At 72.6% G+C, this 113,098-nt stretch carries 103 protein-coding genes (1 of these 103 cut by a window edge); 53 read left to right on the top strand and 50 right to left on the bottom strand.

Annotated elements, in window-relative coordinates; genetic code table 11:
- Positions 1-1,476: the 5' portion of a DNA polymerase/3'-5' exonuclease PolX gene (polX, locus tag Cba03nite_RS27135; protein ID WP_203751873.1), read on the bottom strand. The gene continues 252 nt to the left of window position 1, outside the view; the window shows 1,476 of its 1,728 coding nt (coding positions 1-1,476); its start codon is at positions 1,474-1,476; its stop codon lies beyond the left edge, outside the window.
- Positions 1,477-1,499: 23 nt separating this feature from the next.
- On the opposite strand from polX, the gene Cba03nite_RS27130 reads away from it, so the two are divergent.
- The 3 genes from Cba03nite_RS27130 to Cba03nite_RS27120 all read left to right on the top strand — a co-directional run bounded on the left by Cba03nite_RS27130 (position 1,500) and on the right by Cba03nite_RS27120 (position 3,558).
- Entirely contained in the window at positions 1,500-1,775 is a 276-nt protein-coding gene (locus Cba03nite_RS27130; RefSeq protein ID WP_239126035.1) for an acylphosphatase, read from the top strand.
- Between the two features lie 40 nt (positions 1,776-1,815).
- Entirely contained in the window at positions 1,816-2,565 is a 750-nt protein-coding gene (locus tag Cba03nite_RS27125; RefSeq protein WP_203751869.1) for a thioredoxin-like domain-containing protein, read from the top strand.
- A 129-nt stretch (positions 2,566-2,694) separates the two neighbouring features.
- Entirely contained in the window at positions 2,695-3,558 is an 864-nt protein-coding gene (locus Cba03nite_RS27120; RefSeq protein WP_203751867.1) for a sulfotransferase family protein, read from the top strand.
- A gap of 99 nt (positions 3,559-3,657) precedes the next feature.
- Here Cba03nite_RS27120 and Cba03nite_RS27115 read toward each other — a convergent pair whose 3' ends face one another.
- Both Cba03nite_RS27115 and Cba03nite_RS27110 read right to left on the bottom strand, forming a co-directional pair.
- The gene (locus tag Cba03nite_RS27115; RefSeq protein ID WP_203751865.1) at positions 3,658-4,905 is read right to left on the bottom strand and encodes an ATP-grasp domain-containing protein; all 1,248 of its coding nucleotides are present in this window, start codon (positions 4,903-4,905) and stop codon (positions 3,658-3,660) included.
- A gap of 12 nt (positions 4,906-4,917) precedes the next feature.
- Positions 4,918-6,171, bottom strand: a complete 1,254-nt coding sequence (locus tag Cba03nite_RS27110; protein WP_239126034.1) for an SGNH/GDSL hydrolase family protein — start codon at positions 6,169-6,171, stop codon at positions 4,918-4,920.
- 176 nt (positions 6,172-6,347) lie between these two features.
- Between Cba03nite_RS27110 and Cba03nite_RS27105 the strand changes: the two genes are divergently transcribed.
- A complete protein-coding gene (locus tag Cba03nite_RS27105; protein WP_203751863.1) occupies positions 6,348-6,923 on the top strand; it encodes a TIGR03086 family metal-binding protein in 576 nt (191 codons plus the stop codon).
- Here Cba03nite_RS27105 and Cba03nite_RS27100 read toward each other — a convergent pair.
- Positions 6,884-8,476 (bottom strand): MFS transporter, encoded by a 1,593-nt coding sequence (locus Cba03nite_RS27100; RefSeq protein WP_203751860.1) that lies wholly within the window; start codon positions 8,474-8,476, stop codon positions 6,884-6,886. The genes Cba03nite_RS27105 and Cba03nite_RS27100 overlap by 40 nt on opposite strands.
- Positions 8,477-8,578: 102 nt before the next feature.
- Here Cba03nite_RS27100 and Cba03nite_RS27095 point away from each other — a divergent pair, with 102 nt between their 5' ends.
- A complete protein-coding gene (locus Cba03nite_RS27095; protein WP_203751857.1) occupies positions 8,579-9,526 on the top strand; it encodes a LysR family transcriptional regulator in 948 nt (315 codons plus the stop codon).
- A 132-nt stretch (positions 9,527-9,658) separates the two neighbouring features.
- Complete coding sequence (locus Cba03nite_RS27090) at positions 9,659-10,282, top strand: hypothetical protein (protein ID WP_203751854.1); 624 nt, start codon at positions 9,659-9,661, stop codon at positions 10,280-10,282.
- 2 nt (positions 10,283-10,284) lie between these two features.
- Here the strand turns inward: Cba03nite_RS27090 and Cba03nite_RS40035 are convergent, their stop codons facing one another.
- Together Cba03nite_RS40035 and Cba03nite_RS27080 are read right to left on the bottom strand one after the other, a co-directional pair.
- On the bottom strand, positions 10,285-11,232 hold the full coding sequence (locus Cba03nite_RS40035) for an ATP-grasp domain-containing protein (protein ID WP_239126033.1): 948 nt from the start codon (positions 11,230-11,232) through the stop codon (positions 10,285-10,287).
- An 86-nt stretch (positions 11,233-11,318) separates the two neighbouring features.
- Positions 11,319-11,807, bottom strand: a complete 489-nt coding sequence (locus Cba03nite_RS27080) for a winged helix-turn-helix transcriptional regulator (RefSeq protein WP_239126032.1) — start codon at positions 11,805-11,807, stop codon at positions 11,319-11,321.
- A gap of 55 nt (positions 11,808-11,862) precedes the next feature.
- Here Cba03nite_RS27080 and Cba03nite_RS27075 point away from each other — a divergent pair, with 55 nt between their 5' ends.
- Both Cba03nite_RS27075 and Cba03nite_RS27070 read left to right on the top strand, forming a co-directional pair.
- Positions 11,863-12,417 (top strand): PaaI family thioesterase, encoded by a 555-nt coding sequence (locus Cba03nite_RS27075; protein WP_203751852.1) that lies wholly within the window; start codon positions 11,863-11,865, stop codon positions 12,415-12,417.
- Positions 12,418-12,578: 161 nt separating this feature from the next.
- Positions 12,579-13,577 (top strand): S1 family peptidase, encoded by a 999-nt coding sequence (locus Cba03nite_RS27070; protein WP_239126031.1) that lies wholly within the window; start codon positions 12,579-12,581, stop codon positions 13,575-13,577.
- A gap of 108 nt (positions 13,578-13,685) precedes the next feature.
- Here the strand turns inward: Cba03nite_RS27070 and Cba03nite_RS27065 are convergent, their stop codons facing one another.
- The 4 genes from Cba03nite_RS27065 to Cba03nite_RS27050 are packed head-to-tail and all read right to left on the bottom strand — an operon-like array spanning position 13,686 to position 18,193.
- Positions 13,686-15,080: a GH1 family beta-glucosidase gene (locus tag Cba03nite_RS27065; protein WP_203751850.1), complete on the bottom strand. Its 1,395-nt coding sequence runs from the start codon at positions 15,078-15,080 to the stop codon at positions 13,686-13,688.
- A gap of 2 nt (positions 15,081-15,082) precedes the next feature.
- Positions 15,083-15,895 carry a carbohydrate ABC transporter permease gene (locus Cba03nite_RS27060; protein WP_203751848.1) on the bottom strand — a complete coding sequence of 271 codons (813 nt, stop codon included), beginning with the start codon at positions 15,893-15,895 and terminating at the stop codon, positions 15,083-15,085.
- On the bottom strand, positions 15,892-16,887 hold the full coding sequence (locus Cba03nite_RS27055; protein WP_308442763.1) for a carbohydrate ABC transporter permease: 996 nt from the start codon (positions 16,885-16,887) through the stop codon (positions 15,892-15,894). The genes Cba03nite_RS27060 and Cba03nite_RS27055 overlap by 4 nt, the downstream gene beginning before the upstream one ends.
- Before the next feature lie 37 nt (positions 16,888-16,924).
- Entirely contained in the window at positions 16,925-18,193 is a 1,269-nt protein-coding gene (locus Cba03nite_RS27050) for an ABC transporter substrate-binding protein (RefSeq protein ID WP_239126030.1), read from the bottom strand.
- Between the two features lie 264 nt (positions 18,194-18,457).
- Between Cba03nite_RS27050 and Cba03nite_RS27045 the strand changes: the two genes are divergently transcribed.
- Genes Cba03nite_RS27045 through Cba03nite_RS27035 form a run of 3 tightly spaced genes read left to right on the top strand, consistent with a single transcriptional unit; the run spans position 18,458 to position 21,299 of the window.
- Positions 18,458-19,468 (top strand): LacI family DNA-binding transcriptional regulator, encoded by a 1,011-nt coding sequence (locus tag Cba03nite_RS27045; protein ID WP_203751846.1) that lies wholly within the window; start codon positions 18,458-18,460, stop codon positions 19,466-19,468.
- A gap of 23 nt (positions 19,469-19,491) precedes the next feature.
- Complete coding sequence (locus Cba03nite_RS27040; RefSeq protein ID WP_203751844.1) at positions 19,492-20,838, top strand: dihydrolipoyl dehydrogenase family protein; 1,347 nt, start codon at positions 19,492-19,494, stop codon at positions 20,836-20,838.
- Between the two features lie 17 nt (positions 20,839-20,855).
- Positions 20,856-21,299: a hypothetical protein gene (locus Cba03nite_RS27035; RefSeq protein ID WP_203751842.1), complete on the top strand. Its 444-nt coding sequence runs from the start codon at positions 20,856-20,858 to the stop codon at positions 21,297-21,299.
- A 229-nt stretch (positions 21,300-21,528) separates the two neighbouring features.
- Here Cba03nite_RS27035 and Cba03nite_RS27030 read toward each other — a convergent pair whose 3' ends face one another.
- The 9 genes from Cba03nite_RS27030 to Cba03nite_RS26990 form a co-directional block, all read right to left on the bottom strand.
- Entirely contained in the window at positions 21,529-22,134 is a 606-nt protein-coding gene (locus Cba03nite_RS27030) for a hypothetical protein (protein ID WP_203751840.1), read from the bottom strand.
- Between the two features lie 96 nt (positions 22,135-22,230).
- Positions 22,231-23,985: an ABC transporter ATP-binding protein gene (locus tag Cba03nite_RS27025; protein ID WP_203751838.1), complete on the bottom strand. Its 1,755-nt coding sequence runs from the start codon at positions 23,983-23,985 to the stop codon at positions 22,231-22,233.
- 156 nt (positions 23,986-24,141) lie between these two features.
- Positions 24,142-24,612 carry a peroxiredoxin gene (locus tag Cba03nite_RS27020; RefSeq protein ID WP_203751835.1) on the bottom strand — a complete coding sequence of 157 codons (471 nt, stop codon included), beginning with the start codon at positions 24,610-24,612 and terminating at the stop codon, positions 24,142-24,144.
- Positions 24,613-24,684: 72 nt separating this feature from the next.
- Complete coding sequence (locus Cba03nite_RS27015; RefSeq protein ID WP_203751832.1) at positions 24,685-25,047, bottom strand: cupin domain-containing protein; 363 nt, start codon at positions 25,045-25,047, stop codon at positions 24,685-24,687.
- Between the two features lie 113 nt (positions 25,048-25,160).
- Complete coding sequence (locus Cba03nite_RS40420) at positions 25,161-26,597, bottom strand: glycoside hydrolase family 6 protein (protein WP_275411622.1); 1,437 nt, start codon at positions 26,595-26,597, stop codon at positions 25,161-25,163.
- A gap of 211 nt (positions 26,598-26,808) precedes the next feature.
- Positions 26,809-27,834, bottom strand: a complete 1,026-nt coding sequence (locus Cba03nite_RS27005) for an AEC family transporter (RefSeq protein WP_203751829.1) — start codon at positions 27,832-27,834, stop codon at positions 26,809-26,811.
- 221 nt (positions 27,835-28,055) lie between these two features.
- On the bottom strand, positions 28,056-29,606 hold the full coding sequence (locus Cba03nite_RS27000; protein ID WP_203751826.1) for an AMP-binding protein: 1,551 nt from the start codon (positions 29,604-29,606) through the stop codon (positions 28,056-28,058).
- 147 nt (positions 29,607-29,753) lie between these two features.
- A complete protein-coding gene (locus tag Cba03nite_RS26995) occupies positions 29,754-30,662 on the bottom strand; it encodes a proteasome assembly chaperone family protein (protein WP_203751824.1) in 909 nt (302 codons plus the stop codon).
- A 133-nt stretch (positions 30,663-30,795) separates the two neighbouring features.
- Positions 30,796-31,821 (bottom strand): hypothetical protein, encoded by a 1,026-nt coding sequence (locus Cba03nite_RS26990; protein WP_203751821.1) that lies wholly within the window; start codon positions 31,819-31,821, stop codon positions 30,796-30,798.
- 98 nt (positions 31,822-31,919) lie between these two features.
- Between Cba03nite_RS26990 and Cba03nite_RS26985 the strand changes: the two genes are divergently transcribed.
- The 4 genes from Cba03nite_RS26985 (at position 31,920) to Cba03nite_RS26970 (ending at position 34,853) form a co-directional block, all read left to right on the top strand.
- Positions 31,920-32,522: a TetR/AcrR family transcriptional regulator gene (locus tag Cba03nite_RS26985; RefSeq protein ID WP_203751819.1), complete on the top strand. Its 603-nt coding sequence runs from the start codon at positions 31,920-31,922 to the stop codon at positions 32,520-32,522.
- Positions 32,523-32,621: 99 nt separating this feature from the next.
- Positions 32,622-32,777 carry a hypothetical protein gene (locus tag Cba03nite_RS26980; protein WP_203751817.1) on the top strand — a complete coding sequence of 52 codons (156 nt, stop codon included), beginning with the start codon at positions 32,622-32,624 and terminating at the stop codon, positions 32,775-32,777.
- A 58-nt stretch (positions 32,778-32,835) separates the two neighbouring features.
- Entirely contained in the window at positions 32,836-34,110 is a 1,275-nt protein-coding gene (locus Cba03nite_RS26975) for an MFS transporter (RefSeq protein WP_203751815.1), read from the top strand.
- A 140-nt stretch (positions 34,111-34,250) separates the two neighbouring features.
- Positions 34,251-34,853 carry a TetR/AcrR family transcriptional regulator gene (locus Cba03nite_RS26970; RefSeq protein ID WP_203751813.1) on the top strand — a complete coding sequence of 201 codons (603 nt, stop codon included), beginning with the start codon at positions 34,251-34,253 and terminating at the stop codon, positions 34,851-34,853.
- Between the two features lie 3 nt (positions 34,854-34,856).
- Here the strand turns inward: Cba03nite_RS26970 and Cba03nite_RS26965 are convergent, their stop codons facing one another.
- Both Cba03nite_RS26965 and Cba03nite_RS26960 read right to left on the bottom strand, forming a co-directional pair.
- Positions 34,857-35,630, bottom strand: coding sequence for a DUF6807 family protein (locus Cba03nite_RS26965; protein ID WP_275411623.1), 774 nt, complete (start codon positions 35,628-35,630; stop codon positions 34,857-34,859).
- Positions 35,631-35,812: 182 nt separating this feature from the next.
- Positions 35,813-36,877 (bottom strand): arginase family protein, encoded by a 1,065-nt coding sequence (locus tag Cba03nite_RS26960; protein WP_203751809.1) that lies wholly within the window; start codon positions 36,875-36,877, stop codon positions 35,813-35,815.
- A gap of 74 nt (positions 36,878-36,951) precedes the next feature.
- On the opposite strand from Cba03nite_RS26960, the gene Cba03nite_RS26955 reads away from it, so the two are divergent.
- The 6 genes from Cba03nite_RS26955 (at position 36,952) to Cba03nite_RS26930 (ending at position 43,380) form a co-directional block, all read left to right on the top strand.
- A complete protein-coding gene (locus Cba03nite_RS26955; protein ID WP_203751807.1) occupies positions 36,952-38,055 on the top strand; it encodes a P1 family peptidase in 1,104 nt (367 codons plus the stop codon).
- A gap of 106 nt (positions 38,056-38,161) precedes the next feature.
- Positions 38,162-39,781, top strand: coding sequence for a glycoside hydrolase family 13 protein (locus Cba03nite_RS26950; protein WP_203751804.1), 1,620 nt, complete (start codon positions 38,162-38,164; stop codon positions 39,779-39,781).
- Positions 39,782-39,848: 67 nt separating this feature from the next.
- Positions 39,849-40,727, top strand: a complete 879-nt coding sequence (locus Cba03nite_RS26945; protein ID WP_203751801.1) for an alkaline phosphatase family protein — start codon at positions 39,849-39,851, stop codon at positions 40,725-40,727.
- 2 nt (positions 40,728-40,729) lie between these two features.
- Complete coding sequence (locus Cba03nite_RS26940; RefSeq protein WP_203751797.1) at positions 40,730-41,593, top strand: EamA family transporter; 864 nt, start codon at positions 40,730-40,732, stop codon at positions 41,591-41,593.
- A 99-nt stretch (positions 41,594-41,692) separates the two neighbouring features.
- Positions 41,693-42,718 carry an aspartate-semialdehyde dehydrogenase gene (locus Cba03nite_RS26935; protein WP_203751793.1) on the top strand — a complete coding sequence of 342 codons (1,026 nt, stop codon included), beginning with the start codon at positions 41,693-41,695 and terminating at the stop codon, positions 42,716-42,718.
- 152 nt (positions 42,719-42,870) lie between these two features.
- Positions 42,871-43,380 carry a hypothetical protein gene (locus Cba03nite_RS26930; RefSeq protein ID WP_203751778.1) on the top strand — a complete coding sequence of 170 codons (510 nt, stop codon included), beginning with the start codon at positions 42,871-42,873 and terminating at the stop codon, positions 43,378-43,380.
- Positions 43,381-43,454: 74 nt separating this feature from the next.
- Here Cba03nite_RS26930 and Cba03nite_RS26925 read toward each other — a convergent pair whose 3' ends face one another.
- Positions 43,455-43,958: a GNAT family N-acetyltransferase gene (locus Cba03nite_RS26925; RefSeq protein WP_239126029.1), complete on the bottom strand. Its 504-nt coding sequence runs from the start codon at positions 43,956-43,958 to the stop codon at positions 43,455-43,457.
- Between the two features lie 142 nt (positions 43,959-44,100).
- Between Cba03nite_RS26925 and Cba03nite_RS26920 the strand changes: the two genes are divergently transcribed.
- Positions 44,101-44,640: an AAA family ATPase gene (locus tag Cba03nite_RS26920; RefSeq protein ID WP_203751775.1), complete on the top strand. Its 540-nt coding sequence runs from the start codon at positions 44,101-44,103 to the stop codon at positions 44,638-44,640.
- Between the two features lie 4 nt (positions 44,641-44,644).
- On the opposite strand, the gene Cba03nite_RS26915 is transcribed toward Cba03nite_RS26920, so the two are convergent.
- From Cba03nite_RS26915 to Cba03nite_RS26895, 5 genes are read right to left on the bottom strand one after another with little or no spacing between them, the layout of a single operon-like run.
- Positions 44,645-45,688 (bottom strand): ABC transporter ATP-binding protein, encoded by a 1,044-nt coding sequence (locus Cba03nite_RS26915; RefSeq protein WP_203751773.1) that lies wholly within the window; start codon positions 45,686-45,688, stop codon positions 44,645-44,647.
- A 58-nt stretch (positions 45,689-45,746) separates the two neighbouring features.
- Positions 45,747-46,715 carry an ABC transporter ATP-binding protein gene (locus Cba03nite_RS26910; protein ID WP_203751770.1) on the bottom strand — a complete coding sequence of 323 codons (969 nt, stop codon included), beginning with the start codon at positions 46,713-46,715 and terminating at the stop codon, positions 45,747-45,749.
- The gene (locus Cba03nite_RS26905; RefSeq protein ID WP_203751767.1) at positions 46,712-47,596 is read right to left on the bottom strand and encodes an ABC transporter permease; all 885 of its coding nucleotides are present in this window, start codon (positions 47,594-47,596) and stop codon (positions 46,712-46,714) included. The genes Cba03nite_RS26910 and Cba03nite_RS26905 overlap by 4 nt, the downstream gene beginning before the upstream one ends.
- A complete protein-coding gene (locus Cba03nite_RS26900; RefSeq protein WP_203751764.1) occupies positions 47,593-48,609 on the bottom strand; it encodes an ABC transporter permease in 1,017 nt (338 codons plus the stop codon). Before Cba03nite_RS26900 ends, Cba03nite_RS26905 begins: the two co-directional genes overlap by 4 nt.
- Positions 48,606-50,486: an ABC transporter substrate-binding protein gene (locus Cba03nite_RS26895; RefSeq protein ID WP_203751761.1), complete on the bottom strand. Its 1,881-nt coding sequence runs from the start codon at positions 50,484-50,486 to the stop codon at positions 48,606-48,608. Before Cba03nite_RS26895 ends, Cba03nite_RS26900 begins: the two co-directional genes overlap by 4 nt.
- A gap of 49 nt (positions 50,487-50,535) precedes the next feature.
- On the opposite strand from Cba03nite_RS26895, the gene Cba03nite_RS26890 reads away from it, so the two are divergent.
- On the top strand, positions 50,536-52,596 hold the full coding sequence (locus Cba03nite_RS26890; protein WP_203751759.1) for a S9 family peptidase: 2,061 nt from the start codon (positions 50,536-50,538) through the stop codon (positions 52,594-52,596).
- A gap of 96 nt (positions 52,597-52,692) precedes the next feature.
- Here the strand turns inward: Cba03nite_RS26890 and Cba03nite_RS26885 are convergent, their stop codons facing one another.
- Positions 52,693-53,694 (bottom strand): hydroxyacid dehydrogenase, encoded by a 1,002-nt coding sequence (locus Cba03nite_RS26885; protein WP_239126028.1) that lies wholly within the window; start codon positions 53,692-53,694, stop codon positions 52,693-52,695.
- Positions 53,695-53,954: 260 nt separating this feature from the next.
- On the opposite strand from Cba03nite_RS26885, the gene Cba03nite_RS26880 reads away from it, so the two are divergent.
- The 3 genes from Cba03nite_RS26880 to Cba03nite_RS26870 all read left to right on the top strand — a co-directional run bounded on the left by Cba03nite_RS26880 (position 53,955) and on the right by Cba03nite_RS26870 (position 57,159).
- Complete coding sequence (locus tag Cba03nite_RS26880; RefSeq protein ID WP_203751757.1) at positions 53,955-55,259, top strand: ABC transporter substrate-binding protein; 1,305 nt, start codon at positions 53,955-53,957, stop codon at positions 55,257-55,259.
- Positions 55,260-55,330: 71 nt separating this feature from the next.
- Entirely contained in the window at positions 55,331-56,236 is a 906-nt protein-coding gene (locus Cba03nite_RS26875; protein ID WP_203751755.1) for a carbohydrate ABC transporter permease, read from the top strand.
- Positions 56,233-57,159: a carbohydrate ABC transporter permease gene (locus tag Cba03nite_RS26870; RefSeq protein ID WP_203751753.1), complete on the top strand. Its 927-nt coding sequence runs from the start codon at positions 56,233-56,235 to the stop codon at positions 57,157-57,159. Before Cba03nite_RS26875 ends, Cba03nite_RS26870 begins: the two co-directional genes overlap by 4 nt.
- A gap of 61 nt (positions 57,160-57,220) precedes the next feature.
- Here the strand turns inward: Cba03nite_RS26870 and Cba03nite_RS26865 are convergent, their stop codons facing one another.
- Entirely contained in the window at positions 57,221-58,255 is a 1,035-nt protein-coding gene (locus Cba03nite_RS26865) for a LacI family DNA-binding transcriptional regulator (protein ID WP_203751751.1), read from the bottom strand.
- A gap of 224 nt (positions 58,256-58,479) precedes the next feature.
- Here Cba03nite_RS26865 and Cba03nite_RS26860 point away from each other — a divergent pair, with 224 nt between their 5' ends.
- The 3 genes from Cba03nite_RS26860 to Cba03nite_RS26850 all read left to right on the top strand — a co-directional run bounded on the left by Cba03nite_RS26860 (position 58,480) and on the right by Cba03nite_RS26850 (position 62,349).
- On the top strand, positions 58,480-59,997 hold the full coding sequence (locus Cba03nite_RS26860; protein WP_203751749.1) for a beta-N-acetylhexosaminidase: 1,518 nt from the start codon (positions 58,480-58,482) through the stop codon (positions 59,995-59,997).
- A gap of 92 nt (positions 59,998-60,089) precedes the next feature.
- Positions 60,090-61,133 (top strand): zinc-dependent alcohol dehydrogenase family protein, encoded by a 1,044-nt coding sequence (locus Cba03nite_RS26855; protein WP_203751746.1) that lies wholly within the window; start codon positions 60,090-60,092, stop codon positions 61,131-61,133.
- Between the two features lie 25 nt (positions 61,134-61,158).
- Positions 61,159-62,349: a cytochrome P450 gene (locus tag Cba03nite_RS26850; protein WP_373315772.1), complete on the top strand. Its 1,191-nt coding sequence runs from the start codon at positions 61,159-61,161 to the stop codon at positions 62,347-62,349.
- A gap of 179 nt (positions 62,350-62,528) precedes the next feature.
- Here the strand turns inward: Cba03nite_RS26850 and bioD are convergent, their stop codons facing one another.
- Both bioD and Cba03nite_RS26840 read right to left on the bottom strand, forming a co-directional pair.
- Positions 62,529-63,242, bottom strand: a complete 714-nt coding sequence (bioD, locus tag Cba03nite_RS26845) for a dethiobiotin synthase (RefSeq protein ID WP_203751981.1) — start codon at positions 63,240-63,242, stop codon at positions 62,529-62,531.
- 17 nt (positions 63,243-63,259) lie between these two features.
- Positions 63,260-64,396 carry an 8-amino-7-oxononanoate synthase gene (locus Cba03nite_RS26840; protein WP_203751741.1) on the bottom strand — a complete coding sequence of 379 codons (1,137 nt, stop codon included), beginning with the start codon at positions 64,394-64,396 and terminating at the stop codon, positions 63,260-63,262.
- A 69-nt stretch (positions 64,397-64,465) separates the two neighbouring features.
- On the opposite strand from Cba03nite_RS26840, the gene bioB reads away from it, so the two are divergent.
- Together bioB and bsaP are read left to right on the top strand one after the other, a co-directional pair.
- On the top strand, positions 64,466-65,473 hold the full coding sequence (gene bioB, locus Cba03nite_RS26835; RefSeq protein WP_203751738.1) for a biotin synthase BioB: 1,008 nt from the start codon (positions 64,466-64,468) through the stop codon (positions 65,471-65,473).
- Positions 65,470-65,670 carry a biotin synthase auxiliary protein BsaP gene (gene bsaP, locus Cba03nite_RS26830; RefSeq protein WP_203751735.1) on the top strand — a complete coding sequence of 67 codons (201 nt, stop codon included), beginning with the start codon at positions 65,470-65,472 and terminating at the stop codon, positions 65,668-65,670. Before bioB ends, bsaP begins: the two co-directional genes overlap by 4 nt.
- A gap of 58 nt (positions 65,671-65,728) precedes the next feature.
- On the opposite strand, the gene Cba03nite_RS26825 is transcribed toward bsaP, so the two are convergent.
- From Cba03nite_RS26825 to Cba03nite_RS26780, 10 genes are all read right to left on the bottom strand, one after another.
- The gene (locus Cba03nite_RS26825; protein ID WP_239126027.1) at positions 65,729-66,577 is read right to left on the bottom strand and encodes a polysaccharide deacetylase family protein; all 849 of its coding nucleotides are present in this window, start codon (positions 66,575-66,577) and stop codon (positions 65,729-65,731) included.
- A 136-nt stretch (positions 66,578-66,713) separates the two neighbouring features.
- The gene (locus Cba03nite_RS26820; RefSeq protein WP_203751733.1) at positions 66,714-67,823 is read right to left on the bottom strand and encodes a glycosyltransferase family 2 protein; all 1,110 of its coding nucleotides are present in this window, start codon (positions 67,821-67,823) and stop codon (positions 66,714-66,716) included.
- A gap of 213 nt (positions 67,824-68,036) precedes the next feature.
- Positions 68,037-69,614 (bottom strand): nitric oxide synthase oxygenase, encoded by a 1,578-nt coding sequence (locus tag Cba03nite_RS26815; protein WP_239126026.1) that lies wholly within the window; start codon positions 69,612-69,614, stop codon positions 68,037-68,039.
- A 140-nt stretch (positions 69,615-69,754) separates the two neighbouring features.
- Positions 69,755-70,804 (bottom strand): GNAT family N-acetyltransferase, encoded by a 1,050-nt coding sequence (locus Cba03nite_RS26810; RefSeq protein ID WP_203751730.1) that lies wholly within the window; start codon positions 70,802-70,804, stop codon positions 69,755-69,757.
- A 153-nt stretch (positions 70,805-70,957) separates the two neighbouring features.
- Positions 70,958-71,752, bottom strand: a complete 795-nt coding sequence (locus Cba03nite_RS26805) for an ACT domain-containing protein (RefSeq protein ID WP_203751729.1) — start codon at positions 71,750-71,752, stop codon at positions 70,958-70,960.
- Positions 71,753-72,115: 363 nt separating this feature from the next.
- Positions 72,116-73,138: a LacI family DNA-binding transcriptional regulator gene (locus Cba03nite_RS26800; RefSeq protein WP_203751728.1), complete on the bottom strand. Its 1,023-nt coding sequence runs from the start codon at positions 73,136-73,138 to the stop codon at positions 72,116-72,118.
- 66 nt (positions 73,139-73,204) lie between these two features.
- A complete protein-coding gene (locus Cba03nite_RS26795; protein ID WP_203751727.1) occupies positions 73,205-74,623 on the bottom strand; it encodes a GH1 family beta-glucosidase in 1,419 nt (472 codons plus the stop codon).
- A complete protein-coding gene (locus Cba03nite_RS26790) occupies positions 74,620-75,462 on the bottom strand; it encodes a carbohydrate ABC transporter permease (RefSeq protein WP_239126041.1) in 843 nt (280 codons plus the stop codon). Before Cba03nite_RS26790 ends, Cba03nite_RS26795 begins: the two co-directional genes overlap by 4 nt.
- 65 nt (positions 75,463-75,527) lie before the next feature.
- The gene (locus tag Cba03nite_RS26785; RefSeq protein WP_203751723.1) at positions 75,528-76,553 is read right to left on the bottom strand and encodes a carbohydrate ABC transporter permease; all 1,026 of its coding nucleotides are present in this window, start codon (positions 76,551-76,553) and stop codon (positions 75,528-75,530) included.
- Between the two features lie 95 nt (positions 76,554-76,648).
- Entirely contained in the window at positions 76,649-77,953 is a 1,305-nt protein-coding gene (locus Cba03nite_RS26780) for an ABC transporter substrate-binding protein (RefSeq protein ID WP_203751721.1), read from the bottom strand.
- 282 nt (positions 77,954-78,235) lie between these two features.
- On the opposite strand from Cba03nite_RS26780, the gene Cba03nite_RS26775 reads away from it, so the two are divergent.
- A complete protein-coding gene (locus Cba03nite_RS26775) occupies positions 78,236-79,306 on the top strand; it encodes a potassium channel family protein (RefSeq protein ID WP_203751718.1) in 1,071 nt (356 codons plus the stop codon).
- A gap of 56 nt (positions 79,307-79,362) precedes the next feature.
- Here Cba03nite_RS26775 and Cba03nite_RS26770 read toward each other — a convergent pair whose 3' ends face one another.
- Positions 79,363-79,587 (bottom strand): hypothetical protein, encoded by a 225-nt coding sequence (locus Cba03nite_RS26770; RefSeq protein WP_203751715.1) that lies wholly within the window; start codon positions 79,585-79,587, stop codon positions 79,363-79,365.
- A 260-nt stretch (positions 79,588-79,847) separates the two neighbouring features.
- Here Cba03nite_RS26770 and Cba03nite_RS26765 point away from each other — a divergent pair, with 260 nt between their 5' ends.
- The 11 genes from Cba03nite_RS26765 (at position 79,848) to Cba03nite_RS26715 (ending at position 95,825) form a co-directional block, all read left to right on the top strand.
- Positions 79,848-83,333 carry a BTAD domain-containing putative transcriptional regulator gene (locus tag Cba03nite_RS26765; RefSeq protein ID WP_203751712.1) on the top strand — a complete coding sequence of 1,162 codons (3,486 nt, stop codon included), beginning with the start codon at positions 79,848-79,850 and terminating at the stop codon, positions 83,331-83,333.
- A 177-nt stretch (positions 83,334-83,510) separates the two neighbouring features.
- The gene (locus tag Cba03nite_RS26760) at positions 83,511-84,269 is read left to right on the top strand and encodes a dihydrofolate reductase family protein (RefSeq protein WP_239126040.1); all 759 of its coding nucleotides are present in this window, start codon (positions 83,511-83,513) and stop codon (positions 84,267-84,269) included.
- A 107-nt stretch (positions 84,270-84,376) separates the two neighbouring features.
- Positions 84,377-84,871, top strand: a complete 495-nt coding sequence (locus tag Cba03nite_RS26755) for a SigE family RNA polymerase sigma factor (protein ID WP_203751709.1) — start codon at positions 84,377-84,379, stop codon at positions 84,869-84,871.
- Entirely contained in the window at positions 84,868-85,932 is a 1,065-nt protein-coding gene (locus Cba03nite_RS26750) for a hypothetical protein (protein ID WP_203751706.1), read from the top strand. The genes Cba03nite_RS26755 and Cba03nite_RS26750 overlap by 4 nt, the downstream gene beginning before the upstream one ends.
- 39 nt (positions 85,933-85,971) lie before the next feature.
- Entirely contained in the window at positions 85,972-86,790 is an 819-nt protein-coding gene (locus Cba03nite_RS26745; protein WP_203751703.1) for a class I SAM-dependent methyltransferase, read from the top strand.
- A 502-nt stretch (positions 86,791-87,292) separates the two neighbouring features.
- Positions 87,293-89,050: an ATP-binding protein gene (locus tag Cba03nite_RS26740; RefSeq protein ID WP_373315773.1), complete on the top strand. Its 1,758-nt coding sequence runs from the start codon at positions 87,293-87,295 to the stop codon at positions 89,048-89,050.
- Between the two features lie 16 nt (positions 89,051-89,066).
- Positions 89,067-90,230, top strand: a complete 1,164-nt coding sequence (locus Cba03nite_RS26735; RefSeq protein ID WP_203751697.1) for an exonuclease SbcCD subunit D — start codon at positions 89,067-89,069, stop codon at positions 90,228-90,230.
- A 52-nt stretch (positions 90,231-90,282) separates the two neighbouring features.
- Positions 90,283-92,760: an AAA family ATPase gene (locus tag Cba03nite_RS26730; protein ID WP_203751694.1), complete on the top strand. Its 2,478-nt coding sequence runs from the start codon at positions 90,283-90,285 to the stop codon at positions 92,758-92,760.
- Between the two features lie 23 nt (positions 92,761-92,783).
- On the top strand, positions 92,784-93,734 hold the full coding sequence (locus Cba03nite_RS26725) for a hypothetical protein (protein WP_203751691.1): 951 nt from the start codon (positions 92,784-92,786) through the stop codon (positions 93,732-93,734).
- Between the two features lie 236 nt (positions 93,735-93,970).
- The gene (locus Cba03nite_RS26720) at positions 93,971-94,906 is read left to right on the top strand and encodes a lytic polysaccharide monooxygenase (RefSeq protein ID WP_239126025.1); all 936 of its coding nucleotides are present in this window, start codon (positions 93,971-93,973) and stop codon (positions 94,904-94,906) included.
- 19 nt (positions 94,907-94,925) lie between these two features.
- Positions 94,926-95,825 carry a DNA-3-methyladenine glycosylase family protein gene (locus Cba03nite_RS26715; RefSeq protein ID WP_203751687.1) on the top strand — a complete coding sequence of 300 codons (900 nt, stop codon included), beginning with the start codon at positions 94,926-94,928 and terminating at the stop codon, positions 95,823-95,825.
- A 96-nt stretch (positions 95,826-95,921) separates the two neighbouring features.
- Here Cba03nite_RS26715 and Cba03nite_RS26710 read toward each other — a convergent pair whose 3' ends face one another.
- From Cba03nite_RS26710 to Cba03nite_RS26700, 3 genes are all read right to left on the bottom strand, one after another.
- Positions 95,922-97,643, bottom strand: coding sequence for an MOSC and FAD-binding oxidoreductase domain-containing protein (locus tag Cba03nite_RS26710; RefSeq protein WP_239126024.1), 1,722 nt, complete (start codon positions 97,641-97,643; stop codon positions 95,922-95,924).
- A gap of 178 nt (positions 97,644-97,821) precedes the next feature.
- On the bottom strand, positions 97,822-99,459 hold the full coding sequence (locus Cba03nite_RS26705) for a pectate lyase family protein (protein WP_203751657.1): 1,638 nt from the start codon (positions 99,457-99,459) through the stop codon (positions 97,822-97,824).
- Positions 99,460-99,470: 11 nt separating this feature from the next.
- Positions 99,471-101,105 carry a pectate lyase family protein gene (locus Cba03nite_RS26700; protein WP_203751654.1) on the bottom strand — a complete coding sequence of 545 codons (1,635 nt, stop codon included), beginning with the start codon at positions 101,103-101,105 and terminating at the stop codon, positions 99,471-99,473.
- Positions 101,106-101,350: 245 nt separating this feature from the next.
- Here Cba03nite_RS26700 and Cba03nite_RS26695 point away from each other — a divergent pair, with 245 nt between their 5' ends.
- From Cba03nite_RS26695 to Cba03nite_RS26685, 3 genes are all read left to right on the top strand, one after another.
- Positions 101,351-102,076 (top strand): SDR family oxidoreductase, encoded by a 726-nt coding sequence (locus Cba03nite_RS26695; protein WP_203751651.1) that lies wholly within the window; start codon positions 101,351-101,353, stop codon positions 102,074-102,076.
- A gap of 120 nt (positions 102,077-102,196) precedes the next feature.
- Positions 102,197-103,261, top strand: coding sequence for an ATP-dependent DNA ligase (locus tag Cba03nite_RS26690; protein ID WP_203751648.1), 1,065 nt, complete (start codon positions 102,197-102,199; stop codon positions 103,259-103,261).
- Between the two features lie 96 nt (positions 103,262-103,357).
- Positions 103,358-104,830, top strand: coding sequence for an alpha/beta hydrolase (locus tag Cba03nite_RS26685; RefSeq protein ID WP_203751958.1), 1,473 nt, complete (start codon positions 103,358-103,360; stop codon positions 104,828-104,830).
- A gap of 3 nt (positions 104,831-104,833) precedes the next feature.
- Here Cba03nite_RS26685 and ligD read toward each other — a convergent pair whose 3' ends face one another.
- Positions 104,834-105,859, bottom strand: coding sequence for a non-homologous end-joining DNA ligase (gene ligD, locus Cba03nite_RS26680; RefSeq protein ID WP_203751645.1), 1,026 nt, complete (start codon positions 105,857-105,859; stop codon positions 104,834-104,836).
- Between the two features lie 29 nt (positions 105,860-105,888).
- Between ligD and msrB the strand changes: the two genes are divergently transcribed.
- Positions 105,889-106,290 (top strand): peptide-methionine (R)-S-oxide reductase MsrB, encoded by a 402-nt coding sequence (gene msrB, locus Cba03nite_RS26675; protein WP_203751642.1) that lies wholly within the window; start codon positions 105,889-105,891, stop codon positions 106,288-106,290.
- A gap of 47 nt (positions 106,291-106,337) precedes the next feature.
- On the opposite strand, the gene Cba03nite_RS26670 is transcribed toward msrB, so the two are convergent.
- Positions 106,338-106,535 carry a hypothetical protein gene (locus Cba03nite_RS26670; protein WP_203751639.1) on the bottom strand — a complete coding sequence of 66 codons (198 nt, stop codon included), beginning with the start codon at positions 106,533-106,535 and terminating at the stop codon, positions 106,338-106,340.
- On the bottom strand, positions 106,535-106,765 hold the full coding sequence (locus Cba03nite_RS26665; RefSeq protein WP_203751636.1) for a hypothetical protein: 231 nt from the start codon (positions 106,763-106,765) through the stop codon (positions 106,535-106,537). The genes Cba03nite_RS26670 and Cba03nite_RS26665 overlap by 1 nt, the downstream gene beginning before the upstream one ends.
- 157 nt (positions 106,766-106,922) lie before the next feature.
- Here Cba03nite_RS26665 and Cba03nite_RS26660 point away from each other — a divergent pair, with 157 nt between their 5' ends.
- Positions 106,923-107,393 carry a DUF4231 domain-containing protein gene (locus Cba03nite_RS26660; RefSeq protein WP_203751633.1) on the top strand — a complete coding sequence of 157 codons (471 nt, stop codon included), beginning with the start codon at positions 106,923-106,925 and terminating at the stop codon, positions 107,391-107,393.
- Here the strand turns inward: Cba03nite_RS26660 and Cba03nite_RS26655 are convergent.
- Positions 107,386-107,739 carry a hypothetical protein gene (locus Cba03nite_RS26655; RefSeq protein ID WP_203751630.1) on the bottom strand — a complete coding sequence of 118 codons (354 nt, stop codon included), beginning with the start codon at positions 107,737-107,739 and terminating at the stop codon, positions 107,386-107,388. The genes Cba03nite_RS26660 and Cba03nite_RS26655 overlap by 8 nt on opposite strands.
- Positions 107,740-107,826: 87 nt before the next feature.
- Here Cba03nite_RS26655 and Cba03nite_RS26650 point away from each other — a divergent pair, with 87 nt between their 5' ends.
- Positions 107,827-108,624, top strand: coding sequence for an isocitrate lyase/PEP mutase family protein (locus tag Cba03nite_RS26650; protein WP_203751627.1), 798 nt, complete (start codon positions 107,827-107,829; stop codon positions 108,622-108,624).
- A 264-nt stretch (positions 108,625-108,888) separates the two neighbouring features.
- Here the strand turns inward: Cba03nite_RS26650 and Cba03nite_RS26645 are convergent, their stop codons facing one another.
- On the bottom strand, positions 108,889-109,296 hold the full coding sequence (locus Cba03nite_RS26645) for an ArsC/Spx/MgsR family protein (protein WP_239126023.1): 408 nt from the start codon (positions 109,294-109,296) through the stop codon (positions 108,889-108,891).
- Positions 109,297-109,383: 87 nt separating this feature from the next.
- On the opposite strand from Cba03nite_RS26645, the gene Cba03nite_RS40020 reads away from it, so the two are divergent.
- The 4 genes from Cba03nite_RS40020 (at position 109,384) to Cba03nite_RS26625 (ending at position 113,090) form a co-directional block, all read left to right on the top strand.
- On the top strand, positions 109,384-110,874 hold the full coding sequence (locus tag Cba03nite_RS40020) for a SigE family RNA polymerase sigma factor (protein ID WP_239126022.1): 1,491 nt from the start codon (positions 109,384-109,386) through the stop codon (positions 110,872-110,874).
- 93 nt (positions 110,875-110,967) lie between these two features.
- On the top strand, positions 110,968-112,407 hold the full coding sequence (locus Cba03nite_RS40015; protein ID WP_239126021.1) for a SigE family RNA polymerase sigma factor: 1,440 nt from the start codon (positions 110,968-110,970) through the stop codon (positions 112,405-112,407).
- A 37-nt stretch (positions 112,408-112,444) separates the two neighbouring features.
- Positions 112,445-112,651: a hypothetical protein gene (locus tag Cba03nite_RS26630; protein WP_203751625.1), complete on the top strand. Its 207-nt coding sequence runs from the start codon at positions 112,445-112,447 to the stop codon at positions 112,649-112,651.
- Positions 112,652-112,661: 10 nt separating this feature from the next.
- Positions 112,662-113,090, top strand: a complete 429-nt coding sequence (locus Cba03nite_RS26625; RefSeq protein ID WP_203751622.1) for a hypothetical protein — start codon at positions 112,662-112,664, stop codon at positions 113,088-113,090.
- Positions 113,091-113,098: the final 8 nt, after the last annotated feature.

Genomic DNA, 113,098 nt, shown 5'->3' with positions numbered 1-113,098 from the left:
GGCCGCGGCCGCGTCGAACACCGCGTCCCAGTCCGGCTCGATCGGCGCACGCCGCCCGATGAGCCGCGTGGTGGGATGCCCGATGATGTTGACGTACGGGTTCTCGCACGCCTTGACCAGCCGGTTCGTCAGCTCCGCCGGGGTCTGAGTGAAGTGCGAGTGGATCGAGGCGACGCAGATGTCGAACCCGGCCAGGAAGCCGGCGTCCCAGTCGACGCCGCCGTCCGGATCGATGTTCAGCTCGGTGCCGTGCAGCAGCGCCATCCGCCCCTGGTCAGCCAGCTCGCGCAGCCGCCGCCGCTGGGCGAGCATCTTCGCGTCGGTCATCCGCTGCATGGGCATGTTCTTGGCGTGGTCGGTGACCGCGTAGTAGCGGTGACCGCGCTTGCGGGCCGCGGCGAGCATCTCCTCCAGCGTGGACACGCCGTCGGTGAGGTCGGTGTGGGTGTGCAGGTCGCCGCGGATGTCCGCCTCGGTGACCAGCCGCGGCAGCCTCCCTTCCCTGGCCGCGGCCACCTCGCCCCGGTCCTCGCGCAGGGTGGGCGGGATCCAGGGCAGACCGAGCCTCCCGTACACCTCCTCCTCGGTCGCCGACACCACGAGCTCGTCGTCCTCGGCGCGGAACAGGCCGTACTCGGAGAGCTTGAGGCCCTTGCGGACGGCGATCTCGCGGACCCGGATGTTGTGCTCCTTCGAGCCGGTGAAGTACTGCATCGCGGCGCCCCACGACTCGTGCGGCACCACCCGCAGGTCCACCTGGAGGCCGTCGTTCGTGCGGATCGAGGTCTTCGCCGGGCCGCGCGCGATGACCTCGCCGACCAGCGGCAGCTCCGCGAACGCCGCCATGATCGGCTCCGGCTCCCGGGACGCGGCGAGGATGTCGACGTCGCCGATGCTGTCCCGGCCCCGCCGCAGCGAGCCCGCGTACGTGCACCGCTCGCAGCCCGGCAGCGCCGACAGCGCGGCGACGATCTCCTCGGCCACCGCCAGCGCGGTGGAGATCAGCACCCGGCCGCCGCTGTGCCGGAGCACCTCGATGCCGTGCAGGATGTTCGCCGCGGTCTTCGCGCCGAAGCCGCGCAGCCCGGACAGCCGCCCCGCCTCGATCGCCACGACCAGCTCGTCGACCGAGGCGATGCCCAGCTCGCGATGCAGCGTCATGGCCTTGGCCGGGCCCAGGCCGGGAATGGCCATCAGCTCGCGCACCCCGGCGGGCACCTTGGCCCGCAGCTCCTCCAGCGCCGCCATCCGGCCGGTGCCGAGCAGCTCGACGATCTTCTCCGCGGTGGACTTCCCGATCCCGGGGATCTGGGCCAGGCCCTTCAGGTCCAGCGTGGCCACGTCGGCGGAGTGGCCCGCGACGCCCCGGGCGGCCTTCTCGTAGGTGCGGGCCCGGAACGGGTCGCCTCCCGTGATCGAGATGAGATCGGCGTACTCCTGCAGCGCCGCCGCGACGACCTCGTTTGGCCGGGCCATACGGTCCAGTCTACGGTTCAAGGGTGATCCGCAAGCGGGTTGTGATCTCCGGTGAGGTCCAGGGCGTCTACTACCGCGACACCTGCCGCAGGCTGGCCCGGGACGCCGGGCTCGGCGGCTGGGTGCGCAACCGCGCCGACCGCACCGTCGAGGCGGTGTTCGAGGGCGCGCCGCAGCAGGTGGAGCGCCTGGTCGCGTGGACCCGGCAGGGGCCCGAGCTGGCGATCGTCGACGACGTCGCGGTCTTCGACGAGACGCCCGAGGGCCTGTCCGGCTTCGACATCCGGCCCACCGTCTGACAGGATCGCCGGGGCGAGACGAGTCCCGGGGAGGCCCGCCATGGTGGAGTTCCAGCCGCACGAGCCGCAGAACCAGCCGCACAGCCAGCCGTACGGCCAGCCGCAGCCGCTGCCGCCGTACGCTCAGCCGCAGCAGTCGAAGGCGGTGTGGCCGTGGCTCGTGGGCGGCCTGGTGCTGCTGCTGTGCGCCTGCTCGGGCCTCGGCGTCGGCGGCTACCTGGTCTACCAGGCACGCGAGGACGCCCCGTCCGGGCCGTCGGCCGGGCAGACGCTGCCGCCGGTGACCGCGGACAACTGGCGTGACGTGCTGACCTCGATCGAGGGCGTACGCGACTACTTCTCCCCCGGCACGCTGAGCCAGAACCACGCGCCCGGCCCGGTGGACTACCCGCAGCAGCCGCCGGTGGGCGGCGAGCACTACATGGAGTGGCAGACCTGCACCGGCATGGTCTACACCGAGCCGATCGCCTCGGAGCGGGCGGTGCACAGCCTGGAGCACGGCGCGGTGTGGATCACCTACCGTCCCGGGCTGGCCGACGCCGACGTGCAGGCGCTGGCCGGGCTGGTGTCCGCGCGCGACTACCTGATGCTCAGCCCGTTCCCCGGTCAGGACGCGCCGATCTCTGTGCAGGCGTGGGGTTACCAGCTCAAGCTGGACCGCGCCGACGACTCGCGGCTGACGGCGTTCATCGCGACCGCGCGGCTGAACGCGGCGCCGGAGCCGGGCGCGCCCTGCTCGGGCGGCAGCACCGCGACCGGGCCGCTGCCGGCCGCCGGCACGGCGACCTGAGCCGGTCCGGTCATCGACCGGGCTCCATTGACAGTCCTGATCCGCTCTGGATAGATGTACTTATTGTTAACGCAGCAATCGCGCTGCGTCGACAATGCGTCCCATCAGGACTTTCAACGGGAGCCAACCTTGCTTCGGGCGTATTTCGGGCGGCACAAGTCCGCGTCGACCTGGGCCAGATCCATCCTGCAGGAGGCGGCGTACGCGCTGGACCTCAAGGTCGTCACGATCCACGTGCCCGAGCAGTGGGCGCCGTACGACTCGCTCGGCGACATGATCCGCGCCACCCGGCCCGACCTGCTGATCATGACGAACGCGCAGCGCGAATGGGTCGAGACGCTGCCCGAGATGCGGGCGTTCCACCTGATCCGCGACCCGCGCGACATCATCGTGTCCGGCTACTTCAGCCACCTCAACAGCCATCCCGAGGTGGTCGGCGGCCTGCCCTGGCCCGCGCTGGTGGAGCACCGGCGCAACCTGCGCAACCTCGACGAGGCGGGCGGCCTGCTGGCCGAGGTGGAGTTCAGCTCGATGTTCCTGGACCCGATGGCGGAGTGGGACTACACCCACCCGAGCATCCTCGAGGTGCGCATGGAGGACGCCATCGCCGATCCGGTGAAGAGCTGGTCCACCATCCTCGGCCACCTGGACCTGCTCACCCCGGACGGCTCCGGCCCGGAGCGGCTGCGCCGGGCCGCGGTGAAGTGGAACCTCGCCGCCCGCCGCGAGACGCCCAAGGTGCTGGCCTACCCGCGCATGGTGCTGCCCCGGCTGCCGATCCACCGGCTGCCGGGGGCGTACCCGGCCAACGCGTGCGCGCGGTTCTCGTTCAGCCGCCTGTCCAAGGGCCGCGAGCGCGGCCAGGAGGACGTGCACAGCCACTACCGCCGGGGCGTGGCCGGGGACTGGCGCAACCACCTGACCGCCACTCACCTGGCCGCGCTCCGCGAGCGCTACGGCAACCTCGTGGAGCACCTCGGCTACGAGTGGTGACCGTCCACCCCGCATGATCAAAGCTCCCGCCGTGCTTTTGAGCGACACGGCGGGAGCTTTGATCATTTGCGGTCGGGCATGGTCGGTTGTGCTCCGGGGTCAGGCGTGCGCGGCGGGGAGTTCGCCGTTGACGCGCAGCGCGGCTCCCGCGGCGTCCAGCGCCTCGCGGCACTCCTCCGCGGTCGGCGCGACCGCGGTGGCGAAGGCGACGCGGCCGTTGACCGTGCCCGCGGGCGGCGGTGAGCGCCGGTCGCCCGGCTCGGCCAGCAGCGCCAGCTCGTCCACGGCCGGGGGCAGCCCGGCGCGGTCGAAGCCGAGCGACTCGATCACCGTGTCCGGCCGGGCCGGGTAGAAGAAGCGCACGCCCGCGACGAGCTTGCGGTCCGCCACCGCCTGGGGCGGCACACCGCAGGCGGTCGCGGCGGCGGCGAGCGCCGTGTCCACGCCGGTGGCGCGCAGTCCCAGGTACGGGATCATGTCCCCGCCCAGCCGCGCGTTGACCTCGATGATCCGGGGCCCGCGCGCGGTGAGCATGATCTCGGTATGGGTCACCCCGTCGGTGAACCCCAGCGCCGCGTGCGCGTCCCGCAGCAGCCGCCGCAGGTCCTCGTCGTGGCGCAGCGGGTCGTCGCCGTGCACGTAGTGCCCGATCTCGATGCAGTACGGCCGGTGCCCCAGCTCCTTGCGGGCCACGCACAGCGGGGTCACCTCACCCCGGTGCACGGCCGCGTCGACGCTGATCTCCTCACCGGAGACGTACTCCTCCAGCAGCACCTGCGGCCGCCAGTCGGGCAGCGCGCCGTGCCGGACCCCGGTGGTGAACTCCCACGCCGCGTCCAGCTGATCGGGACCGTCCACTTTGATGACCCCGACGCTGAGCGCGAGGTCGCTCGGCTTCAGCACCACCGGGTAGCCGATCCGCGCCGCCTCGGCGGCCGCCTGCCCCAGCGAGCCGACCGGCACCGACTCCGGCTGCGGCACGCCCGCCGCGGCCAGTGCGCGGCGGGTGCGCTGCTTGTCGCGGCAGCGCGCGACGGCCTCCGGGTCGCCGGGCAGGCCCAGCGCGGCGGCGAGCGCGGCGGCCTGCGGCGTACGCGCCTCGTCCCAGGTCATCACGCCCGCGGGGGTGCCGCCGAGCCGCCGGGCGGCCTCGGCCATGGCCGGCACGTCGAGCAGCGCCCCCAGCTCCGTGGCCCCGTCGATGTACTCCTGCTCCCAGGTGGGCGCGACCCCGGTGAACATGTGTACCCGGTACGCCGGGGCGAGCGAGCGCAGCAGGTACTCCCGGAACTCGCGCTTGCCCGTGCGGACCATCAGCAGCAGCGGGCGGTCGTCGTGCGCGGCCATGTCACCCTCCCGTCAGGAGATCAGCCACAGCGGCACGAAGTCCGCCATCGCCTGGTAGCCGGCGTCGTTGGGGTGGATGTGGTCGCCGCTGTCCCACTCGGCGCGCAGCTTCGACGGCGCCGCCGGGTCGCGCAGCAGCTCGTCGAAGTCGACCAGCCCGCTGAACTCGGCCCGGTGCGTACGCAGCCACTCGTTCACCGCGAGCCGGGTCTCCTCCTTCGCCGGCGTCCACGACGAGAAGCCCTCGAACGGGGTCACCGTCGACACCACCACGTCCAGCCCGGCCGTCCGGGTCTGCGCGATGAGCTGCCGCAGCCCACCGATGATCTTGTCAGGGGCGTCGCCGTGGATCTGGATGTCGTTGATGCCGAGCATCAGCACCAGCGTCTGCGCCCCGGTCTGGCTGAGCACGTCGCGCTGCAGCCGGGCCAGGCCGTTGACGCCCAGCTCCGCGTACCCGATCTCGGTGCCGTCGCGGTTGACCGTGTTGCCGGCCAGGCCCTGGTTGAGCACGCCCACCTCGGAGTGCGGCGAGTTGCCCGCCAGCAGCCGCGCGGCCAGCCGGTCGGTCCAGCGGGCGTTGCCGTTGATGGTGGACTGGCTGCCGTCGGTGATCGAGTCACCGAGCACCACCACGGAGCCGGGCGAGCGGCGGCTCAGCACGTCGACGCCGCTGAGGAAGAACCACGAGTTGCGGGTGCCGGTCAGCGTCGCGCCGGTCGGCTCGGCGGTGGTGTCGCCCGCGCCGTAGTACGCCGCCTGGCGCGCGGTCCAGTGCCAGGTCGCCGGGCCGGTCGCCACCGGCAGGTAGATGCTCACCACCAGGTCGGACAGCTCCGGCACGGCCACCGGCAGCGGGTCGCTGACGACCTGGCCGCCCTTGGGGATGGTGATGCCGGGGGCGCCGTTGAACGTCAGCTCCGCGACGCTGGCGGGCAGCACGTCGGTCAGCGCGGGGGTGGCCGCGTCCGGCCGGGCCAGGGTGGCGTGGCCGATGGTGACCGCACCCGTGCCGAAGGTGTTCGACAGCCGGATCCGCGCCGCGCTGCCCCCCACCGAGGTGTGCACGATCATGCGGATGGTCTGGTCGGCGAAGCCGGTGCCGGACAGGCCCGCGCCCGCCCCGGTGGGCGAGGCCGACCAGGAGCCGACCCAGGTGTCCTTGTTTCCGGCGGTGGCGCCGCCGCCGGGACCGGCCAGCAGGGCGAGTGTCGCGGCCAGCACCGCGCCGGCGAGCAGCGGCCGGCGGGTCGAGGGGTGCTTCACAGGGCGAAACCTCCTTGGGCGCGGCGCTGCGCCGGACGCCCGTCGCGGATCGTGGGCACTGAGATCCTTGCATGAATCAACTTCTGCTCACTCAGCTGATTGGACACACCGCGAGTTTCATCACGGGGCGTGGACACCACTGGAGCACGCCCACCTGCGGCACTAGGGTTCGACACATGGACCTACGTGACCTCGACCGGCGCGCGCTCGCCGCGGCCGGTGCCGCCGTCAACCGCGTCAAGCGCGCCGACCTCGCCCGGCCCACGCCGTGCGGCGACTGGACCCTCGGCCAGCTGCTCGGGCACATGATCGGCCACAACCGCGGCTTCGCCGCCGCCGCCGCGGGCAGGCCGACGGTGCCGGCGGTCTGGGACGACCTGACGCCGCCCGCCGACCCGCGCAAGGCGTACGCCGACTCGGTCACCCTGGTCACCAAGGCGTTCAGCGACCGCACCCTGCTCGACCGCAAGATCGAGGTGTACGGCTACGGCACCTTCACCGCCCCGACCGTGCTCGGCATGCACTTCGTCGACTTCCTGGTGCACGGGTGGGACGTGGCCAAGGCGATCGGCGCCGACGCGGCGCTCGACCCCGAGCTGAGCGCGGCGGCCATGAAGATCGCCCTGCGCTGGCCGACCGACCGGCCCAGCAAGGCGTTCGGCGTGATGGTCGAGCCGCCCGCGGATTCGTCGACCGGCGATCGGCTCGTCGCCTACCTCGGCCGCTCCCCGGGCTGGTCGCCCGGCCACTGAGCCGCGCGCAGCTCCGCCAGCGCCGACTCGGCCGCGGCCAGGTTGGCCCGCACCACCGCCAGCCGCCGCCGGTCGTCCCGGTGCACCTGCGCCACCGCCTCGGCCGCCGCCGGCACGTCCAGCACCGCCACGTGCCGCAGCGCCTGCGCCGCCGAGATCGGGGCCGGCCGGGACAGCCTGCGCCGGCCCCGCCGCGCGGTCACCGTCCAGCCGCCGTCGGCGTACGCGAGCGTGACCGAGACCGGCACCGCCGGGCCGGTGTCCAGCACCCCGGCCCGGCGGCCCAGCTCGGACAGGTACTCCTGCCACAGCGGCGGCTCCGCCGGGGCCGCGCCCGGCTTCAGGTCGTCGATCTGGCGCCACATCCGCCAGCCGACGACCGGCGTCAGCGTGGCCGCGAAGTACGCCGCGCCCGCCAGCAGCAGCCCGCCGTCCAGGCCCAGCGTCTCGGCCGACCAGGCGCCCACCATGCCGCCGAGCGGGATGCCGCCGAAGGTGACCGCGCCGGTCAGCCCGAACACCCGTGCCTGCATGGCGCGCGGCACCCGCTGGAACATCAGCAGGCCGTAGGTCGGGTTCACCGACGACATGGCCACCCCGGACAGGAACGACACGGCCAGCGCCACCCGCAGGTCGTCGCTGAACGCCAGCACCAGGAAGCGCGGCGAGCCGCCCACCAGATACCCGACCACCAGCGACGCGTAGCGCGGCAGCCGGGTCACCAGCGCCGCGAACGCCGCCCCGCCCGCGATCGCGCCCAGCGCGAACGCCCCGCCGATCCAGCCCAGCGCCACGGGCGAGTCCAGATGCTCGCGCACCCACAGCGGGATGAACACCACCGCGCTGGCCTGGTTGAACAGGTTCGTCACGAACATCATGCCGACCAGGCTGCGCAGCAGCCGCTCCCCGCGCAGGAACGCGTACCCGGCCTTGAGGCTGTCCAGGTAGGACTCGTTCTCGGCGCGCGCGGGGCGGTTCTGCTCGCGGGTGATGCGCACCAGCACCGCCACCACCGCGGCGCAGCCGGCGAACGTCGCCGCGTCGGCCCAGATCGCGCCCACCGGCCCCAGCCACGCGATGAGCACCCCGGCCAGCGCCGCGCCGATCACCATGGCGGTGCGGTTCAGCGCGGAGAACACCGCGGTGACCCGGGCCATCGGCGTACCCGACGCCTCGACCACCGGCGGGAGCAGCACCCGCTTCGACTTGTCGCCCACCCCGCGGAGCGCGCCCAGCACCGCGATCAGCACCACCAGCAGCGTGAAGTCGGCGCTGCCGAACGCCGCCACGGCGCCCATCACCAGCGCGCTGCCGAGGTCCGTCACGATGGACACCTCGCGCACCCCGAACCGGTCCGCCAGCGGCGTGCCGAAGATCCCGGCCAGGATGTACGGCAGCGCCTCGGCGAACGCGACGACGCCGACCAGGGTCGGGTCGTCCGTGGTCACCAGCACCAGCCACGGTATGGCCAGAAAGGACATGCGCGAGCCGACGGTGGACACCAGCTCGGCGCCCAGCAGCCCGATCAGCGCAGCCCTGCGCCGCTTCTCCATCCGACCTCCCGCTCCACCCGCACCCTACCGACGGGTTTCGATCTCCGTCCATCCTGGAAAGAGCCCTTCACGGGGCACCGGGAGCGGCCTTAGCATCGGCGGGTGAGGTTGGAGCTGCGGCACCTGCGGGTCGTCTGCGCCATCGCCGACGCCGGCAGCGTCACGAAGGCGGCGGCGGCGCTCGGCCTCGCCGCGCCCGCGCTCACCACGCAGCTCCAGCGCATCGAGCGCGCCTTCGGCGGACAGCTCTTCGAGCGCGACCGCCGGGGCGCCCGGCCCACCCCGCTCGGCGAGCTGGTGCTGGCCCGCGCCCGGGTGCTGCTGCCCGCGGTGCAGGGCCTGCAGGAGGAGGCGGCCCAGTTCGCCGGGGCGGCGCAGGCCGGCGGCGAGGACGGGCTGCCCGGCTACCGCATCGGCGCGGTCAACGGCCCGCTCATCGGCGGCGTGGTGCACCGGCTCGCCGCCGCGCAGCCCAGCGCCCAGCTGAGCACGTACCCGTCCTGGTCCTCATCGGAGCTGGCCGCGATGCTGCTGGACGCCAGGCTCGACTTCGCGCTGATCGGCACCTGCGGCGACGCCTCCCCGCCCGAGGAGGGCCGCCTGACCTGGCACACCGTAGCCATGGCCCCGGTGTGCGCACTGCTGCCCGAGTCCCACCCCTACGCCGATGCCGTCGAGGTCGAGCTCGCCGCCCTGGCCGGCTCCCGCTGGGCGGCCACCCCCGGCGACGGCTGCTTCGCCGAATGCTTCGCCGCCGCCTGCGCCCGCGCCGGCTTCACCCCCACCCCCATCCACGAGAACGACCTCGGCGGCTGCACCGACCTCGTCCGCGGCGGCAACGTGGTAGCCCTCTGCCAGCCCACCTTCCGCGAGGTCGCCGGCGTCCGCGTGGTCCCCCTGGCCGGCACCCCCCTCCGCTGGCGCCACCTCATCGGCTGGCACCCCTCCTCCCCCGCCGCCCACGTCTCCCCCCGCCTCATCACCTACGCCGAAGACTCCTACGCCGAAGCCGTCCGCCTCTCCCCCCACCACCCCCCTCTCCCGCGTTGATCATGAACTTATGGGCGTGTTCGACGGCGTGTCGCTCCCCTAACTTCATGATCGACGGCTCTCGCTGCGGCGACGCGCGAGAGGGCGGGCGGAGGGCCGCGGGAGGGGGCCAGCGCCGCTAAGCTGTCGCGGGTGATCACCATCCGCGCGCTGTCGGCCGGGGCGCTCGCGATCGCGACCATGCTCAGCCTGCAGGGATGCATCGGCGTCGGGGACTCGTGGCAGCACGACCCGAGCACCGCCCAGCCCGTCCCGCCGACCGTCGCCATCCCGCCGTCGCCGCGTCCGACCACGACCGCGGCCCCGACCCCGGCCGCGAGCACGTCACCGACACCGTCCGCCGCGCTCGGGCCGATCATCGGCACCGTGGTGGTCTCGCCCGGCGAGTTCAACGACCCGCGCTGCGCCGGCGGGCTGCCCTTGCCCACCGCGTTCACGGTGTCCACGAAGGTCACCAACCGCGACGGGTCCAACGCGACGGTCAAGGTCGTCGCCCAGTACGTCCTGTTCGGCGGCACCGGCTACGAGGGCGAGGCGCAGCTGCGGTTCGACCCCGCGAGCGGCCTCTACCGGGCCACCCTGCCGAAGCTGGAGAGCCGCCATTTCCGGGGCAACCCGCGTTACCTCCAGGTATCCGTCATGGTGCGCGAGGCCGCGACGGTCCTGCCCGCGATGGCCGTCGCCAACATGACCATCTGCCTGGGCGTCATCGAGAACGGCGGCCCCGCCTCCCCCAGCCCGTCCCGGCTCGGCTGAGGTCAGCGCACCACAGTCGGCAGATTGCGCAGGTACGGCACATCCGCGGGCGCGATCTCCGCACGCGGCATCGCCGAGCGCAGCGCCACGTCCAGCGCGGCGTCGGCGTCGGCCGCGTAGTGGCCGCTGGCCCAGGCCGCGTTGGCCTCGATGACCGCCCACTCCGGACGCCCGCTCCCCGGATCGGCGATCAGCCCGACGTCGACCACCACCGCACTCGGCAACCCCGACCGGCCGACGTCCCCGAGCCGTTCGCCACCGTTCACGGCGCCCCGCCCGTTCGCACCGCCCGGCCCGCCCGCGCCGTCCGGCCCGCCTGCGGTGGCCGCGGCTGCGGTCGTGCCGAGGCAGGCCGGCCGCGCCACGGCAAGGCCACTCGCAAAAGCCAGCCCGGCGAATGCCGCCGCATCCGCGCTACGCGGGTCGGCGCCGGCCGGCGCCACGTCCAGCTCGCCGCCGACGGCGTACCGGCTGACCGCCCGCACCTCACCCGCGGCGACGAAGCAGCGGAACTCGGCCTGGAACTCCACCACGTCGCTGACCAGCACCGGAGTGTCACCGTCCAGCACGTCGAGACCCGGCAGCGCCGCGCCCGACGGATACACCCGCGCCGGGAAGCTCTTGTCGTCCGGCGGCTTCACGAACGCGGGCCGGTCCAGCTCGCGCGCCCGCGCCAGGGTGGTGAACACGACGACGCGCCGGGTCAGCTCCCAAGGGAGTCGGGCGAGCCAGTCCGGGTCCGGTTCGAGCAGCCCTATCCCCAGCTCGGCGCCGACGGCGTCGGCGAACAGCGGCCCGGCGTAGAGGTGCGCGCCGGGGTGCCCGACCAGGTGCTCCGGCAGCCGCCAGCCGTGCACGGTCTCGACGCGCATGCCGCGACGGCGGGCGGCGTCGGCGTACGCGAGCCCGGTCTCGGTCACTCTCGGCGGCAGGATCAGCACTCGCTCCACGTGCCGCCATGCTGCCAGCTTCGGTCCACCGCGGCGACCCGGTATCCGGGAGACGTTAAGAAGGTGCCCTTCCTCTACGCATAGCGTTAAGAAGGTGCCCTTCCTTTCGAGGGGACGGCGCCGGGGCCGGGGCGGGTGGCTACCTCGCGAGGTGAGCCGATCTCGTGGCCTTCGGCGCAGGTCAGGTGGGTGTGTACGGGCGAGCCGCAGTCCCGGTGCACCATGTCCACGGGCGGGCCGGCGGGGTCGGCGAGGTAGCGGTCGCCCCACTCGCGGACCGCGACGAGCACCGGGTAGAGGTCGAAGCCCTTCTCGGTGAGCCGGTACTCGTGGCGCTCGCGTTCGCCGGGCTCCCGGTAGGGCACGCGCCGGAGCACACCCTGCTCGACGAGCATGTGCAGGCGGTTGGTGAGGACCTGGCGCGGGATGCCGCTGTGCTCGCGCATCTCCTCGAAGCGGCGGATGCCGTTGAACACCTCCCGCAGCACGACCAGGGTCCAGCGCTCGCCGAGCACCTCCATCGCGCGGGCGACGGTGCAGTTCTCGGTCGACCAGTCGAGTGCGGTAGGTCTCACTACTCCAGGCTAAGTCTCGTTGACAGACTCAGCAAACCGCTGCCAGGCTGAGTCCATGACGCAGACCCAGACCGAGCCGACCGCACCCGAGTCCCCGGCCGGCGCCGTGGCGGACGCGGCGCGCACCCGCACCTTCAGCTGGTCCGACCCGCTCCGCAACGCCGCCGCGCTGGGCACCATGACCGGTCTGGAGCTGCTGCACGCGATGGGCCGCGGCGAGCTGCCCGCCCCGCCGGTGATGCACCTGCTCGGCATGGACAGCGTGCAGGCCGAGGAGGGCCGAGTCGTGGTGACCATGCGCGCCCAGGAGTTCCACTACAACCCGCTGGGCGGGGTGCACGGCGGGATCCTGGCCACGCTGCTGGACACGGCCGCGGCATGCGCGGTGCACACCACGCTGCCCGCCGGCACGGGCTACACGTCGCTGGACCTGACCACGAAGTTCCTGCGCCCGGTCACCGTCGGCTCCGGCATGCTGCGCTGCGAGGGCACGGTCATCTCCCGGGGCCGCCGCACCGCGCTGGCCCAGGCACAGCTCACCGACGAGCAGGGCCGCCTGCTCGCGCATGCGACGTCGACCTGCCTCATCTTCGAGGCGCCGAGCGCCTGACCGCGGACCCGGCCACACCGCCCGTGACACGTGCCATGTCGTGGGCGGCGTGACGGCATACCCGCCGAAAGGTCGTTGATCAGCACATAAACGGCTTGAAACCATGTCCATCAATCGATGTAGGCGCCGCCCCACCGGGCGGCCTCATCAGGGGAGGACATGTGAAGGCCACCAGATTGGTCCTGGCGATCACCACCGCTGCCACCGTGGCGGCCGGTCTCGCCGGCATCACCGCACCCGCGCAGGCGGCACCGTCCGGGATGGACGGCGTCTCGATCGCCGCGTCCCTGGGCGACGACCGCACCGCGGGCAGCTACGTGGACGCCGCCGGGCGCACCGTCGTCAACGTCACCGACGCCGCCGCCGCCGACGCGGTACGCGCCACCGGGGCGCAGCCGCGCCTGGTCAGCCGCAGCGCGCGGCAGCTCGACCGCCTGATGGCAGCGCTGGACCGCGGCGTCGTCGGCACGGCCTGGTCGATCGACCCGGTCACCAACCAGATCGTCGTGGACGTGGACAGCACGGTCACCGGCGCCCGCTACACCGGACTCGCGCAGGCCGTGGCCCGCTCCGGCGGCGCCGCCCGCCTCCAGCAGGTCGAGGGCAGGCTCACCCCGACCATCGGCGCGGGCGACGCGATCTACGGCGGCGGCTACCGCTGCTCGCTCGGCTTCAACGTCCGCAGCGGCAGCACGTACTACTTCCTCACCGCCGGGCACTGCACCGACCTGGCCACCGAGTGGTTCTCCAACTCGACGCACAGCACCAAGCTCGGCGACCGGACCGGCACCAGCTTCCCCGGCAACGACTACGGCATCGTGCGCTACACCAACACGTCGGTCACCAAGACCGGCGGCTTCTCCTCCGCCGCCAACCCGGTCGTCGGCCAGTCGGCCACCCGCCGCGGCAGCACCACCGGCACCAAGACCGGCACGGTGACCGGCCTCAACGCCACCGTCCACTACGCCGAGGGCACGGTCAAGGGCATGATCCGCACCGACATCTGCGCCGAGGGCGGCGACAGCGGCGGCCCGCTCTACTCCGGCAGCACCGCGCTCGGCCTCACCTCCGGCGGCTCCGGCAACTGCCGCACCGGCGGCATCACCTATTTCCAGCCCGTCGTAGAAGCCCTGACCAAGTACGGCGTCTCCGTGTACTGACCCCCTCATGATCGCGTCGATCTTGCGCGAACTGTTAGGGATATGCCCGAAAAAGGCGTGTCGCACCCACAGTTCACGCAAGATCGACGCACTTGAGAGAGGGCCGGGTCAGAGGGTGTTGGTGCGGGTCAGGGTGCGGTACCAGAGGGCGGAGTCCTTGGGGATACGGCGCTGGGTGGGGTAGTCGACGTAGACGAGGCCGAAGCGCTTGTCGTAGCCGAAGGCCCACTCGAAGTTGTCGAGGAACGACCAGGCCAGGTAGCCGCGGACGTCGGCGCCGGCGGTGAGGGCCGCGTGGACGGCGCGGAGGTGGCCGTCGAGGTAGGCGATGCGGTCGGGGTCGGCTACGCGGTCGCCGTCGGGTTCGTCGTAGTAGGCGGCGCCGTTCTCGGTGACCATCAGCGGGGTGCCGGGGTAGTCGTGCGACAGGCGGAGCAGCAGGTCGGAGAGGCCCGTGGGGTCGATGTGCCAGCCCATGTAGGTGACCGGGCCGGGTAGGGGCAGGAAGGCGACGCCCTCGGTGCCGGGGTACATCGGCGTTGCCGGGGCGCCGATCTGGGCTTTGACCAGGGCGGGCTGGTAGTAGTTGATGCCCAGCAGGTCGATCGGGGTGGCGATGGTCGGCAGGTCGCCGTCGTGGATCGCGTCGGTGGCGCCGAAACGGTCGAAGAGGGCGAGCATGTCGGCCGGATACTCCCCGCGCAGGGCCGGGTCGAGGAAGATCCGGTTCAGTACGCCGTCGACGTGGCGCGCCGCGGCGCGGTCGTGCGGGTCGGCGGGGTCGGCGGGGCTGATCCGGGCCAGGTTGAGGGTGAGCGACAGCTCGCGCACCCCGGCCGCGCGCAGCGCCTGGGCGGCCAGGCCGTGTCCGAGCATCAGGTGGTGTGCGGCGCGGAAGGCGGTGCGGTTGTCCGTGCGGCCGGGCGCGTGGTCGCCGCTGGCGTAGCCGAGGAACGCGGCGCACCAGGGCTCGTTCAGGGTGGTCCAGGTGCCGATGCGGTCGCCCAGCCGGGCCGCGGTCACCGCGGCGTAATCCGCGAAGTAGGCCGCGGTGTCGCGGTTGCCCCACCCGTCACGGCCGCCGTGCTCCAGCGCCAGCGGCAGGTCCCAGTGGTAGAGGGTGGCCATCGGCTCGATGCCGGCCGCGAGCAGCTCGTCCACCAGGCGGTCGTAGAAGTCCAGGCCGCGGGTGTTGACGGGGCCGGTGCCGTCCGGCTTGACCCGCGGCCAGGCGATCGAGAAGCGGTACGTGCCGATGCCCAGCTCGCGCATCAGGCCGACGTCCTCGCGGTAACGCCGGTAGTGGTCGCAGGCGACGTCCCCGGTGTGGCCCCCGTGCACCCGGCCGGGCCGCCGCGCGAAGCCGTCCCAGATGGACGGTCCGCGCCCGTCCTCGGTGGCCGCGCCCTCGATCTGGTACGCCGCCGTCGCCGCGCCCCACCGGAACCCCTCCGGGAAGCGCAGCGGCGCCGCCTGGGTGGTCTCCTCAGCGATCTGTTTCATGGTCATCCCTTCACCGCGCCCTGCATGATGCCTCCGATGAGCTGCTTGCCGAGCAGGCCGAACACGATGAGCAGCGGCAGCGTGGCCAGCATCGTGCCGGTCAGCGCCAGCGAGTAGTCCTGCACGTAACCGGCCCGCAGCTGGGACAGCGCCACCTGCACGGTCTGGTTCTCCGGCGAGGCCAGCACCACCAGCGGCCACAGGTAGTCGTTCCAGACGTTGAGGAAGGTCAGCATGCCGAGCACGGCCGCGGCGGGCCGGGCCACCGGCAGCACCACGTGCCAGAACAGCCGGTGGGTGGCGGCGCCGTCGATGCGCCCGGCCTCCAGCAGCTCGGTCGGCAGCGCCTCGGACAGGTACTGCGTCATGAAGAACACGCCGAACGCGTTGACCAGCGCCGGCACGATCACCGCGAGCAGCGTGTCGTGCCACTCCAGCTCGTTGATCAGCATGAACAGCGGGATGATGCCCAGCTGGGTGGGCACCATCATGGTGCCGACCACGGTGAGCAGCAGCGCCGTGCGCCCCCGGAACCTCAGCTTGGCGAAGGCGAACCCGGCCAGCGTGGAGAACAGCACCACCGACGCGGTGTTGGCCGAGGACACGATGACCGAGTTGAGCAGCGCCTGGTCGAACGGCACGGTCTCGAAGACGCGCCGGATGTTCTCGAACAGGTTCTCGCCGGGCAGCACCGGCGGCGGCACCTGGGACAGGGCGGAGTTGTCCTGGCTGGCCACCACGAAGCTGAAGTACAGCGGGAAGGCGGTCAGCAGCAGGATCCCGGTGAGCGTCAGGTAGACGAGCCGTCGTGTCATCGGGAGCTCCGGATACGTCGCGTGATCAGGTAGTTGGCGCCGGCGATGAGCACGATCAGGCCGAACATCACCCAGGCGGTGGCGGAGGCGTAGCCGAACTCGAAGCCGCGGTTGAAGCCGTGCTCGTACATGTAGAGCGTCAGCGTCTGGAACTGCCGGTCCGGGCCGCCCATGATGCCGTTGGGCCCGCCCCCGGCGAACAGCTGCGGCTCGGCGAAGACCTGCAGGCCGTAGATGGTGGACACGATGACCACGAAGATGATGGTGGGCCGGATCGACGGAATGGTGATCTTCCGGAGCTGCTGCCCGGGGGTGGCTCCGTCGAGCGTCGCCGACTCGTACAGCTCCTTCGGCACCGCCTGCATCGCGGCCAGGAAGATCAGCGCGTTGTAGCCGGTCCAGCGCCAGGTGATCATCGCGGCGATGGCCACGTGCGAGGAGGCGACGCCCGCCTGCCAGTCGATGCGGCCCAGGCCGAAGCTGTCCAGCAGCCAGTTGATCAGGCCGAAGTCGCGGCCGAAGAGCTGGCTGAAGATGACGACGACCGCGACGACGCTGGTGACGTTCGGCAGCAGCATGCCCAGCCGCCACAGCGTCTTGGCGCGCAGCCGCCGGTTCACCAGGTGCGCCAGGATCAGCGCGAAGATCAGCTGCGGCACGGTGGACAGCAGCAGGATCGAGATCGTGTTGCGCAGGGCGTTCCAGAAGTACGGGTCGGCCAGCAGCTCGCGGTAGTTGGCCAGCCCCGTGAACGGGTGCTCGTCGGAGAGCAGCGTCCAGTCGTGCAGCGACACCCAGGCGGTGTAGCCGAGCGGGAACAGCCCGAAGACCGCGAAGAGCAGGAAGAACGGCGAGATGTAGACGTACGGCGACAGCTGTGTGTCCGCTTTGTAGAGCCAGTTGCGCACCGGGCGCTCCTTCACATGGGAGTCGCCCAGCGACCGGGTGGGCAGCGGGGTGCGCCACCCGGCCGCGGGCCGGTCGGAGGGCACCGGGCCGGCCGGCCAGGGAACCGGCCGGCCCGGTGGGTCAGGCGAGCTTGGCGACGTCGGCGAGGACCTGCTTCCAGGCGTCCTCGGGCGACTGCTTGCCCTGCTCGATGCGGCCCAGGCCGGCGCCGATGGTGTTGAACACGTCGCCCTGCTTCGGGCCCTGGTGCTGCGGCTGCACGGCCTGCGCCGAGGCGGTGAAGATCTTGCCGAGCGGCGCGTTGTTGAAGAACGGCTTGCTGAAGCCGGTCAGGTCCGGGTCGGTGTAGAGCGACGGGGTGGACGGGAAGTTGCCGGTCGCCTTGAAGATCTTCTTCTGCTGCTCCGGGGCGGTCAGCCACTTGATCAGCTCGTACGCCTCCTTGGCGTGCTTGCCCTGCTTGGGCAGCGCCAGGTGCGAGCCGCCCATCGAGCCGGCGCCGCCGGGCACCGCTGCGACGTCCCACTTGCCCGCCGCGTCCTTGGCGTTGGTCTCGATGTACGCCGTCATCCAGGCCGGGCACACGATGGTGGCGAAGGTGCCCTTGCCGAACGCCGCGCTCCACTCCGGCGTCCAGGCCGACAGCTTCGCCGACTGGTCCGAGCCGATCGCGTCGACCGTGAGGTCCCACGCCTTCTTCACCGCGGCGTTGCTGTCCACGATCAGCTTGTCCGCGTCGTCGTACACGCCGGTCGGGGCCTGCTCGACCATGGCCCGGAACATGTTGCCCGAGGCCTCCATGAAGTACGACTTCGGCGCCGCCGCCTTGTAGCGCTTGCCCGTGGCGACGTAGTCCTCCCACGTCGGCCAGAGCTTGGACACCTCGTCGCGGCCGGTGGGCAGGCCCGCCGCCTGGAACAGGTCGGTGCGGTAGCACATGGCCATGCCGCCGACGTCGGTGCCGAGCCCGATCAGGGTCTTCTTGTCGGTCGACAGGCCCTGCTGCCACTTCCACGGCAGCCACTGGCTCTCCAGCTCCCCGGCGCCCAGGTCGAGCAGGTTGTGGAAGCGGTTCGGGGTGGCGGTGAAGCTGGACAGGTAGCCGATCTCGACGGCCTCGATGTCGGCCGCGCCGCTGTTCGTCGCCAGGTGCGAGATCAGGCTCTGGTGATGCGCGGCGTAGTCGGAGATCCGCTCCTTGATCGTGATGTTCGGGTGCGCCTTCTGGTACTCCTCGTACAGCGGCTTGAAGCCGAAGTCGCCGAACAGCGCGACGTTCAAAGTGATCTTCTCGTTGCCGGCCGGCTGCTCCTCGGAGCCGCAGGCCGCGGTCGCCAGCAGCCCGGCGACCATGATCGGAGCCAGCATGCGGCGCAGGGACGTACGCATGTGACAACCCTCCTCAGGGCGTCAGTAGGAACCCGGCCGCTCATCAGGGCGGTTCGCGGCCGGGCTGAGAGAGCGCTCTCACAGCAGAGCATCGGGCTGTTCTCCTGCGCTGTCAAGGCACGATTTCCAGGGCGTTACCGAGTTGTGCAAACGCTCTCACACAGAAAGCGCTCTCACGTGCGACTTCGCGCCGGAACGCGCGGGCGGTAAGGTCATCTCGGCCCGCCCGTCCGCGGGCCGCCGGAGTGCAGCAAGGGGGAAGGCATGAGCGAGCGCGGCGAGCGGCCCACGCTGGAGGCCGTGGCGCGCCTGGCCGGGGTCTCCCGGGCCACCGTCTCCCGGGTCGTCAACGGCTCACCCAAGGTCGCCGAGCCCATCCGCGCCGCGGTGCGCCGCGCCGTCGAGGAGCTGGGCTACATCCCCAACGCGGCCGCCCGCAGCCTGGTCACCCAGCGCACCGACTCGATCGCCCTGGTCCTGCCGGAGAGCGCCAGCCGCGTCTTCTCCGACGACCCGTTCTTCCCGAGCATCATCCACGGCGTAAGCCAGGAGCTCGACGCCGCGAACAAGCAGCTCGTGCTGATGATGACCAACACCGTCGGCGGGTACGAGCGGGTCGAGCGCTACACCACCGCCCGGCACGTGGACGGGGTGCTGTTCGCCTCCACGCACGGCGTCGACCCGCTGCCCGGCCAGCTGCACCGGCTCGGCGTCCCGGTCGTGGTCAGCGGCCGCCCGCTGGGGCGCTCGCCGGTGCCGTACGTCGACGTGGACCACATCGGCGGCGTGCGCAAGGCCGTACGCCACCTGCTCGACTCGGGCCGGTCCCGGATCGCGACCATCGCCGGGCCGCAGGACATGGTCGCCGGCATCGACCGGCTCGCCGGCTACCGCGCCGAGCTGCAGGGCTCCGACCGGCGCTCGATCGTGGCCGTCGGCGACTTCACCCGCGAGTCCGGGGCCACCGCCATGCGCCAGCTGCTGGAGGACGACCCGCTGCTGGACGCGGTGTTCGTCGCCTCGGACCTGATGGCGCACGGGGCGATCACCACGCTGCGCGAGCTGGGCCGCCGCATCCCCGACGACGTGGCCGTGGTCGGCTTCGACGACTTCGACATCTCCCGGTTCACCGACCCGCCGCTGACCACCGTGCGGCAGCCGATCCTGGAGCTGGGCCGCGAGCTGGCCCGCCAGCTGCTGCGCGTGGTCGCGGGCGACGACGTGCCGTCCTCGGTCGTGCTGCCCACGGAACTGGTGGTACGCGCTTCCGCGTGACCGGATTCGGATATACAGGACTCATGGCTGATGAACTGGACGTCATCGTGCTGGGCCTGGGGGTCGGCGGCGAGGAGGTCGGCGGCAAGCTCGCCGACGCCGGGCTGAGCGTCCTCGGCATCGAGAACCGGCTGGTCGGCGGCGAGTGCCCGTACTGGGGATGCATCCCCAGCAAGATGATGATCAGGGCGAGCGGGCTGCTCACCGAGGGCCGCCGGATCACCGGCATGGCCGGCGCGTCGGAGGTCTTCCCCGACTGGGCCCCGGTCGCGCTGCGCATCCGCGACGAGGCCACCGACTCGTGGAACGACAAGGTCGCCGTCGACCGGTTCACCGGCCGCGGCGGGCGCTTCCTGCGCGGCACCGGCAGGCTCACCGGGCCCAAGCAGGTCGAGGTCGACGGGCAGACGTACACCGCGCGCAAGGGCGTGGTGATCGCGACCGGCACCAAGGCGGCGATCCCGCCCATCCCGGGGCTGGCCGAGGCGCCGTACTGGACCAACAAGGAGGCCATCGAGACCGACACGCTGCCCGCCTCGATCACCGTGCTCGGCGGCGGCGCGATCGGCCTCGAACTGGCGCAGATGTTCGCCCGCTTCGGCGTACGCGTCACCATCGTCGAGGCCATGGACCGGCTGATGGTGTACGAGGAGCCGGAGTCCTCCGAGCTGATCACGGAGATCCTGAAGCGCGAGGGCGTCACCGTGCACACCGGCAGCCGCGCCGAACGCGTCGACGGCATGACCGTGCACCTCGCCGACGGCAGCACGGTCACCTCGGAGAAGCTGCTCGTCGCGACCGGCCGCACCAGTGACCTGCACAAGCTCGGCCTCGACACCGTCGGTCTCGACCCGGCCGCCAAAGCCATCAGCGTGGACGAGCACATGCGGGCCGCCGACGGGCTGTGGGCGGTCGGCGACTGCACCGGCCACGGCGCGTTCACGCACATGGCGATGTACCAGGCCGGGATCGCGATCCGGGACATCCTCGGGCAGGGCGGGCCGCCCGCCGACTACCGGGCACAGCCCCGGGTCACCTTCACCGACCCCGAGATCGGGTCGGTCGGGCTCACCGAGGACGCCGCGCGCCACCACGGCATCCACGTGCAGACGGCGTACACGAAGATCCCCGAGTCGGCGCGCGGGTGGATCCACAAGGCCGGCAACGAGGGGTTCATCAAGCTGGTCGCCGACATGGACCGGGACGTGCTGGTCGGGGCCACCTCGGCGGGACCGAACGGCGGCGAGGTGCTCAGCGCGCTGGCCGTCGCGGTGCACGCCCAGGTGCCGGTGCACCTGCTCAAGAACATGATCTACGCGTACCCGACGTTCCACCGGGCCATCGAGGCGGCCGTGCAGCAGCTCGACTGATACGGGACACTGCCGCCATGCGAACGACCATCGTCCGGATCGGGCTGGCCGGCATGGCGGCGGTGCACCTGTGGTGGGGGCTGTGGGCGTACGCCGCCCCGGCGCACTTCTTCCGCACCTTCCCCGGCTTCGGGCACCACTGGACGGCCGGCTATCCGCCCTACAACGAGCACCTCACCGCCGACCTCGGCGCGACCTTCCTCACCCTGGGCGTCCTGCTCGCCGTCCCCGCCGTGCACTACCGCCCCGCCCTCGCCCGCCTGTCCCTCACCGGCGCCCTCATCTTCGACACCCTGCACCTGGCATACCACCTCACCCACCAGGGCACCCTCACCACCGCCGACTGGACCGCCGGCCTGCTCCCCCTCCTCCTCGGCCTCGTCCTCCCCGCCACCCTCCTCCTCCTGACAAAGGAAGGGCACCTTCTTAACGCTTTCCGTAGAGGAAGGGCACCTTCTTAACCCCTCCCCCACACGAGCGCTCCTCGATCGCCGAACTCCCCGACCCCGGCGCTCCTTGATCGTCCAACTCCCCGACACTGGCGCTTCTTGATCGTCCAACTTGCCTGGCAGACGGGCGTATCTTGAGCCCGCATTCGCCCATCTGCCAGGCAAATCGAACGATCTTGGCGGGGCGGGGCGGGGCGGCGCGGGACGGCCCGGCGCGGCCCGGCGAGGAACGGATCGGGGGTCAGCGGAGGGTGAAGGCGAGCAGTACGAACAGGAACGGCAGGATGCCGAGGCACCAGCTGACGACCGCGGTGAGCAGCGGGACCCGGTAGAACTTCGGCTGCACCGGCTGCGTGCGCCCCTTGTCCGCGCTCGGCAGGTCGGAGTGCGTCTTCGGGAAGAGGCCGCCGAAGCAGGCGACGAACGCGAGCCACGGCAGCACCGCGACCAGCCAGGCGACGTACGAGCCCTTCACGCCGCCACCGCGCCCGCCGCTGAAGTGCTGGGGCACCTCCGGCCCGAGGTACCAGGCGAGCAGCGCGACCAGCGCCCCGTACGCCAACACCAGCGCCGCGTTCACCCAGCCCAGCCGGACGGAGCGCCCCGCCCGCCCGGCCCGCACCGAGTGCAGCACCGCGCCGACAAGCACCGCGACCATGAACGCGCAGATCAGCACGTACCCGACCCCGTGCCAGCGGGAGTAAGCCTCGCGCAGCACCGGGACCTCGTCGGCCAGCTCACCGAGCCACACGGTCCCGCCGACGGTCAGGATCAGGGCCAGGACGCTCAGCGCGATCTGCGCGTCGAGGCGGCGGGTCGCGGTGGTGGAGGAGGAGGAGTCGATCACGGCGGGCATCGTACACATCCCTGTCCCGCCGCCCCGACCGCGAGCCGTTAAGAAGGGCACCTTCTACCACGGAAAACGATAAGAAGGTGCCCTTCCTTACCTGGCCAGGGTGGCGTAGGTGCCGGGGCGGGCGAGCAGTTCGGCGTGGGTCCCGATCTGCTCGATGCACCCGTCGCGCATGACGACGATGCGGTCGGCGTTGCGGATGGTGGACAGGCGGTGCGCCACGACGAACACGGTGCGACCGGCCACCAGGCGCTCCATGGCCTGCTGGATCAGGGATTCGGAGTGGGTGTCCAGCGCCGAGGTCGCCTCGTCCAGGATCAGCACGCGCGGGTCGCGGATCAGGGCGCGGGCGATGGCCAGCCGCTGGCGCTGGCCGCCGGACAGGCGCGCGCCGCGCTCCCCCACCACGGTGTCCAGCCCGTCGGTGAGCTGGTCGACGAAGTCCAGCGCGTTCGCGTCGGCGAGCGCCTGCCGCACCCGCTCCAGGGACACATCGGCCATGCCGTAGGTGACGTTCTCCCGGATGCTGCCCTCGAACAGGATCGGCTCCTGCGGGACCACCGATACGAAGCGCCGGTACGTACGCAGGTCCAGGCTCTCCATGTCGCGGCCGTCGAGCAGGATGCGGCCGGAGGACGGGCGCAGGAAGCCGATGACCAGGTTCAGGATGGTGGACTTGCCCGCACCGGACGGGCCGACCAGCGCGATCCGCTCGCCGGGCGCGACGGCCAGGGTGAAGTCGCGCACGGCGGTGCCCGCCGCGCCGTCGTACGCGAACCCGACGCCCTCGAACGAGACGGCGCCGCGCACCTCCGCCACCTCGGTCTTGCCCGCGTTGACCTCCAGGTCGGGCGCCTGGAGCACCTCGCCGACGGAGCGCACCGACTCCAGCCCCTTCACGATGACCGGGCCGAGGCTCATCAGCGTCATGACGCTCGACGTCAGGGTCGAGAAGAACGCGCTGAGCATCACCACGTCCCCGGCCGTGGTCGACGTCCAGCCGTAGTACGTGGCCAGCGCCGACCCGGCCAGGCACGCCACGCTGAGCACCTGCATCTGGGTCCAGGCCAGCGCGCCGAACCGGCCGTTGAGCAGGTCCAGCCGCAGCCCGGCGCGCAGCACCCGGTCCAGCGTGCCGTCGACGCGGCGCAGCGCGTCGCGCTCCAGGCCGTGCGCGCGGGTGATCGGGATGAGCGTGGTCATCTCGGCGACCCGCGACGACAGCCCCTCCACCTCGCGGCGGAAGCTCTCGTTGTCGGTACGCATCCGGTTGCGCAGGCTCATCACCAGGAACGCCGCGGCCGGCACCAGCACCAGGAAGATCGGCAGGTAGAGCGGCGCCCGGACGGCGATGATCACGGTGCCGCCGAGCAGCATCATCAGCGCGCCCACGCCGACGTCCCCGGCCTGCTGCACCATCTGCTCGATGCCCTCGACGTCGCGGATCACCTTCGACTGGAGCACCGCCGCGCTGGAGCGGGAGTGGTAGCCGATGGAGAGTTCCTGCATACGGCGGCACAGCGCCGAGCGCAGGCGGGTGCCCATGCGGCGGACGGAGCCGCTGTGGTTGCGTACGAACAGCACGTGGAACGGGTAGTTGAGGCTCAGGCAGGCCAGCAGGATCGCGGTGGCCCACCACAGCTGGGCGACGGGCCGGTGCTCCACCACCACGTCGATGACGTTCGCGGTGACCAGCGGCAGCAGCCAGGTCGGGCTGTGCTTGACACCGAACGCGAGCACGCCCAGCGCCAGCCGCCTGCGGTCCTCCCGCAGCAGGTAGGCGACGGTGCGGACCGGGTGCTCGCCGTGGTAGCGGTGGTCAAGGGGGTGCTGCGCCAGCGCCATGTGCCTGCCTAGCCTCGCCGGGCGCACGCGCGCGAGGGGTACGCCGGCGCGACGCCCTTCGCCTTCGAAGTCCACGCCGAGCCTAGGCGACCCGCACCCGCAGAGTTAAGAAGGGCACCTTCTTCTACGCATAGCGTTAAGAAGGTGCCCTTCCTTTCAGGAAGCGAGTTGCTGGACGATCTCCAGGGCGCCGTTGACGTGCTTGCCGATGTTGGCCTGCGAGGAGAAGACGTGGCGCACCACGCCCTCGCGGTCGATCACGTAGGTGACGCGGCCGGGGAGGATGCCGAAGGTGGCGGGGACGTCGTACGCCTTGCGCACCGCGCCGCCCTCGTCGGCCAGCAGCGCGAACGGCAGCCGGTACTTGCTCGCGAACGCGGTGTGCGACTCGACCGAGTCGGAGCTGATGCCGATGACCTGCGCGCCGGCGTCGGTGAAGACCTCGTAGCTGTCGCGCAGCGAGCACGCCTGGGCGGTGCAGCCGGAGGTGTCGTCCTTCGGGTAGAAGTACAGCACCACGGCCTGCTTGCCGCGGTAGTCGCTCAGCCGCACCCGCTCGCCGCTCTGCGAGGCCAGCTCGAAGTCGGGCGCCTCGTCACCGACCTGCGGACCGCGTACCTTTGCCATGCCCTGCCTCCTGTCACCGCCGTCGGACACGAATCGTATTCGGATCCCCCCGGCGCGCCCACCCCGGGCTGATCAGTGCGGCTTGGCGTAGTCGGTGATCTCGCCGAAGTCCACGAAGACCACCGGCTCGTCGCTCACCACCTCGGCGTCGTGGCCGGGCTGGATGGCGACCAGGTCCCCGGCGGTGAAGTCCTGCACGGTCCCGTCCCTCATGGTGACCCGCATCGTGCCCGAGACGCAGTAGCCCAGGTGGGAGGTCTCGCACGCGTCGGCGCCGACGATCGGGCCGATGTTGACCGTCCAGCGCCAGCCCGGCTCGAAGCGCGCCCGGCCGACCGTCTTCCCGGCGACCTGCACCAGGTCCATCCGGCCCTTGCCCGCGAACTCGCGGGACTCGTCGGGCCGGTCGAAGTTCTTCAGCTCGATGCCACCCATGGTGAGCACCTCTTTTCTGCATACCCCCAGAAAATGGCCCTTTATCGACCATAAATCAGGCGGGGGTATGCCGGAGGGCCGGCGCGGAAAACCGCACCGGCCCTCGGCGGACGTCAGCTACAGGTGACGTTGTTGAGCTTGAAACTCGTCGGGTTGGTGTTGCTGCCGCTGTAGGTCGCCTGGAAGCCGAAGCTGGTCGACCCGTTCGTGGCGATGGAGCCGTTGTGCGCGACGTTGCGGGCGGTGACGTTGGCCCCGCTCTGGCTCACCGTGGCGTTCCAGGCGTTGGTGATCGTCTGGTTGCCCGCGTAGGTCCAGGTCAGCGTCCAGGAGGAGACCGCCGCGCCCCGGTTGGTGATGGTCACCGAGGCCACGAACCCCTCACCCCACTGGCTGTCGATCCGATAGCTCACCGAGCACGCGCCGCCGGGCTGCGGCGAAGCCGACGGGCTGCTCGACGGGCTGGCCGACGGGCTCGCCGAAGGGCTGGCCGAGGGGGACGGCGACGGGCTGCGCGACGGGCTCGGCGAGGCCGAGTTCGACGGGGGCGGGCTGGTCACGACGCCGTTCTGCGCCAGCGAGTACGCCAGGTCCGGCACGAACTGCCCCGCGGCCGCGGCGCAGCCGTCCGCCTCACCGGGCAGCTTGATCCAGATGAACGCGTCGACGCTCGCCTCGCCGGTGTTCGTGCTCGGCGCCTGCCCGGTGCCCCGGCCCGCCGGGTCGCACCACTCGCTGCCCAGCGGCCCCTTGCCGTTGCGGGACGTGTCGACCACCTGGTGCAGGTTGCTGTTGCCCAGCGCGCTGAGCACGTTGCGGCCGAACGCGACCTCGTCGGCGGTCCAGCGGTAGTTCGACGCGTTCGAGTAGAAGCCCGCCGAGTTCGCCACGCCCGCCGCCTGCAGCCGCGAGGCGGTGTCGGCGGGGCTGTTCCACGCCGAGTGACCGGCGTCGAGGTACACCTTCGCGTTCGCGTTGACCTGCTTGAACTTGGTCACCGCGTAGCTGAGCGCGGAGTTGCGCTCGGCCTTCTCGGTCGACGACAGGCAGGTCTGCAGCGCCAGCGAGTCCGGCTCCAGGATGATCACGGCGGTGCGCGTGCCCAGACCGGCGGCGAAGCTGTCCACCCAGGTCCGGTACGCGCTGATGCTCGGCGCGCCGCCCGCGCTCGCCCCGCCGCAGTCGCGGTTGGGCAGCATGTACGGCACCAGCACCGGGATCTGGTTCAGGTTGTTGGCGGCGCCCACGTACGCCGACACCTGTGACTGGATCGTGGACGGCTGGTAGTTCGCGAACCACACCGCCTGCGGCTGGCTGCCGATGCGCTGGGAGATCAGCGAGGCGCGGGAGTCGTTCGGGTTGGCCGCGAGCCACCGGTTCACGCTGGACGTGGGGTCGCGGTAGAAGGTGCCGCTCAGCGTGCCGGCGGCGGCCTCGGTGGTGGTCAGCAGCACACCGGCCAGTGCGGTGGCGGCGGTCATCGCGGCGGCGGTGCCGAGTGCGGCAAGCCGCCGGTTACGCCGCGGTGTTGACGTGTGATCGGGAATCAACGCGTCTCCTCGGAAGTCTGTGCATGGTCAACGGGGTCACCCGGACTCGTCCACGACAGACGTCACGCCCAGCCGCGCCCGTGCACTCTGCCCTGGCACCACGCGGCACATCCAGCTCCGCGAATCATCATTCCTCCTACCCGTGAGGAAAGGAAGGGCACCTTCTTAACGCTTTCCGTAGAGGAAGGGCACCTTCTTAACATCTCGCAGGTCAGGCGGGGCCGAGCAGCCAGAGGATCAACGTGAGCGTGCCCATCGACAGCAGGCTGGAGAACAGGATCGCGTTGCGGCTCAGCTCCGTGGCGGCACGGAACTCCGACGCGTACACGAAGGTGTTCTGGGCCGTCGGCAGCCCGGAGACCAGGGTCACCGCCAGCAGGGCCGCGCCGTCGAGGTGCAGCAGGTAGCGGCCGATCAGGTACGCCGCCAGCGGCTGCGCGACGACCTTCAGCAGCACCGCCGCGGCCACGTCCCGGCCGGGCAGCCGCCACGCCCTGCCGTCGGTCTGGTGCAGCGACATGCCGAGCGCGAAAAGCGCCGCGGGCACCGCCGCGCCGCCCAGCAGCTCCAGCGGCCGCAGCAGCCACTCCGGCGGCAGCCAGCCGGCCGCGCTCGCGGTGACCCCGCCGAGCGAGCCCAGGATCACGGGGGTACGCAGCGGCAGCATCGCCAGCCGCCGCCACCGCCCAGGCAAGGCGTCACGACGCGGCCCGGCCTCGCCAGGCGGCCCGGCGTCGCCACTGGGCCCGGCGTCGCCAGGCGGCGCTTCCCCGTCGGCGGGACGGGCGAGCAGGCCGAGGCGGTGGGCCGAGGCGTCGAGCCGGCCGACGATCAGCGGGGTGAGCAGGATCGTCTGGAAGACGAGCACCGCCATGATCAGCGAGACGTCCTTGAGCACGTACAGCGCGACCGGCACGCCGAGGTTGCCCGCGTTCAGGTACGCCGCCGCCATCGCCGCGATGACCCGGTCGCCGTCGGGGCCGGGCATGAGCCGCCGCGCGACGAAGTACACCGCGAGCCCGATGAGCAGCGTGCTCAGCGCGACGGCGGCCAGCGGCCGCAGGGGCAGCTCGCCGAGGGGGACCTTGACCAGCGAGCTGAACAGCACGCACGGGATCGCGATGAGGAAGGTGAAGTTCGCCAGCGCCTGCTGGGTGGCCCGGGTCAGCACCCCGAACCGCATGGTGCCCCAGCCCAGCGCGGTGATCATCCAGATCGGAGCGAACGCGGCGAACACCTGGTCACGCTAGTCCTGCGCGTTTGCAGTCCCCTCAGGCGGGGTCCCTCCCGCCCGAAAAGCGGACCACCAGGGGGTATGCCCGGTGTCACCCGCCCGACCCCAGGAGCCCTGCCCGGCCGGGAGCGGCGCCCATGCCTTGATCCACAGCACCACCCACCGGGACGTTAGGAAGGGCACCTTCTACTACGGAAACCGTTGAGAAGGTGCCCTTCCTTCGCTCACAGCTGGGCGCGGAGGTCCTTGCGGAGGATCTTGCCGGAGGCGCTCTTGGGGATGGTGTCGACGAAGGTGACGGCGCGGACGCGCTTGTACGGCGCCACCCGCTCGGCGACGTAGTCCTGCACGTCCTGGGCGGTGAGTTCGGCGCCGGCGGCGACCGCGACGAAGGCGTGCGGGATCTCCTCGCCCTCGGCGTCGTGCCCGGCGACCACGGCCGCGTCGGCGATGCCGGGGTGGCCGAGCAGCACCGCCTCCAGCTCGGCGGGCGGCACCTGGTAGCCCTTGTACTTGATCAGCTCCTTGACCCGGTCGACGATGAACCAGTCGCCCTCCGCGTCGACCAGCCCCACGTCCCCGGTGTGCAGCCAGCCCTCGGCGTCCACGGTCGCGTCGGTGTCCGCGCGGCGGCCCAGGTAGCCCTGCATCACCTGCGGGCCCTTGATCCACAGCTCGCCGGGCTCGCCGACCCCGAGTTCCGCGCCGGTGGCCACGTCCACGACCTTGGCCAGCGTGTTCGGGATGAGCGGGCCGACGGTGCCCGGCTTGACCCGGGTGTCGCCGTGCACCTGCGCGTGCGAGACGGGAGACAGCTCGGTCATGCCGTAGCCCTGCTGCACCACGCAGCCGAGCCGGTCGGCGCACGCCTGGGCCAGGTCGCCGTCGAGCGGGGCCGCGCCGGAGAAGACCACCCGCAGCGCGGACAGGTCGTACTGGGCCACGAGCGGGTGCTTGGCCAGCGCCAGCACGATCGGCGGCGCGACGAACGCCCGGTTGACCCGCTGGTCCTGCAGCGCGGTGAGGAACTCGGCGAGGTCGAAGCGCGGCAGCACGACCAGCGCGGCGCCCTTGGACAGCGCCATGTTCATCAGCACGGTCAGGCCGTAGATGTGGAAGAACGGCAGCACCGCGAGGACGCGGTCGGCGGGTTCGTACCTGACCACCTCCTGGGTCTGCGCGATGTTCGCGACCAGGTTGCGGTGGGTCAGCATGACGCCCTTGGCCACCCCGGTGGTGCCGGAGGAGTAGGGCAGCACGGCCAGCGTCGTGGCCGGGTCGATCGCGACGGCCGGGGCCGGGTCGGTGGCGGCCATCAGTTCCTGCACCGAGCGGTATCCCTCAGCCGTGTCACAGACGAACACCTCCTGCACCTGCGCGGCCGCGGCCGACGCCCGGTCGAGGAAGGGCGACACGGTGACCAGGAACTTCGCGCCGGAGTCGGACAGCTGCGTGGTGAGGTCCTTGGGCGTGGCGAGCGCGTTGACGGTGGTGACGGTCGCCCCCGCGGCCAGCGCGGCGTGGAACACCACCGGGTAGAGCAGCGTGTTCGGGCTGAACAGCGCCAGCACGTCACCCGGGCGCAGCCCCGCCCCGGCCAGCCCCGCGGCGAGCCGGTCGACCATGTGCGCGAGCTGCGCGTACGTGATGGTCTGGCCGGTGCGCCCGTCGATCAGCGCGGGATGCTCGCCCCGCGCCGCCGCCGGTCCGATGACGAGCTGGGGCACGGAGACCTCGGGGATCTCGACCTCGGCCAGGGGACTCGAAAAGGGCATCGTCGCCTCGCTCTCGCACGCGGTGCACGGAAAGTCCCGTCATCATGCGTGCACATACCCGGTTCGGCAATACCCGGCCAGGGACGCGTTAAGAAGGGCACCTTCCTATACACAAAGCGTTAAGAAGGTGCCCTTCCTTCCTGTGGGTCAGTCCTTGGCGTCGCCCTTGTTGTGTTCGGCGAGGAAGCGTTCGAGCTCGGCGCCCAGCTCCTCGGCGGTGGGCAGCGGCGTCGGCTCGGTGAGCAGATTGCCCGCCCGTCCCCGGGTGAACGCGTCGTACTGCTCCTCCAGCGCCTTGACCACGGCGGCGGCCTGGTGGTTGTCGACGAGCTGGCGCTCGATCTCCTCGCGCACCCGCTCGCCCGCGTCGCGCAGGTCCTCGGTGGGCAGCAGCAGGCCGGTGGCCCGCGAGACCGAGGTCAGCAGCAGCTCGGCGGCCTGCGGATACTCGCTGTCGGCCAGGTAGTGCGGCACGTGCGCGGCGAAGCCCATCGCGTCGTGGCCGGACTCGCCGAGGCGGAACTCCAGCAGGTTGGTCATGCTCGCCGGGACCTGCACGTCGGTGATCCACGGCTCGTGGCCCACCACCAGCTCCGGCCGGGTGCCGTGCGCGGTCACGCCCGCCGGGCGGGTGTGCGGCACGGACATCGGGATGGCGTGTACGCCGATGGTCAGCCGCACCTGGAGCCGGTCGATCAGTCCGGTGACCGCCGCGACGAACCGCTCCCACTGGAAGTCCGGCTCCGGGCCCGTGAGCAGCAGGAACGGGGTGTCGTCATCGTCGCGCAGGGCGTGCAGCTCCAGCTTGGGCGCGTCGTAGGACACCCAGTGGTCGGAGGAGAAGTGCATCAGCGGGCGGCGCGAGCGGTAGTCGTAGAGCTGGTCGAGGTCGAACTCGGCGACCAGGGTCGCGTCGAGCGTGTCGAGCAGGTGCTCGCGGGCCAGCCGGCCGGCCGCGCCCGCGTCCACGAACCCCGAGAGCGCGTGCAGCAGGACCGGCCTGCCCAGCTCGGGCAGCTCGCCGGTCAGCTGGTAGAGCTTCTGTGGGTCCCGCACGTCGTCAGCCTCCTGCAGATGGTCGTCCACCGGAGCCAACAATCACCGCGGTGGGCGCATTCCTGCGCGGGACCGGATCTTCCGCGCACGGATACGCCGGGCGCGCAGGCGGGCGCGCCCGGCGTACGTCGGCTCAGGCAGCCACCGTAGCGCCGAGGCGGCGGGCGGCCTCGTGCGCCTCCGCGTCCGGCTCGGCGGCCTGCGGTTCGGGCTTGCGGCCGAGCCAGCCGACGCCGATCAGGGCGAGACCGACGACGGCCCAGGTGACCAGGACCCACACCGCACCGCCGGCCCCCGCGCCGTCGAACCAGGCGGCCGAGCGCAGCAGGGTGGCTCCGGCGCCGATGGGCAGCCACTGCCCGAACTCGCCCCACGGCTGCGGCAGCAGCTCCGGCGCGGCGGCGACCGCGCCCAGCGCGTTGCCGACCAGCAGGATCAGCACCACGCCGAGGCCGATGCCGGGCGGGCCCGCGACGGTGGCCAGGCCGTGCACGGTGGCGCTGATGGCGAGCACGAGCAGCGAGATCGCCCCGGCCACCGGCAGCCACTCGCCGCCGACCACGCCGAGCCAGCTCTGCAGCACGGTCGCGCCCATCGCCCCGGCCAGCAGGGCGAACGTGATCAGGCCGGTGAGCCGGGCGCCGAAGCGCGGCACCGCGAAATAGAGCGCGATCGCGGCCAGCAGCGACGTGATCACCAGCGGGAAGAAGCCCGCCGCAAACCCGCCGCCGTGCAGGTCGTCCGCGCTCAGCGGGGCGAGGTCCTCGACCGTGACCTGCATGCCGGTGCCCGCACCGAGCTGCGCGGCGGCGGCGCTGAACAGGCTCGCCACCGGCGGCGCGGCGGCCGAGGCCGTGTGCAGGGTGAGACCCGACGGCCCGAGGATGAAGGCGGCGTACGCCTCGCGGTCCAGCACCGCCGCGTCGGCGGCGTCCGCGTCGGCGACCTCGGTGACCGCGAAGGCGCCGGGGCTCGTGGACTCGAGCTTCGCGGTGAACGCGGCGACGGCCGGGGCGGGTCCGGTGACGACCACGGGCAGGTCGCGCGGCGCGATGTTGGCGGCCGGGCCGGCGAACAGGGGCAGCAGCAGCGCCTGGAGGGTCATCACCGCTACGGCGAGGACCACCGCCAGGACCGCCGGGGGCGGAGTGCGGCGCATCGTGGATCTCCTTAAAACGAATGCTCGTTCTCTTAAACACAAGATGCGCTTCCGGCGGGACCGTGTCAAGAACGATCGTTCGTTTTATGATGAGAGCCATGCCACGCGTATCCGAAGCCCATCTCGCCGCCCGCCGCCAGCAGATCCTCGACGCGGCCCGGATCTGCTTCGCCCGCAACGGCTTCCACGCCACCTCGATGCAGGATGTGATCAGCGAGGCCGAGCTGTCCGTCGGCGCGTTCTACCGCTACTTCCGCAGCAAGGAGGAGCTGATCCAGGCGATCGCAGAGGAGGTGCTCGGCTCGGTGGACGCGCTGCTCGACGAGATGCGCGCCATGGACTCCCCGCCCCCGATCGCCGACGTGATGCGGCGGCTGATCCGCTTCGTCGACCTGCAGACCGGCCCGGCCGGGGTGTTCCCGATGGCGCTGCAGGTCTGGTCCGAGTCGCTGCGCAACCCGCAGCTCGCCGAGTTCGTGCGGCGGGTGTACGGCCGCATGCGCGGCCACTTCGACGACCTCGCCCGCCGCCAGATCGAGGCGGGGCGGCTGCCCGCCGACGCCGACCCGCACGCGGTGGGCTCGGTGCTGTTCGGCCTCATCCCCGGCTACGCGTTGCAGCGGGTGCTGCTGGGCGAGCTGGAGGCGGAGACCTTCCTCGCCGGCCTCGAGGCGCTGTCGCACACTCCCGTGTCTCGTTGAGACCAGTGTGACCTGGGCGCCTCTGTGCCAGGCACGGCCTTCTTTGACTGATGGCTCAGTCAGGAAGTAGCCTTCAGGGGAACCGGGAGGGGTGTCGGCATGGCCACGCGGGCCGCAGGGCGCAGCGAGCAGGTCCGGATCTCCATGGAAGACGGGGCCCACTTCACGACGAAAGTGACGCTGACGGCGTACGAGGACGACGCCGTCGTGGTGAAGCGCTGCTGGAGCCGCCAGGCGGCCCGCCGCTTCGGTTGACGTCGCCGCCCAGCGCCGACGCCCACCGCTTCTCTCCTCACTCATTGGAGCTCGTCCCATGTCCGGCCTCGCGGTCGTCACCGCTGCCCGCCGTTACCGTGCCCTCATCGCCAGCCCCGGGGTCGCCCGGGTGGCGCTGCCGTCCCTGATCGGGCGCCTGCCCTACGGCATGGCCACGCTCGTGTTCATCCTGGCCGTCCAGCACGGCACCGGCTCGTACGCGGTGGCCGGCATCGCCACCGGCGTGCACTCGGCGATCACCGCCTTCACCGCGCCCTGGCTCGGCCGGCTCTGCGACCGCGGCCACGCCGTCGCCGTGCTGCGCACCACCGGCATCCTCTACGGCGTGCTGCTCACCGGCATGGTCGCCGCGCTCGCCACACACCAGCACGTCGGGCTGATCCTCGGCCTGGCCGCGCTGGCCGGCGCCGCCAACCCGCCCGTCGGCGCGGTCACCCGCGTGGTGCTGCCGGGCCTGGCCCCGCAGCACGTGCAGACGGCGTACGCGTTCGACGCGATCACCGTCGAGCTGACGTACGTGCTCGGCCCGGTGCTGATCGCCCTGGTCACCGCGATCAGCAACCCGTACGCGGCGGTGGTGCTCACCGCGCTGCTGGCCACCGCGGGCTCGCTGGGCCTGGCCGCCGCGCCCGGCCTGACCGCCCGCTACCGCGAGGTGCGCACCGCCGCGCTCGCCGCGGCCGCCGAGTCAGAGGCCGCCCGAGCCCGGCTCACCGGCCGCCTGATGAAGCTAAGCCTGGCCGTCGTGCTGGTGGTGGGCGCGCTGGAGGCCGCCGCGTACGGCGTCATGGAGGTGGCCATTCCCAAGTACGCCGCCGACCTCAACGCGCCGCAGTTCGCGGGCGCGGTGGTGGCCGCCTGGAGCGCCGGTTCGATCGTCGGCGGCATCTGGTTCTCCGGCATGAACCCGCGGCTGGGTCGAGCCCGCCTGTTCGCGCTGCTGCTGTGCCTGAACACGGTCGGCTTCGCGGCGATGCTGCTCGCCTTCGACCTGCCCAGCCTGGCCGTGATCCTGTTCCTCGGCGGCCTGGTCATCTCGCCGACCACCGCCGTGGAGTGCGAACTGGTCACCCGCATCGCCCCCGCCGCGCGCACCACCGAAGCGTTCACCTGGGTGGGCACCGGCATCTACGTCGGCTTCGCGGCCGGCTCGTCCCTGTCCGGCCTGCTCATCAACGAGGGCACCGCGCTCTCCGTCGTGATCCTGACCGCCACCGCCATGGTCGGCACCGGCGCCCTGCTCGCCACCACCGCCGCCCGCCGCATCGCCCGCGACGCCACCCCCACCCCGACCCCCGCCCCCGCCCACTGAGCACACGTCGATCATCCGACTTGCCCGGCACCTGGGCGTATCTTGAGCGCTCGTTCGCCCATGTGCCTGACAGGTCGGACGATCATCCGGGGCGGTCGGCGGATGGTGGGGGACGGGCGGGGGTGGGTTAGGGTTCAGCGGTGGCACGACGTACTGCCGAAGTGCGCCTCGATGCGCTGCTGCGGACCGCGGTGGACGTGATCGTCGAGCGCGGTTTCGCCAACACCCGCACCGCCGACGTCGCCAAGGCGGCCGGGGTCAGCCAGGCGCTCGTCTTCTACCACTTCACCAGCAAGGACGCCCTGCTCTCGCAGGCGTTCGCGTACGCCGCCGACCAGGACCTGGCCCGGCTCCACTCGGTGATCAGCTCCAACGCGTCCTCGGTGGAGAAGCTCAAGCGGCTGGTCAAGCTGCTCGCCCCGACCGGCCGCTCCAAGTCCTGGATGATGTGGATCGACGGCTGGTCGGAGGCGCTGCGCACCCCCGAACTGGAGAAGGTGTCGCGCCGGATGGACCTGCGGTGGAAGGAGGGCCTCACCGAGGTCATCGCCGCCGGGGTCGCCGACGGCTCGTTCACCTGCGACGACCCGGCCGGCGCGGCGTGGCGCATCAACGCCATCATCGACGGCCTCGCGGTGCAGCTCACCGTGCACGAGAAGGCGATCTCCCGCAAGCAGGCCTTCGACTGGATGCGCATGGTCGCCGCCCGCGAGGTCGGCCTCGACCCCGCCGCGCTCGCCTGACCCTCAGTCGCTGATCACCACCCGCAGCGAACCGGTGCGGGTCTCCCCCGCCCCGATCACGCGCGGCTGCTCGTACGCCCACGCCTGGCACACCCCCGGATACCCGGTCGCGCCCTCGCTGGTCCGCACGAACCAGCGGTCCCCGTCGCCGAGCCCCGAGAACACGAGGGTGTACGCCGCCCCGCCCGACTCGCCCCGCCACACCAGCTCGGGCTCAACACTCCCGTTCACCTGCTCCTCGCCGCTCAGCTCCCCCGCGCTGAGCCCCAGGTTCGCCCCCGGCGCCACCCGCCAGAAGCACCCGCCGTACCCGGCTCCGCCCGGCCGCCCGTTCGTCGCCGGGCTGCCCAGCACGACCTCCTCCTCGGCGCTCAGCTCCCACCCGAGCTCCAGCACCCACGCCCGCTCGTCGAGATGAGCCGCCGCCACCGTCCGCCGCTCCCGCAGCAGCACCTTCCCGTCGGCCCCCCGCCACGCCAGCCGCTCCACGAACCCGTCCGCCCGCACCTCGTCGAACCCCTCCGAAGTGATCGCCCCATGATCGTCGAGCCAGGTGTACCCCCGGTCCCGCACATAGGTGCGCCCACCCCACAGGTTGTTCCGGTTCACGTCCTGCACCGCCAGCGACAACCCCAGATGCCACCGATGATCCTCAGGAAACGCATCGCTCACCACGGTCCCGGCGAGTGTCCGCAAAGGATGCAGATACGGCCGCACCCCCAGGCTCCGCTCCACCCCCACCCCGTCGCGATACTCCCCCACAACCCGCCCCGCCACCGTCAGCTTCAACTCCACGCCGCCCACCCTCCACTACGGCGCCGATCTTGCGTGAACTGTGGGTGCGACACGCCCAATAAGGACATATCCCTAACAGTTCGCGCAAGATCGACGCGATCAAACGCGCCGACGCGTCGCGACGCCGAGCGCGACGCGGTGCGGTAAGCGCTTTCCGCGTGAGGTTAGCGGGTTCCCGTCACGCCCGCCAGGGTGGCTACGGTGAGGGGGCCGAGGGTGGGGAGGTGGTAGCCGCCCTCGTGGACGGCGACGACGGGCAGGCCCAGGTCGCGGACCAGGGCGCCGGTGTGCGCGTAGCCGTCCTCGGTGACCTGGAGCGGGCTTTCGGGGTCGTCCTGGGCGGCGTCGACGCCGAGGGAGAGCACGACGGCGTCGGCGCGGTCGCCGATGAACTCGACCAGGCGGCGAACCCCGGCCAGCCAGCCGGCGTCGCCGGTGCCGGGGGCGAGCGGCACATTGAGGTTCGCGCCCTCGCCCGCGCCGGTGCCGGTCTCGTCGCCGAACCCGGCGTAGTGCGGGAACCAGCCCGCCCCCGGGTCCACGTGCACGGACGTGTACAGCACGTCGGCGCGGTCGTAGAAGATGGACTGGGTGCCGTTACCGTGATGGGCGTCCACATCGACCACCGCGACCCGGGCCACGCCCGCGCGCCGCAGCGCCAGCACCGCCACCGCCGCGTTGTTCAGGTAGCACGAGCCGCCGAAGCCGGTGCGGGTCGCGTGGTGGCCGGGCGGACGGCAGAGGGCGTACGCGGCCCGCTCCCCCGCGGCGACCAGGTCGGCCGCGGTGGCGGCGGCGTGCGCGGCGGCCCGTGCCGCGGGCCAGGTGCCCGGCCCGACCAGGGTCATCGTGTCGTAGCAGAACTGCCCCGCCCGCGCGTGCGTGGCCGTGGGCGTACGCACCGGCAGCCCTTCCAGCATCGCCGGGGTCGGGAAGACGTACGGCGTCACGCGGTCGGTGTACTCGAGGTAGCCGCCCTCGGTCCACTGGCCGTAGACCCCGGCGAGATGGGCCAGCAGCTCGGGCGAGTGCGCCTGCGCGAGCAGGTCGTCGCCGAGCGGCCGGGCCTCGACCAGCCGCGCGCCCGCCGCGACCAGCGCGGAGCGCAGCACCGTGGCGCGTTCGGGCAGCTCCGTGCCGGGGGTGCGGACGCCGATCCAGATCTCGGCGCCGGGCACGTGCCGCAGCACCTCGTCGCTCCACACCACGGGCAGGTCCAGCTTCGCCATCCCGGCATGATGCCAGCCCGCGCAGCTCCGGCACGGCGATCGTTACTGAGTCGAGACTCAGTTAGGCTGCGCCCATGCCTCGCGTCTCCGATCTCGGGATCACCATCGGCTCCCTGCCCAGCGGCCCCAGCGGCTCCATCCTCGACGTGCCGGGGGTGGGCGTCGGGCACGCCACCGTGTGGCGCGACGAGGAGCCTCCGCCGGCCGGGCGTGGCGTCGCGCGTACCGGCGTCACGGTCGTCGACCCGGGCGGCAACGCGTTCCGGGAGCCGATCCCGGCGGGGGGCGCGGTCCTCAACGGCGCGGGCGAGTGCACCGGCTTCCTGTCCGCACAGGAGTGGGGCCTGGCCGAGACGCCGATCTTCCTGACCTCCACCATGCAGCTCGGCCGGGTGTACGACGCGGCGTGCGAGCTGCTCATGGCCGAGGAGCCCGCGATCGGCGACGACGACGTGATCATCCCGGTGGTCGCCGAGTGCGACGACAGCTTCCTGTCCGAGTCCCGCCGCATGCAGGTGACCCGCGACGACGTGGCCAAGGCGCTGACCGCCGCGCGGGACGCCGCCGCGCGCGCCGGAGCCGACCGCGCGGCGGGCGACGCTCCGCAGCCGCCAGCCGAGGGCGCGGTCGGCGCGGGCACCGGCATGAGCTGCCTGGGCTTCAAGGGGGGTATCGGCACCGCGTCGCGCGTGCTGCCCTCGGGCCACACCGTGGGCGTGCTCGCGATGACCAACTTCGGCGAGCGCGGCCGCCTCACCGTCGCGGGCGTCCCGGTCGGCCAGCTGCTGCCGCCCGCCCCCGCGCCGACCGCGCCACCGGCGGGCTCCTGCATCGTCATCGTGATCACCGACGCGCCCATCGATCCGGCGGGCTGCCAGCGCCTGGCCCGCCGCGCCGGGCTCGGGCTGGCCCGCACCGGCTCGACCGCGCACCACGCCAGCGGCGAGATCTTCCTCGCCCTGGCCACCGGACTGCGCGCCCCGCGCGGCACCACCCCGGCCGTGCCCGCGCTGCAGGGCCGCGCCCTGGACCCGTTCTTCGCCGCCGCCGTCGAGGCCACCGAGGAGAGCGTCCTGAACAGCCTCCTCAACGCCCCGACGGTGGTCGGGCGCGGCGGCAACTCGTCGGAGGGCCTGCCCGTCGACCGCGTCCGCGCCCTGCTCGCCCTCCACTCCTGAGGCCGTCCGCCGTTGACCGCTGGTGAGTGGGGCCGGTAGTGTTCGGCCGCACGGAAAACGTTTACCATCGCGTTTCCACAGGCCCCACCTCACCCACGGAGCCAGCATGTCCGCACGCCCCGACCGCCCCTGGTGGCGCGACGCCGTCATCTACCAGGTGTATCCGCGCAGCTTCGCCGACGGGAACGGCGACGGCGTCGGCGACCTCACCGGCCTGCACGAGCGCCTGCCGTACCTGCGCGATCTCGGCGTGGACGCGATCTGGCTGAGCCCGTGGTACGTCTCGCCGATGGCCGACGCCGGCTATGACGTGGCCGACTACCGGGACATCGATCCGCTGTTCGGCACGCTGGCGCAGGCCGAGGAGCTGATCGCGCAGGCGCACGCGCACCGGCTGCGGATCATCGTCGACATCGTGCCCAACCACTGCTCCGACCGGCACCCGCGCTTCCAGGCGGCGCTCGCGGCGGGGCCGGCCTCGCCGGAGCGGGCGCTGTTCTGGTTCCGGCCCGGCCGGGGCGAGCACGGCGAGCTGCCCCCCAACGACTGGACGTCGCACTTCGGCGGCCCGGCCTGGACCCGCGCCGACGACGGCGAGTGGTTCCTGCACATGTTCGCCCCCGAGCAGCCCGACTGGAACTGGGACCATCCCGCCGTGGGCCGGGACTTCGAGACGACGCTGCGGTTCTGGCTCGACCGCGGGGTGGACGGGTTCCGCATCGACGTCGCCGACCACCTGGTGAAGGACCCGGCGCTGCCGGACGCGGGGCCGCTGCCGGCGGAGGCGATCCGCCCGTGGCGCGATCAGGAGGGCGTGCACGACATCTACCGGTCCTGGCGGAAGATCGCCGACTCGTACCCGCAGCGCGGGGTGTTCGTCGGTGAGCTGTGGGACGACGACCCCGTCCGGTTCACCCGCTACCTGCGCCCGGACGAGCTGCACACCGGCTTCAACTTCCCGTTCCTGTCCTGCCCCTGGGACGCCGCCGCGTTCCGGTACGTCATCGACCTGACCCTGGCCACGCACGCGCTGGTCGGCGCACCCGCGACGTGGGTGCTGTCCAATCACGACGTGGTACGCCACGTCACCCGCTACGGCCGGGCGCGCACCGCGCACTCGTTCGACGACGCGAAGCACACGATGCCCAGCGACCTCGCCCTCGGCACCCGGCGCGCCCGCGCCGCCGCGCTGCTCAGCCTGGCGCTGCCCGGCTCGGCGTACCTCTACCAGGGTGAGGAGCTGGGGCTGCCCGAGGTCGAGGACATCCCGGAGGCGCTGCTGCAGGACCCGCGCTGGCCCCGGTCCGGGTACACCGACCGGGGCCGGGACGGCTGCCGGGTGCCGCTGCCGTGGTCCGGGGACGCCGCGCCGTACGGGTTCAGCCCGGACGGCGCGGCCGCCGCGCCGTGGCTGCCGCAGCCCGCGAGCTGGGCCGGGCTGTCAGCCGCCGCGCAGACCGGCGACCGCCGCTCCACGCTGGAGCTGTACCGGCGCGCGCTGCACCTGCGCCGCACCGAGCCCGACCTCGGCGACGGCACGCTCACCTGGCTGACCGCCCCGGACGGCGTGCTGCACTTCCGCCGCGGTGACGGCTTCGCCTGCCTGGTCAACCTCGGCGACACGGCGGTGCCGCTGCCGCCGTACGAGTACGTCCTGCTCACCAGCGATCCCCTGGAGGACCTGCACGTGGCCCCGAACACCGCCGTCTGGCTGCGTGTCGCATGAGCGAGCGCAGCGAGCGAATCATCGGCACGGTCCGTCGTGCGGGAGCCGAGCGCAGCGAGGCGAGCGCATGACCGGGCACATCCTCGTGGTCGGGATCGACGGCGTACGCCTGGACACGCTGCGCGCCGCGCGCACGCCGCACCTGGACGCGGTCGAGGCGGCGGGCTGGCTGGCCGGGTTCGAGCTGAGCGAGGACGCGCCGACCCTGTCCGGGCCGACCTGGGCGTCGGTGGCGACCGGGCTGTGGCCGCGGGTGCACGGCATCCACGGCAACGTGTTCGCCGGGCACCGGCTGGCCGCGTTCCCGGACGTGTTCACGACCGCCAAGCGCCGCGGCTTCGCCACGTACGTCGGGGCGACCTGGTCGCCGCTGGTCACCACCGAGCACGGCGGCCCGCTGTTCGCCGCGCCGACCCGCCTGGCGTACGCCGACGGGCACGCGCTCGGCCACGACCGCGCCGACCAGGACGTCGCCGACGACGCGGCCCGCGCGCTCGGCACGGGCGGCTTCGACGCCGCGTTCGTGTATCTCGGCGAGCCCGACGAGGTCGCGCACGAGCTGGGCACCGGCCCGGAGTACACGGCCGCGGTCGAGCGGGCGGACCGCCGCCTCGGCCAGGTGCTCGCCGCGGTGCGCGCCCGTCCCGGCTTCGCCGCCGAGCGGTGGACGTTCCTCGTGGTCACCGATCACGGGCACCGCGACGAGGGCGGCCACGGCGGGCGTACCCGCTGGGAGCGCACCGCGTGGCTCGCGGCCTGCGGCGCGGGCATCGGGCCGCAGGCCCCCACCGGGGTGAGCCACGTGTCGGTCGCCCCGACCGTGCTCGACGTGCTCGGCCAGGACCTGCGCCACGAGAGCCATCTCGCGGGCGTCTCGCTGCTGGTTCACCGCCCGGCCGCGCCGAGCGCCGCCGTCGCGGCCGTCCCCGCCCCGGCCGGGGTCTGACCATGTCGCCGCTGGCTCTCGGCCTGATCGCCGCCTCTGTGGTGTGCCACGCCACCTGGAATCTGATGTCCAAACGCGCCGCCGTCGCGGGCACCCTGTTCGTCGCCGTCTGGTCGGTCGTCGCGGCGCTGATCTGGGCCCCGTTCGGGATCTGGGCGCTGGTCACGAGCTGGGACCGGCTCGGCTGGGGCAGCCTCGGCCTGCTCGGCGGCGCGGCCCTGCTGCACACCGGCTACTACCTGCTGCTCCAGCGCGGGTACGCGGTCGGCGACCTGTCGGTGGTGTACCCGGTCGCCCGCGGCCTGGGCCCGGTGCTGATCTGCGCGGTGGCGGTGCCGGTCTTCGGCGAGGACCCCGGCCTGCTCGGCTGGGCGGGCACGCTCGCGCTGTCGGTGAGCGTGGCGCTGATCGGCAGGCCCGACGCGGACGCGCTCAAGCGGCGCGCCCCGATCTTCTACGCGCTCGGCGTGGGCGTGTTCATCGCCGCGTACACCCTCTGGGACCGCAACGCGGTGGCGGTGGCCGCCCTGTCGCCGATCCTGGTCAACTGGGGCGGCGACACCGGCCGCGCGCTGCTGCTGGCACCGGTGCTGATCCGCCAGCGGGCGAGGGTGCGGCAGGTGTGGCGGGACCACCGGCGCGAGGTGTTCGGCACCGCGATCTGCTCGCCGGGGGCGTACATGCTGGCGCTGACCGCGATGACGATGGCCCCGGTGACCGTGGTCGCGCCGCTGCGCGAGGTCAGCGTGCTGCTGGTGGTGTTCCTCGGGGCCCGGCTGCTCGGCGAGCGCGACATGTGGCGGCGGCTGCTCGCCGCCCTCGGCGTGGTCGCGGGTGCCGTCGCCGTCACGCTCGGCCGCGGCTGACGTCCCCCGACACGGGGCGTGCCGCTGATCACGCAGGTGGGGAGCCCGGATGACGGGATCGTGAGATCGGCGGACGGCGCCGGTGAGTAGCCTGTACGCATGAGAATCGGCATTGTCGGAGCCACGGGCCAGGTCGGCGGCGTCATGCTCCGGGTCCTCGCGGAGCGCAACTTCCCCGTCGACCAGCTGCGGCTGTTCGCCTCGGCCCGCTCGGCCGGGCGCACCCTGCCGTGGCAGGGCACCGAGGTCACGGTGGAGGACGCGGCCACCGCCGACTACACCGGGCTCGACATCGTGCTGTTCTCCGCGGGCAAGACCACCTCGCTCGCGCTCGCGCCGAAGGTCGCCGCGGCCGGGGCGGTCGTCATCGACAACTCGTCGGGCTGGCGCCTGGACCCGGACGTGCCGCTGGTCGTCGCCGAGGTCAACCCGCAGGCCGCCAAGCTGCGCCCGAAGGGCATCATCGCCAACCCGAACTGCACCACCATGGCCGCCATGCCGGTGCTGCGCCCGCTGCACGACGAGGCCACCCTCACCGGCCTCATCGCCAGCACCTACCAGGCCGTCTCCGGCACCGGCCTGACCGGCGTCGACGAGCTGCACGAGCAGGCCAGCGCCGTGATCGGCGAGGCCCGCGCGCTCACCCACGACGGCGCGGCCGTCGACTACCCGGCGCCGAAGGTGTACGCGCACCCGATCGCGTTCAACGTGCTGCCGCTGGCGGGCTCGCTGGTCTCCGACGGCTCGTTCGAGACCGACGAGGAGCAGAAGCTCCGCAACGAGAGCCGCAAGATCCTCGGCATCCCCGACCTGCCGGTCTCCGGCACCTGTGTCCGCGTGCCCGTCTTCACCGGCCACTCGCTGCAGATCAACGCGCGCTTCGCGAACCCGATCAGCCCCGAGCGCGCCCGCGAGCTGCTCGCCCACGCGCCCGGCGTGCTGCTCGCCGACGTCCCCACCCCGCTCCAGGCCGCCGGCCAGGACCCGACCTACGTCGGCCGCATCCGCCGCGACGAGACCGCCCCCAACGGCCTGGCCCTGTTCTGCTCCAGCGACAACCTGCGCAAGGGCGCCGCCCTCAACGCCGTCCAGATCGCCGAACTCGTCCGCGCAGAACTCTCCTAACCCAAAGGAAGGGCACCTTCTTAACGCTATGCGTAGAAGAAGGTGCCCTTCTTAACGCCCGGCGCCGGAGCGCCGCGAGGGCCGTGTGCGGGTGCTGTGAAGACCCTGTGCAGGCAGGCCGTTTAGGCCGGTCGCGGTGCTGCAATGAGGGCGTGAGCCACAACCCCTACCGGGCACCACTCGCTCCCGGGCGGCCCGCGGTCGCCCCCGCGGCGTTCACCCCCGCCTCGACTCCACCGGCACCCGGCGGCACCGGCGCCGCTGTCTTCCCCAACGCCGCGCGCCCGAGCGCAACCGGCGCAACCGGCGCGGTCGGCGACGGCATCGTCACCCCGGTGCAGCGGCGGCGTTTCAGGGTCCGGCGGGTACGCGCAGGCATCGGCCTCGCGCTGGTCGGGCACGGGGTCGCGGTCACCCTGCCGGTCCTGCCCGCGCTGATCAAGGTGATGCTCGGCGGTCCCGGCAGCGACGGCACGGTCGCCTACGTGCTCAGCGCCGTACTGGCCCAGCTGGCGCTCGCCGCGATGGTCGTCGTCCTCGGCGTACGCCGCACCGCCGCGCGCGACGGCGCCGGAGCGGTGGGCCTCGCCCTCGGCTGGCTCGCCGGTGCCCCGGCGGCCCTGCTCGCGGGCATCGCCATCGCCGTCACGATCGCCGTCTGAGCCGCCACCGACCCGGTGCTGACCATCACGCAGATGCTTCCGCGTCCGCCGGACGTCGCGGCAGCCGGGCGCGATCAGCCGCGGGACGCCGCCAGCGCTCGGCGCATGGCTATACGCCGGCCGAGGACGTCCAGGCCGAGTTCGGCCTCATGCGTCCGGATCTCCTGCAGTCCCGGGGTGAGCAAGGTCAGCTCGGTGAAGCCGCGGCGGGCGTAGTACGGCGCGTTCCAGGGCACATCGGCGAAGGTGGTCAGGGTCATCGCCTGGTAGCCTGAGCCGGCCGCCCACGTGCAGGCGGCTTCCAGCAGTGCGGTGCCGATGCCCCGGCCGGAGTGGCCGGGATGGACGGACAGCTGCTCCAGGTGCGCCAGGCCGTCGACCTCACCCAGCCGCGCGAACCCCACCGGCGGATCTCCCGCGACCAGCACACACCTCGCCTCGGCCAGCTCCTCGGCGCTGCCCGGCGGCGGCAGCGGCCCGATCCCCGCGTCGTGGAACGGCCCGTCCGAGGCCAGCTCCACCTCCACCAGCAGCGGCAGCTCGGCCGCCCGTGCCGGGCGCACCCGCACCTCGCTCATCCCGCTCCCCTCCCGCTTCCGCGACCGCATACCCCCTGGATCTTGTGCAGCTCGTGTCGCCGGAGCAGCACCAAACGCACAAGATCCACCGAACGCCGACCCCGAGAGGGCTGAGACTATGGCAACGGCACAGGAACGGCTCGTGGTTATCACCGGCGGCCCCGGCACGGGCAAGACGACCCTCATCGAGTCCCTCCGGGCAGGGGGATACGCCACCGCGCCGGAGGCCGGGCGGGCGATCATCCAGGACCAGGTGGCGATCGGCGGCCGGGCGCTGCCGTGGGCCGACCCGGCGCTGTTCGCGGAGACGATGCTGGCCTGGGAGCTGCGCTCCTACCGCTGGGCGCTGGAGCAGCCGGGCGTCGTCTTCTTCGACCACGCGATGCCCTCGCTGGCGTCTTATTTCGAGCTGGTCACCGGTGCCGTGCCCGGCCACGTCGCGGAGGCGGTGCGCCGGTGCCGCTACCGCGGGCGGGCCTACCTCGCCCCGCCGTGGGCGGACATCTTCTGCAACGACGCCGAGCGCAGGCAGACCTTCGCCGAGGCGCTGCACCTGGACGTGCTGGTACGCGAGGCGTACGCGCGTTACGGGTACGAGCTGGTGGAACTCCCCCGCTGCCCGGTGGCGCAGCGGGTGGAGTTCCTCCTCGACGACCTGCGCCGGCATCCGGCCGCGGTCTGACGGCTCAGGCCGTGACCGCGCCGGTGGGCGTGCCGCCGGCCGCGCCCGCGATGCCGTCGCCGACGTGGCCCGCGAGCAGGCACGCGGCGGCGTGCGGGCCGTGCAGCGGCAGCACCGGCAGCGACTCGGTCGTGCAGCGCTGCGCCACCCCGGCCCGCGCGGCGAGGCCGTCGGCCAGGGCCGGGCAGCGCGGATGGAAGCGGCAGCCGGTGGGGATGCGCGACGGGTCGGGCGACTCGCCGCTGAGGATCACCGGCTCCCGCCCGCTCGCCTCGGGCAGCACCGACAGCAGCGCCGCCGTGTACGGGTGCCGCGGCGCGGCGAGCACCTGCTCGGTGCGCCCGACCTCGACGATGCGGCCGAGGTACATCACCGCGAGCCGGTCGGCGATGTTCCAGGCGAGGCCGAGGTCGTGCGTGACGACCAGCACGGACAGGCCCAGCTCGGCGCGCAGCGACAGCAGCAGCGCCAGGATCTCGCCGCGCACCGAGGCGTCCAGCGACGCCACCGGCTCGTCCGCGATGATCAGCTCCGGCTCCAGCACCAGCGCCCCGGCGATGACGACGCGCTGGCGCTGGCCGCCGGACAGCTCGTGCGGGTAGCGGCCGAAGAAGCGCTCCGCCGGCCGCAGGCCCGCCTGGGACAGCGCCTTGGCGACCAGCGCCCGCTCGTCGCCGGGCACCCGGTGGATGCGCAGGCCCTCGGCGACGGCCTCGTACACCGTGCGCCGGGGGTTGAGCGCGCCCGTCGGGTCCTGCAGCACCAGCTGCACCCTGCGGCGCAGCGCCTTGAGGCCCTTTCCGCTGTAGTCGATCGGCCTGCCGTGGTGCAGCACCTGCCCGGCGTACGGCTTCTGCAGGCCGAGCAGGGTCCGGGCCAGTGTGGTCTTGCCGCTGCCCGACTCACCGGCCAGCGCCACGATCTGTCCCCTGTCGACGGACAGCTCGACCCCGTCGACGGCCCGGACCGGCGGGACGCCCTTGCCGCGCCCACCGAACCCGACGTGCAGGTTCCGCGCCTCCAGCACCGGATGCACCGACACGGTCATGCCGCCGCCTCGCTTCGCTCGGCTCCGTCGTCACCGGCGGAGGTCAGGACTCGCGCGTTCATGCCGCACCTCCCACGTGTACGCAGGCGGCGCTGCGCTCGGCGTCGACCGTGCGCAGCCGGACGTCGTACTGCACGCACTCGGGCAGCGCCACGGCGCAGCGCGGCGCGAAGGCGCACCCGCCGCCGAGCTCGCGCGGGTCCGGCGGATCACCGGGCAGGCCGCGCGGCGCCCGGCGCGAGGCCGGGTCCCCGATGACCGGGAACGCCCCCGCCAGCGCCTGCGCGTAGGGGTGCGCGGCGTCGGTGAAGAGCCGGTGTCCGGGACCCTGCTCGACGACGCGCCCGGCGTACATGACCGCGACCCGGTCGCAGGTGGACGCGAGCACGGACAGGTCGTGGCTGATCAGGATCAGGCCCACGCCCCGCTCCCGCACCAGCTGCTTGAGCAGCGACAGGACCTGGGCCTGCACCATCACGTCGAGCGCGGTGGTCGGCTCGTCCGCGATGATCAGCTGCGGCGAGCAGGCCAGCGCCATGGCGATCATGACGCGCTGCTTCTGCCCGCCGGACAGCTCGTGCGGGAACGACTCGGCCCGCCAGGCCGGCACGCCGACCTGTTCCAGCAGCTCGCCGACCTGCTTGCGGGCTGCGGCGGCGGACGTCTTCGGCGCGTGCAGCGTGATCGCCTCGGCGATCTGGCGGCCGATGGCGCGCACCGGGTTGAGCGCGTGCATCGCGCCCTGGAACACGATCGACGCCTCGTTCCAGCGCACCGCGCGCAGCCGGCCCCAGCTCATCTTCAGCACGTCGGCGCCGTTGAGCAGGATCTCGCCGGACACCTCGGCGTTGCCGGGCAGCAGCCGCAGCACCGCGCCCGCCATCGTCGACTTGCCGCAGCCGGACTCCCCGGCCAGCCCGAGCGTCTCGCCCGCGGCCAGGCTCAGATCGACCCCGCGGACCGCGGGCAGCGGCATCCCCCGATCCCGGTACGCCACCCGCAAGTCCTTGATCTCCAGAAGACTCATCGGCCCTCCAGCCTCGGGTCGAGGATTCGCTCCAGGGCGCGGCCGCACATGTTGAAGGCGCGGACCACCAGGACCACGGCGACGCCGGGGAAGACGATCCACCACCAGGCTCCGCGGTCGATCGCACCCTGCGAGTAGGCGTCGTCGAGGATCCGGCCCCAGGACATGCGCAGCGGGTCGCCGAGCCCGAGGAAGGACAGCGTGGTCTCCGCGATGATCGCGATCGACACGGTCAGCGTGGTGTTGGCCAGCACCAGCGGCATCACGTTGGGCAGCACGTGCCGGGTCATCTGGTGCCAGTGCCCGCCGCCCAGCGCTTTGGCCCGTTCCAGATAGGGGCGCGCCTCGATGGCCATGGTCTGCGCCCGGACCAGGCGGGCGGTGCTCGACCACGACGTCACGCCGATCACGATGATCACCGCGAACAGCTTGGGCACGTCCGCCGGGAACACGGTGGCCAGCACGATGGCCAGCGGCAGGTACGGGATGACCAGGAACCACTCGGTGAGCCGGTTCAGGGTGCCGCCGGTGAGGCCGCGGAAGTGACCCGAGGCGATGCCGATCAGCGTGCCCAGGATCATCGAGATCACCGTGGCGGCGAGTCCGACCAGCAGCGTGACCTGGCCACCGTGCAGGACCATGGTCAGCACCGACCGGCCGTAGTGGTCCGTGCCGAGGAGGAAGTCCCACGACGGCGGCGCCACCGACGCGCCCTCGGCCTTGGTGACGTCGAGCCCGGCGGGATCGGCCAGCACCGGGGCGAGCAGCGCCAGCAGCCCGAACAGCACCAGCACGAGCAGGCCGGACATGCCCTCCCGGTCGCGCAGGAAGGCGCGCCAGGCACCCGAGCGCCGCGACCGGGCGGCGGTCACCGCGCTCATGCGGCACGCACCCTCGGGTCGAGCAGCGGCATCAGCAGGTCGGCGACGAGGTTCATGACGATCACTCCTGCCGAGAAGACCAGGAACAGGCCCTGCAACAGCGGGATGTCCGGACCGCGCAGCGCCTCGTAGGTGAGCCGGCCCAGGCCCGGCCAGGAGAACACGGTCTCGACGGTGATCGCGCCCGCCACCACGAAGCCCATGCTGAGGAAGAACAGCGTCATCGACGGCAGCAGCGCGTTGGGCAGCGCGTGGCGGCGCAGCACCAGGTCGTCGCGCAGGCCCTTGGCGCGCGCGGTGGTCAGGTAGTCGGCGCGCCGCTCGTCCAGGATCGACGACCGCATGATCAGCGAGTACTCGGCGACGTAGACGACGGCGAGCACGGTCACCGGCAGCACCATGTGCCAGAGCACGTCGAGCCAGGCGGGCAGGGTCGAGCGGGGGTCGTTCATGCCGCGCGCCGGGAAGATGCCGTACCGGTTGAGGAAGACCAGCAGCACCAGGCCGAGCAGCCACTCGGGCATCGAGTAGAAGGTGACCGCGGCGCTGGAGCCCAGCCGGTCGAACCGGCTGCCCTGCCGCCACCCGGCGCGGGCGCCCAGCCACACGCCGAGCACGGCCGCGATGACCAGCGCGGTGCCCGACAGCAGCACGGTGGGCCAGAACCGCTCCATGATCACATCGGTGACCTTGGCGTGCTGGCTGAAGGAGACGCCCAGGTCGCCGCTGAACACGCTCTTGACGTACTTGCCGAACGCGACGTCCCAGCTGTCGTTGAGGCCGAGCCGTTCGCGCAGCTCGCGCAGCGCCTCCGGGTCGGCGTTGCGGCCGCGCGGCGCGAACGCCTTGGCCGGGTCGCCCGGCAGCACCCGGAACAGGAAGAAGTTGACGACCACGACGAAGACCAGCATCAGCACCGCGGACAGGCACTTGCGCAGGACGTACGCCACGGACAGGGCCCGGCGGGGCCGGCGCGTCACCGCACCGGCCCCGCCCGCTGATGACCCGGTCATTCCCGGTCGTCCGCGTTCGAGCGCCGCCTCAGCACCACGACCGCGCCGCCGATGAGCAGCACGAGCACGACGCCGCCGACCACCCAGAGCACCATGCCGCCGGAGCCGGAGTCCGGCTCGCCCGCCTGCGCGGTGACCGGCTTGAGGTTGCGGTAGCTGTGCGTGCCGTACTGGAAGGCGAGGATGCCGCCGGCGGAGGGCTGCGGCACGAAGCCGGTGAAGCGGTCCGACCGGTACGCCTCGGACTGGTTGTAGTAGTACGTCAGCGAGTACGCGACGTCCTCGTACAGCAGCTTCTGCGCCTCCTTGACCTTCTCGGCGCGCTTGGCCGGGTCGATCATCGTCTGCTGCTCGGCGTACAGCTTGTCGAACGCCTCGCTGCAGTAGAAGCTGTCCGACCAACCCGCGGCGATCTCGCCGTCCTCCTCGTAGGAGCGCTGCTCGCAGGTCATCACGGAGAGCTGGAAGTCGGGGTCGGGCTCGACCACCCAGCCCCACTCGAACAGGTCGAACTCGCCCTTGCCGAGCACCGCGGTGAGGTTGTCCTCGCTCATGATCGAGACGGTGGCCTCGATGCCGATCTCCTTGAGCCAGGAGCGCACGTACTCGGCCGTCTGCTTGGAGTACTCGGAGCTGTCCCGGCCGAACAGCCGGAACTTCAGCGCCTTGCCGTCCTTGGCCCGGATGCCGTCGGCGCCCTTGGGGTAGCCGGCCGCGTCCAGGATCGAGTTGGCCTTGGCCAGGTCGAAGGCGCGCTCGGCGCTGCCCGGGTTCCAGTGCAGGTCGGCGTAGATCGGCGGGATGACGCCGGTGGCGGGGCCGCCGTGGCCGTTGAGCACCTTGGTGACCAGCGTCCTGCGGTCGATGGCGTGGTCGATGGCGAGCCGGACCTGCTTGTCCTTGAGCGCCGGGTGGCCGTCGCCGATCGCCTTGCCGTCGGTGGTCGCCGCGCCGAGGTTGTAGCCGATCTCGTTGAAGCCGTAGTACTTCGCGTCGTTGACGGTGATGCCCGGCTCCTTGACCAGCGTCTCGGCGATCGCCGCGGGCAGGTCCTGGGCCATGTCGATCTCACCCTGGCGCAGCGCCTGGGCCAGCGCCGTGTCGTCGGCGAACACCGTGAAGATCAGCTCGTCGATGTTCGGCGCGCCAGCGAAGTGCTGCTTGTTCGCGGTGAACCGGTAGAACTGGCCCTTCTTCGCCTCGGCCAGCTGGAACGGGCCGGAGCCGACCACGTCCTTGTCGTTGGCGAAGGTCGCCGCGTCCTTGGCGCTGACCTTCGACCAGACGTGCTCGGGCAGGATCGGCACCGCCAGCCGCAGCATGATCGGGCTGGGCTTCTCGACCTCCATCACCACGGTGTGGTCGTCCGTCGCCGTGATCTTGGTGATGTTGTCGACGTAGCTGCTGTACTGGCCGTTGGCCGTCTCGTCGTCCTTGGCCCGCTGGAACGTGTACACCACGTCCTTGGCGGTGAGGTCGACGCCGTCGGACCACTTCACGCCCTTGCGGAGGTGGAAGGTCCAGGCCTTGCCGTCGGCCGAGGTCTCCCACCTCTCCGCCAGCCACGGCTCGGGGGCGAAGTCCCTGGCCGCGCTCGTGGTCAGGTAGTCGTACATGAGCTGGTAGGTCTCGAACGCGCCGGCCACCACGCCGACGTACGGGTTGAGCGAGTCGATGTCCTGCTTCACGCCGATCACGAAGCTGGTCTTGCTGCGCTCGGACGCCGCCGGGGTGGGCGTGCCGTCCGCGACGGCGGGCGCGGCGGCGACACCGAGCAGGGCCAGCGCGGCCGTCGCCGCCACCGCCAGCCGCGCCCAGGGCCGGCGCGCTGACTGATTGGTCAACCAGGACTTTGGAGCAGGAGGGGTGCTGCTCATCAGTTCTCTCCCTTGGTGCCCGGGGGCGTGGCGGGTAGGGTGCCCGGTCATGCCGCACGATCTCGACAACAGCGAAGTCCCGCCGGCCGCGCCCGCCGAACCGCGCCAGTACGAGCTGCACGGCCGCCGGTGGACCGACGCTTACGGGTGGATGCGCGACCATTCCGACCCGCGGTTTCTCGCGTATCTGCGCGCCGAGCGCGAGTACTGCGATGCCGCCGCCGGCCGGCTGGAGGGCCTCCAGACCGAGGTGTTCCACGAGGTGGAGCAACGCCTCCTGCCGACTGAGTCTTCAGTCAGTTGGAGACATGGTTCACGTTTCTACTACACCCGGACCGTCGCCGGTAGTGAGTACGAGCAGTTCTTACAGACCGGACATGACGGTGACGCCGACCGGGTGCTGCTGGACGGGGCCCTCCTCGCGGGTGCCGACGGTTTCGCCGAGATCGGGCTGCGGGAGCCGAGCCCCGACAACACGCTCCTGGCCTACTCCGTGGATACCACCGGGGACGAGGTCTATCGATTGAGGTTCCGCCGGTTGGCGACGTTGACCGACCTTTCGGAGGAGCTGCCCCGTACGTACTACACCGGGGCGTGGAGCGCCGACTCCCGCTCGTTCTTCTACACCGTGCACGACGAGCTGTTCCGCCCGCACCAGGTGTGGCGGCACGTCATCGGCACCCCGGCCGAGGCCGACGTGCTGGTGCTGCAGGAGGACGACGCCCGGTTCGAGCTGACGGTGCGCGCGTCCCGGGACGGCCGCTGGATCATGATCGAGGCGCGCTGCCGGGACACCGCCGAGTGGCACCTGATCCCGGCCGCCGCGCCGGACACCGCCCCGGCCGTGGTCGCCCCGCGGCGCAAGTGCGTCGACTACCGCGTCGACCACGCCGACGGGCGCCTGGTCATCGTCACCGACGACGGGGCGCCCGAGTTCCGGGTGATGACCGCCCCGGTGGACGACTCCGGCCGGGAGCACTGGACCGAGCTGTTCGCGCCGCGACCCGGCGAGCGGATCACCGCATGCCACGCGCTGCGCGGGCACTGGCTGGTCGAGCTGCGCCGGGACGGCTTCCCGCTGCTGCGCGCGGTGGACCGGGCCACCGGGTCCGAGGTGGAGATCGGCGCGGGCATCCCTGCCGGGCACGTCCGGCTCGCCACCCCGTTCGAGTACGACGACCGCACCGTCACCATCGCCGTCGAGTCGCTGATCGAACCGCCCGCCTGGTACACCGCCGACCTCGGCACCGGCGCCCGCGAGCTGCGCAGACGGCGCGAGGTGCCCGGCTACGACCCGGGCGCGTACCGCACCGCGCGGCGGCACGCGACCGCGCCCGACGGCACGCTCGTCCCGGTGACGCTGGCCTGGCACGCCGACACCCCGCTCGACGGCACCGCCCCCGCCCTGCTCTACGGGTACGGCGCGTACGAGTCGGTGCTCGACCCCGAGTTCGACCCGGTGCTGCCGAGCCTGCTGGACCGGGGTGTGATCTACGCGCTCACCCATCCGCGCGGCGGCGGCGAGAACGGCCGCGGCTGGTGGCAGGACGGGCGCCTGGCTGCCAAGGCCAACACCTTCACCGACCACCTCGCGGTCGCCGACTGGCTGGCCGAGGGCGTCGCCGACGGCACCCGGCTGGGCACGCGCGGCCTGTCGGCCGGAGGGCTGCTGCAGGGCGCGGTCTACACGATGCGGCCCCAGCGCTGGGCGGCCGTGGTGGCGGAGGTGCCGTTCGTGGACGTCGTCACGACCATGCTGGACCCGGACATCCCGCTGACCGTCAACGAGTGGGACGAGTGGGGCGACCCCCGCAAGCCGGAGGAGTTCGCCTGGATGCGGGCGTACTCGCCGTACGACAACCTGCCGTCCGGTCCGCGCCCGCCGCTGCTGGCCACCGGCGCGCTGCACGACCCCCGGGTCATGGTGCACGAACCGGCCAAGTGGGTGGCCCGGCTGCGTGCCACCGCCACCCCCGCCGACGGCCCCGTCTACCTGCGCACCGAACTCGGCGCGGGCGCCCACACCGGCCCCGCCGGCCGCTACGCCCACGCCCACTACGAAGCCGAGATCGCCACCTTCCTCCTCCACCACCTCCGCGCGACGTCCTAGATCCTCCAAGTTGCCTGGCAGACGGGCGTATGGCGGCGCAAGATACGCCCGTCTGCCAGGCAAGTCGGGCGATCATGGCTCGCCGGGCCCGGGAGGTCAGGCGAGGACGGGGAGTTGGTGGGCGTGGACGGTGCCCGCGAGGGGGGTGCCGGAGAGGAGGCGTTCGACCTCGGCCACGGCGTACTCGCCCAGGCGGCGGACCTCGGTGCCCTGGACACCGGCGAGGTGCGGGGTGATCCAGACGTTGGGCAGGGCGAACAGGGGGTGCCCGGCGGGCAGGGGCTCGGGGGCGGTCACGTCGAGGACCGCGTCGATCCGGCCACCGGCGCACGCACGGACCAGCGCCTCGGTGTCGATCAGGGAGCCCCGGGCGGTGTTGATCACGATCGCGCCGTCGGGCAGCAGCGCCAGCCGCCGCTCGTCGATCAGGTGGCGGGTCTCCGGCAGCTCGGGAGCGTGCAGGGTGAGCACGTCGCTGCGGCGGCACAGGTCGTCCAGCCCGGCCGGTTCGGCACCCAGCGCGAGCGCGTCGGCGGCGGCCAGGTACGGGTCGCTGACCAGCGCCCGGAACCCGGCGGCGCGCAGCCGCGTGATCACCTTGCGCCCGATGCGGGACGCACCGACCACGCCCACCGTGCGTCCGTCGTTGCCGGACCGCTCGCCGACGGAGAAGGTCGTCGCCCGGCCCTCGGCGTACCGGCGCGCGTGGGCGAAGGCGCGCTTGCCCGCGAGTTGCAGCACGGCGAGGGTGAAGTCGACGACCGGGTCGGCGTTGGCGTCGGCGGCCGAGGAGACGGCGATGCCGCGCGCGAACACCTCCGGGCCGATGTGGTGCTTGACCGAGCCCGCCGCGTGGATCACCGCGCGCAGCCGCGGCATGGAGTCCAGCAACGGGCCCGTCAGCTCCGGGCAGCCCCAGCCGGTGACCAGCACCTCCACCTCGGACAGCCCGGCGCATCCGCCGAATCCGGCGACCACCCCGGGCGCGGCCAGGCGCAGCGCCGCGGCGAGCCGCGCCATGAGGTCGTCGGGCAACACCACGGTCGCCGCCGACGGTGACATCACGACGAGCCCGGCGGGTCGGTCCGGCTGACTCACGGCGTCTCCTAGTAAACGTTTGCTGTACGGAATCAGGACCGTAACCGGACATCCGAGCGAGGTCAACAGCTCAGCACCGGCGATGCGTCACGGGATGGAAACGGATACTTGACGGCCTCGTAGAAAACGGTTTAGTTTCTGTCTCCGCCGGGGACGGTGATCTGAGCCACTCCCGGCACCCGAGACCGGGCCCCAGGGCTGGGGCTCTGAACTGCGAAAACATTCCGCTACGATCCGATTCCCCCCGCAAAGGAGCGGTCATGAAAGCCCGATCGATGAAGGCGGCCGTCGCGCTCGCCGGCGCCATGGTCTCCATGGCTCTGGTCGCGTCCGGCTGCTCCCAGGGTGCCGACACGGCCGACGGCACGCCCGCGGTCACCGAGATCACCTTCTGGTCCTGGCTGCGCGCCTCGCAGGAGGTGGTGGACGCGTTCAACAAGACGCACACCGACGTGCAGGTCAAGTTCGAGCAGATCCCCGGCGGGGCCGAGGGTTACGGCAAGCTGACCAACGCGGTCAAGGCAGGCAACGCGCCCGACGTGGCCACGGTCGAGTACGCGATGCTCCCGGACATGCTGGCGCAGGGCAACCTGCAGGACGTCTCCGGCGACATCACCGACCTGGTCAGATCGAAGTTCCCGGCGCCGATCCAGGAGCTGGTGACGCTGGGCGGCAAGACGTGGACCGTGCCGCTGGACGCGGGCGCGATGGTCATGTTCTACCGCAAGGACCTGTTCGAGCAGCACAAGATCGCGGTGCCGAAGACCTGGGACGAGTTCAAGACCGCCGCCGCGGCGGTGAAGAAGGCCGACCCGAAGTCGCGCATCACCGACTGGAACCAGACCGACTCGGCCAACTTCGTCTCGCTGAACTGGCAGGCGGGCGCCAAGTGGTTCGGCATCCAGGGCGACTCCTGGAAGATCACGCTCGACTCCCCCGAGTCGCAGAAGGTCGCCGGGTACTGGCAGGGCCTGATCACCGAGGACCTGGTCACCAACGTCCCGGCCGAGGAGGTCCAGCAGCGCAAGGCGGCCGGCCAGGTGTGGACGCAGCTGGGCGGCGCGTGGGCCGCGGGCGGCCTCAAGGCGGGCCTGCCCGACCAGGCCGGCAAGTGGGCCTCGGCGCCACTGCCCTCCTGGGACGCCGCCCCGGCCAGCGCGATGGTCGGCGGCTCCTCCTTCGGCGTGAGCAAGACCAGCAAGAAGAAGGAGGCCGCGCTCAAGTTCATCACCTGGATGACGACCACCCCGGAGGCCATCCAGGCGCGCCTGGCCAGCGGCGCCAGCTCGACGCTGCCCGCCGTCCCGGAGCTGGCCGACGTCGCGGCCAAGAACTTCGACACCGCCTTCTTCGGCGGCCAGGACATCTACGCCGTCGCCAAGGACGCCCTGCCCACCATCAAGACCGGCTGGACGTGGGGCCCGGGCATGCGCGGCGTGTTCGACGGCCTGGGCGAGCAGATCAAGCTGGTCAACACGGGCAAGCAGCAGCTGTCCGCGGTGTACGGGCCGGTGCAGGCCAAGACCATCGAGGACCTGAAGGGCCGCGGCATCAACGCGTCCTGACGGCCACCGGGGCGGGCGGCGCTGCTGCGGCGGCGCCCGCCCCGCTTTCGTTCTGAAAGGAGGTCCGGCCCATGGCCTCGACCCGGTCGGGGACGGCCCGCCGCCAGTACGGCGTCGCCGCCCTCTTCACCGCCCCGTTCTTCCTGCTGTTCGGAGTCTTCACGCTGGCGCCCATCGGCTACGGCGGCTGGCTGAGCCTGCACCGCGAGCAGACCGACGGGCTCGGCCTCGGCGGCGAGCCGCAGCAGGTCTTCGTCGGCCTGGACAACTTCGCCCAGGCGCTGACCAACACCCGGTTCCTCGGCGGCTTCCTCACCGTCGGCGTCTACTGCGCGGTGTACATCCCGGTCATGGTCGCCGTCGCGATGGTGCTGGCCCTGCTGCTGGACTCCGCGTACGCCCGTGCCAAGCGCTTCTTCCAGCTCGCGCTCTACCTGCCGAACATCGTGCCCGGCCTGATCGCCGCCATGATCTGGCTGTACCTCTACACCCCCGGTCTGTCCCCGGTCGTCGACCTGCTGGACAGCGTGGGGGTCCCGTTCAGCCTCGGCTCGGACGCGGGCGCCGTGGGCGCCGTGGCCAACCTCGCGATCTGGGAGCACACCGGATACAACGTGATCATCTTCTTCGCGGCGCTGCAGGCGATCCCGCGCGAGGTCATCGAGGCGGCCACGGTCGACGGCGCGGGCGGCGTCCGCGTCGCCTGGTCGGTCAAGGCGCCGATGATCCGCGGCGCGGTCGTGATCGCCGTGCTGTTCACCGTGATCGGCGCGATGCAGCTGTTCACCGAGCCGTTCATCCTGATGGACGCCGCGACCACGATCAACGACTCGTGGACGCCGAGCATGTACATCTACACGCTCACCAGGTCGTACAACCTGGGCGGGGCGGCCGCCGCCTCGCTGATCCTCACCGTCGTCCTGGCCGCCGCCTCGTTCGTGGTGACCCGCTTCTCCCGGAAGGGCGCGACGCCATGAGCGACGTTTCGACGCTGACCCGCCCGGCCGCCGAGGCCGCGCCGCCCGCCGTCACCGCGCCCGAGCGGCGTGACCGCAGGGGCGTGCCGCCACTGTTGTCCAAGGGGATCGTCAACGGCATCCTGCTGGCCGCGACGCTGTGGACGGTGCTGCCGCTGACCTGGCTGGTCATCTCGGCCACCAAGAACTATGCCGACCTCTACCAGACCGGCGGCTTCGAGCTGGCCCGCATCCGGCTGTGGGACAACCTGGTGCACCTGTTCACCTTCGGCGACGGGCTCTACCTGGAGTGGCTGCGCAACAGCCTGCTGTACGCCGGGGTCGGCGCGGCGGTCAGCGCCCTGATCTCGGTGATGGCCGGGTACGCCTTCGACAAGTTCCGGTTCCCGGGCAAGGAGCGCTGGTTCGGGCTGGTGCTGGTCGGAGTGCTGGTGCCGAGCGCGGTCACCACGGTGCCGCTGTACCTGATGGCGTCCGATCTCGGGATGACCAACTCGTTCTGGGGCGTGTTCCTGCCCGGCCTGGCCAGCCCGTTCGGGGTGTACCTGGGGCGGGTGTTCAGCGCGGCGTACGTGCCGGACGAGCTGCTGGAGGCGACCCGGGTCGACGGGGCGGGCGAGCTGCGCTCGTTCGCGCAGGTGGCGTTCCCGCTGCTGCGCCCGGCGTTCGCGACGCTGTTCCTGTTCGGCTTCACCGGCGGCTGGAACAGCTTCTTCCTGCCCCTGCTGATGCTCAGCGACCACCATCTCTACCCGGTGAGCCTGGGCATCTTCACCTGGAAGGAGTCGCTGGCCGCCGACTCGGAGATCTTCTACCCGCTGGTGATGACCGGCGCCCTGGTGGCCATCGTCCCGCTGGTGATCGCCTTCTTCAGCCTCCAGCGCTACTGGAAGGCCGGTCTCACGGCGGGCGCGGTCAAGTAGTCGTGCGTTAAGAAGGGCACCTTCTTCTACGCATAGCGTTAAGAAGGTGCCCTTCCTTTCGTCAGATCAACGGGCGGACGGAGTCGCGCATGGCGATGTGGGTGCCGAGCATGACGTGCTGGCGGGTGGAGTTCTCGCCGCGCTGGAGGGCCAGTTTGACGGCGGTGCGGCCGAGCTCCTCGTGGGGCAGGTGCACGCTGGTCAGGGCCGGGAACAGCTCGGGGGCCATGGGGGTGTCGTCGTAGCCGATGATGGAGACGTCGTCGGGGACGCGTTTGCCGGCGGCGCGCAGGGCGCGCATGGCGCCGGCGGCGGCGAGGTCGTTGGCGGCGAAGATCGCGGTGAAGTCGGCCCCGGCCGCGAGCAGCCGCTGGGTCTGGCGGAAGCCCGCGTCCTGGCTCATGTCGTCGTGTACGACCAGCGCCGGGTCCACCGGCACCCGGAACGCCTCCATCGCCCGCCGGTAACCGTCGAGCCGGGCGTCGAACGTGGTGTTGCCGACCGGGCCGCCCAGCAGCACGATGCGCCGGTGCCCGGCGGACAGCAGGTGGCTGGTGGCCGCGTACGCGCCCCCCGCGTTGTCGTACTCCACGGTGATCGCCGGGAAGTCGGGGCCGAGCGAGGGGCGCCCGCACAGCACGAGGCGGCTGCCCGCGTCCTCCAGGCCCTTGGCGTAGCGGTACATCCGCTCGCGGTAGTCGTCGTTCATCAGCACGCCGCCGACCAGGATGACCGCGTCGGCGTGCTGCTCGCGCATCAGCTTGACGATCTCCAGCTCGCGGTCGGGGTCGCCGTGCGTGGTGCAGACGAGGCAGAGCCGGTCGGACTCGGTGGCCTGATACTCCACCCCCGACGCGATGTGCGCGAAGAACGGGGTGACCACGTCGTACATGACCAGGGCGACGACGTTGGAGGTGGCGCCGGACAGGGCGCGGGCGTGGGCGTTGACGACGTAGTCAAGCTCGCGCACGGCGCGCTGGACCTTGGTGCGGGTGTTGCCGGCGACGGGGTAGTCGCCGGAGAGCACCCGTGACACGGTGGCCACCGACACCCCGGCCAGCGCCGCGACGTCGCGGATCGTGGGCCGCTTGTTCATAGTTGACCCCAGTTGGGACGAGGGACGAGCAGGGGAATTACGGTTCGAGCAGGGGAAACGAAATCAGAAAGCGTTTACCCTACTCGTCGCGTCGGCGGCTGTCCACGCCGCGTTCCGGGCGCCTTGACTACTGTTAAGAAGCTGTACTAACGTCCGCGGGAACGGCTTTAGAAACCGCTTTCCAAGCCGCTTTCTCCCCGGCGGTGAGTCCCGAAGGAGCCGACGTGCTGATTCCGCAGCCCACCTCGTACTCGACCGCACCGGGCCATCACGAGCTGACCGCCGCCACCGCGGTGCACGCCCCGGCGGAGATCGCCGCGCTGCTCCGGGAGCTGCTGAGCCCGGTCACCGGCCTGCCGCTGCCCGACGCCGCCGCGCACGCCGCCGAGCTGCTGTTCACCTTGGACACCACCGAGACGGAGCTGGGCGAGGAGGGCTACCGGCTGACCGTCGGCGATGACGGCGTGCGCGCGGTCGCGGGCACGCTCGCCGGGCTGCGCTGGGCGGTGCAGGCGCTGCGCCAGCTGCTGCCCCCGGCGGCCTGCGGCAGCACCCCCGCCGAGGGCGTGGCCTGGCTGGTGCCGTACGCCGAGATCACCGACCGGCCCCGCTACGCCTGGCGCGGCGTGCTGATCGACGTGGGCCGGTGGTACCAGCCGGTGAGCTGGCTGCGCACCGTCGTCGACCTGCTGGCGCTGCACCGGATGAACGTGCTGCACCTGCACCTCACCGAGGACCAGGGCTGGCGCTTCGAGGTCAGGCGCTACCCGCTGCTCACCGGGGTCGGCGCGCGGCGGCGCGAGTCGCCGGTCGGCCACGAGAACATCAAGCAGGCCGACCGCACCCCGCACGACGGCTGGTACACCCAGGACGAGCTGCGCGAGCTGGTCGCGTACGCGGCCCGGCGCGGGGTGACCGTGGTGCCCGAGATCGACCTGCCGGGGCACACCACCGCCGCCATCGCGGCCTACCCCGAGCTGGGCAACGACCCGGCCGCGCGGCTGGAGACCGGCACCCGGTGGGGCGTCTACTCCACCGTGCTCAACTGCGACGACGCCACGGTCGACTTCATGCGGCACGTGCTCGACGAGCTGGTCGACGTGTTCCCGGCGGCGTACGTGCACCTCGGCGGGGACGAGGTGCCGCCCGGCGAGTGGGCGGCCAACCCGGCCGCGCGCGAGCGCATGGTGCAGCTCGGGCTCACCGACCCGGAGGACCTGCTCGGCTGGTGGATCACGGTGCTCGCCGACCACCTGCGTACCCACGGCCGCCGCGTCGTGGTCTGGGACGAGCTGGTCAAGCGCGGCGCGCCCGCCGACGCGGTGGTCATGGCCTGGCGGGACGAGGCCAAGGTGGCCGCGGCGCTGGAGGCCGGGCACGACGTGATCGCCACCCCGCAGAGCCACGTCTACCTCGACCACGCCGAGTCGGACCGGGCCGGTGAGCCGCTCAGCATCGGCGGGCACAGCCCGCTGGACAGGGTGTACGGCTACGACCCCGAGCCGGCCGACGCGCCCGACGGCGGCAACCGGGTGATCGGCGTGCAGGGCAACCTGTGGGGCGAGTACCTGCCGACGGTCGGGCGTGCCGCGTACAGCCTGCTGCCGCGCCTGTCCGCGATCGCCGAGGCCGGCTGGGGCACCCGCGGCGAGTACGCCGACTTCCGCGCCCGCCTCGACGTGATGCTGGCCCGCTTCGACGCCCTCGGCGTCGCGTACCGCCGCCCGGACCCGCTCGCCTGACGCGGCGATCCCTGTCCGGGCGCTCGTGATCGACGTATCGTGCTGGGCACGCGGCCGGGCGCCCGGCCGCGGGTCTCCGGGGAGGTAAGCACGTGCGCGCGGTCGCCTACGACGCCTTTGGACAGCAGCCTGACGTGCGGGACCTGCCGGAGCCGGCACCGGCCGCGCACGGCTGCGTGATCAGAGTCGAGGCGACGGGGCTGTGCCGCAGCGACTGGCACGGCTGGATGGGCCACGACCCGGACATCGCCGCGTTCCCGCACGTGCCGGGGCACGAGCTGGCCGGCACCGTGCACTCGGTCGGCGGGGCGGTCACGAAGTGGCGGGCCGGGGACCGGGTCACCGTGCCGTTCGTGTGCGGCTGCGGGGACTGCGAGCCGTGCCGCCGCGGCGCGACCCAGGTCTGCGAACACCAGACCCAGCCGGGCTTCACCCACCGCGGCTCGTTCGCCGAGTACGTCGCGATCGACCACGCGGACCTGAACCTCGTCGCGCTGCCGGAGGAGCTGAGCTTCGCCGCGGCGGCCGCGCTGGGCTGCCGCTTCGCCACGGCGTACCGTGCCGTCGTCGCGCAGGGCAGGGTCGCCGCCGGCGAGTGGGTGGCCGTGCACGGCTGCGGCGGCGTGGGCCTGTCGGCGGTGATGATCGCCGCGGCGTACGGCGCGCGCGTGATCGCCGTCGACGTGTCCGGCGGCGCGCTCGACCTGGCCCGCGAGCACGGGGCCGAGGCCTGCGTGAACGCCGCGCAGACCGATCCCGTGGCGGCGGTGCGGGAGCTGACCGGCGGCGGGGCGCACCTGTCCCTGGACGCCCTGGGCAGCCCGGCCGTGTGCGCCGCGGCCATCCTCGGCCTGCGCCGCAGCGGGCGGCACGTGCAGGTCGGGCTGCTCCCGCAGGGCGCGCCCGAGCTGCCGATCGGCCGGGTCATCGGCTGGGAGCTGGAGATCCTCGGCAGCCACGGCATGGCCGCCGCCGACTACGGCCCGATGCTCGACCTGGTGGCCGCCGGGCGGCTGCGGCCCGACGCGCTCGTCACCCGGCACATCGGGCTCGACGAGGTGCCCGCGGCGCTGGTCGCGATGGGTGACGCGCCGCCGGCCGGCATCACCGTCATCACGCCGCGAGCCCTCGCCTGAACGCGGCCTCAACCTGCCTAGTACCGTGTGCGGCGTGCTGTTCCGTACCTGGGACCAGCCTTTCGACATCGACGGGCGGGCCGAAGACACCGTCGAGGTCGCCGACCACGTGGGCGTACGCCACGTCGTGGTGACCCGGCACCGGCTCATCAAGCGGGTGCTGGCCGATCCGGACACGTTCCGCCCCGGCAACGCCCTCGACGCGGTCAGCCCCATGCCGGTGAGCGCGCTGCGCGTGCTGACGTCGTACGGCTTCCGGCTGCCCGCGACCCTGGCCAACAACGGCGGCGCGTCCCATCCCGCGATCCGCGAGATCACCGCGCGCGCCCTGCACCCCGACCGCGTCGAGGCGCTGCGGCCGTGGCTGACCGGGCTCGTCCGGCGGCGCGTCGCCGCGCTGTCCGCCCGGCTGCACGCGGGTGAGGCCGTCGACCTGTACGCCGACCTCGCCGCCGACCTGCCGCTGCTGGTGCTGGCCCGGCTCGTCGAGCTGCCCGCCGCCGACGCGGCCGTGGTCAAGGAGTTCTCCCGGGCCGCCCTCGAACTGTTCTGGGCGCCGCTGGACGCCGCGCGGCAGGACGTGCTCGCCGCGACCGTCGGGCGCTTCCACGCCGTGCTGCGCGAGTTCGCCGCGACCGCGGGAGGGCTGGTCGGGGAACTGCGTGAGTACACCGCCGCGCACGGACTGCCGAAGGACACCCCGACCGGGGCGCTGTTCTTCCTGCTCGTAGCCGGTCAGGAGACGACCTCGCAGTTCCTGACGCTGCTGCTGCACCGGCTCACGCAGGAGCCCGCGGTGCTGTACGGGCTGGCCCGCGGCACGGTCGCCGTGGACGACGTCGTCGAGGAAGGGCTGCGCCTGGTCCCGCCGATCCCGACCTGGCGCCGGGTCGCGGCCCGCGACACCGAGCTGGACGGCTTCCCGATCCGCGCCGGGGCGAGCATCGTGCTGTGGCTGGCCCGCGCCGGGGCCGAGGTCGCCGAGCACCCGCATGAGTTCGTGCCCGGTCAGCGCGGCTCGCGCAGGCACCTGGCGTTCGGCGCGGGCAGCCACCGCTGCATCGGCGCCCAGCTCTCCCGTATGGAGTCCGCCGTCGTCGTGGCCGAAACCGCCCCCCTGCTCCGCGACACCGAGATCGTCCGCGCCCCCTGGTGCCCCGACAACCTCTCCTTCCGCATCCCCGACACCTTCACCCTCCGCCGCCCCCACCCCTGACCGCCGCCCCGCCATGCGGCGCCGCGCAGCGGGGCGGGGCGGGGCGGGGCGCCAAGATCGTCCAACTTGCCTGGCAGGTGGGCGTATCTTGAGGCCGCATTCGCCCATTTGCCAGGCAAGTCGAGCGATCTTGGCCCGGCCCGGCGCGTGGGCGCGGGCCGGCGTGTGGGCGGGGTGGGTCAGTCTTCGTCGAGGTCGGTGAGGGTGCGGGGGTCGTCGCAGTCGCCGTGGAGGGTCGGGGAGAGCCAGCCGGGGGCGCTGCGGCGGAAGACGCCGGGCTCGATGCCGCCCGCGCCGTCGGGGAGTACGCCGTGCAGGTCCTCGGGCAGGTCCGCGAGGTTGGTGAAGTGGACCAGCTCGGGGCGGTCGGGCCAGGCGCCGACGACGACGTGGCCGGTGATGCCGCGGCGGGCCATCGCCTCCAGCGTCAGCGCGGTGTGGTTGAGGGTGCCGAGACCGGCGCGGGCCACCACGATCGCGGGCGCGGACAGCGCCACGGCCAGGTCGGCGAGCGTCCACTGGGCGCCGCCGGGGTGCAGGCCCATCGGGACCAGCAGCCCGCCCGCGCCCTCGACCAGGGTCAGCTCGTGCTCGGCCGCGATGCTCTTGATCTCGTCGAGGATCTCGAACATGTCGAGCGCCTCGGTGCCCGAGACCCGCGCGGCCGCGGTCGGCGCCAGCGGATCGGGGTATTCGGCGAGCGTGCGGGTGGTGGCGGGGGCGGCGAGCCGCGCCACCACCTCCATGTCGGGCACGTCCCCGTAGGCGGGGTCGACGCCGGTCTGCGCGGGTTTGACCACCGCGGTGCGTACCCCCGAGGCGGTCGCCGCCGCGGCGACCGCGGCGGTGGTGATGGTCTTGCCCACCCCGGTGTCCGTGCCCGTGACCAGCACGATCCCCGTCAGCGCCGTCACGGCCGCACCTCCACGATGATCTCCAACGCCCGCGCGAAGTCGGCGGCGGGCACGCCCGCGTTGACCGTCAGCCGCAGCCGGGAGCGGCTGTCGGGGGTGGACGGCGGGCGGAAGCACCCTACCGCCACGCCCTTGTCCCGGCAGGCACCGGCCCAGCTCCAGGCGTGTTCGGCGGACGGCGCCTCGACCGAGACCACCCCACCGGCCGGGTCGGTGACCGCCAGCCCGGCGGCGCGGCACACGTCGCGGATCGCGGCGGCGCGCTCGTGCAGCACCGCGCGCAGCGGGTCGCCCGCGCGGGCCAGCTCCAGGGCGGCGCCGACCCCGGCGGTGATCGCGGGCGGCAGCGCGGTGTCGAAGATGAACGTGCGGCCGGTGTCGACCAGGTGCCTGATCAGCGCCTGCGGCCCGGCGACCACGCCGCCCGCCCCGCCCAGCGCCTTGGACAGGGTGGCGGTGACGATCACGTCGGGCTCGCCCGCGATCCCGGCGGCGACCGCGCCACCGGCCCCGGCCCGGCCGATCACGCCGAGGCCGTGCGCGTCGTCGACCAGCAGCAGCGCGCCGTGTGCACGGGCGGCGGCGTGCAGCTCGGCCAGCGGGGCGAGGTCGCCGTCCACGGAGAACACCGACTCGGTGAGCACCACTGCGGGGCGGCCGGGGTGGGCGGCCAGCACCCGGGCCGCGTCGGCCGGGTCACCGTGGGCGAACACGACCGTCTCGGCCCCGGCCAGGCGGCAGCCGTCGATCAGCGAGGCGTGGCAGTGCGCGTCGGAGACGAGCAGCGTGCGCGGCCCGCACAGGGCGCGCACCGCGCCGAGGTTGGCGAGGTAACCGCTGGAGTAGACGAGTGCCTGCTCGGCGCCGAGCCAGCCGGCGAGCGCGATCTCCAGCGCGGTGTGCGCGTCGGTGCTGCCGCGCACCAGGCGGGAGCCGGTCGCACCGAGGCCGTACTCGTCCAGCGCGGACGCGGCGGCGGCACGGACCTCGGGGTGCCGGGACAGGCCCAGGTAGTCGTTGCCGGCGAGGTCGATGAGAGCGTCGTCACCGGCGCGGGGGCGCAGCTCCCGGCGCAGGCCGGCGCGTTCGCGCAGCTCCGCCTTGCGCCGCAGCGTGCTCAGCCAGTCGCCCATCGCTCAACTCATTCACGTACTCACTCGGCCTTCGGCCGACCCGAACAGGCCGCGTTGTAGGGTACGCCCATGCCGACCAGCGAAGTACCGGTACTCGACCGTGCCCGCACCCGTGTCCTGGAGGAAGGGCTCGGCCTCGAGGAGGCCGACATCCTCGAAGTGCTGCGCCTGCCCGACGAGCACATCCCCGCCGCGCTCCAGCTCGCGCACGAGGTGCGCATGCGGTGGTGCGGCCCGGAGGTCGAGGTCGAGGGCATCGTCTCGCTGAAGACCGGCGGCTGCCCCGAGGACTGCCACTTCTGCTCGCAGTCGGGGCTGTTCTCCTCGCCCGTACGCTCCGTGTGGCTGGACATCCCGTCGCTGGTCAAGGCGGCGCAGCAGACCGCGGCGACCGGCGCGAGCGAGTTCTGCATCGTGGCCGCCGTGCGCGGCCCGGATGCCAAGCTGATGCAGCAGATGCGCGACGGCGTCAAGGCGATCAAGGAGGCCGTCGACATCAACGTCGCGGCCAGCCTCGGCATGCTGAGCCAGGAGCAGGTCGACGACCTGGTGGACATGGGCGTGCACCGCTACAACCACAACCTGGAGACCTGCCGGTCGTACTTCCCGAACGTGGTCACCACGCACTCCTGGGAGGAGCGCTGGGGCACGCTGAAGATGGTGCGCGACTCCGGCATGGAGGTGTGCTGCGGCGGCATCATCGGCCTGGGCGAGACGCTGGAGCAGCGCGCCGAGTTCGCCGCGCAGCTGGCCGAGCTGCAGCCGGACGAGGTCCCGCTGAACTTCCTCAACCCGCGGCCGGGCACCCCGCTGGGCGACCAGCCGGTGATGGACCCGAAGGACGCGCTGCGCGCCATCGCCGCGTTCCGGCTCGCGCTGCCGCGCACCATCCTGCGGTACGCGGGCGGCCGCGAGATCACCCTCGGCGACCTCGGCACCCGGGAGGGCCTGCTGGGCGGCATCAACGCGGTGATCGTCGGCAACTACCTGACCACGCTGGGCCGTCCCGCGACCTCGGATCTGGAGCTGCTGCAGGAGCTCAAGATGCCGGTCAAGGCGCTGTCGGCGACGCTGTGAGCGCGGCCGTGGGGACGTACTGCGACCGCTGCGGGCAGGCCGATCCGGCCGACGCCGCCGCCCACGCGGGCTGCCGCGCGGCCCGCGAGCTGGAGCCGCCGCGCTACTGCACGCACTGCCGCCGCCGGATGAAGGTCCAGGTCGTGCCCACCGGCTGGACCGCCTCCTGCGTCGAGCACGGCTCGCTCTCTTCATGATCGAAGCTCCCGCCATGCTGCCGAACCGGCATGGCGGGAGCTTCGATCATGCAAAGGACTACGGCAGCGGAGCAGGTGAGGGCGCCGGGGACGGCACCGGTGGCACGGCCGGTGGGGCGGGCAGCTCCGGCAGGCCGATGAGCGTGTAGCGGGCCTTCAGCCAGGGCAGCAGCGTCCGGTACGCGGTGATCGTGTCCGGCTTGCCGTTGTCGTGCGACAGGATGATCGAGCCCGGCCGCACGTCCCGCTCGACGGCGGCGATGACGTGGTTCACCATCGGCGTGCCCTTGCCGTACTTCGAGCTCTCCCAGTCACGCGGGTCGACGTGCCAGTAGATCGACTTCATCCCCAGGTCCTGGGCGATGCTCACCAGCTTGCCGGTGAAGTTGCCGCCGGGCGCCCGGAAGTAGGAGATCTTCGCGCCGGGCGCGGCCTTGTGGATGGCGTCGTTGGTCTTCTGCAGGTCCCGGCGGATGTACGTGTCGTCCCGCTTGGCCAGGTCGAACAGGTGCTGCCAGGAGTGGTTGCAGAGGGTGTGGCCCTCGGCCGCGATCCGGGCGACCATGGCCGGATTGTCCCGGGCCCGGAAGCCGACCAGGCAGAACGTGGCCTTGACGCCGCACTGCTTCAGCTGGTCGAGGATCTTGGGGGTGTTGATCGGGTCCGGCCCGTCGTCGAACGTCAGCGCGACGGCCGGGCTACCCGTCTTGACGACCGAGCCGCCGGGCCCGGTGCCGGTGGCGGCGGGCCGGTTCTGGGCGATCCTCCCGGTGCAGCTGATCGCCCGGACGGTGGGCGCCGGCGGCCGCGGCTGCGCGGTGGTCGGCGCGGGCGCCGACGGCGTGAGCTGCAGCGTCGGCGTGGGGGTCAGCAGCGACGGCTCAGGGGTGGCCGGAGTGCTCGACACCGCGGCCGGAGACACGGTGCCCCCGGCCGAGGGTTTCGCGGGTGAGGCGCATGCTGCGAGCGCTATCAGGGCAAGGACAGCGGAAACCGCCATGCGGGGGTGCATGCGAACTCCTGGGGGTGCGGGGGTTCAGCGTTCACCGACCATAGTCCATGCCCGCACCGATTGCAGCCTCGCGGCGATCGAAGTGATCGGATCGACGGGGTGCCGGAACCGCCGCCGCCGCACCCGCCGAGGGGTTGCCACGACGCCGTTCGCGCAGCGTGCGGCTGCTTCGCCAGGCCCACCGCAGGGCCGCGTAGGCCGGATACCAGCCCAGCCGGATCAGCTCGTGTTTGATCCGGCCCAGCGAGCCCGGCCGCGGGTAGCCACCGGCCGGCCGGTGCTCCCGGTAGAGCAGCACCACCCGCCGGAAGAAGTCGCGGCGCGCCCGGCTGGGCAGCCGGTCGGCGTTGCCCATGACGGCCAGGCAGTGATCGATCATGAGCCGGAACAGCCGCCCGTCATGCCGCCGAAAGCGCGGCCCGCGCGCCGCCAGCCCCGCCCACAGCGCCCGGTACTGCTCCACCGCCTCCAGGTGACGCGCACTCACCGAGGTCGTGATCGCCCCGTCCCGCCCGCGCCGGTAGTGGTAGCAGACCCGGTCCAGCACCGCGATCCGCTCCGCCGCCAGCAGCACCGGATGGCTGAACGGAAAGTCCTCGTACCACCCCGCCGGAAACACCAGGTCGTGCGCGCGGATCAGCTCCGCCGCCACGATCTTGTTCCAAGCCGTGTGCTGCAGCCGCAGCAACTCCGGCCGCTCGTCCAGCGACACCACGCCGTCCACCCCGCGCAGCACCGGACTCGACGCGTCGCGCTCGACCGCCCCGTCCTCGTACACCCGGTCGTGATCGACCAGCAGCACCTCCGGCCGCAACTCCCGCAGCCGCGCGCACACCGCCCCCACGGCCCCCTCCGCGAGCCGGTCGTCACTGTCGACGAACCACACGTACTCCCCCCGCGCCAGCGCGAACCCCGCATTACGCGCCCGCCCCAGCCCCACGTTCTGCGCCAGCGTCACCACCCGCACCCGCGGATCACGGCTGGCGTACTCCCGCAGAATCCCCGCACTCCCGTCCGGCGACCGATCATCGACCGCCACCACCTCGATCTCCGCGCTCGACTCCACCAGCACCGACTCCAGACACGCACGCAGATACCGCTCCACGTTGTGCACCGGAACAACAACAGACAGCAGGGGCATGCCCTGTTGCTACCGACCCACCCCCACCCCCCGATGTCCCCCACCGAAACCCCCGATGAACACTCCCAGTCCCTCCCTCACCACCCCCTCTCTCTCCCCTCTCTCCCCCGGCGATCTTGCGCGGACTGTGGGGACGACACGCCCCTATCGGGCAAATCCCTAACAGTTCGCGCAAGATCGTCAAGATCTTGAGGGGGTACGCCGACGAGACGGTCAGCCGAGGAGGCGGCGGAGGCCGCGTTTGCGGGCCGGGACGGGCTCGGCGGGGATCGGGGCGGGGGCGCTGCCGGCCGGGACGGCGCCGCGGACGACGGGGTGGGCACCGGTGGGGGCGGGGTCGGAGTGGGTGCCGTTTGCCTGGGCTGGTGGCGCGATGCGCGCCGGGTTCGGCACGGCCGGGTCCAGGCCGTCGGGGTCGAGGGCCGCGGCGTCCACGGCCGTAGCGTCGAGGAGGTCGGGGTCGAGGGCCGTGGCGTCGAGAAGGTCGGCGTCGAGGGCCGTGGCGTCGAGGAGGTCGGCGGCGAGCGGCGGGGCGTCGCCGGGCAGGAACTCCACGGACAGGTCCGGGATCGGGGCGGTCTGGCCGGTGACGGGGCAGCGGGCGCCGGTGCGGTGCGTGCCCGAGCCGCGCTGGGTGGGCAGGGTGACGCGGACCGCGGCCGGGGCGCCGGTGGCCGAGAGGTCGCGCGCGACTCGGTCGAGGTAGAAGTTCGGCCGCTGGTCGGCCTCGGTGTAGTAGCGGTGGAAGACCGGCGTGAGGCCGCCGGACAGCGGCGGCACGATCCAGGTCCAGTCCGCCGGGGTGTCCCGGCCCGCGCGGCGCTCGCGCTCCATGTGGGTCAGAAACAGGCGCGACTCGCTGTGGTGGTCGGTCACCCGCACGCCCGCCCGCTCGTACGACCACAGCACGGCCCGGTTCAGCTCGACCAGCGCCCGGTCGCGCCACAGCGTCGACTCGCTGCTCGTGTCCAGGCCCATCCGGGCCGCGATGACCGGGATCTGGTTGTAGCGCCGCGCGTCGGCGAGGTTGCGCGCGCCGATTTCGGTGCCCATGTACCAGCCGGAGAACGGCGCGAGCGGGTAGTCGACGCCGCCGATGGACAGCCGCATGTTCGCGATCGCGGGCACCGCATGCCAGCGCAGGCCCAGCTCGGCGAACCAGCCGTACTCCGGGTGGGCGATCGGCACCTCCAGCACCGCGGACTCGGGCAGCTCGTAGAGGCGCGGCTCGGCGTCGCCGACCTGGAGCACGAGCGGCAGCAGGTCGAACGCGCTGCCCTTGCCCGTCCAGCCGAGCCGGGTGACGGCGGCCGTGAACTGCTCGTACTGCGGGTCGCCGACGATCTCGGCGCCGTCGCGGTGCCCGGCGTACCGGATGAGCTGGTCGTTCCACAGCCGGGTCACCGGCCGGCCGGGCACCGCCTGCTCGAAGATCGAGATGACCGCCCGCAGCCGGCCGCGGGACGCGCCCTCGCCGGTGGCCATGTGCAGGTGGCTCACCAGGTCGCCGTAGATGCGGTCGGGGTCCCGGTGCGCGCGGCGGTCCAGCACGGTGAGGCTGCGCCAGTACACCCGGCCGATGCAGCGGCTGGCGTTGCGCCACGCCATGCGGGCGCCGTGCACCAGCTCGGCGTGCGTGTGGGTGTACGTCCCCAGCGCGGCGATCTGCTCGCGCACCACGGCCAGCCGCGGCTCGACCGGGCCGAGCTTGGGCAGCTCGGCGTAGCAGGTGCGCAGGAACTCCTCGGCCTCGGCGAAGTCGACCGGCCGGTCCGGGTCCCAGTCCGTCAACGGAGCGTCACGGTATCCCGTGGGAGGTATGTGAGGGACTGTCATGAGTGAATCAAAGACCGGCCCCCGACATAGCCATCGCACAATGTGTGCGACCGCCTACCGAGGGTCTGATCTCGCCGCTGTCCTGCTCACCCCGTTCACACCGCCGGATGAGGCTCCGGCACGGCGATCGTCGCGCTGATGAGCGACCCGTCACGGTCGGTGCGCGCCGGGTGCGGCAGGCGCCGCATCGTACGCAGCATCGCGTCGTTCTCGCAGTGCGTGTGCACGGTGACCGACCGGAAACCGGCCGGGCCGGCCAGCGCCAGCAGCCGCCGCAGCAGGGCGGTGCCGATGCCGCGGCGCTGCCAGCCGTCCTCGACCAGCAGGGCGACCTCCGCCGTCTCGCCCTCGCCGATCAGGTTCGCGACGGCCACGACGCGGTTGCCGCCGGTGCCCGGCGCGCTGGCCTCGGCGATCAGCGTGCAGCCCTTGGCGGGGGTCAGCAGCCGGGACAGCCGGGCCCGGCTCGGGCCCCGGGTGCCGGCCAGGTAGCGCAGGTAGAGGCTGCGCTCGCCGCACCGGGCGTGCATGTCGTGGACCGCGGACAGGTCGGCCGAGCCGGCCGGCCGGAACGCGACCTCCGAGCCGTCCGGCAGCAGCACGATCGCGCTCGCCAGGCGGCGCGTGTTCGCGGCGCGGGCCACCTCGACCAGCGCCTGCGCGCGGGCGAACTCGGCCGGGGTGAAGGCCGGGGCGAGCCGGGTCACCACCAGCACGCCCGCGTCGCCGAACGGGTCGGCCAGGCGCATCGTCGAGTCGCTGTGCCCGGTGACGGAGGCGCCGCCGGACTCGCGGCGCACCAGCGCGCCGCCGAGCAGCCCCGACAGGGCGCCGTGCAGGCCGTCGGGGTCGGCGGCGAGCCGGGCGGCCAGCCCCAGCGCGTGCGTCGGCGGGTCGACCAGCCCATACGCGTCCGTGCGGCTCACCCAGGCGTCGCGCCCGCGGCCGCGCTCGATCGCGGCGACCAGCTCGTCCTCGGTCATCGCGTCGGGGGCGTCCACCAGGAAGTCGTCGACGGCGCCCGCCTCGGTGGTGAGCACCTGCACCGCGAGGATGTTGATCGAACGCAGGGCCAGACTCGCGGTCAGCACCGCGAGGAACCCGGGGCGATCGTCAACGGTCGCCCGCACCCGCCACAACGCCATGACCTGCTCCATTTCCTGCCGGCACCGACCCTCCCATGATGGGGGCGAGCACCGACAGGAATCAGCGTGCGCCTGCCGTGTTTCGGGACCGTTACACGGTCTTATCAAGATCTAACTATGCCCGAGGTCACAGGATCAGCGCATCGTCACAGGTCAGAGCGCAGATGCGGGCTCCTCCGAGGACGCCTCGGCGGCCCGGGGAGCGGGTGTCTGGGCGGCGGCGTCGAGCCGGTCGCCGACGATCACCGCGGCCGCGCGCACCAGCTGCGCGATCCGGTCCACCTCGGTGGCGTGGAAAGCGGCCACCGGCAGCTCGTCGTCGACCGTCCGGGCCACCACCAGCACCAGCCCCGCCCGCCCGAACGGCGCCAGGGCGTAGCGGGTGCCGTCCGGCCCGGTCATGGAACGGGCGCGCAGCGGGGTGACCTCCGGCAGCGCCAGCTGCTCCGGGGCCCGCCAGCTCGCGTAGAGCACCGGCGGCACGGGACGCTTGCGGACCGCGCCGAGCACCGCCATGTCGTCGGCGCCGTGGCGCACGTCGATGCCGACGGAACCGCGCGCGGCCCAGTCGGCGGGGACCCGCAGCGCCATCGCCCAGTCCGCGGCGAGCAGCGCCGGGACCGTGTCGACCAGCGTGGCCAGGCCCTCGGCCGGGTTGGCGGCGATCTGGGTGAGCAGCTCGGCGTCGAACGCGCCCGCCACTGGGGCGCCGATCGCGCGCCAGATGCCGTCGACGCGTACTCCCGGCATGGCGCTCAGCCCGGCCCGCAGCCGCTCGACCCCCGCCCCACCGGGCCACACCACGGTGAAGTCGTCGATGGCCCGGCCGCCCAGCCGCTCCAGCACCACCACCTGCACGATGTCCGCACCCGCGACGCCCAGGGTCCGGGCCACCTGCCCCAGCGATCCGGGACGGTCGGGCAGGGCGACTCTGACCCTCAGCAGCATGGCGGCTCCTCTCCACGACGGCAGTCCGGCGGGTGCCGGAACTCGGTCCGAGCATCGCCTATTACCGTTTCGTACGCATTGCGGTGCCGTATCCGCGGGAAACCATCTCTCCACCGCGTCCCCGCAGCTCAGCACCGCTGTCACCGGTAGGGCGCCGCCATTGCCGCCACCCGGGCCCACCCATGATCGCCGATCAGGGGCGACCGGCGCGGCATCTTCGCCGAGCCACGCCGCATCCAGCGATCATGATGGATACAAAGCACCGCCCGACGTGCGGGCGGACTCATATCCTCCCCAACTTGCCGAACCGGCGTCAACGCGTGTCCACCAAGCGGACGACGCGTGAACAAGCCGTGGGACGGCTCAGGCGCTGTTGCGGTGCACGAGGTGGGTGTCGAGGAGGATGTGGCTGGGCTCGGCCTCGCCGCGGATACGGCTGAGCAGCAGCCGGACCATGTGCCGGCCCATGTCCTCGACGGGCTGGTAGACGGTGGTCAGCGGCGGTTCGGTCTGCCGGGCGACCGGGGAGTCCTCGAAGCCGATCACCGCGACGTCCTCGGGGATGCGGCGGCCGGCGTCGCGCAGCGCGCGCACCGCACCGGCGGCCATCAGGTCGGACGCGACGAAGACGGCGTCCAGGTCCGGGCGGCGGGCCAGCAGCCGGCGCATCGCCTCGACGCCGCTGTACTCGGAGAAGTCGCCGAACTCGATCAGCGGCTCGACGGCGGCGGTCTGCACCGCGGCCCGGTAGCCGACCAGCCGGTCCACGCCCACGCCGAGGTCCTGCGGGCCGGCGATGGTGGCCACCCGCTTGCGGCCGGAGGAGAGCAGGTACTCCACGGCGGTGCGGGCGCCGTTGACGTTGTCCATGTCGACGTACGAGATCTTCTGGTCGACGCTCACGGGACGGCCGCCGAGCACGGCGGGCAGGCCGCGCTGGTTGAGCAGGTGCACCAGGTTGTCCGACTCGTGCAGCATGACCAGCAGCACGCCGTCGACGTGCTGGCTGGTGAGGTGGTTCTCGACGCGCTGCCGCTCGGCGGGGGTCTGCGCCATGGCCAGCCACAGCTGCAGCGAGGTGTCGGACAGCGCGGAGCTGATGCCGCGCACGATGCCGGCGAAGAACGGCTCGGCGAAGACCCGCTCCTGCGACTCCGAGACGACCAGCGCGACCGAGTCGGTGCGCTGGGTGACCAGCGCGCGGGCGGCCCGGTTGGGCACGTAGCCCAGCTCCTTGATCGCCTCCTGCACGGCGCTGCGCGCCTCGGGGCTGACCTGCGGCGAGCCGTTGACGACACGCGACACGGTGCCCCGGCCCACGCCCGCGAGCGCGGCCACCTCGTCCAGCGTGGGCCGGCCCGCAGACCTGGTGCGCTGCGTCGTCATCGATTGCTCCTCGTTCTGGGCGGACCCGGGGCCGGTGTCGCCACCGGCCCCGGGTCCGCTGTGCCGTCAGGCGGCGAGCCCGCCGCGCCGGATCACGTCCGCGTACCAGTGTGCACTGGTCTTGGGCGTGCGTACCTGGGTGTCATAGTCGACATGGACGATGCCGAACCGCCGCGAGTAGCCCCAGGCCCACTCGTAGTTGTCCAGCAGCGACCACGCGAAGTATCCCCGCAAAGGCACCCCGTCCGCCATCGCCTGGTGGCACGCCTTCAGATGGGCGTCCAGGTAGGCGACGCGGTCCGGATCCGGCACCGAGCCGTCGGCCGCCACGCGGTCGTCGTAGGCGGCGCCGTTCTCGGTGATGTACATCGGGATCGGGCCGTAGTCCTCGTGCGTGCGCTTGAGCAGCGCGACCAGGCCGTCGGGGTCGACCTCCCAGCCCATCTCGGTCACCGGCAGCTCGCGGGTCAGGAAGCGGACGTGCCCGCTGCCCGGCCACGCCGACGCCGCCCGCCAGTGCGACTGCGGCGCACCGTCGTCGGCCGGCCCCGCCACGACCTGCCGGGTGTAGTAGTTCACCCCGAGCATGTCCAGCGGCTGGTTGATGATCGCCAGGTCGCCGTCCTGCACGAAGCCCCAGTCGGTCAGCTCGGCCGTGTCGGCGAGCAGGTCGGCCGGATACTCCCCGCGGAAGATCGGGTCAAGGAAGACCCGGTTGCCGACGCCGTCGATGCGGCGCTCGGCGTCCCGGTCCTCGGCGGAGTCCGACGCGGCCTTAAGAGAGTGCAGGTTGAGCGTGATGCCCATCTGCCGGTCCGGCACCGCCGCCCGGATCGCCTGCACGGCCAGGCCGTGGCCGAGGTTGAGGTGGTGCGCCGCCGCCAGGGCCTGCGCGCCGTCGGTGACGCCCGGCGCGTGCACGCCGGAGCCGTACCCGAGGAACGCGCTGCACCACGGCTCGTTGTGCGTGGTCCAGAACCTCACCCGGTCGCCGAGGGCGTCGTGCACCAGACCCGCGTACTCGGCGAACCGGTAGGCGGTGTCGCGCGCCGGCCAGCCGCCCGCGTCCTGCAGCTCCTGCGGCAGGTCCCAGTGGTAGAGCGTCAGCCAGGGCTCGATGCCCCGGCCGAGCAGGTCGTCCACCAGGCCGCGGTAGAAGTCGAGACCCTTCTGGTTGGCCGGTCCCCTGCCGCCCGGCTGCACCCGCGGCCAGGCGACGGAGAAGCGGTACGACCGCAGGCCGAGGTCCGACATCAGCTGGACGTCGTCGGCCCGGCGGTGGTAGTGGTCGCAGGCCACGTCGCCGTTGTCGCCGTTGAGCACCTTGCCGGGGGTGCGGCTGAAGGTGTCCCAGATGGACGCCGTACGCCCATCCTCGAACGCGCCGCCCTCGATCTGGTAGGAGGCCGTGGCCGCGCCCCACAGGAAGTCCTGGGGGAAGGCCACCGCCGGCGAGGCGAGCTGTGGGTCTTGCTGGGTTGTCACGCTTTTACTGCACCTTCCATGATGCCGCCGATGATCTGGCGACCGAAGATAATGAAGATCACGAGCAACGGCACGACACTGAGCAGCGTACCCGCGAACACCTGGGAGTAGTCGTTGTAGTAACCCTGCGAGAGACGCTGCAGGGAGAGCTGAACGGTCGGGTTCAGCGGGTCGCCCAGAGCGATCTGGGGCCACAGGAACGAGTTCCACTGCTCCATGAAGGTGAACAGGCCCAGCACCGCGATCGCGGGCCGCAGGCCGGGCAGCACCACGTTCCAGTAGGTGCGGAACGTGCTGCAGCCGTCCATGCGGGCGGCCTCGATCAGCTCGTCGGGCACCGCCTGGCTGGCGTACTGGCGCATCATGAACACACCGAAGCCGCTGACCAGGAACGGCAGGATCACCGACGGCAGCTTGTTGTGCAGGTCCCACTCGTACATCATCTGGTAGAGCGGCACGATGCCCAGCTGCGTCGGCACCATCATCGTGATCAGAATCGCCAGCATCAGGCCGTTGCGGCCCTGGAAGCGCAGCTTCGCGAAGGCGAAGCCGGCCAGCGACGAGAAGAAGACCACGAACACCGTCACCACGGTCGCCACGATGGCCGAGTTCACCAAGCCGGTCATGAAGGCGGCGCCCTCGTTGTTGACCAGGCGGTCCACGTTCGAGCCGATCTCGCCGCCCGGGGTGATCGGGGGCGGGGTCTGGCCCACCGCGTCGTTGGTGCGCGTGGCGATCACGAACATGTAGTACAGCGGGAAGATGGACAGCGCCACCGCGGCGAGCAGGGTGATGTAGGTGAGCGGGCTGGCGTGCCAGAGCCGCTCGGCGGCGCCCATGCTCTTGCGGCGCTTGCTGGGAGCCGGGGCGGCTTCGCGGGCGCCGGGCCGGACTGCGGTCGCGGTCATCGCTTCACCTTCTTCTTCTTCGCGGTCCCGTCAGCGGAGCGCAGGCTCCTGGTGAACAGGAAGTTGATCACGCTGAATACCAGGATCATGATGAAGAGCAGCCAGGCGACCGTGGCGGCACGGCCCAGCTCGAACTTCATGTAGAACTGCTCCATCAGGAACATCGTCACCGTCTGCGACTGCCGGTCCGAGCCGCCCAGCAGCGGGTTGCCACCGCCGGTGAACAGCAGCGGCTCGCCGTAAAGCTGCAGGCCGCCGATGGTCGAGATGATGGTCACGAAGATGATGGTGGGCCGCAGCATGGGAACCGTCATGGTCCAGAACTGCCGCCACGACGAGGCGCCGTCCAGCGAGGCCGACTCGTAGATGTCGCGCGGGATGGACTGCATCGCGGCCAGGAAGATCAGCGCGTTGTAGCCGGTCCAGCGCCAGTCGACCATCGAGGAGATGGCGACCCAGGACGACCAGCTGTGCGCCTGCCACTCGATCGGATCTATGCCGACCAGGCCCAGCAGCCAGTTGATCAGGCCGAAGTCGCGGCTGTAGAGCTGGGTGAACACGATCGACACCGCGGCGACCGAGGTGATGTTCGGGATCAGCACGCCCATCCGCAGCAGGGTGCGGCCGCGCAGGCGCTTGTTGAGCGCGTTGGCCAGGATCAGCGCCAGGATCAGCTGGGGCACGGTCGACATCAGGAACAGCGCGAGCGTGTTCACGACCGAGTTCCAGAAGTCGTCGTCCTTCAGGAACATCACGAAGTTGTCGAGCCCGACGAACTTGGCGGTCTCGACGGTGGAGCCGAGATCCCAGTCGTAGAGCGACATCCGCAGCGTGTAGATCAGCGGCCAGAGACCGAAGATGCCGAAGACGACGAAGAACGGCGCGATGTACAGGTACGGGGAGTACTTGATGTCGAGCCGCCCGAGCACTCCCCTGCTCCTGCGCGGTTCCGAGGGCGGCGGCGAGCCACCCCTGCGCTGCCTCGGCGCGACGTCGTGTCGCGGGGAGGATTGCACTGTCATGACCACTCCTGTGCTAAGCCGGCCGGCGAGGTGGTGACTGCCATGGCCGGGGTGCGCGGTCAGCTGACCGCGCACCCCGGCTCTGTGAGGCGTTGTTACTGGGCAGCCTTCTTGCCGTCCTCGACGGCGGCCTTCCAGCCGTCGGCGGCCGACTTGGTGCCCTGCTCCACCGTGCGGAGCGCGTTCTCGACGGCGGTGCGCACCGGGGCGTTCTTCGCGCCCAGGTAGACCGGCTTCAGGTCCAGCGCGCCCTTGGCGAAGATGTCACCGGTCGGGGCCTTGCTGAAGTAGTCGTTCACCGCGGCCTTGACGGCCGCGTCCGCCAGCGCCTGCGGCGACGAGGGCAGGTTGCCCTTCGACTTGAAGGCGGCGATCTGGCCGGCCGGGTTGGTCAGGAACTTGACCAGCTCAGCGGCCTCCTTGGCGTGCTTGGTCTGCTTCGGCACGGCCAGGAACGAGCCACCCCAGTTGCCGCCGCCACCGGGGGCGGCCGCGATGTCCCACTTGCCGCTGCCGGTGTCACCGTTCTGCGAGGTGATGTAGCCGGTCATCCACGCCGGGCAGGCGATGGTGGCGAACTGGGCCTGCTTGAAGCCGTTGTTCCACTCGTTCGACCACGCCTGGAGCTTGGCCGACAGGCCCGCGTCCAGGATCTTGACCGCGAGGTCGTACGAGTCCTTGACCGCCGGGTTGGTGTCGATGGTCATCGCACCCGACTTGTCGAAGTAGGTGTAGCCCGCGCCCTGACCGGCCTTCTGCATCAGGATCGTGTTGTAGGTGTTGGTCACCGCGTCGATGAAGCCCGCGTCCTTGACCTTGCCCTTGAACTGCTTGCCGACGTTGATGTAGTCGTCCCAGGTCGGCCACAGCGCCGAGACGGCGGCGCGGTCGGTGGGCAGGCCCGCCTTCTTGAACAGGTCGGTGCGGTAGCACATGGCCATCGAGCCGACGTCGGTGCCCAGGCCGAGGATCTTGCCGTCGGCCGTGGTGCCCTGCTGGAACTTCCACGGGATGAAGTTGCCCGCGAGGTCCTTGGCGCCGTGCTCACCCAGGTCGACGAAGAGGTTCGCCTTGTCCAGGTAGGAGATGATGACGCCCTCTTCGAGCGCCACGATGTCGCCCGCGCCCGCGCCGGCGGCCAGGCGCTGGGTCAGCTGCTGGTTGTGCGCGTCCAGCTGCGAACCGGTGCCCCGCTCAACGATCTTGATGTTGGGGTGCTCCTGCATGTACTGCTTGTAAAGCTCTTCGTAACCGAAGTTGCCGAAGACGTCCACGTTCAGGGTGATCTGCTCGGTGGCGCCGGGAGCCGGCTCCTCCCCCGAACAGGCCGCTGCGCCGAGCGTGACGGCGGCAGCGAGTGCGATCGCCGCGAAGGAACGGCGCCGCAGGATCGTGCTCATCCTGACCCCTCTCAGGTCGTCGATGTGCGGTGGGGGTGATGCGTAAGGGATCGGGCTCCCTGTGGCGTGGACCACATGGTCGGGAGCGCTCCCATGAGATTGCCGTGAGGTTACGTGGGTGTCAAGGGCGCTGATGGGAGCGTTCCCATTCTGTTACCTATGTCACTTCATGATCAATAATCCCGTGGCCAGCTAGGATGACTCGGTAATTGGTCGTTCGACGCATGCTGATTCGTTCGATTGGCGAGTTACGGTCAGCCGTTCGTCGGATACTCTCCGAGCATGGCCGGGCCGAAGAGGATCACCGCTAACGCGATCGAGCGCGGGCAGATCAAACTGCCGGAGCGCGAGTTCGATCCGCTCCGCCAGGTCGGCCGGCGCATCCTCTACGGACTCGGCATCCTCGTCGCCGTGGTGTGCGTCGTGATGGCCGACCGCACCGGATACAAGGACGGCGCCGACGGCGAGATGAGCTGGCTGGACGCGCTCTACTACGCCACCGTCACGCTGTCGACCACCGGCTACGGTGACATCGTGCCGGTCAGCCCCACCGCCCGGCTGGTGAACATCCTGGTCATCACCCCGCTGCGGATCGCCTTCCTGGCCGTGCTCATCGGCACGGCGTTCGAGGTGGCCGGGCGCCGCTTCCGGGACCAACACCGCCGCGACCGCTGGAGGAAGACCTTGCGCGGACACACCGTCGTCATCGGGTACGGCACCAAGGGCGCCAACGCCATCCGCCAGCTGCAGGCCACCGGCGTCACCCCGGACCACGTCGTGGTGGTGGACAGCCGCCAGGACTACGTGGACGAGGCCAACCGCGACGGCTACGCCGCGGTGCTCGGCGACGCCACCCGCGAGGTGGTGCTGCGCCAGGCCGCCGTGCCCACCGCCGCCCGGGTCGTGATCGCCACCAACCGCGACGACACCGCGGTGCTGGCCACCCTCACGGTCCGCCAGCTCAACCCGAAGTGCCTGGTCGTCGCGTCGATCCGGGAGGCCGAGAACGAGCCGCTGCTGCTGCGCTCCGGCGCCGACGCGGTGATCACCTCGTCCGCGGCGGCCGGCCGGCTGCTCGGCGTCGCCGCACAGTCGCCGCTGGTCAGCGAGGTCTACGCGGACCTGCTGGTGCACGGCGACGGGCTGGAGCTGGTGGAGCGCCCCGCCCTGGCCGAGGAGGTCGGCCGCCCGCCCCACGAGATCACCGAGCCGGTGGTCGCGGTGCTGCGCGGCGGCCGCGCGCTGCCGTACCAGGAGGCCGGGACGGTCGAGCCGGGCGACACGCTGGTCGTCGTCGGCTGCCGGCCGCGCACCAAGGGCGGCCCGAGCGAGTCCGTCGTCGCCATGCCGTGACTCCGTGCGACCGGCGCGGCCGGCCGCACGGAGTCCCCCGTCTCAGCGGGCGGGCGTCAGTTCAGGTACCACAGGGCGTAGCCGCCCGGCGCGGGCTTGCAGTCGTAGTCGTCCCAGCCCAGCGCCTGGCTGTAGTAGGCGCCGCCGTAGACGCACGACAGGCTCTGGCTGTAGACGGCGTAGACGCGCCAGCTGGCGGCCTGCGCCACCGTCGCGGTGCCCCCGACCATCGCGGCGGCCAGGGCGCCGACGGCGGCGACCCGGGCGAGCTTCTTCCGCATGACCTCTCCTCTCGCGGCCGCCCCCGCGGCGGCCTGCGCTGTCGAAACTAGGCAGCGCCGCTGGGCCCGCCATGGGTCGTTCCTGGACGGTGCGGCGCCCGCCGCCGCTTGCTCGCTCCGGGCGGTCCGGCCTGCTCACGCCTCCCACCCGGACCGGGCCGGGCGGCCCGCTTCCAGCACGACCGGCAACACCGGCATAATCGACGGCGGGTGATGCATGGGATCGACACACCTCGGTCCCCCGCAAGGAGATGTCCGGTATGGCGCTTCACCCTGCCCGCACCCCGGCGCAGCTGCTCGCCGGGTTCCGCCGGCGCGCCGAGCTCACCCAGGACGCCCTGGCCGCCAAGGCCGGCGTCGCCGTGCGCACCGTGCGTGACCTCGAACGCGGCACCGTACGCCGCTACCGCCCCGACGTGCTGCACCGGATCTCCGCCGCGCTGGCCCTCACCGCCGACGAGCACGCACAGAGCCTGGCCCGCCTCTGCGCCGCTCCCGGCAGGCCCGCCGCGCCGCTGGTGGCCGTGCTCGGGCCGGTCCGGGTGGCCGTCGGCGAGACCGTCGCCGTGCTGGGGCCGGTCCCGCAGCGGCTGCTGCTGGCGCTGCTCGCGCTGCGCCCCGGCGACGCCGTCTCCGTCGACGAGATCACCGACGTGCTGTGGAGCGGCGAGCCGCCCCGCACCAGCCGCAACCTCGTCCACGGGTACGTCGGCCGGCTGCGCGAGGCGCTCGGCGGCGCCGGGCTGCGCCGCCAGGCGGGCGGTTACCTGCTCGACCCGGAGCTGGTGGAGACCGACGTGGCCCGGTTCGAGCAGAGCCACGGCGAGGCCGTCGACGCCGCCCGGCAGGGTGCCGACGAGCCCGCGCTGCGGGCGTACGAGCGGGCGCTGGCCTGCTGGCGCGGGCCGTACGCGGCCGACGTACGCGGCCACCTCGCGCACCTGCCCGCCGTGGTGGCGCTCGACGCCCGGCGCCTGTCCGCCGCGCTCGGCTGGGCCGAGCTGGCGCTGCGCGCGGGCCGCCCGGACGCGGTGACCGGGCAGCTCGCCGCGCTGGCCCGGGAACACCCGCTGCACGAGGCGCTGCACGCGCTGCTGATCTCGGCGCTGGCCGCCGCCGGTGACCAGGCCGGGGCGCTGGCCCGCTACGACGAGCTGCGGGCGCGGCTGTCCGACGAGCTGGGCGTGGCCCCCGGCGCGGCCGTGCAGGAGGTGTTCCTGCGGGTGCTGCGCCGGGAGGAGGACGCACGCCCCGCCGCCGCGCCCATGCCGGCCGCGACCCCGGCCCGGCCCGCGCAGCTCCCGCTCGGCACGTCGGCGTTCACCGGCCGCCACGACCAGCTCGCCGCGCTCGACGAGCTGCTGGCCGAGCGCGGCGCGGACCCGGCCGCGCCCGCCGTCGCGGTCGTCGTCGGCATGGCCGGGGTCGGCAAGACCGCGCTGGCCGTGCACTGGGCGCACCGCGGCCGGGCCCGCTTCCCCGACGGCCAGCTCTTCGTCAACCTGCGCGGGCACTCCCCCGGCACCGCGCTGCGCCCCGCCGACGCGCTCGGCCAGCTGCTCACCGCGCTCGGGGTGGCCCCGGCCCAGATCCCCGCCGACGAGGAGCAGGCGGCGGGCCTGTACCGCAGCGCCACCGCGGAGAGCCGCCACCTGGTGGTGCTCGACGACGCGCTGGACGCCGACCAGGTGCGCCCGCTGCTGCCCGCCGGGCGCGGCTGCCTGACCCTGGTGACCAGCCGGCACCGGCTCGACGGCCTGGTCGCGCGGGAGGGCGCCCGGCGGCTGCCGCTGCGCCCGCTCAGCGCCGCCGAGTCGCTGTCCCTGCTGCGCGACACGATCGGCGCGGGCCGGGTCACCGCCGAGCGGGCCGCCGCGGCGCGCCTCGCCCAGCTCTGCGCCCATCTGCCGCTGGCCCTGCGCATCGCCGCCGCGGGCCTGCACGAGCACGACCGGCTCGGCGAGTACGCCGACGCGGTCGCCGCCGGTGCGCTGGACCGGCTCGGGCTGTCCGGCGACGAGCAGGGCGCGGTACGAGCCGCGTTCACCCGCTCCTACGACCGGCTGCCCGAGCCCGGACGGCGGCTGTTCCGGCTGCTCAGCCTCGCGCCCGGCCCGGGCTTCACCCGGCACGCCGCCGCCGCGCTGGCCGGGCTGCCCCGCGCCGCGGCCGGTCCGCTGCTCGACCAGCTCACCGCCGCGCACCTGGTGGAGCAGCCCGCCCCCGGCGGCTACACCTTCCACGACCTGCTGCGCCTCTACGCCGCCGAGCGGGCCGCCGCCGAGGAGCCCGCCACGGAGCGGCAGGCCGCCGTGCACCGGCTGCTCAGCCATCTGACCTGCACCGTCGACGCCGCCGCCGCGCGCCTCTACCCGCACATCCTGCGCCTGCCCGCGGCCGACCGGGCGGGCTGCGCCTGCCCCGCGCCGGACTCCCACGTGGACCTGCCCGACTCCGCCGCGGCGCTGGCCTGGCTGGACGGCCAGCGCCCACAGCTCGTCGCCGCCATCGGCCAGGCCGCCGGGCACGGCTCGCCCGGTGCGGCCTGGCGCCTGGCCGACGGCCTGCGCGGCTACTTCCAGATGCGCATGCACCTGGCCGACTGGGAGCAGGTCGGCCGGACCGCGCTGGCCGCCGCCGAGACCGCGGACCACCCCCGCGCGCAGGCCGCGAGCCTGCTCGGCCTCGCCGCCGCGGCGACCTTCCGGGGCCACCCCGACCAGGCCGTGCCGCTGTACGAGCGGTCGGCGGCGTGCAGCGCGGCGGCGGGCTGGACCGCTGGGCAGGCCGCCGCCGTCGGCAACCTCGGCGCGGCCCACCACGTGTCCGGCGCGCAGCAGGCCGCCGCCGGTTACTACGAGCAGGCCCTCGCCCTCAACCAGCAGGCCGGTGACCTGGGCGGGCAGGCGGTGAACCTGGTCCGGCTCGGCGGCATCCACATGGAACTCGGCCGCCCCGAGCAGGCGGTGCCGATGTACCGCGCCGCGCTGCCGCTCTACCGGGAGCTGGGGTCCGCGGCCGGGGAGGTGTTCGCCCGCAACTCGCTGGGGCAGGCGCTGCACCTGCTCGGCCGGCAGACCGAGGCCGAGACGGAACTGGACGCGGCGCTGGCGGCGAGCCGGGCGGTCGGCGACCGCATCGCCGAGGCCGACCTGCTCGCCGGGCTCGCCGCGGTGCACCGCGACACGGGGCGCGCGGGCAGCGCGCTGACGCTGGCCGACACCGCCGCGGCGCTCAGCGAGGAACTCGCCCACCAGCGCCTGCGGCTGCGGGCGTACGAGGCGCGCGGGACCGTGCATGCCGCGCTCGGCGACCCCGGCCGGGCGCGCGAGGACCTCGGCCACGCGCTGCGGCTCGCCGACCAGACCGGGCAGCGTTACGCCGCGGTCGAGGCGCTGCTGGCCCTCGCCGACCTGCTGCGTCCGGACGCGGTGGGGCTGGGCTACGCCCAGCGGGCCGCGTCCGAGTCCCGGCAGGCCGGCTACCGGCTGCTGGAGGGCCGGGCGCTGCACCAGCTCGCCGCGTACGCGCTGGCCGCCGGGGACACCGCGGGCGCACTCGACACCGGCGGGCAGGCGCTCGCGGCGCACGAGGAGACCGGGCACCGGCCCGGCGCCGCCCGCACCCGCCTGCTGCTCGCCGAGACCCACCGCCGACGCGGCGAGGACGAGGCCGCCGCCGCGCATCGCGCCGCCGGGCTGGCCCTCCAGTCCGCCCCCGGCCCGCTGCCCGCCCCGATAGAGTGAGGCCGTGATCTGCCAGGCCTGCCGGGAGCAGCGGCACACCGAGTGCCGGGGGCGCAGCTGGTGCGACTGCCAGCACCGCCCGCCACAGCCCACGCCGCCCGCCACGGGCGCGGCCGGCGAGTGAGCCCGACCTCCCCCACCGGCGACGCCGTGCGCGGCGGGACCGGCTCACGTCCGCTGGTGCGTGAGCTGGCCGGGCTGAGCGACGACGATCTGGTGCGGCTCTATCCCCGCAGGGACCGGCCGTGGCTGCGGGCCAACTTCGTGTCCAGCCTGGACGGGGCGGTGGCCGTCGACGGCCTGTCGGCCGGGCTGTCCGGGGCCGACGACAAGCGGGTGTTCCGGCTGCTGCGCATGCTGTGCGACGCGGTGCTCGTCGGCGCGGGCACGCTGCGGGACGAGGGCTACCGGCCGCTCACCCTGGACGCCGCTCGGCGGGCCTGGCGGCAGGAGCACGGGCTGGTCGCGTACCCACGGCTGGTGGTGGTGTCGGGGACGCTGCGGCTCGACCCGGCCGCGCCCGCGCTGGCCCAGGCCCCGGTGCGGCCGCTGATCCTGGCCGGGCCCGCCGCGCCCGCGGCGGCCCGGCGGGCGCTGGCCCCGGTCGCCGACGTGGCCGACCTGCCCGACCTGGCGGGCGGGCTGCGGCTGCTGCACGGGCAGGGCCTGTCGCAGGTGCTGTGCGAGGGCGGGCCGCTGCTGCTCGGGGCACTCGGGGCGGCCGACCTGATCGACGAGCTGTGCCTGACCGTGTCGCCGCTGCTGGCCGGGGCGGGCTCGGGCCGCATCACGGCGGGCGCGCCGCACCCGCCGCGGCCCATGCGCACCGTGCACGTGCTCGCCGCGGGCGAGGGCCTGCTGCTGACACGGCACGTGCGGCGTGACGCGGAACACGACGCCGCGGCGCCCGGCCACGATCCCGGCACCACCCCCTGAGCTGGTCTTACCTCGCAGAGCAGGTAGCGTCACGCGGTCCGTGAGCGCGGGCAACCCGCAGCGTCCGCCGACTTGTAGTACCGGGGACCGACATCCCGGGAGGACTGGTGGCGCACGCCGACACCTTCGCGGAGTTCGTGACGACCCGCTCGTCACGGCTGCTCCGCACCGCCTACCTGCTCACCCACGACTGGGGGCAGGCCGAGGACCTGCTGCAGACCAGCCTGGTCAAGGCATGGAGCGCCTGGCGGCGCATCGAGGCCGACCCCGAGCCGTACGTGCGCCGCATCCTCGTCAACACGTACGCCACCTGGTGGCGGCGGCGCTGGCGCGGCGAGCAGCCCGCCGAGCGGCTGCCCGAACCGGCGGGCAGTGAACCGCACCTAGACGTCGACGCGCGTGACGAGGTGTGGCGGGCCCTGGGTCGGCTGCCGCGCCGCCAGCGGGCCGTGCTGGTGCTGCGCTATTTCGAGGACCTCAGCGAGACGCAGATCGCCGAGGCCATGGGGGTGTCCGTCGGCACCGTGAAGAGCCAGGCCGCCAAGGCGCTGGCCCGCCTGCGGCTGGACGAGTCGCTCACGCTCGAGGGGGCCCTCCGATGATCGACCTGAAGGACCTGCTGGACGACCGCTCCACCACCCCACCGGAGGTGTCCCAGCATTTGCGGCTCGACCAGGTGCAGGGGCGGATCGCCGTACGGCGCCGCCGCAGGACAACCGCCGCCGGGGCACTCGCCGCGTTGATCGCCTTGGTAGTCGTGGGATACACCGTCGCGCCCGGCCTCCGCGCCGCGCCCGAGCCAGCCGTCACCCGGATACCCCCGACGGTCAAGGGTTTCCCCAAGTACAACTTCGGCACCAAAGTCGTCGCCGCCGAGCGCACCGCGCCTGGGGTGACGACGCTGACCCTCACCTGGCTGCCCGCGCCCACCGTCACGACGTACACCGTCATCGAGAAGTGCTGGACTGCACTGAACGGCGGCACCATCGAGGTCGACATCAAGGTAAACGGCGGACCGCGTCTCGGCGGCTCCTGCGGCGGCGGATGGACCAGTGCCCTTGACGAGCAGGCACGGGCCCGCGCCGCCCGGGGCGAGCCGATCGTGTTCACCATGACCGCGACCGGGTACGGCGACTACGACTCCACGGCCGGCGAGTGGCGGACCGGGCCGCTTCCCGCCGACGCCGTGCTCGGAATGGCGGTCGCGGAGCCCGTGCCCTTCGCCGACTACCCGCTGCCGTCTCGCCCCGAGCGGCTCAAGCCGCTCGATCTCCGGGAGGTCATCGTCAACGAGGGGATCACCTACGCCCCGATCAGCGAAGCGGTGGAGGTGCACAGCGACCCGGCAGACCCGTCGCGGCCGCAGCGCATAACCCTGCTGTGGCAGGACCACTACTCCCTGGTCATGGCCGCGCAGACGCCCGGCGTTCTCACGTTCGCCGCCGACGGCTCCGACTTCGACACCGCGAGCTGGTGGAGCTACGAGGGCGGTCACATCGTGCGGGACTGGGACACCGCCGACTACCAGCCACTCCCGCCGATCCCGGGGTTCGTCCGGCCGCCCGCCGGGACCGTCGTCACACTGACCGTCACGCCGCAGCACTTCACCGGGGCCTGGGCGGTGCGGCTGGTGGCCGGTAAGGAGACGCCCGGGCGGTCCTGATCAGGCGAGTATCCTCACCCCCTGATCTCGGGGGTGAGGATGACGGAGTTCGACGAGTACGAGCGGCGGGCGTGGCAGGGGCGTGCTGCCACGTACGAGCGCAGCTTCGCGCTGATGTGCGCGTATCCGGCACCGGCGCTGCTGGACGCGGCCGGGGTCGGGGCCGGGGACAAGGTGCTCGACGTGGGCACCGGGCCGGGCACGGTCGCAGCGCTGGCGTGCGCTCGCGGCGCGGCCGTCACCGCCGTCGACCCCGAGGAGAGCATGCTCGACGCGGCCCGGCGCAACGCGCCCGCGGCCGACGTGCGGCACGGGGTGCTGCCCCGGCTCGATCTGGAGGACGAGGCGTTCGACGTGGTCACCGCGAACTTCGTGCTCAACCACGTGGGGGATCCGGTGGCGGCGCTGGGCGAGCTGCGCCGGGTCACCCGGGTGGGTGGGCGGATCGCGTTCACGGTGTGGCCGTATCCGCTGCCGATGCTGCAGCGCCTGTGGGGGGATGTGACCGAGGCGCTCGCTTTGCCCACACCGCAGCCGCCGTTGCCGCGGGTCGCGGCGGAGGTCAACTTCTCGCGTACGCCGGACGGGCTGCGGGGATTGCTGGAGCGGGCCGGGCTGGTCGAGTTGTCCTGCCAGGAGGTGGTGTGGACGCACCATGCCGATCCGGAGGACTGGTGGGCGGCGCCGGCGAGCGGGATGGGGTCGCTGGGGAAGGTGCTGGCCACGTTGCCGCCGGCGGGGGTGGCCGAGGCGCGGGGGCATTACGAGCGGCTCACCGCTGGTCACCGGACTGCCGACGGGCGGTTGGCGTTGCCGACCGGGTGTCTGATCGCGGTCGGAGTGGTCCCGCCGCGCTGACCTTCGGGCGTCGCCTCCGGTCCCGTGAGGGCTCGGTCCTGTTGGCGCCGAGGAGGAGGGGGCGAGGTTGGTCGTGATGGCTGGGGAAGATCGGTGCTTCGTGTCGAAAAGTGAGGCTGGAGCTCACCTTTCGACACGAACTAGCGATCATGGCCCACTGGCCCCCTGACTGGCCCCGGGTTCCCCTCGCGAAGGAGGGGCTTGATCGCGGGCTCGTGTCGAAAAGTATGGTCTAGCCCCACTTTCCGACACGAAACACTGATCTTCACCACCCCCTCCACTCGGCGCCGCCTTTCACGGGCCCCTGCCCACGACGGCACCGCGCCCATGATCACGAAGTCGTGTCCAAAAGTGCGCCCCAGCCCCACCTTTCGACACGAGACGGCGATCTTGGCTGGTGGAAGACCGGAGTGGCGGTTGTCGGGGAGGCGACACGGGGAGCGGTGCTTGTCACGGACAGGGGCGCGGAAGGCTGGCTTTGTCGCCGGTGGCCGCTAGGGTCGTGCGGGTGAGCGAGGAGCAGCCGGGAACGCCGGTCGGGCGGGTGCTGGGCACCGAGGACGCGAGTCCGCTGACCTTCTGGGTCGCGGTCGCCGAGGGGTCGTACCTGCAGCTCGACGATGTCGTGGTGACCCAGCGGGAGTTGCCCGACCTGGGTGCGGTGACCATCGCGGGGGTGGTGACCAGTGTGCGGGCCCGGCACGAGGGTGCGAGCTTCGACTCGGACGTGTTCGCCATCGCCGACGGGATGCTGCCCGCGCAGGTGCAGGAGGCGGCCGAGGTCACGGTGACCCGGGTCGATCCCGAGGTGTACGTGCCGCCGCTGCCGGGCGCGGTGGCGTTCCGGGCGGAGGGCGCGGCGCGTGACGGTGCGCTGTCGTTCGACCGGATGCAGCGCCGCCTGCCGATCGGCACGGGCCGCGATGGCATGCCGGTGTATCTCAACGCGGACTTCCTCGACGGCAGCCGGGGCGCGCACGTGTCCATCTCGGGCATCTCGGGCGTCGCCACCAAGACCAGCTTCGCGACCTTCCTGCTGTACTCCGTGTTCCGCTCGGGCGTGTTCGGCGGCGACGCGGTCAACACCAAGGCGCTGATCTTCAACGTGAAGGGCGAGGACCTGCTGTTCCTCGACCACCCGAACACCCGGCTCGACGAGCGCACCCGCGCGCAGTACCACAAGCTGGGGCTGGAGGCCGCGCCGTTCCCGCAGGTCAACGTGTTCGCTCCGGCGCGGGCGGGCGACCCGACGGGCAGCCCGGACGTGGCCAGCCGGCTGACCGGGGTGGACCCGTTCTACTGGACGCTCGCGCAGTTCTGCACCGACCGGCTGCTGCCGTACGTGTTCGCCGACGCCGACGACGAGCGGCAGCAGTACACGATGGTGGTGCACTCGGTGACCGCGCAGCTGGCCAAGCACGCGGTGCCGACCGACGGCGCGATCACCCTCGACGGCTTCCGGATCAACAGCTACGAGCAGCTCGTCGACCACCTCGTCGAGCAGCTGAACGACGAGGACACCCGCGGGGTCTGGGCGGGCAGCTCGATCGGCGTGGCGACGGTCAACGCGTTCGCCCGGCGCCTGATCAACAGCAAGCGGGACCTGGCCCGGCTGATCCGCGGCGACCTGCCGGAGCGCCGCGCGCACAGCATCTCCACCGCCGAGAGCGCCCAGGTCACCGTGGTGGACCTGCACAACCTGCCGGACCGGGCGCAGCGCTTCGTGGTCGGTGTGACGCTGAAGACCGAGTTCGAGCGCAAGGAGAAGGCGGGCTCGGCCAAGCCGCTGCTGTTCGTGGTGCTCGACGAGCTGAACAAGTACGCCCCGCGCGACGGCTCCAGCCCGATCAAGGACGTGCTGCTCGACATCGCCGAGCGCGGCCGCTCGCTGGGCGTGGTGCTGATCGGCGCGCAGCAGACCGCCTCCGAGGTGGAGCGGCGCATCGTGGCCAACTCGGCGATCCGGGTGGTGGGCCGGCTGGACCCGGCCGAGGCCGGCCGCCCGGAGTACGGCTTCCTCCCGCCCGCGCAGCGCCAGCGGGTGCTGCTGGCCAAGCCGGGCACCATGTTCGTGGGCCAGCCGGAGATCCCGGTGCCGCTGGCGGTGGAGTTCCCGTTCCCGGCCTGGGCGACCCGGCCCGGCGAGGCGGGTCCCGCGCCGCGCGCGACGCTGGCCAGCATGGTCAGCGCCGCCGACCCGTTCGCGGTGGTCGGCTCGGGTGCGCGCAACGGCATGCCCGACGACGACATCCCCTTCTAGCCGGAGGTCTCCCCCGATGCGCATCCTGCACACCTCCGACTGGCACGTCGGCAAGGTGCTCAAGGGCCGTTCCCGGATCAGCGAGCAGATCGCGGCGCTGCACGCGGTGGTCCAGATCGCCAAAGCCGAGCAGCCCGACCTGATCATCGTGGCCGGTGACCTGTTCGACGTGGCCGCGCCGTCGCCGGAGGCGACGAAGGTGGTGACCCGGGCGCTGAGCGCGCTGCGCGCCACCGGCGCGGAGGTGCTCGCGATCGCGGGCAACCACGACAACGGCGCGGCGCTGGACGCGCTGCGGTCCTGGGCGGACGCGGCCGGGATCATCCTGCGCGGCCGGGTCAGCGAGCACCCGGCCGACCACATCGTCACCGGCACCACCAAGGGCGGCGAGCGGTGGAGCTGCGTCGCGCTGCCGTTCCTCTCCCAGCGGTACGCCGTGCGCGCGCTGGAGATGTTCGAGCTGACCGAGGCGGAGGCGCAGGCGACGTACGCCGACCACCTGGCCCGGCTGATGTCGCGGCTGGCCGCGGAGGCGTTCACCGACCCGGGCGCGGTCAACCTGCTCACCGCGCACCTGACCGTGGTCGGCGGCACGATGGGCGGCGGTGAGCGGGACGCGCACTGCATTCTCGGCTACGCGGTGCCGTCGTCGGTGTTCCCGAGCAACGCGCACTACGTGGCGCTGGGCCACCTGCACCGGGCGCAGCTGCTGCCGGGCGCGTGCCCGGTGCGTTACAGCGGCTCGCCGATCGCGGTGGACTTCGGCGAGGAGGAGAACACCCCGAGCGTCACCATCGTCGAGGTCACCGCGCAGACGTCGGCGCGGGCGCGCACGGTGCCGCTGCCCGCGGCGACGCCGCTGCGTACGCTGCGCGGCACGCTGGAGGACCTGGCCGCCCAGGCCGAGGCGAACAACGCCGACGACGCCTGGCTGCGGGTGTACGTCGCCGAGCCGCCCCGGGCCGGGCTGCGCGAGCAGGTGCAGGAGCTGTATCCGCGCGCGCTGGAGATCCGGGTGGACCCGTCGGTGCTGCCGGACGCGGCGACGCGCACCGCGCGCCCGCAGCGCACCGGCCGCAGCGCGCCGCAGCTGTTCTCGGACTACCTGACCCACCGCGGCCACGAGGACCCCGCTACGAAGAACCTGTTCGAGCGGCTCTATCAGGAAGTGTCGGGGTGATCCGGCAGCATTGCGGCCAGGGGCGCCGGGCCTGCCGAGGAGAGGACCTGCGATGAGACCGCTGCGACTGGACCTGCGCGGCTTCACGGTGTTCCGGGAGCCGACCACGGTCGATCTGACCGACTGCGACTTCTTCGCCCTGGTCGGGCCGACCGGCTCGGGCAAGTCGACGCTGCTGGACGCGATCTGCTTCGCGCTGTACGGCACCGCGCCGCGCTGGGGCGGCGGCAAGAGCGTCGCGCACGCGCTCGCCCCGTCGGCCACCGAGGCCGCGGTCCGGCTGATCTTCGAGGCCGGGGGCACGCGGTACGCCGCGACGCGCGTGGTCCGCCGGGACGGCAAGGGCCGCGTGGCGACCCGGGCCGCCGGGCTCCAGGCGCTCACCCCGGGCTTCGACGCGTCCGTGCTGGACGGTGACGAGCTGCTGGAGGAGCTGGGCGAGGCGCTGGCCGGCACGCCCAGCGAGCTGGACCACGCCGTGTCCGAAGTGGTGGGCCTGCCCTACGACCAGTTCGTGAAGTGCGTGGTGCTGCCGCAGGGCGCGTTCGCCGCGTTCCTGCACGCGCGCCCGGCCGAGCGGCAGGAGATCCTGGTCCGGCTGCTGGGCCTGGACGTGTACGAGAAGATCCGCGAGCGCGCCGCCGGGCTGGTCACCGAGGCCAACGGCAGGCTGGCCGCGACCGAGCCGGTGCTGGCCGAGCTGACCGCGTCCGCCTCCGACGAGGCGATCGAGGCCGCCGAGCAGCGCGTCGAGCGGGTCCGGGTGCTGGCCGCCGAGGTGGACGCGGCGCTGCCGGGGCTGGACGCGGCGCAGCGGCAGGCCGAGCAGGTCGCCGCCGACGCGGCCGCCGCCGAGCAGCGGCTGCGCGTGCTGACCGCCGTCGCGGCCCCGGCCGGGGTGGCGATGCTGGCCGAGACGGCCCGGTCGGCCGCCGCCGCCGCGCAGGACGCCGCGATCGCCGTGGGCACCGCCGAGGAGTCCGAGGAGAAGGTGCGCGCCCAGCTGGAGGCGGCCCCCGACCCGACGGTGCTGCGCGGCCTGCTGGAGGCGTATGCGGAATCCGCCCGCCTGCAGGCCCAGCTCGCCGAGCTGACCGCCGCCGCGGCGCAGGCCCGGCAGGTGCACGAGGCCGCGCTCGGCTCGCAGCAGCAGGCGCTGGCCCGGGAGAAGCAGGCCGAGACCGGCCTGACCGAGGCGCAGCAGGCGCTGCTCGCCGCGCAGACCGCCGACCGGGCCGCCTGGCTGCGGCGGGATCTGAAGGCGGGCCACGACTGCCCGGTCTGCACCCAGCCGGTGGCGACCGTGCCGGCCATGCCCGACCAGCCCGCGATGACCGCCGCCAAGAAGGTCGTCGAGCAGGCCGAGAAGGCGCTGGCCACGGCCCGCTCCGGCCGGGAGGAGCTGGACCGGCGCGTCGCCGAGGCCGACCGCAGGCTCACCCGTGCCACGGCGCAGCACGAGCCGATGACCGCGCGCGCCGCCGAGGTGGCCCGCGTGCTGGAGGGCGCCGCGCCGGTGCCCGTGCTCCGGGAGCAGCTGGCCGGGGCCGAGGCGCTGCGCCGGGAGCTGACCGAGGCCACCGCCGCGCTGCGTACCGCCCGGGAGCAGCAGCGGCGCGCGGCCGCGGGCGCGCAGCAGGCGCAGGACCGGCTGGCCGCGGGCTGGCGGGCGTTCGACACGGCCCGCGACAGCGTCGCCGCGCTGACCCCGCCCCCCGCCGACCGTGATGACCTGGCCGCCGCCTGGCGCGTCCTCGACGGCTGGGCGCGCGAGCAGGCCGGTGCCGCGCAGGCCGCCCGCGACGGCGAGCGGGCCCGGCTGGCGCAGGCCCGCGAGCACGCGGCGGAGCTGGTGCACCGGCTCGACGAGCTGTTCGCCGCCGCCGAGCTGCGCCGCCCCGGCGCCGGGGAGCACCAGCGCGCCGCCGCGGTGACCGTGGAGCGGGCCGCCGCCGCGCGCGACGCGCTGCTGGAGCGGCGGGCGCAGGCCGAGGCGCTGCGCGCGCAGCGGGCCGCGGTCGAGGCCGACAAGCAGGTGGCCACGGCGCTGGCCACTCACCTGCGGGCCAACAACTTCGAGGCGTGGCTGCTGCAGGAGGCGCTGGACGCGCTGGTCGACGGCGCGTCGGCGATCCTGCGCGAGCTGTCCAACGGGCAGTACGACCTGATCCACGAGGATCGCGAGTTCTTCGTGGTGGACCACCACGACGCCGGGCTGCGGCGCACCGTGCGGACGCTGTCGGGCGGCGAGACGTTCCAGGCCTCGCTGGCGCTGGCGCTCGCGCTGGCCGACCAGCTCGGCGGCCTGTCCCCGACGGCGAGCCTGGAGTCCATCATGCTGGACGAGGGGTTCGGCACATTGGACGCGTCCACCCTGGACACCGTCGCCGCCACGCTGGAGAATCTCGCGGCCACCGGCGATCGGATGGTCGGCGTGGTCACCCACGTCCAGGCGCTGGCCGAGCGCATCCCGGTGCGCTTCGAGATCACCAAGGACGCCCGCACCGCCCGCGTGGAGCGGCTGGGATAGACGAGGGCTGGTAGACAGATCTCATGAAGTTCCATGTGGACGCCTGGGATCCGGGCTTCGGGGCCAGCATCGAGGGCTCCGATCGCGGACCTGCCGAGGCCAGCAGCGCCAAGCTCGACCCCGAGATCGAGCTGCCCTCGGCGTCCTGGCGACCCCTGGACACCCCGCCGGGCGTACGCGCCCCGGACGTGGTGCTGCTCGTCGACGGCGTACGCCGCACCGACGCGCGGCTGTGGATCGAGGACCACGACGGGGCCACCCGCCCCGGCCTGGCCAGCTCGTACGCGGCCGGGGTGGTGCGCTGCGAGCGCTCCACCGGGGCCAGCGTCACCGGGGTCAAGGTGGAGCGCACCCTGTTCACCGCCGCCGAGCAGCCCACCGACGTGGACGCCGGCCAGGCCGCCCGCTACCGCGCCGAGACCGTGCTCAACGCCGACGAGAAGGACCTCTCCAACCGCCTGCAGGGGGCGCTCACCGAGCTGGAGATCGAGGTGTCCCGGCAGTTGCGCGAGGACGGCGACCTGCTCATCGTGGACGGCCCGCTGCGCAGCCGCGACGCGCTGCCGCGCACCCTCGGCTACATCAAGACCCAGCAGAAGCAGTACCTGCCTGAGCGCCTGATCGGCGTGGTCGCCGCGCTCCAGGCGGGCCAGCGCACCCCGCTGTTCCGGATCACCGGCGTCTACGAGCGCCTGACCTGGTATCTGCGCCTCCCGCACGGCGGCACCTCACCCTGGGCGGGCGTGGTGCGCGTCGAGTGCTCGGCCGAGGTGCCCGAGCACCAGGCCGTCGCCCTGGCCGACCTGTCCACGGCGACCATCCCCCGTTTCGCGTCACTGCCCTACAAGGACCCCCGCGCCCCGCAGAACCTCGTCCCCATCGCCGGCCTGGAGAAGAAGCTCCGCCACCTCCTCGGCGACGGCAAACTCCTCCACCGCGCCCTCGCCCTCGCCGCCCACCGCACCGCCGCCTGACGACCCCGTCCGCCCGCGCTGCAGTTTCGGGGAAACTGCACGCTCCCGGCTCGGTGAACCTGCACTTTCCGGGAAACTGCCGGCCCTGCCGCGCGACGTTCCTTAACTTTGGCTGAAATACCTGAACGGTAGGTCGCGGTCGGGTCTCGGAGCATTGATCACCGTGAGGGCGGGGCGTACGTTCATCTCTTAGTTAAGTTTCCTTATTGGAGTGCTTCCCTAGAGAGGTGAATCGCATGCGCGTCGCTTCCCGCGCTGCCGTCGCCACGACCCTGCTGGCCATCGTGCCCACCCTCGCCGTGCTCGCCCTGTCGGGCAGCGCGTCGAGCCACGGGACCATGACCACCCCGGCCAGCCGGGTCTACTCCTGCTACCTGGAGGGCCCCGAGTCCCCCGACACCCCCGCCTGCCAGGCCGTCGTCGCGCTCGGCGGCACCCAGCCGCTCTACGACTGGAACGAGGTGAACATCGCCAACGCCGCCGGGCAGCACCGCAGCATCATCCCCGACGGCAAGCTGTGCAGCGCCAACCGCAGCAAGTACGCCGGCCTCGACCTGGGCCGCAGCGACTGGAACACGACCACGCTGCCCGCGTCCGGCTCGTACACCTTCCGGATCCGCGCCACCGCGCCGCACCGGGGCAACTGGCAGCTCTACATCACCCGGCCCGGCTACAACCCGCTCACGCCGCTGCGCTGGAGCGACCTGGAGGCCAGCCCGTTCCTGAACGTCACCGACCCCGCCGTCGTCGACGGCTACTACAGCCTGACCGGCAGCATCCCGGCCGGGCACCCGGGCCGCCACCTGATCTACATGATCTGGCAGCGCTCGGACAGCCCGGAGGCGTTCTACTCCTGCGCCGACGTGGTCATCGGCGGCACCGTCCCATCGCCGTCCGTCTCGGCCTCCCCGAGCGCGTCGCCCAGCGCGTCGCCGTCGCCCAGCACCTCGCCGAGCGCGTCGCCGTCGCCCAGCACCTCCCCCAGCACGTCGCCGAGCGCGTCGCCCAGCGCCAGCCCGACCGGCAGCACCCCGGCCTGGGCGCCGAACGTCAGCTACGCCACCGGCGCCCGCGTGACGTACGGCGGCAAGGTCTACACCTGCCGACAGGCGCACACCTCGCTGCCCGGCTGGGAGCCGGCCACCACCCCCGCACTGTGGCTGGCCGTCTGAGCGTGGCAGATTCGATGGCGTGACCGAGCGACACGAGCTGCCCGAGCGATACGACATCGCCACCACGCTCGGGCAGCTCAGCCTCGGCCGGCACGACCCCTGCTCGCGCTGGATCGACGGCGTGTACTGGCTGGCTGCCCGGACCCCGGATGGACCGGGCAGCCTCGCCCTGCGATCCGCGGGCGGTCACCTGCACGTCGAGGCGTACGGCGAGGGCGCCGGCTGGTTGGCCCGGCACGCCGACGCGATCGCGGGCCTGCGCGACGACGTCACCGGCTTCGCCGAGCTGTCCCAGGCGCACCCGTTCGTCGCCCGGCTCGCGCGGGACCACGCCGGCCTGCGCCTGCCCGCCACCCGCCTGGCCTTCCCCCGCCTGCTGCGCGCCGTCTGCGAGCAGAAGGTCACCGGCACCGAGGCCTACCGGGCGTACTCCGCGATCGTCCGGAAGTTCGGCGGCAAGGCACCGGGCCCCGCCGAGTACCTGTGGCTGCCACCCGATCCCGAGGTCATCGCCGCCACCCCCTACTACGAGTTCCACCCGCTGGGGTTGGAGCAGAAGCGCGCCGACACGCTGCGCCGGGTCGCCGCCCAGGCCGCGCGCCTGGAACGCCGCCCCGACAGCGCCAGCCTCACCGCCCACCTGCTCACCATCCGCGGCATCGGCCCGTGGACCGCCGCCGAGACGGCCGCGATCGTGTTCGGCGACCCCGACGCCGTCTCCGTCGGCGACTTCCACCTGCCCAACTTCGTCTGCTACGCCCTCGCCGGCGAACCCCGCGGCACCGACGCCCGCATGCTCGAACTCCTGTCCCCCTTCACCGGCCACCGCGGCCGCGTCTGCCACCTCATCGAACTCTCCGGCCTAGGCGCCCCCAAATACGGCCCCCGCATGCCCATCCGCACCTTCCACACCTTCTGACCCCACCCACCTCCGACCTGGTTGATCATGAACTTATGGCACGGGTCGACGGCGTGTCGCGGCCCCAGCACCTTGATCAACATTTGGGTGCACCGGTCAGACGTCGAGTGTCAGCTCGGTGCGCGGCCGGGCGCAGCAGATGAGGACGCTGCCGTCGGCGGGGGCGTCGACCGGGTCGGGGAGGTAGTCCACCTCGCCGGAGAGCAGGCCGCTCTCGCAGGTGTGGCACACGCCGGTGCGGCACGACCAGCGCACCGGCACGTCGCACGCCTCGGCCAGCTCCAGCAGGCTGCCGTAGGCGGGATCCCAGGGCACGGTCAGCCCGCTGCGTACAAACGACACGGCCGGACCGGGTCCGGGATCACCCGCCGGCGGATGCGGCGCCCGCGCGGGAGCTGCCGCGATGCCGGGCGTCAGCCCCGGCTGCGCGCCGAACAGCTCGCTGTGCACCGCGGTGATCCCGAGGTCCCCGAGCGCGGCGGCGATCTGGGTCATGAACTCCGCCGGCCCGCACAGGTAGGCGGCCGTGTCCGGCGGCAGCCGCAGGCCGCGCAGCACGTCCGCGGTGATCCGCCCGGCGCCGGCGAAGTCCCGCCCGGCGACGTCGTCCGGCCCGGGACGGCTGTAGCAGATCCAGGCCCGCCCGTGCGGGAGCCGTCCGAGCAGCTCCCGGGCCTCCGCCGCGAAGGCGTGCTCGGCCCCGTCCCGCGCGCCGTGCACCCACCACACCGCGCGCTCAGACCGGACCGCCGCGAGCGCGTGCAGCATGGCGAGCACCGGCGTGACGCCGATGCCCGCCGACAGCAGCAGCACGGGGCTGTCGCCGGTTTCGAGCGTGAACGTGCCGCGCGGCGCGGCGGCCTCGACCGTCACGCCGGGGCGCATGTTCGCGCGCAGGTAGGCCCCGGCCGCGCCGTGCGGCTCCTGCTTCACACTGATCCGGTATGCCGGATCGCCCGGCTGCCCCGACAAGGAGTAGCTGCGGACCAGCGTCCCGTCCGGGGTGGGCAGGCGCAGGGTGAGGAACTGCCCCGGCAGCGCGGCGGGCAGCGGCGCGCCGTCGGCGGCGGCCAGGAGCAGCGAGAACACGTCCCGCGTGTCCTCCTCGTACCCGATCACGGTCAGTGGGCGGAACCCGGTCCACGCGGGCGGCGCGGCCGCGGTGACCAGGCCCGCGTTGCCCTCCCGCCCTTCCTCCTGGGCCAGCAGCGCCCGCATGGACTCCTGCCAGCCGGGGCTCAGCGCGGGGATGCGCAGCGCCCGCGCGGCCCCGTCGCGGGGGTGGCCGGGCAGGTACAGCAGCGCGTCGATCTCCGCGACGGTCATCGCCTCGGGCCCCGTGGACAGCTTGACGAACTCGTCCCCCGCCTGGACCAGCCCTTCCGTCAGCACGCGCAGGTAGAACCCCGGCCGATGATGCGCGACCAGCAGCGCGGGCAGCCGCGGCTCGCCCATCCGCAGCCCGACGCGGTAGCACGTGACACGCGGCTGGGTCACCTCCACCACGGCCTCGCCGACCCGGTAACGGTCACCGATGCACACCTCGTCGTCGGGCAGCCCGTCCACGGTGAAGTTCTCGCCGAAGTTCCCGTGGGTGAGGTCGTCGCGGCCCAGCTCCCGCTGCCAGTGGCGGTACGAGTCGAGCTGGTACACCAGCACCGCCCGCTGCTCGCCGCCGTGCCCGCCCAGGTCCCCCTGCCCATCCCCGTCCAGATTCAGCCGCCGCAGCATCACCGGCCCCTCGACCGGCTCCTTCCACACCCCGGTGTACACGGTCCGCCCGTGCCACACCACGTCCCGCGGCATCCCCACGTTCACCGACACCAACGTTACCACCTGCTCGAACCTACGCCGCTCACCCCGAACCACGCTGGTCGATCATGAGGTTAGGGCGACGACACGCCGCCGACCCGTGCCATAAGTTCATGATCAACCCGGGCAAGGGGCTCCGGCCGGTGGGGTGGCGGTCCGAGAGGCCGCCGCCCCACCGCCACCGCTAGAGCCGGCCTGGGCCGGCGCCGGAGGTGACCGTCGCGGGCACGGTGCCCGGGGCGGCCACGGTGTAGGCGTAGGAGGTGCCGGGGTCGGCGACCGTGCCGGCGGTTTCGCACGGGCCGGAGGCGACGAAGACGTTGTTGCGCTGGACGAGGCGGCCGGGGCCGCTGTCGGCGTAGCCGCTCGCCGAGAAGCACGGGTACGGCACGTTCTCGAAGTAGTTGCCCTCCAGCAGCACGCCGCCGTTCTGGGTGGAGGCGACGCCGTAGAGCTCGTTGCCGAGGAAGTAGTTGTTGTAGACGTGCACGGGGTCGCCCCAGCGCACGCGCGGGTGGCGCTGGCGGCTGTGGTCGAAGAAGTTGTGATGGATGGTCACCTTCAGGTGGCCGATGTCCTCGCTGCCGCTGCCGTCGGAGTGGCCGATCAGCATCGACTTGTCGGTGTGGTCGAAGTGGTTCCAGGACACGGTGACGTACTCGGCGCCGCGCACGATGTCGATGGAGCCGTCCACGGGGGCCACGAAGCGGTTGTGGTCGATCCAGACGTGGTGCGAGTTCTGGCCCACGTTGACCGCGTCGTCCTCGGCGTTGGTGAAGGTCAGGTTCCGCACGATGACGTTGTACGAGCGGTAGAAGTCGAACCCGCCGCCGTTGATGGTCGCGGTCGAGCCCAGCCCGATGATCGTCTTGTTCGGGCGGACCCCGCGCTTGCTGTCGATGGTGATCGTGCCCTGCACCTGGATGATCATCGGGCCGATGGTGTCGATGGCCGCGAGCAGCTCCTCCGTGGTGTCGACGACCACGGTCGGTCCGCCCACCCCGCCGTAGGTGCCGTTCTGGCCGAGCGCGTTCACGCTCGCGAAGCCGTCGGCCTGGTTCGGCGGCACCGGGCCTGGGCTGGTGCTCGGCGACGGGCTCGGCGGCCGCGACGGCGAGGCGCTCGGGGAGGCGCTCGGGCTCGGCGACACGCTCGGGCTGGGCCGCGGGGACGGCGACGCGCTCGCCGACGGTGACGGGCTCGGACTCGGCGGCGTCCCCGGGCCGCTGTCCACCCGCACGTCGTCGAAGATCGCGCTGGTGTACGCGGCGACGAGCCCGGCCCGCCCCGCGGCGAGGTTCCCGTCACCGGCGCTGACCAGCGCGACCCCGTCGACCGAACCGGACAGCTGCGACCCGGCCACGGTCAGCGCGAGCGTGTACCAGGTGCCCGTGCTCACCGGCACCGGCGCGCTGGCCAGCACCGTCACTCCCCCGCCGGAGATCCGGCGCAGCTGCGCCGTGCCGCCGCCGGTCAGCACGAACGCGTAGAAGCTGGTCATGCTCTGCGCGCGGGCGGCGATCCCGGCCGCGCGGGTGCTGTTGCCGAAGGCGACCGGCTGCACCCGGGCCTGGACCGTGTAGTCCGTCCAGCTCGTGCTGCCCGCCTGCGCCTTCGCGTCGGCACCGGTGCCGGTCTGGCGGTAGGCCTGCGCCGACACCGACCAGCTGCCGCCCGAGGTGGACCAGCCGGACGCGTTCCCGTCGGCGAAGTCGTCACTGAACAGCGTCGCGGCGTCGGCCCGGCCGACCGCGAACGCGCTCACCGCGACCGTCGCGGCCAGCACCGCCGCGGCGGCCCATGCTCTGCGTGCGGTTCTCATGGCGTACCCCCTCAGATCTTTCCGACGCCCGCACCGGCGGGCACGATGGCCGGGACGGAGGCCGGCGGGTCCACGGTGTAGGCGTAGTAGGTCGCCGGGTCGGTGACGGTGCCGCGCACCTCGATGGGGTGGTTGCACTCGACGAGGATGTTGTTGCGCTCGACCATGCGGCCCAGCGGCCCGCTGAACTCGACCCGGCCCGGGTTGTTCACGCTGTAGAAGTAGTTGCCCTCCACGAACAGGCCGGACTCGTTGGTCGACGCGATGCCGTAGCTGTTGTCGAAGTAGTAGTTGTTGTAGACGTGCACCAGCGGCGAGAAGCGCACCCGCGGGTTGCGCTGGTCGGAGCGGTCGAAGAAGTTGTGGTGGTAGGTCACCCGCAGCCGGCCGGTGTCCTGCGCGCCGTTGGCGTCGTCGTGGCCGACCAGGGTCGTCTTGTCGTGGTCGTGGAACCTGTTCCAGGACACCGTGAGCAGGTCGGAGCCGCGTTTGATGTCGAGCGCGCCGTCGCCGCCGTCGGACAGGTCGTTGTGGTCGATCCAGATGTGGTGCGAGAACATCTGCACGTTGATCAGGTCGTCGCTCGCGCCGCTGATCGACAGGTTCCGGATGATGATGTTGTGTACGGCGTTCGCCGGCGGCGAGGTGACCGCGTCGCTGATCGGCAGGCCGATGTTGAGGCCCCCGCCCACCAGGCGCGCGGTGGAGCCGAGGCCCACGATCGTCTTGTCCGAGGCCACGCTGTGCATGCCGTCGGTGGTGCCGGTGGGCAGCGTGATCGTGCCCGACACCTGGATCGTGTACGGCCCGGTGCGCGCGATGTAGTCGAGGAACTCCTCGGTGGTGTCCACGGTGACCGTGGGGCCGCCCGCGCCGCCCGTGGTGGTGGCCTGGCCGTACCCGGCGACCGTGGCGAACCCGTCCGGCTGCCCCGGCCCCGGCGGGTTCGGCGGCGGCCCGCTCGGGCTGGGACTCGCGCTCGGGCTCGGCGGGCTGCTCGGGCTCGGGCTTCCGCTCGCACTCGGGCTGGGCGACGGCCCCGCCGCGTCGACGACCAGCACGTCGTCGAAGTTGGCGGCGGCGTTGTAGGTCGCCACGCCGACCTGCCCGGTGGCGAACTGGCTGTCGGTCGCGGTCACCGTGCTGCCGCCGTTGACCCTGCCCTCCAGGCCGCTGCCACTGACCTTGAGGCTGAGCGTGTACCAGGTGCCCGTGGTCACCGTGACCGCCGCGCTGGCGAGCGTCGTCGACGACCCGCCGACCAGCTTCTTCAGCTCGACCGTGTTGTTGGTGCGCAGCGCCAGGTAGTAGTAGCTGGTGTTGGACTGGGCACGGGCCAGCACCGCCGCGAACCGGTTGGTCCCGTTGACCGCGGTCAGCTTCACGCGCACGGACACCGTGTAGTTCGACCAGGAGGTGGCGCCCGCGCGGGCCCGCGCGTCGGAGCTCGTCCCGGACTGCCGCAGCACCGGCGTGCCGTCCGCGCTCACCGTCCAGGTCCCGCCGGACGTGGTCCACCCGGTGGAGTTGCCGTCGTTGAAGTCGTCACTGAACATCGTGGCCGCGCTGGCCGTGCCCGCGTAGAGCACCACCGCCGCCGTCATGGCCGCCACCGCGGCGGTGGCGATCCTGGTACGTACCTTCATGCGCCTTCCTCTCGCCGCGACATCGAAACATCGATGTAACTCAACTCGTCCACGCAGCATAGGAAAGCGCTTTCCCCTCCCACAAGGCATGCCATGTGCAGGTTTGTTGCAGCCCCCGGGCCCTTCTGGGTTGATCATGAACTTATGGCACGGGTCGACGGCGTGTCGTGGGCACAGCCTCCTGATCGACAGGCCGCCTGGGGCGGGTTGACCTCCAGCGCGGTTGAGGTGCTGGGATCGGCGGCATGGAGTTCGAGGGACTGCGAGTGGTGGTCACGGGGGCGGGGCGGGACACCGGGCGGCTGCTCGCGGCCGAGTTCGCCGCCAGGGGTGCGCGGGTCTACCTGTCGGCGCGGGACATCGCGGCGGCACGTGCCACCGCCGATCTGATCAACGAGGACGGGCGCGGTACGGCCGAGCCGTTCGCCTGCGACCTGGCCGATCCGGGCGCGGTACGCGATTTCGCCGCCGCCGTCGCCGCGCGCACCGGGCACCTGGATGTGCTGGTCAACAACGCGGCGGCGTACGCGAACGGCCCGGACCTGGCCGACGCCTCGGACGAGACGGTCGCCGACCTGATCGGCGGGGCGGCGACGGGGACCACCCTGCTGGTCAAGCACCTGCTGCCGCTGCTGCGCGCGTCGGCGCGACCGGACATCGTCAACCTGATCTCCGGCTGCGGCGAGCCGGGACACCACCGCTCGACCGCCCATCCCGCCTTCTACGCCGCCAAGCACGCGCAGGCCGGGCTCGCCGGGATCCTGTCGCACCGGCTGCGCCCCGAGGGCATCCGGGTGATCTCGCTGTTCCCGCCGGACTTCGTGCAGGACGGGCCGCGTACCGCGCAGGCGATGCTCACGGCCCGCTCGGTGGCGGACTGCGTGCTGTTCGCGGTCGGTCAGCCCCGGGACTGCTTCATCCGCGAGTTCCGCTTCGAGCAGGAGCAGGCGAGCCTCGGCAGCCCGGCGTGACAGCCGCCGGCCTGTCGATCAGGAGGTCGTGGCCACGACACGCCGCCGAACCGTGACATATGTTCATGATCAACGGGGAGGTTCGGCGCGGGATGGGGGGTTTGCTGGTTGACTGGTGGCATGGATCTGCCGGTTAACCCCCCAGTGGAGCCGATGCTGGCCAAGCCGGTGTCGAAGCTGCCCACCGAGCCGGGTATGACGTACGAGCCCAAGTGGGACGGATACCGCTGCATCATCTTCCGCGACGGCGACGAGGTGGAGCTGGCCAGCCGCGGCGGCAAGACGCTGACCCGCTACTTCCCCGAGGTCGTCAACCAGGCCCTCAAGCAGCTGCCCCCGCGCTCCGTGATCGACTGCGAGCTGGTCATCATCCGGCGCGACGAGGGCAGCATCCCCCGCCTCGACTTCGACCTGCTCAGCCAGCGCATCCACCCGGCCGCGAGCCGGGTGAGCAAGCTGTCCGCCGAGATCCCCGCCGACATCATCGCGTTCGACCTGCTGGCGCTGGACGACCGCTCGCTGATGGACCAGCCCTACGCCCAGCGCCGCGCCCTGCTCACCCAGGCGCTCGCGCACGTGGAGCCGCCGGTGCACCTGACCCCGGTGACCACCGACCCGGACACGGCACGCGAGTGGTTCACCGCGTTCGAGGGCGCGGGGCTGGACGGGCTGATCGCCAAGCCCGCCGACATCCCGTACGCCCCCAACAAGCGGCTCATGCACAAGATCAAGCATTCGCGCACGGCGGACGCGGTGGTGGCCGGCTTCCGGTACCACACGTCCGGGCCGGTGGTCGGCTCGCTGCTGCTCGGCCTCTACGACGACCAGGGCATGCTGCACCACGTGGGGGTCAGCGCGTCGTTCACCGCCGCGCGGCGGGCCGAGCTGCTCACCGAGCTGGAGCCGTACCGCAACCCCACCGGGCACCCGTGGGCGTCGGCTTCGGACGGTCAGCGCGTTCCCGGTGCGCCCAGCCGCTGGACAGGGGGTAAGGACCTTGCCTTCGAACCGCTACGCCCCGAGCTGGTGGTCGAGGTCGCCTACGACGCCATGGAGGGCGACCGCTTCCGCCACACCGCCCAGTTCAAGCGCTGGCGGCCGGACCGCGACCCCCGGTCCTGCACCTACGACCAACTCGACCGTCCTATCAGCCTCAACGTCGACGAGGTACTGGGTACCCCGTAGGCTCGGGCGGATCCGTCTCCGGGGGGAGTGAACACGCTCGTGCGTCTCAGGTACAACAGGGTGGCCCGCGCCGTCGTCGCGCTGGTGGCCGCAACCATGACCACGACCGGATGCGTGCTGCCGCTGCCGAACTTCGGCGGCAGCCCGCGCCCGGCGGCGAGCCCCGAAGCCGGCTGGCGGCTCTGCCCGGAGATCCCGGCCGCGCTGCTGGGCAAGGCGCCGTCCGACTTCACCTTCGAGTGCAAGACGGTGAAGGTCCCGGCGGACTGGAACAAGCCCGACAACGGCCAGACCATCGACATCGAGGTGATGCGCGCCCGCGCCACCGACCAGCGCGACCGCATCGGCGCGCTCATGGTCAACCCGGGCGGGCCCGGCGCGTCCGGCATCGACCTGGCGGCATACCTCACCCGCGGCCTGCCCGTCGAGATCACCCGGCGCTTCGACATCGTCGGCTTCGACCCGCGCGGCGTGGGCCGGTCCACCCCGGTCGACTGCTACACCGACGCCGATCTGGACGCCACCTTCGCGTCCGACCCCGACCCGGTCACCTGGCCGGAGTTCCAGGAGGTCGACGCGCTCACCCGGCGCATGGTCGACGGCTGCAAGGCCAAGTACGGCGAGCGCCTGGGGCTGTTCGGCACCAAGCAGGCCGCCCGGGACATGGAGGCGATCCGCGAGTCGCTGGGCGAGGGCAAGATGAACTACCTCGGCTACTCGTACGGCACCCTGCTCGGCGCGGTGTACGCGCAGCTGTACCCGCAGAACATCCGGGCCATGGTGCTCGACGGCGCGGTCGACCCGACGCAGACCTCGATCGAGTCGTCGGAGAAGCAGGCGATGGGCTTCGAGCGAGCGTTCGACAACTTCACCGCCTGGTGCACCCAGAACAGGAGCCAGTGCCCGATCGACGGCAACGCCCGCGCCGTCGTGGAGAAGCTGATGCAGGACGCCGAGACCAACCCGGTCGGCAACCCCGACGGCCGCAAGGCCACCCCGGGCTGGATCTTCTGGGGCGTGGTCTCCTCGCTCTACACCCAGGCCCGCTGGCCGGACCTGGGGCAGGCCCTGGCCGACCTGCAGGACGGCAAAGCGGAGGCGATCTTCGCGCTGGCCGACTCGTACGCCGACCGCGGCCCCAACGGGGAGTACACCAACCTGTTCGACGCCAACGCGGCGGTGAACTGCGCCGACGACGGCGACCCGGCCACGATCGCGGAGATCCGCAAGCTGCAGTCCGAGTGGCGGCAGAAGTACCCGCTGTTCGGCGCGCCGCTGGCGGTGGGCATGCTCACCTGCTCGGTGTGGCCCACCGAGCCCGAGCCGTACCCGACGGGCAAGGCCGAGGGCGCGCCGCCGATCCTGGTGGTGGGCACCAAGGGCGACCCGGCCACGCCGTACGAGCAGACCCAGAAGCTGGCCGACATGCTCGGCGTCGGCGTGGTGCTCACCTGGGACGGCGAGGGGCACACCGCCTACCCGGAGACGCGCTGCATCAACCGGTACGTCAACAACTTCCTGATCAACCTGGAGGTGCCGCCCGCCGGGACGGTGTGCCCGCCCCAGTAGGCGTCACTCGGCGTGGTCGGTGCGGGCGCGGCTGGGCTGCACCCGCATCGGCTCGCCGGGCATCTTCGGATAATCCGGCGGGTACGGCATCTCGCCGAGCTTGTGGTCGCGCTCGTCCCGCTCCCACCACTCCAGCAGCGTGGAGATGTCGTGCGCGACGTCGTCCATACCGGCGTAGAGGTCCCCGACCTCGGCCAGCCGCGGCGGCACGGTGCGCAGGTCGAAGTCGTCCGGCTCGACCTGCGCCAGCTCTTCCCAGGTGACCGGGGTGCTGACCGTGGCGCGCGGGTTGGCGCGCAGCGAGTACGGCGCGGCGATGGTGCGGTCGCGGGCCATCTGGTTGTAGTCGATGAAGACCTGCTCGCCGCGCTCCTCCTTCCACCACGCCGTCGTGATCGCCACCGGGTCGCGCCGCTCCAGCTCGCGGGCGAACGCGATGGCCGCGCGGCGGGCCTCGACGAAGGGCCAGTCGGGCTTGATCCGCACGTAGATGTGGATGCCCCGGCCGCCGGAGGTCTTCGGGTAGCCGACCAGCCCGGCGTCGGCGAGCACCTCGCGGGCGAGCGCGGCCACCTTCACCGCGTCCGCGAAGCCGGTCCCGGGCTGCGGGTCGAGGTCGATGCGCAGCTCGTCGGGGTTCTCCGTGGCGGGGGCGCGCACCGGCCACGGGTGGAACACGACCGTGCTCATCTGCGCCGCCCAGAGCAGCGCCGCCGGCTCCTGCGGGCACAGCTCGTCGGCCTTGCGCCCGCTCGGGAACTTGATCTCCGCGGTGGTGATCCAGTCGGGCACGCCGCGCTGGGGCACCCGCTTCTGGAAGAACATCTCCCCGTCGAGGCCGTCCGGGAAGCGCTGCAGCATCGTCGGCCGGTCCCGCATGTAGCGCAGCATGGGCTCGGACACGGCCAGGTAGTACTCGAAGAGGTCCTGCTTCGTGTAGCCGCGTTCCGGGAAGAAGACCTTGTCCGGGCTGCTGAGTCTTACGGTACGGTTACCGACCTCGTATTCGAGCGCTTGCGCCTTGGGCATGGCCCGACGCTACCGCGTACGGTCGAGGCATGGAGCAGAACGTCAGCCAGCTGAGCGAGCAGGAGTGGCGCGTGCGCCTCAACCCGGAGGAGTTCCGGGTGCTGCGCCAGGCGGGCACTGAGGCACCGTGGTCCGGCAAGTACGTCAACACCAAGACCCCTGGCACGTACAAGTGCCGTGCGTGTGGGACGGCGCTGTTCGACAGCGTCACGAAGTTCGACAGCCACTGCGGCTGGCCGAGCTTCGACGAGGCGCTGCCGGGGACCATCAAGTACATCGAGGACAGGTCGCTGGGCATGGTGCGCGTGGAGGTGCGCTGCGCCAACTGCGACTCGCACCTCGGGCACCGGTTCGACGGCGAGGGCTTCACCCCGAAGGACGCGCGCTACTGCATCAACAGCGTCTGCCTCGACCTTGAGGAGAAGGCCTAGGGGGTATGCGGAGAGGCGTTCAGTCGGACGCCTCTCCGCGGGTGCCGTCAGTCGCCAGCGGCGCGCAGCTCGCGGCGGGCGGCGGCGACGCGCTGGTCGAACTCGGCGCGCGTCATGCGCCCGGCCCGCACCAGCCGCGCCCAGTAGCGGATCCGGAAGCTGAGCAGGCTGTGCGCGGCGGGAACCGCCAGCCCGCTCGCGGCGAGGATGGCCTCGAACTCGCGGCGCATCGCAGCGTCGTCCATCAGCAAGCCTCCCGCTCGCCGTCGACCGGGAAGCCCAGCGTCCGGCGGCTCTCGGCCATCCGCGCCTCCAGCTGCTCCCGCGTGATCTCGCCTGCCGCGAGCTGCCGGGACAGCCCGCGGAACCGCGCCGCGAGCACGCTCAGCGGGCTCGCCTGGAGCACGTCGTTGATTCGCATGATCTCCGTGAACGTACGCTCCACCGTTCGCGGGTCGTTCGTGTCCGGCCTCATGAGACGGACGCTAAACGCGGGGTCCGACAATTTCGCGTACCGAGAGTGCCCGGACCGTGACGCGAAACCGTCGGGACTACGACCGAACCGAGGGCTGTCCGTCCGGGAAGGACCGTGCCACCATCATCGGGACTTCGGCGACCGGGAGGCGGACGGCATGGCGGAACAGCCCGTGTGGTGGCAGCGGCTCACCTCCCCCGGCGGCGTCCCGCTGCCGCTCAGCGTGCAGGAGCGGCTCGGGTGGTACTCGCGGCAGGTGCGCCGCCAGCGGATCATGAACTACACGCTGGAGGGCGTGACCGTGGTGGTCGCCGCGAGCATCCCCGCCGCGGCCGCGCTCGGCGCTCCGACCGCCGTCACCGCCGTGCTCGGTGCTCTGGTCGCCGTGCTGGCCGGGCTGCGGCAGCTGGTCCGGCCGGGCGAGAGCTGGATCCGGGCCAGCGCCACGCTGGTGGCCATGCAGCGCGAGGCGGTCGTGTGGAGCGCGGGCGCGGCTCCCTACGACGCCGACCGCGCCGAGACGATCCTCGTCGAGAACGTGGAGAGTTTGGTCGCGGCTGAGACGTCGCAGTGGGCCGAGCAGCGCACGGTGCGCCGCTCGGAGCCGGAGCAGCAGCCCGTCAGCTGACGTACCAGTCGAACAGCTCCCAGCCGGGCGGAGTGGCCATCACCAGCAGCGCCACCAGTGTGGCCACGCTGGTGGCGGCCAGCGCGACGCGCAGCCGGGGCGCGGACCGGACCTCGGCCGAACGCCACGCCCCCGCGGCCAGCGCAAGGCAGAGCACCGCCAAGGGCAGGCCGAGCGCCGTCGCCAGCACCGCGGGCCAGGACCAGCCGGGCGGCGACTGCTCGGGGAAGTACCGCGCGTCCGTGGTGAGGTAGGCGACCGCCCCGTAGGCGTACGCCAGCACCAGCACCAGCTGGACCGTGCTCAGCGCGCCCGCGAAGGTCCGGGTCGTCGACGTCTGTCGCATCGACGCACCATACCGGTTCCCGACGGGCTGACGGTCACGTCCGATCGCCGCCGGTCGAGTGTCGGTGCTTCGTGATCGACTGTGCCCATGACTTCTGACAAGTACGACGTGTTCCGTGCGCTGCACCGTCCCGGCGACCCGCTGCGCCTGGCGAACGCGTGGGATGTGGCGAGCGCCCGCGTCGTCGAGCAGGCCGGCGCCCCGGCCATTGCGACCACCAGCGCGGGCGTGGCCTGGAGCCTGGGCGCGAAGGACGGCAACGTGCTCGACCGGGATCGCGCCGTGGACCTGGTGGCCCGGGTCGTGGCCGCGGTGTCGGTGCCGGTGACCGCCGACGTCGAGGGCGGGTTCGCCGACGACGCGGCGGGGGTCGCCGAGACGGTGCGGCTGGTCGTCGCGGCGGGGGCGGCCGGGATCAACCTGGAAGACAGCGACCGTAGCGGCGCAGCCCCGCAGCTGACCGTGGTGGAGGCGGCGCGGCGGTTCGCGGCGGCCCGTGCGGCGGCCGGGGACGGGCTGTTCGTCAACGCGCGGGTGGACACGTTCTTCCACGGCGGCACCGTGGCAGATGCCCTGGCCAGAGCGCGGGCTTACGTCGACGCGGGAGCCGATGGCGTGTTCGTGCCCGGCACGGCCGACCCGGCGGTGATCGCCGAGCTGGTCGCGGGCATCGATGCGCCGCTGAACGTCCTGGTCGGGCCGGGCTCCCCGGCCGTGGCGGAGCTGGCGGCGCTCGGGGTGGCCCGGGTGAGCCTGGGTTCGTCGGTAGCCGAGGCGGCATACGCGGTGGTCCGGCGCGCGGCCGAGGAGCTGCAGGCCAAGGGCACGTACAGCGCGGTCGAAGGCGGACTGGCCTACGGCGACGTGAACGCGCTCCTGTCCTGACGGCCACTTGGCTGGGCATGATCGCGGTCTCGTGTCGAAATCTGAGGTCTGGCCGCAGGTTCCGACACGAGACCGCGATCATGCGCCGAGGACCGGTGTCGAGCGGTGTCCTTCAGCCGGGGATGATCGCGACTTCGTGTCAGAACCTGTGGTCCGGCTGCACTTTGTGACACGAATCCGCGATCTTCGCGGCGGCAGCCGCCAGGCAGCACACGCCCGGCAGCACCCGCCCCCAGCAGCACACACCTCCGGCAGCGCACGCTTTCACGGCAGTGGCGGTTCCGTCACGCGCGTGGCGGTGGCCACCGCCTGGGACAGGGCCTCCGGGGTGCGGCCCACCACGGCAGTGCCGTCGTCGAGCAGCAGGATCGGCCGCTGGATCAGCTCGGGGTGGGCCGCCATCGCGTCGATCCAGCGCTCGCGCGACGCCTCGTCCCGGGGCCAGTCGGCCAGGCCCAGCTCGGCGGCGACCGGCTCGCCCAGCCGGCAGACCTCCCACGGCTGCGCGCCCAGCCGTCCCAGCACGTCCTCCAGCTCGGCGGCGCTCGGCGGCGCGGTCAGGTACGGCCGCAGCGTCACCGGCACCGCGGCCAGCTCGAACGTCTCCCGCGCCGCGGCGCACTTCGAGCACGAGGGGTTGTTCCACATCTCCACACCGCTATCCTCGCGCATCCGGGGATTCGCGGTTGATCGCGTTCAACCCCGGATGCCTCCCAGCGCGTACCTGCTGCGAGAGCAGCGAGCACAGGAGGTATGGCCATGGCCGAGACGGCCACGTTCGACGAGTTCGTCACGACGCGCTCGCGGCATCTGCTGCGCGTCGCGTACCTGCTCACCGGCGATCACGCCCTGGCCGAGGACCTGCTGCAGACCACCCTGGTGAAGTCCTGGTCGGCCTGGCGGCGCATCGAGGGCGACCCGGAGCCGTACGTCCGCCGTGTGCTCGCCAACACGTTCAACTCCTGGTGGCGGCGGCGGTGGACCGGCGAACGGCCCACCGAGACGCTGCCCGACCGGGCCGGACCCGTCCCGCAGGCGGAGGTCGACGAGCGCGACCGGGTCTGGCGGGCACTGTCCCGGCTGCCCCGGCAGCAGCGCCTGGTGCTGGTGCTGCGCTACTTCGAGGATCTCAGCGAGGCGGACATCGCGCGGACGCTCGACATCTCCGCCGGCTCGGTGAAGACCCACGCGTCGAAGGGGCTGGCGAAGCTGCGGCTGGACCCGGACCTGCGGACGCTCCCGCTGCCCGACGGCGAAGACGCACCCACCGGCAACGAGCGCCTGGTCGCGGTGCGGGGGCGCATCACGCGGCGGCGCCGGCTGCGCACGGCCGTCACCGTCGCCGCCGCCTGCCTCGCCGCGATCGCGCTGGTCGCCGCGTACGCCCTGCTGCCGCAGCTGCGCGCGAAGGCGCTGCCGGAGCCCGCGTTCCGGATCCAGCTCCCGAAGTACGCGCAGACCAGCACGATGCCGTTCGACGTCGACTACTACCGGCTGGGGCCGTCGGCGCAGTACGGCTACGCCGAGCGCCTGGACCGGGCACTGGTCTGGACGCCGGGTGAGCGGCCGGAGGCGCTGTTCGTGACCTGTCGGCTTCCCGGCACGCTGAACGTCGCGGTGTACGCCCGGGTCAACGGCCGGGAGGTGTGGTCGGGCGCGTGCGTGGACGAGCCGATCGCCTTGAAGAGCTTCTTCGGCGTGCTGGACCCGGCGCGATTGGGCCTTGTCCCCGGCAAGCCGGCCGAGGTGAGCCTGGAGTTGCGGACGGAAGGGCCGCTTCCGGTGGGCACCGTGGCCGTGTCGATCGGCGAACTGATCTCGTTCGAGGAGTTTCCGCTGGTCTATCCCTCGACTCAGTCGGCGCCGCTCAATCGCGTGCTGGAGTCGGTCGATCCCGCGAAGATCACCAGGCTGGACGCCGGTGGTCCGCACAGCGTCACCGTGGTCTGGCGCGGGTCGCTGATCCTGCAGGCCCGGTCGCAGACGCCCGGACGGCTGCGGATCTCCGTGGACGGCGTGGCGATACACACGCTCGACTTCGGCACCCTGCCGTGGACCGTTCAAAGCAACGACGACAGCGTCACCCCGCCCTGGGGAGCCGCACCCATCTCCGCGTCCCTGCAGGCCGGGCGGAACCGCATCAGCGGCGGCCGCTGGGATCCGGTCCCGGGTTCGCTGGTCACGATCTCGGTGGAGGCCGAGCGCATGACGGGCGACTGGTACGTGGCCTTCTACCCACCGAAGCAATGACGTCCCGCGATTACCTGACGCCGGGCCACAACCGATGCTGTACGCCAACGAGTAGCTGTTGCTGACGGCACCGATGGGGAGGGCGCGCGAGGCATGGCCGGCACGGCGGAGTTCGACGAGTTCGTCATGGCGCGGTCGCGGCACCTGCTGCGGATCGCGTACCTGCTCACCGGCGACCACGCCCTGGCCGAGGACCTGCTGCAGACCGCGCTGGTGAAGTCGTGGTCGGCGTGGCGGCGCATCCACGGCGACCCGGAGCCGTACGTGCGGCAGGTGCTGGTCAACACGTACCGCTCGTGGTGGCGGCGGCGCTGGAACGGCGAGCGCCCCACCGACGTGCTGCCCGAGCAGGCGATCACCGCCCCGCAGGCGGCGGTCGACGAACGCGACGAGGTGTGGCGCGCGCTGGGGCGGCTGTCCCGGCAGCAGCGGGTGGTGCTGGTGCTGCGTTACTTCGAGGATCTGACCGAGGCGGAGATCGCGCAGGCGCTGGGCATCTCCCCCGGCTCGGTGAAGAGCTACGCGGCCAAGGGTCTGGCCCGGCTGCGGGTCGACCCGGATCTGCAGGCGCTGCCGCTGCCGGGCGAGGACGCCCCGGCGGGCAACGAGCGGCTGGTGGCGGTGCGGGAGCGGGTCGCGCAGCAGCGCCGGGCCAAGCTCGCGTCCGTCGCCGCGGCCTGCGCGGTGGTGCTGGCGGGCATCGCTGGGTACGCCGTCGGCCCCGGCCGGGGCCCGGACCAGTTCTCCGGGGTGCCGGACTTCCACCAGGGTTACCGGATCGTGGAGCGCGAGTCGGCGAGCTTCGCCGCCGGGCAGGGCGGGTTCACGATGACTCCGTCCACGCTGGACCTGGCGTTCTTCCCGGCGTGTACGCATTCCGGCTACGCGCTGCCGCTGATCATCCACGTGTGGATCAACGGGAGGTCGCTGGGCACCGCCGAGTGCGACACCCGGGGACTGTCCTTCGACGCCCGGCTGCAACCGGCCCCGGACACGCTGCGCGACGCCGAGGTGGAGATCGGCAAGCCGATGACGGTCACGTACTCCCTGGACGTGGGCTACGTCTACGGCGGCTCGCAGTCCACGAGCTCGCCGACGCCGGGTCCGGCCCCGGCCGACGGGGTGCTGGCGGTGCTGGTCGGTGAGGCGGTGCCGTTCGGCGAGGTGTCGCTGCCGGAGCGCCCCGCCACGCTGGCGCCGCTGTCGCGGCCGGGCGCGGCGCTGCCCGGCAGCGCCCTGATCACGGCGGACGGTCCGCACACGGCCAGCTACGACTGGCAGCGCGGCGGAGTCCGGATCATGGCCGCCGCGCAGACGCCGGGCGTGCTGCGGATTCTGATCAACGGGGTGCCGGTCGACGTCAAGACCTGGTGGGACTACGAGCAGGCGGTATGGCAGTCGGTCTTCGAACCGGCCTCCGACGACGCGCAGCGGCGCGGGCTCAGCCTGTCCTACCCGGATCAGCTGACGATCTCGGTCGAGGCCGAGCACATGACCGGCGACTGGTTCGTGGCGGTGATGCCGGCGACCTGATCCCGCCCGCGGCGCATGTCGGCCCTACGTCCGGAGGGTGCTACTGAACACGTACAACTCCTGGTGGCGACGCAACCTGCCGCTGCGCGCGGAGGACGACGCGCCCGCCGGCAACGAGCGGCTGGCCGCGGTGCGGGGCCGGATCGCGCGGCGCCGCCGCAACCGGCTGGCGGCGCTGGCCGTGGCGGGGGCCGTGGTGCTGGCCGGGATCGCCGGGTACGTCGCCGCGCACTGGCCGCGCTAGGGTCGGCACCGTGGACGATCAGGCGGAGTGGCGGGCGCGGCGCGACAACGCGGTGGCCCAGCACGCGCTGGCCGAGCAGCGGCAGCGGGCGGCGGAGACGGAGCGGGCGAAGGAGCTGGTGCGCCGGTTCGCCGCCGAGGCGGGCGCGCGCGGCCTGCGCACCACCGCGCTGACCGCGTTCGCGTACGACGGCGGCGGGCGCTACCGCACGGGCCTGCGCGGCTGGTATCTGCAGCGCGCCCGCACGCTGGCGGTGACCCCCGACGGCACGTTCTACGTGCTCGGGGTGCCCGCCTCGCTGCGGGCGCGGCTGACCGGTGCGCAGGTGCCGCCCGCCGACCCGCCGCTGATCGTGGGCCGGGGCGCCCGCGACGGCGAGTCGATGCCGCTGGAGCAGCTGCTGCGGCAGCGCCTGGAAGCGGGCGACGACTGGGATTGAGCGTTAAG

This window comes from Catellatospora bangladeshensis (genome assembly GCF_016862575.1).
Lineage (GTDB): Bacteria > Actinomycetota > Actinomycetes > Mycobacteriales > Micromonosporaceae > Catellatospora > Catellatospora bangladeshensis.
The sequence above is the reverse complement of the archived record's forward strand: the minus strand, read 5'-3'. Positions and strand labels throughout refer to the sequence as shown.

Coding starts and splice junctions, on each gene's coding strand:
- Cba03nite_RS27125 (WP_203751869.1), top strand. CDS start 1,816: ATGGTGGAGTTCCAGCCGCACGAGCCGCAGAACCAGCCGCACAGCCAG.
- Cba03nite_RS27115 (WP_203751865.1), bottom strand. CDS start 4,905: ATGGCCGCGCACGACGACCGCCCGCTGCTGCTGATGGTCCGCACGGGC.
- Cba03nite_RS27105 (WP_203751863.1), top strand. CDS start 6,348: ATGGACCTACGTGACCTCGACCGGCGCGCGCTCGCCGCGGCCGGTGCC.
- Cba03nite_RS27100 (WP_203751860.1), bottom strand. CDS start 8,476: ATGGAGAAGCGGCGCAGGGCTGCGCTGATCGGGCTGCTGGGCGCCGAG.
- Cba03nite_RS27075 (WP_203751852.1), top strand. CDS start 11,863: ATGACGCAGACCCAGACCGAGCCGACCGCACCCGAGTCCCCGGCCGGC.
- Cba03nite_RS27065 (WP_203751850.1), bottom strand. CDS start 15,080: ATGAAACAGATCGCTGAGGAGACCACCCAGGCGGCGCCGCTGCGCTTC.
- Cba03nite_RS27060 (WP_203751848.1), bottom strand. CDS start 15,895: ATGACACGACGGCTCGTCTACCTGACGCTCACCGGGATCCTGCTGCTG.
- Cba03nite_RS27050 (WP_239126030.1), bottom strand. CDS start 18,193: ATGCGTACGTCCCTGCGCCGCATGCTGGCTCCGATCATGGTCGCCGGG.
- Cba03nite_RS27045 (WP_203751846.1), top strand. CDS start 18,458: ATGAGCGAGCGCGGCGAGCGGCCCACGCTGGAGGCCGTGGCGCGCCTG.
- Cba03nite_RS27040 (WP_203751844.1), top strand. CDS start 19,492: ATGGCTGATGAACTGGACGTCATCGTGCTGGGCCTGGGGGTCGGCGGC.
- Cba03nite_RS27035 (WP_203751842.1), top strand. CDS start 20,856: ATGCGAACGACCATCGTCCGGATCGGGCTGGCCGGCATGGCGGCGGTG.
- Cba03nite_RS27025 (WP_203751838.1), bottom strand. CDS start 23,985: ATGGCGCTGGCGCAGCACCCCCTTGACCACCGCTACCACGGCGAGCAC.
- Cba03nite_RS27020 (WP_203751835.1), bottom strand. CDS start 24,612: ATGGCAAAGGTACGCGGTCCGCAGGTCGGTGACGAGGCGCCCGACTTC.
- Cba03nite_RS27015 (WP_203751832.1), bottom strand. CDS start 25,047: ATGGGTGGCATCGAGCTGAAGAACTTCGACCGGCCCGACGAGTCCCGC.
- Cba03nite_RS27000 (WP_203751826.1), bottom strand. CDS start 29,606: ATGCCCTTTTCGAGTCCCCTGGCCGAGGTCGAGATCCCCGAGGTCTCC.
- Cba03nite_RS26990 (WP_203751821.1), bottom strand. CDS start 31,821: ATGCGCCGCACTCCGCCCCCGGCGGTCCTGGCGGTGGTCCTCGCCGTA.
- Cba03nite_RS26985 (WP_203751819.1), top strand. CDS start 31,920: ATGCCACGCGTATCCGAAGCCCATCTCGCCGCCCGCCGCCAGCAGATC.
- Cba03nite_RS26980 (WP_203751817.1), top strand. CDS start 32,622: ATGGCCACGCGGGCCGCAGGGCGCAGCGAGCAGGTCCGGATCTCCATG.
- Cba03nite_RS26975 (WP_203751815.1), top strand. CDS start 32,836: ATGTCCGGCCTCGCGGTCGTCACCGCTGCCCGCCGTTACCGTGCCCTC.
- Cba03nite_RS26960 (WP_203751809.1), bottom strand. CDS start 36,877: ATGGCGAAGCTGGACCTGCCCGTGGTGTGGAGCGACGAGGTGCTGCGG.
- Cba03nite_RS26955 (WP_203751807.1), top strand. CDS start 36,952: ATGCCTCGCGTCTCCGATCTCGGGATCACCATCGGCTCCCTGCCCAGC.
- Cba03nite_RS26950 (WP_203751804.1), top strand. CDS start 38,162: ATGTCCGCACGCCCCGACCGCCCCTGGTGGCGCGACGCCGTCATCTAC.
- Cba03nite_RS26945 (WP_203751801.1), top strand. CDS start 39,849: ATGACCGGGCACATCCTCGTGGTCGGGATCGACGGCGTACGCCTGGAC.
- Cba03nite_RS26940 (WP_203751797.1), top strand. CDS start 40,730: ATGTCGCCGCTGGCTCTCGGCCTGATCGCCGCCTCTGTGGTGTGCCAC.
- Cba03nite_RS26935 (WP_203751793.1), top strand. CDS start 41,693: ATGAGAATCGGCATTGTCGGAGCCACGGGCCAGGTCGGCGGCGTCATG.
- Cba03nite_RS26925 (WP_239126029.1), bottom strand. CDS start 43,958: ATGAGCGAGGTGCGGGTGCGCCCGGCACGGGCGGCCGAGCTGCCGCTG.
- Cba03nite_RS26915 (WP_203751773.1), bottom strand. CDS start 45,688: ATGACCGTGTCGGTGCATCCGGTGCTGGAGGCGCGGAACCTGCACGTC.
- Cba03nite_RS26910 (WP_203751770.1), bottom strand. CDS start 46,715: ATGAGTCTTCTGGAGATCAAGGACTTGCGGGTGGCGTACCGGGATCGG.
- Cba03nite_RS26905 (WP_203751767.1), bottom strand. CDS start 47,596: ATGAGCGCGGTGACCGCCGCCCGGTCGCGGCGCTCGGGTGCCTGGCGC.
- Cba03nite_RS26900 (WP_203751764.1), bottom strand. CDS start 48,609: ATGACCGGGTCATCAGCGGGCGGGGCCGGTGCGGTGACGCGCCGGCCC.
- Cba03nite_RS26895 (WP_203751761.1), bottom strand. CDS start 50,486: ATGAGCAGCACCCCTCCTGCTCCAAAGTCCTGGTTGACCAATCAGTCA.
- Cba03nite_RS26890 (WP_203751759.1), top strand. CDS start 50,536: ATGCCGCACGATCTCGACAACAGCGAAGTCCCGCCGGCCGCGCCCGCC.
- Cba03nite_RS26880 (WP_203751757.1), top strand. CDS start 53,955: ATGAAAGCCCGATCGATGAAGGCGGCCGTCGCGCTCGCCGGCGCCATG.
- Cba03nite_RS26875 (WP_203751755.1), top strand. CDS start 55,331: ATGGCCTCGACCCGGTCGGGGACGGCCCGCCGCCAGTACGGCGTCGCC.
- Cba03nite_RS26870 (WP_203751753.1), top strand. CDS start 56,233: ATGAGCGACGTTTCGACGCTGACCCGCCCGGCCGCCGAGGCCGCGCCG.
- Cba03nite_RS26865 (WP_203751751.1), bottom strand. CDS start 58,255: ATGAACAAGCGGCCCACGATCCGCGACGTCGCGGCGCTGGCCGGGGTG.
- Cba03nite_RS26840 (WP_203751741.1), bottom strand. CDS start 64,396: ATGGGCGACTGGCTGAGCACGCTGCGGCGCAAGGCGGAGCTGCGCGAA.
- bioB (WP_203751738.1), top strand. CDS start 64,466: ATGCCGACCAGCGAAGTACCGGTACTCGACCGTGCCCGCACCCGTGTC.
- Cba03nite_RS26820 (WP_203751733.1), bottom strand. CDS start 67,823: ATGCCCCTGCTGTCTGTTGTTGTTCCGGTGCACAACGTGGAGCGGTAT.
- Cba03nite_RS26810 (WP_203751730.1), bottom strand. CDS start 70,804: ATGGCGTTGTGGCGGGTGCGGGCGACCGTTGACGATCGCCCCGGGTTC.
- Cba03nite_RS26805 (WP_203751729.1), bottom strand. CDS start 71,752: ATGCTGCTGAGGGTCAGAGTCGCCCTGCCCGACCGTCCCGGATCGCTG.
- Cba03nite_RS26800 (WP_203751728.1), bottom strand. CDS start 73,138: ATGACGACGCAGCGCACCAGGTCTGCGGGCCGGCCCACGCTGGACGAG.
- Cba03nite_RS26790 (WP_239126041.1), bottom strand. CDS start 75,462: ATGGGCGCCGCCGAGCGGCTCTGGCACGCCAGCCCGCTCACCTACATC.
- Cba03nite_RS26785 (WP_203751723.1), bottom strand. CDS start 76,553: ATGACAGTGCAATCCTCCCCGCGACACGACGTCGCGCCGAGGCAGCGC.
- Cba03nite_RS26780 (WP_203751721.1), bottom strand. CDS start 77,953: ATGAGCACGATCCTGCGGCGCCGTTCCTTCGCGGCGATCGCACTCGCT.
- Cba03nite_RS26775 (WP_203751718.1), top strand. CDS start 78,236: ATGGCCGGGCCGAAGAGGATCACCGCTAACGCGATCGAGCGCGGGCAG.
- Cba03nite_RS26770 (WP_203751715.1), bottom strand. CDS start 79,587: ATGCGGAAGAAGCTCGCCCGGGTCGCCGCCGTCGGCGCCCTGGCCGCC.
- Cba03nite_RS26765 (WP_203751712.1), top strand. CDS start 79,848: ATGGCGCTTCACCCTGCCCGCACCCCGGCGCAGCTGCTCGCCGGGTTC.
- Cba03nite_RS26750 (WP_203751706.1), top strand. CDS start 84,868: ATGATCGACCTGAAGGACCTGCTGGACGACCGCTCCACCACCCCACCG.
- Cba03nite_RS26745 (WP_203751703.1), top strand. CDS start 85,972: ATGACGGAGTTCGACGAGTACGAGCGGCGGGCGTGGCAGGGGCGTGCT.
- Cba03nite_RS26735 (WP_203751697.1), top strand. CDS start 89,067: ATGCGCATCCTGCACACCTCCGACTGGCACGTCGGCAAGGTGCTCAAG.
- Cba03nite_RS26730 (WP_203751694.1), top strand. CDS start 90,283: ATGAGACCGCTGCGACTGGACCTGCGCGGCTTCACGGTGTTCCGGGAG.
- Cba03nite_RS26725 (WP_203751691.1), top strand. CDS start 92,784: ATGAAGTTCCATGTGGACGCCTGGGATCCGGGCTTCGGGGCCAGCATC.
- Cba03nite_RS26720 (WP_239126025.1), top strand. CDS start 93,971: ATGCGCGTCGCTTCCCGCGCTGCCGTCGCCACGACCCTGCTGGCCATC.
- Cba03nite_RS26705 (WP_203751657.1), bottom strand. CDS start 99,459: ATGAGAACCGCACGCAGAGCATGGGCCGCCGCGGCGGTGCTGGCCGCG.
- Cba03nite_RS26700 (WP_203751654.1), bottom strand. CDS start 101,105: ATGAAGGTACGTACCAGGATCGCCACCGCCGCGGTGGCGGCCATGACG.
- Cba03nite_RS26695 (WP_203751651.1), top strand. CDS start 101,351: ATGGAGTTCGAGGGACTGCGAGTGGTGGTCACGGGGGCGGGGCGGGAC.
- Cba03nite_RS26690 (WP_203751648.1), top strand. CDS start 102,197: ATGGATCTGCCGGTTAACCCCCCAGTGGAGCCGATGCTGGCCAAGCCG.
- Cba03nite_RS26685 (WP_203751958.1), top strand. CDS start 103,358: ATGACCACGACCGGATGCGTGCTGCCGCTGCCGAACTTCGGCGGCAGC.
- ligD (WP_203751645.1), bottom strand. CDS start 105,859: ATGCCCAAGGCGCAAGCGCTCGAATACGAGGTCGGTAACCGTACCGTA.
- msrB (WP_203751642.1), top strand. CDS start 105,889: ATGGAGCAGAACGTCAGCCAGCTGAGCGAGCAGGAGTGGCGCGTGCGC.
- Cba03nite_RS26670 (WP_203751639.1), bottom strand. CDS start 106,535: ATGGACGACGCTGCGATGCGCCGCGAGTTCGAGGCCATCCTCGCCGCG.
- Cba03nite_RS26665 (WP_203751636.1), bottom strand. CDS start 106,765: ATGAGGCCGGACACGAACGACCCGCGAACGGTGGAGCGTACGTTCACG.
- Cba03nite_RS26660 (WP_203751633.1), top strand. CDS start 106,923: ATGGCGGAACAGCCCGTGTGGTGGCAGCGGCTCACCTCCCCCGGCGGC.
- Cba03nite_RS26655 (WP_203751630.1), bottom strand. CDS start 107,739: ATGCGACAGACGTCGACGACCCGGACCTTCGCGGGCGCGCTGAGCACG.
- Cba03nite_RS26650 (WP_203751627.1), top strand. CDS start 107,827: ATGACTTCTGACAAGTACGACGTGTTCCGTGCGCTGCACCGTCCCGGC.
- Cba03nite_RS26645 (WP_239126023.1), bottom strand. CDS start 109,296: ATGCGCGAGGATAGCGGTGTGGAGATGTGGAACAACCCCTCGTGCTCG.
- Cba03nite_RS40020 (WP_239126022.1), top strand. CDS start 109,384: ATGGCCGAGACGGCCACGTTCGACGAGTTCGTCACGACGCGCTCGCGG.
- Cba03nite_RS40015 (WP_239126021.1), top strand. CDS start 110,968: ATGGCCGGCACGGCGGAGTTCGACGAGTTCGTCATGGCGCGGTCGCGG.